At 40.6% G+C, this 115,343-nt stretch carries 96 protein-coding genes and 2 rRNA genes (1 of these 98 running past the window's edge); 59 read left to right on the forward strand and 39 right to left on the reverse strand.

The genetic code is table 11. From position 1 onward, the window contains the following. Nucleotides 1-273: ribosomal RNA gene (locus tag WH223_RS02980) — 23S ribosomal RNA — on the forward strand; the annotation flags it as partial. 114 nt (nt 274-387) lie between these two features. Next, nucleotides 388-499, forward strand: a 5S ribosomal RNA gene (rrf, locus tag WH223_RS02985). 1,329 nt (nt 500-1,828) lie between these two features. On the opposite strand, the gene WH223_RS02990 is transcribed toward rrf, so the two are convergent. Further along, the gene (locus WH223_RS02990; RefSeq protein WP_340046044.1) at nt 1,829-2,215 is read right to left on the reverse strand and encodes an SRPBCC family protein; all 387 of its coding nucleotides are present in this window, start codon (nt 2,213-2,215) and stop codon (nt 1,829-1,831) included. A 55-nt stretch (nt 2,216-2,270) separates the two neighbouring features. Between WH223_RS02990 and WH223_RS02995 the strand changes: the two genes are divergently transcribed. After that, a complete protein-coding gene (locus WH223_RS02995) occupies nt 2,271-3,599 on the forward strand; it encodes a hypothetical protein (RefSeq protein WP_340046045.1) in 1,329 nt (442 codons plus the stop codon). A gap of 7 nt (nt 3,600-3,606) precedes the next feature. On the opposite strand, the gene coaBC is transcribed toward WH223_RS02995, so the two are convergent. Genes coaBC through WH223_RS03010 form a run of 3 tightly spaced genes read right to left on the reverse strand, consistent with a single transcriptional unit; the run spans nt 3,607 to nt 6,114 of the window. Continuing rightward, nucleotides 3,607-4,824, reverse strand: a complete 1,218-nt coding sequence (gene coaBC / locus WH223_RS03000; protein WP_340046046.1) for a bifunctional phosphopantothenoylcysteine decarboxylase/phosphopantothenate--cysteine ligase CoaBC — start codon at nt 4,822-4,824, stop codon at nt 3,607-3,609. A gap of 11 nt (nt 4,825-4,835) precedes the next feature. Beyond that, entirely contained in the window at nt 4,836-5,165 is a 330-nt protein-coding gene (locus WH223_RS03005) for a DNA-directed RNA polymerase subunit omega (protein WP_340046047.1), read from the reverse strand. 25 nt (nt 5,166-5,190) lie between these two features. Continuing rightward, nucleotides 5,191-6,114 carry an outer membrane protein assembly factor BamD gene (locus WH223_RS03010; protein WP_340046048.1) on the reverse strand — a complete coding sequence of 308 codons (924 nt, stop codon included), beginning with the start codon at nt 6,112-6,114 and terminating at the stop codon, nt 5,191-5,193. A gap of 223 nt (nt 6,115-6,337) precedes the next feature. On the opposite strand from WH223_RS03010, the gene WH223_RS03015 reads away from it, so the two are divergent. The 3 genes from WH223_RS03015 to WH223_RS03025 all read left to right on the forward strand — a co-directional run bounded on the left by WH223_RS03015 (nt 6,338) and on the right by WH223_RS03025 (nt 7,314). Next, nucleotides 6,338-6,613: a NifU family protein gene (locus tag WH223_RS03015; RefSeq protein ID WP_340046049.1), complete on the forward strand. Its 276-nt coding sequence runs from the start codon at nt 6,338-6,340 to the stop codon at nt 6,611-6,613. Between the two features lie 95 nt (nt 6,614-6,708). Beyond that, a complete protein-coding gene (locus WH223_RS03020; RefSeq protein ID WP_340046050.1) occupies nt 6,709-6,969 on the forward strand; it encodes a hypothetical protein in 261 nt (86 codons plus the stop codon). Between the two features lie 6 nt (nt 6,970-6,975). Then, nucleotides 6,976-7,314, forward strand: a complete 339-nt coding sequence (locus WH223_RS03025; protein ID WP_340046051.1) for a hypothetical protein — start codon at nt 6,976-6,978, stop codon at nt 7,312-7,314. A 5-nt stretch (nt 7,315-7,319) separates the two neighbouring features. On the opposite strand, the gene WH223_RS03030 is transcribed toward WH223_RS03025, so the two are convergent. The 12 genes from WH223_RS03030 to polA all read right to left on the reverse strand — a co-directional run bounded on the left by WH223_RS03030 (nt 7,320) and on the right by polA (nt 21,345). Continuing rightward, on the reverse strand, nt 7,320-8,543 hold the full coding sequence (locus WH223_RS03030; protein ID WP_340046052.1) for an FtsX-like permease family protein: 1,224 nt from the start codon (nt 8,541-8,543) through the stop codon (nt 7,320-7,322). Nucleotides 8,544-8,549: 6 nt separating this feature from the next. Continuing rightward, nucleotides 8,550-9,191 (reverse strand): MBL fold metallo-hydrolase, encoded by a 642-nt coding sequence (locus WH223_RS03035; protein WP_340046053.1) that lies wholly within the window; start codon nt 9,189-9,191, stop codon nt 8,550-8,552. 16 nt (nt 9,192-9,207) lie between these two features. Next, nucleotides 9,208-9,798, reverse strand: coding sequence for a gliding motility lipoprotein GldD (gene gldD / locus WH223_RS03040; RefSeq protein WP_340046054.1), 591 nt, complete (start codon nt 9,796-9,798; stop codon nt 9,208-9,210). Next, entirely contained in the window at nt 9,782-10,534 is a 753-nt protein-coding gene (locus WH223_RS03045; protein WP_340046055.1) for a shikimate dehydrogenase family protein, read from the reverse strand. Before WH223_RS03045 ends, gldD begins: the two co-directional genes overlap by 17 nt. Then, nucleotides 10,535-11,944, reverse strand: a complete 1,410-nt coding sequence (locus tag WH223_RS03050) for a tetratricopeptide repeat protein (protein ID WP_340046056.1) — start codon at nt 11,942-11,944, stop codon at nt 10,535-10,537. Nucleotides 11,945-12,153: 209 nt separating this feature from the next. Then, a complete protein-coding gene (locus WH223_RS03055) occupies nt 12,154-13,548 on the reverse strand; it encodes an OmpA family protein (RefSeq protein ID WP_340046057.1) in 1,395 nt (464 codons plus the stop codon). A 247-nt stretch (nt 13,549-13,795) separates the two neighbouring features. Then, complete coding sequence (locus tag WH223_RS03060) at nt 13,796-14,812, reverse strand: inorganic phosphate transporter (protein WP_340046058.1); 1,017 nt, start codon at nt 14,810-14,812, stop codon at nt 13,796-13,798. 27 nt (nt 14,813-14,839) lie between these two features. After that, the gene (locus WH223_RS03065) at nt 14,840-15,487 is read right to left on the reverse strand and encodes a DUF47 domain-containing protein (RefSeq protein ID WP_340046059.1); all 648 of its coding nucleotides are present in this window, start codon (nt 15,485-15,487) and stop codon (nt 14,840-14,842) included. Nucleotides 15,488-15,569: 82 nt separating this feature from the next. After that, nucleotides 15,570-16,607 (reverse strand): sensor histidine kinase, encoded by a 1,038-nt coding sequence (locus WH223_RS03070; protein WP_340046060.1) that lies wholly within the window; start codon nt 16,605-16,607, stop codon nt 15,570-15,572. Between the two features lie 81 nt (nt 16,608-16,688). Next, nucleotides 16,689-17,342 carry a phosphatidylserine decarboxylase family protein gene (locus WH223_RS03075; RefSeq protein WP_340046061.1) on the reverse strand — a complete coding sequence of 218 codons (654 nt, stop codon included), beginning with the start codon at nt 17,340-17,342 and terminating at the stop codon, nt 16,689-16,691. Between the two features lie 99 nt (nt 17,343-17,441). Further along, the gene (locus WH223_RS03080) at nt 17,442-18,551 is read right to left on the reverse strand and encodes a toxin-antitoxin system YwqK family antitoxin (protein WP_340046062.1); all 1,110 of its coding nucleotides are present in this window, start codon (nt 18,549-18,551) and stop codon (nt 17,442-17,444) included. A 4-nt stretch (nt 18,552-18,555) separates the two neighbouring features. Beyond that, a complete protein-coding gene (gene polA, locus WH223_RS03085) occupies nt 18,556-21,345 on the reverse strand; it encodes a DNA polymerase I (RefSeq protein WP_340046063.1) in 2,790 nt (929 codons plus the stop codon). 119 nt (nt 21,346-21,464) lie between these two features. Here polA and WH223_RS03090 point away from each other — a divergent pair, with 119 nt between their 5' ends. Beyond that, a complete protein-coding gene (locus tag WH223_RS03090; protein WP_340046064.1) occupies nt 21,465-22,472 on the forward strand; it encodes an acyltransferase in 1,008 nt (335 codons plus the stop codon). On the opposite strand, the gene WH223_RS03095 is transcribed toward WH223_RS03090, so the two are convergent. From WH223_RS03095 to WH223_RS03105, 3 genes are all read right to left on the reverse strand, one after another. Next, nucleotides 22,462-23,655: an MFS transporter gene (locus WH223_RS03095; protein ID WP_340046065.1), complete on the reverse strand. Its 1,194-nt coding sequence runs from the start codon at nt 23,653-23,655 to the stop codon at nt 22,462-22,464. The two genes, WH223_RS03090 and WH223_RS03095, sit on opposite strands and share 11 nt — an antisense overlap. An 81-nt stretch (nt 23,656-23,736) precedes the next feature. Further along, nucleotides 23,737-24,192 carry a copper resistance protein NlpE gene (locus WH223_RS03100; RefSeq protein ID WP_340046066.1) on the reverse strand — a complete coding sequence of 152 codons (456 nt, stop codon included), beginning with the start codon at nt 24,190-24,192 and terminating at the stop codon, nt 23,737-23,739. Between the two features lie 139 nt (nt 24,193-24,331). Beyond that, entirely contained in the window at nt 24,332-24,706 is a 375-nt protein-coding gene (locus WH223_RS03105; RefSeq protein WP_340046067.1) for a DUF3127 domain-containing protein, read from the reverse strand. 68 nt (nt 24,707-24,774) lie between these two features. On the opposite strand from WH223_RS03105, the gene WH223_RS03110 reads away from it, so the two are divergent. From WH223_RS03110 to WH223_RS03140, 7 genes are all read left to right on the forward strand, one after another. Further along, entirely contained in the window at nt 24,775-25,959 is a 1,185-nt protein-coding gene (locus WH223_RS03110) for a THUMP domain-containing class I SAM-dependent RNA methyltransferase (RefSeq protein WP_340046145.1), read from the forward strand. Between the two features lies 1 nt (nt 25,960). Then, nucleotides 25,961-26,614, forward strand: coding sequence for an HD domain-containing protein (locus WH223_RS03115; protein WP_340046068.1), 654 nt, complete (start codon nt 25,961-25,963; stop codon nt 26,612-26,614). A gap of 104 nt (nt 26,615-26,718) precedes the next feature. Beyond that, a complete protein-coding gene (locus WH223_RS03120; protein ID WP_340046069.1) occupies nt 26,719-27,480 on the forward strand; it encodes a glycerophosphodiester phosphodiesterase family protein in 762 nt (253 codons plus the stop codon). A gap of 2 nt (nt 27,481-27,482) precedes the next feature. Beyond that, a complete protein-coding gene (locus WH223_RS03125; RefSeq protein WP_340046070.1) occupies nt 27,483-28,319 on the forward strand; it encodes an endonuclease/exonuclease/phosphatase family protein in 837 nt (278 codons plus the stop codon). A 194-nt stretch (nt 28,320-28,513) separates the two neighbouring features. After that, entirely contained in the window at nt 28,514-29,782 is a 1,269-nt protein-coding gene (gene pepT / locus WH223_RS03130) for a peptidase T (protein ID WP_340046071.1), read from the forward strand. Nucleotides 29,783-29,844: 62 nt separating this feature from the next. Next, the gene (locus WH223_RS03135; RefSeq protein WP_340046072.1) at nt 29,845-30,168 is read left to right on the forward strand and encodes a carboxypeptidase-like regulatory domain-containing protein; all 324 of its coding nucleotides are present in this window, start codon (nt 29,845-29,847) and stop codon (nt 30,166-30,168) included. An 8-nt stretch (nt 30,169-30,176) separates the two neighbouring features. Further along, nucleotides 30,177-30,740 (forward strand): nitroreductase family protein, encoded by a 564-nt coding sequence (locus tag WH223_RS03140; protein ID WP_340046073.1) that lies wholly within the window; start codon nt 30,177-30,179, stop codon nt 30,738-30,740. 39 nt (nt 30,741-30,779) lie between these two features. Here WH223_RS03140 and WH223_RS03145 read toward each other — a convergent pair whose 3' ends face one another. Both WH223_RS03145 and WH223_RS03150 read right to left on the reverse strand, forming a co-directional pair. Further along, complete coding sequence (locus tag WH223_RS03145; RefSeq protein WP_340046074.1) at nt 30,780-31,421, reverse strand: hypothetical protein; 642 nt, start codon at nt 31,419-31,421, stop codon at nt 30,780-30,782. Beyond that, on the reverse strand, nt 31,411-31,959 hold the full coding sequence (locus WH223_RS03150) for an RNA polymerase sigma factor (RefSeq protein ID WP_340046075.1): 549 nt from the start codon (nt 31,957-31,959) through the stop codon (nt 31,411-31,413). The genes WH223_RS03145 and WH223_RS03150 overlap by 11 nt, the downstream gene beginning before the upstream one ends. A gap of 204 nt (nt 31,960-32,163) precedes the next feature. Here WH223_RS03150 and rsgA point away from each other — a divergent pair, with 204 nt between their 5' ends. The 6 genes from rsgA (at nt 32,164) to WH223_RS03180 (ending at nt 40,556) form a co-directional block, all read left to right on the forward strand. Next, the gene (gene rsgA, locus WH223_RS03155) at nt 32,164-33,084 is read left to right on the forward strand and encodes a ribosome small subunit-dependent GTPase A (RefSeq protein ID WP_340046076.1); all 921 of its coding nucleotides are present in this window, start codon (nt 32,164-32,166) and stop codon (nt 33,082-33,084) included. A 67-nt stretch (nt 33,085-33,151) separates the two neighbouring features. After that, nucleotides 33,152-34,954, forward strand: a complete 1,803-nt coding sequence (locus WH223_RS03160; protein WP_340046077.1) for a hypothetical protein — start codon at nt 33,152-33,154, stop codon at nt 34,952-34,954. A gap of 34 nt (nt 34,955-34,988) precedes the next feature. Continuing rightward, on the forward strand, nt 34,989-36,767 hold the full coding sequence (locus tag WH223_RS03165) for a TrkH family potassium uptake protein (protein WP_340046078.1): 1,779 nt from the start codon (nt 34,989-34,991) through the stop codon (nt 36,765-36,767). A 37-nt stretch (nt 36,768-36,804) separates the two neighbouring features. Further along, nucleotides 36,805-37,491: a potassium channel family protein gene (locus WH223_RS03170; protein ID WP_340046079.1), complete on the forward strand. Its 687-nt coding sequence runs from the start codon at nt 36,805-36,807 to the stop codon at nt 37,489-37,491. 187 nt (nt 37,492-37,678) lie between these two features. Then, nucleotides 37,679-37,891, forward strand: coding sequence for a hypothetical protein (locus WH223_RS03175; protein ID WP_340046080.1), 213 nt, complete (start codon nt 37,679-37,681; stop codon nt 37,889-37,891). Nucleotides 37,892-38,090: 199 nt separating this feature from the next. Continuing rightward, the gene (locus tag WH223_RS03180) at nt 38,091-40,556 is read left to right on the forward strand and encodes a YfhO family protein (RefSeq protein ID WP_340046081.1); all 2,466 of its coding nucleotides are present in this window, start codon (nt 38,091-38,093) and stop codon (nt 40,554-40,556) included. A gap of 44 nt (nt 40,557-40,600) precedes the next feature. Here WH223_RS03180 and WH223_RS03185 read toward each other — a convergent pair whose 3' ends face one another. Next, nucleotides 40,601-41,197, reverse strand: coding sequence for a ribonuclease HII (locus tag WH223_RS03185; RefSeq protein WP_340046082.1), 597 nt, complete (start codon nt 41,195-41,197; stop codon nt 40,601-40,603). Nucleotides 41,198-41,415: 218 nt separating this feature from the next. Between WH223_RS03185 and WH223_RS03190 the strand changes: the two genes are divergently transcribed. The 4 genes from WH223_RS03190 (at nt 41,416) to fabD (ending at nt 47,240) form a co-directional block, all read left to right on the forward strand. Then, complete coding sequence (locus WH223_RS03190; protein ID WP_340046083.1) at nt 41,416-42,102, forward strand: hypothetical protein; 687 nt, start codon at nt 41,416-41,418, stop codon at nt 42,100-42,102. A 19-nt stretch (nt 42,103-42,121) separates the two neighbouring features. Next, nucleotides 42,122-44,941 (forward strand): outer membrane beta-barrel protein, encoded by a 2,820-nt coding sequence (locus WH223_RS03195; protein WP_340046084.1) that lies wholly within the window; start codon nt 42,122-42,124, stop codon nt 44,939-44,941. Between the two features lie 106 nt (nt 44,942-45,047). Further along, nucleotides 45,048-46,277 (forward strand): M16 family metallopeptidase, encoded by a 1,230-nt coding sequence (locus tag WH223_RS03200; protein WP_340046085.1) that lies wholly within the window; start codon nt 45,048-45,050, stop codon nt 46,275-46,277. A gap of 75 nt (nt 46,278-46,352) precedes the next feature. Continuing rightward, nucleotides 46,353-47,240 carry an ACP S-malonyltransferase gene (gene fabD / locus WH223_RS03205; protein WP_340046086.1) on the forward strand — a complete coding sequence of 296 codons (888 nt, stop codon included), beginning with the start codon at nt 46,353-46,355 and terminating at the stop codon, nt 47,238-47,240. A gap of 56 nt (nt 47,241-47,296) precedes the next feature. On the opposite strand, the gene trhO is transcribed toward fabD, so the two are convergent. The 3 genes from trhO to WH223_RS03220 form a co-directional block, all read right to left on the reverse strand. Further along, nucleotides 47,297-48,283 (reverse strand): oxygen-dependent tRNA uridine(34) hydroxylase TrhO, encoded by a 987-nt coding sequence (trhO, locus tag WH223_RS03210; RefSeq protein WP_340046087.1) that lies wholly within the window; start codon nt 48,281-48,283, stop codon nt 47,297-47,299. A 421-nt stretch (nt 48,284-48,704) separates the two neighbouring features. Then, nucleotides 48,705-49,697: a Kelch repeat-containing protein gene (locus tag WH223_RS03215; protein WP_340046088.1), complete on the reverse strand. Its 993-nt coding sequence runs from the start codon at nt 49,695-49,697 to the stop codon at nt 48,705-48,707. Between the two features lie 3 nt (nt 49,698-49,700). Beyond that, on the reverse strand, nt 49,701-51,074 hold the full coding sequence (locus tag WH223_RS03220) for a DUF4270 family protein (protein WP_340046089.1): 1,374 nt from the start codon (nt 51,072-51,074) through the stop codon (nt 49,701-49,703). Between the two features lie 117 nt (nt 51,075-51,191). Here WH223_RS03220 and WH223_RS03225 point away from each other — a divergent pair, with 117 nt between their 5' ends. The 3 genes from WH223_RS03225 (at nt 51,192) to pncA (ending at nt 53,999) form a co-directional block, all read left to right on the forward strand. After that, the gene (locus WH223_RS03225; RefSeq protein WP_340046090.1) at nt 51,192-52,652 is read left to right on the forward strand and encodes a sensor histidine kinase; all 1,461 of its coding nucleotides are present in this window, start codon (nt 51,192-51,194) and stop codon (nt 52,650-52,652) included. A gap of 21 nt (nt 52,653-52,673) precedes the next feature. Next, on the forward strand, nt 52,674-53,345 hold the full coding sequence (locus WH223_RS03230) for a response regulator transcription factor (protein WP_340046091.1): 672 nt from the start codon (nt 52,674-52,676) through the stop codon (nt 53,343-53,345). 63 nt (nt 53,346-53,408) lie between these two features. Next, the gene (pncA, locus tag WH223_RS03235) at nt 53,409-53,999 is read left to right on the forward strand and encodes a bifunctional nicotinamidase/pyrazinamidase (protein WP_340046092.1); all 591 of its coding nucleotides are present in this window, start codon (nt 53,409-53,411) and stop codon (nt 53,997-53,999) included. 62 nt (nt 54,000-54,061) lie between these two features. On the opposite strand, the gene WH223_RS03240 is transcribed toward pncA, so the two are convergent. Then, nucleotides 54,062-55,051 carry an aspartate-semialdehyde dehydrogenase gene (locus WH223_RS03240; RefSeq protein ID WP_340046093.1) on the reverse strand — a complete coding sequence of 330 codons (990 nt, stop codon included), beginning with the start codon at nt 55,049-55,051 and terminating at the stop codon, nt 54,062-54,064. A gap of 164 nt (nt 55,052-55,215) precedes the next feature. Here WH223_RS03240 and WH223_RS03245 point away from each other — a divergent pair, with 164 nt between their 5' ends. From WH223_RS03245 to WH223_RS03290, 10 genes are all read left to right on the forward strand, one after another. Next, nucleotides 55,216-56,874, forward strand: coding sequence for a lamin tail domain-containing protein (locus WH223_RS03245; RefSeq protein ID WP_340046094.1), 1,659 nt, complete (start codon nt 55,216-55,218; stop codon nt 56,872-56,874). A 33-nt stretch (nt 56,875-56,907) separates the two neighbouring features. Beyond that, complete coding sequence (locus WH223_RS03250) at nt 56,908-57,855, forward strand: NAD-dependent epimerase/dehydratase family protein (protein ID WP_340046095.1); 948 nt, start codon at nt 56,908-56,910, stop codon at nt 57,853-57,855. A 2-nt stretch (nt 57,856-57,857) separates the two neighbouring features. Further along, entirely contained in the window at nt 57,858-58,583 is a 726-nt protein-coding gene (locus tag WH223_RS03255; protein WP_340046096.1) for a YebC/PmpR family DNA-binding transcriptional regulator, read from the forward strand. Between the two features lie 180 nt (nt 58,584-58,763). Continuing rightward, nucleotides 58,764-60,041, forward strand: coding sequence for a hypothetical protein (locus tag WH223_RS03260; RefSeq protein WP_340046097.1), 1,278 nt, complete (start codon nt 58,764-58,766; stop codon nt 60,039-60,041). A 24-nt stretch (nt 60,042-60,065) separates the two neighbouring features. Then, entirely contained in the window at nt 60,066-60,809 is a 744-nt protein-coding gene (locus WH223_RS03265; RefSeq protein WP_340046098.1) for a DeoR/GlpR family DNA-binding transcription regulator, read from the forward strand. A gap of 44 nt (nt 60,810-60,853) precedes the next feature. Next, nucleotides 60,854-62,188: a flippase gene (locus tag WH223_RS03270; RefSeq protein WP_340046099.1), complete on the forward strand. Its 1,335-nt coding sequence runs from the start codon at nt 60,854-60,856 to the stop codon at nt 62,186-62,188. 131 nt (nt 62,189-62,319) lie between these two features. Continuing rightward, nucleotides 62,320-62,961, forward strand: coding sequence for a class I SAM-dependent methyltransferase (locus tag WH223_RS03275; RefSeq protein ID WP_340046100.1), 642 nt, complete (start codon nt 62,320-62,322; stop codon nt 62,959-62,961). Further along, a complete protein-coding gene (locus WH223_RS03280; RefSeq protein ID WP_340046101.1) occupies nt 62,962-63,870 on the forward strand; it encodes a sugar transferase in 909 nt (302 codons plus the stop codon). Nucleotides 63,871-63,872: 2 nt separating this feature from the next. Next, nucleotides 63,873-64,625, forward strand: coding sequence for a glycosyltransferase family 2 protein (locus WH223_RS03285; protein ID WP_340046102.1), 753 nt, complete (start codon nt 63,873-63,875; stop codon nt 64,623-64,625). Beyond that, the gene (locus WH223_RS03290; RefSeq protein WP_340046103.1) at nt 64,606-64,845 is read left to right on the forward strand and encodes a DUF3820 family protein; all 240 of its coding nucleotides are present in this window, start codon (nt 64,606-64,608) and stop codon (nt 64,843-64,845) included. Before WH223_RS03285 ends, WH223_RS03290 begins: the two co-directional genes overlap by 20 nt. 30 nt (nt 64,846-64,875) lie before the next feature. Here the strand turns inward: WH223_RS03290 and WH223_RS03295 are convergent, their stop codons facing one another. From WH223_RS03295 to WH223_RS03330, 8 genes are all read right to left on the reverse strand, one after another. Then, nucleotides 64,876-66,126: a YeiH family protein gene (locus WH223_RS03295; RefSeq protein WP_340046104.1), complete on the reverse strand. Its 1,251-nt coding sequence runs from the start codon at nt 66,124-66,126 to the stop codon at nt 64,876-64,878. Nucleotides 66,127-66,130: 4 nt separating this feature from the next. Beyond that, complete coding sequence (locus tag WH223_RS03300; protein WP_340046105.1) at nt 66,131-67,051, reverse strand: TIGR01777 family oxidoreductase; 921 nt, start codon at nt 67,049-67,051, stop codon at nt 66,131-66,133. A gap of 4 nt (nt 67,052-67,055) precedes the next feature. Further along, complete coding sequence (locus WH223_RS03305; protein WP_340046106.1) at nt 67,056-68,489, reverse strand: phytoene desaturase family protein; 1,434 nt, start codon at nt 68,487-68,489, stop codon at nt 67,056-67,058. 260 nt (nt 68,490-68,749) lie between these two features. Next, a complete protein-coding gene (locus WH223_RS03310; protein WP_340046107.1) occupies nt 68,750-71,431 on the reverse strand; it encodes a TonB-dependent receptor in 2,682 nt (893 codons plus the stop codon). Between the two features lie 382 nt (nt 71,432-71,813). Continuing rightward, nucleotides 71,814-73,601 carry an acyl-CoA dehydrogenase family protein gene (locus WH223_RS03315; protein WP_340046108.1) on the reverse strand — a complete coding sequence of 596 codons (1,788 nt, stop codon included), beginning with the start codon at nt 73,599-73,601 and terminating at the stop codon, nt 71,814-71,816. 74 nt (nt 73,602-73,675) lie between these two features. Continuing rightward, nucleotides 73,676-74,851 (reverse strand): acetyl-CoA C-acyltransferase, encoded by a 1,176-nt coding sequence (locus WH223_RS03320; RefSeq protein ID WP_340046109.1) that lies wholly within the window; start codon nt 74,849-74,851, stop codon nt 73,676-73,678. A gap of 104 nt (nt 74,852-74,955) precedes the next feature. Further along, complete coding sequence (locus WH223_RS03325) at nt 74,956-77,382, reverse strand: 3-hydroxyacyl-CoA dehydrogenase/enoyl-CoA hydratase family protein (protein WP_340046110.1); 2,427 nt, start codon at nt 77,380-77,382, stop codon at nt 74,956-74,958. 32 nt (nt 77,383-77,414) lie between these two features. Further along, on the reverse strand, nt 77,415-77,864 hold the full coding sequence (locus WH223_RS03330) for a MarR family winged helix-turn-helix transcriptional regulator (RefSeq protein WP_340046111.1): 450 nt from the start codon (nt 77,862-77,864) through the stop codon (nt 77,415-77,417). A 264-nt stretch (nt 77,865-78,128) separates the two neighbouring features. Between WH223_RS03330 and WH223_RS03335 the strand changes: the two genes are divergently transcribed. After that, nucleotides 78,129-79,091, forward strand: coding sequence for an isopenicillin N synthase family dioxygenase (locus WH223_RS03335; protein WP_340046112.1), 963 nt, complete (start codon nt 78,129-78,131; stop codon nt 79,089-79,091). A 21-nt stretch (nt 79,092-79,112) separates the two neighbouring features. On the opposite strand, the gene WH223_RS03340 is transcribed toward WH223_RS03335, so the two are convergent. After that, a complete protein-coding gene (locus tag WH223_RS03340) occupies nt 79,113-79,553 on the reverse strand; it encodes a hypothetical protein (RefSeq protein WP_340046113.1) in 441 nt (146 codons plus the stop codon). Between the two features lie 364 nt (nt 79,554-79,917). On the opposite strand from WH223_RS03340, the gene WH223_RS03345 reads away from it, so the two are divergent. Together WH223_RS03345 and WH223_RS03350 are read left to right on the forward strand one after the other, a co-directional pair. Continuing rightward, a complete protein-coding gene (locus tag WH223_RS03345; RefSeq protein WP_340046114.1) occupies nt 79,918-81,774 on the forward strand; it encodes a HAMP domain-containing sensor histidine kinase in 1,857 nt (618 codons plus the stop codon). Between the two features lie 19 nt (nt 81,775-81,793). Further along, nucleotides 81,794-82,480 (forward strand): response regulator transcription factor, encoded by a 687-nt coding sequence (locus tag WH223_RS03350; protein WP_340046115.1) that lies wholly within the window; start codon nt 81,794-81,796, stop codon nt 82,478-82,480. A gap of 53 nt (nt 82,481-82,533) precedes the next feature. Here the strand turns inward: WH223_RS03350 and WH223_RS03355 are convergent, their stop codons facing one another. The 4 genes from WH223_RS03355 to WH223_RS03370 form a co-directional block, all read right to left on the reverse strand. Next, nucleotides 82,534-83,298: an exodeoxyribonuclease III gene (locus tag WH223_RS03355; RefSeq protein ID WP_340046116.1), complete on the reverse strand. Its 765-nt coding sequence runs from the start codon at nt 83,296-83,298 to the stop codon at nt 82,534-82,536. 3 nt (nt 83,299-83,301) lie between these two features. Continuing rightward, nucleotides 83,302-84,069 (reverse strand): peptidylprolyl isomerase, encoded by a 768-nt coding sequence (locus WH223_RS03360; RefSeq protein ID WP_340046117.1) that lies wholly within the window; start codon nt 84,067-84,069, stop codon nt 83,302-83,304. A gap of 2 nt (nt 84,070-84,071) precedes the next feature. Next, a complete protein-coding gene (locus WH223_RS03365; RefSeq protein WP_340046118.1) occupies nt 84,072-84,422 on the reverse strand; it encodes a hypothetical protein in 351 nt (116 codons plus the stop codon). 70 nt (nt 84,423-84,492) lie between these two features. Then, on the reverse strand, nt 84,493-84,927 hold the full coding sequence (locus tag WH223_RS03370) for a low molecular weight protein-tyrosine-phosphatase (RefSeq protein WP_340046119.1): 435 nt from the start codon (nt 84,925-84,927) through the stop codon (nt 84,493-84,495). A gap of 236 nt (nt 84,928-85,163) precedes the next feature. Between WH223_RS03370 and WH223_RS03375 the strand changes: the two genes are divergently transcribed. The 19 genes from WH223_RS03375 to murQ all read left to right on the forward strand — a co-directional run. Then, complete coding sequence (locus WH223_RS03375) at nt 85,164-85,949, forward strand: hypothetical protein (RefSeq protein ID WP_340046120.1); 786 nt, start codon at nt 85,164-85,166, stop codon at nt 85,947-85,949. A 3-nt stretch (nt 85,950-85,952) separates the two neighbouring features. After that, nucleotides 85,953-87,056 (forward strand): toxic anion resistance protein, encoded by a 1,104-nt coding sequence (locus WH223_RS03380; protein WP_340046121.1) that lies wholly within the window; start codon nt 85,953-85,955, stop codon nt 87,054-87,056. 11 nt (nt 87,057-87,067) lie between these two features. Then, nucleotides 87,068-88,180 carry an N-acetylglucosamine-6-phosphate deacetylase gene (gene nagA / locus WH223_RS03385; RefSeq protein ID WP_340046122.1) on the forward strand — a complete coding sequence of 371 codons (1,113 nt, stop codon included), beginning with the start codon at nt 87,068-87,070 and terminating at the stop codon, nt 88,178-88,180. 66 nt (nt 88,181-88,246) lie between these two features. Continuing rightward, entirely contained in the window at nt 88,247-89,887 is a 1,641-nt protein-coding gene (locus WH223_RS03390) for a glycoside hydrolase family 10 protein (RefSeq protein ID WP_340046123.1), read from the forward strand. A 67-nt stretch (nt 89,888-89,954) separates the two neighbouring features. Beyond that, a complete protein-coding gene (locus tag WH223_RS03395; protein ID WP_340046124.1) occupies nt 89,955-90,614 on the forward strand; it encodes an N-acetylmuramoyl-L-alanine amidase in 660 nt (219 codons plus the stop codon). 270 nt (nt 90,615-90,884) lie between these two features. Further along, entirely contained in the window at nt 90,885-94,130 is a 3,246-nt protein-coding gene (locus WH223_RS03400) for a SusC/RagA family TonB-linked outer membrane protein (protein WP_340046125.1), read from the forward strand. Nucleotides 94,131-94,141: 11 nt separating this feature from the next. Continuing rightward, complete coding sequence (locus WH223_RS03405) at nt 94,142-96,040, forward strand: SusD/RagB family nutrient-binding outer membrane lipoprotein (protein ID WP_340046126.1); 1,899 nt, start codon at nt 94,142-94,144, stop codon at nt 96,038-96,040. Between the two features lie 337 nt (nt 96,041-96,377). Then, nucleotides 96,378-99,521, forward strand: a complete 3,144-nt coding sequence (locus WH223_RS03410) for a SusC/RagA family TonB-linked outer membrane protein (RefSeq protein WP_340046127.1) — start codon at nt 96,378-96,380, stop codon at nt 99,519-99,521. Nucleotides 99,522-99,532: 11 nt separating this feature from the next. After that, nucleotides 99,533-101,095 carry a SusD/RagB family nutrient-binding outer membrane lipoprotein gene (locus WH223_RS03415; RefSeq protein WP_340046128.1) on the forward strand — a complete coding sequence of 521 codons (1,563 nt, stop codon included), beginning with the start codon at nt 99,533-99,535 and terminating at the stop codon, nt 101,093-101,095. Between the two features lie 17 nt (nt 101,096-101,112). Then, nucleotides 101,113-101,916 (forward strand): DUF4397 domain-containing protein, encoded by an 804-nt coding sequence (locus WH223_RS03420; protein ID WP_340046129.1) that lies wholly within the window; start codon nt 101,113-101,115, stop codon nt 101,914-101,916. 2 nt (nt 101,917-101,918) lie between these two features. After that, complete coding sequence (locus tag WH223_RS03425) at nt 101,919-102,920, forward strand: phosphodiester glycosidase family protein (RefSeq protein ID WP_340046130.1); 1,002 nt, start codon at nt 101,919-101,921, stop codon at nt 102,918-102,920. 141 nt (nt 102,921-103,061) lie between these two features. Then, nucleotides 103,062-104,288, forward strand: a complete 1,227-nt coding sequence (locus tag WH223_RS03430; RefSeq protein WP_340046131.1) for an exo-beta-N-acetylmuramidase NamZ family protein — start codon at nt 103,062-103,064, stop codon at nt 104,286-104,288. 212 nt (nt 104,289-104,500) lie between these two features. Continuing rightward, the gene (locus tag WH223_RS03435; RefSeq protein WP_340046132.1) at nt 104,501-107,989 is read left to right on the forward strand and encodes a SusC/RagA family TonB-linked outer membrane protein; all 3,489 of its coding nucleotides are present in this window, start codon (nt 104,501-104,503) and stop codon (nt 107,987-107,989) included. Nucleotides 107,990-108,006: 17 nt separating this feature from the next. Next, a complete protein-coding gene (locus WH223_RS03440; protein ID WP_340046133.1) occupies nt 108,007-109,809 on the forward strand; it encodes a RagB/SusD family nutrient uptake outer membrane protein in 1,803 nt (600 codons plus the stop codon). Nucleotides 109,810-109,841: 32 nt separating this feature from the next. Next, entirely contained in the window at nt 109,842-111,275 is a 1,434-nt protein-coding gene (locus WH223_RS03445; RefSeq protein WP_340046134.1) for a DUF4623 domain-containing protein, read from the forward strand. Nucleotides 111,276-111,362: 87 nt separating this feature from the next. Further along, nucleotides 111,363-112,826 (forward strand): glycoside hydrolase family 10 protein, encoded by a 1,464-nt coding sequence (locus WH223_RS03450; protein WP_340046136.1) that lies wholly within the window; start codon nt 111,363-111,365, stop codon nt 112,824-112,826. Between the two features lie 152 nt (nt 112,827-112,978). Then, nucleotides 112,979-114,850: an outer membrane protein assembly factor BamB family protein gene (locus tag WH223_RS03455; RefSeq protein ID WP_340046137.1), complete on the forward strand. Its 1,872-nt coding sequence runs from the start codon at nt 112,979-112,981 to the stop codon at nt 114,848-114,850. Next, nucleotides 114,843-115,163 carry a hypothetical protein gene (locus tag WH223_RS03460; RefSeq protein ID WP_340046138.1) on the forward strand — a complete coding sequence of 107 codons (321 nt, stop codon included), beginning with the start codon at nt 114,843-114,845 and terminating at the stop codon, nt 115,161-115,163. The genes WH223_RS03455 and WH223_RS03460 overlap by 8 nt, the downstream gene beginning before the upstream one ends. A gap of 71 nt (nt 115,164-115,234) precedes the next feature. Then, a protein-coding gene (gene murQ, locus WH223_RS03465) for an N-acetylmuramic acid 6-phosphate etherase (RefSeq protein WP_340046139.1) crosses the window boundary here: on the forward strand, nt 115,235-115,343 show its start. It continues 704 nt past the right edge of the window; only the first 109 of its 813 coding nucleotides appear in the window; it begins with the start codon at nt 115,235-115,237; its stop codon lies off the right edge, out of view.

The following is a 115,343-nucleotide window of genomic DNA, read 5'->3' on the forward strand; positions in this document are numbered from 1 at the left end:
TATCTGTTGTGGGCGTTGGAAGTTTGAGTGGATCTGACCTTAGTACGAGAGGACCGGGTTGGACGAACCGCTGGTGAACCTGTTATGCCGCCAGGTGTACGGCAGGGTAGCTACGTTCGGAATAGATAAGCGCTGAAAGCATCTAAGTGCGAAACTAGCCACGAGATGAGACTTCCTTATAGGGTCGTAGGAGATGACTACGTTGATAGGCTATAGGTGTAAAGGTTGAAAGACCAAAGCCGAGTAGTACTAATAGCCCGAAGCTTTCTACAGCGATAGAAACACTGTTGTTTTCTTCTTTGTTACTCTTCTTTCTTCCAGTATTGTCAATTAAATAATGCAGACCCTTAATAGGTTGATATAATGTGTCATTATTTATCAAGATATTCAGGTGCCTATATCGGCGGTGTCTACCTCTTCCCATTCCGAACAGAGAAGTCAAGCCCGCCAGAGCCGATGGTATTGCCGTAACAGGTGGGAGAGTAGGTCGGTGCCTAATTTTAAACAAAGCCCCTTCAGGAAACTGGAGGGGCTTTTTGTTTGTACTAATTTCCCCAAATCATCACGCATCAGCAAGCAGTCCCCATGCTGCAACTAAAGTAGCTATGGCTACACCTTATTTTAAGTAAAGCACGTATTCCTTATATAGCAGACTTAAACCTTCCTAAACGATGCTGCAACTTGTCATCGTGAGCCTGTCGAAGGACAGCAAGGCAATCTGAATGGGTTGCTGCAAAACAGAACTGACTTGCAGTTGCCAGAAGAAGGCCTAGGCATCTGCTGCGTAAAATCGTAGGGCAGTAAATTCCGCAAGAACAAAACTTTGTTTGAGTGGAGTGAGTTCGTTTTGTTCCGGAATTTGCAAGCGAGGATAGCAGCGTATGCCAGCCTTGATTTTTGCCACCCTTTTCATCAAGGAAAAGTGTGAAGCCGCGTCCTGGCTAAGGACACGCGCTATAATTAAGCAAAAGACTCCAATAAGCGTTGCAAACGCTATCCTCCAGCATCCTCGTTTCAAACGAGGACGATAGAAAGTGCAAACAAACGGAGAGAACTAGCGAACAATAGCAAAGTTGGTATTCCTTATATGTAGGAGTAAGCCTTTCTAACATGATACTTCGACTTGTCATCCTGAGCCTGTCGAAGGACAACATCACAACCTTGATGGGTTGGTGCAGAACTAAAATGTGTTGCAAAAAAAAACTGACTTGCAGTTGCTAAGAAGAAGGCCTAGGCATCTGCGGCGTAAAATCGTAGTGCAGTAAATTCCGCAAGAAGAAAACGCTGTCTGAGCGCAGCGAGTTCGTTTTGTTCCGGAATTTACAAGGGGAGATAGCAGCGTATGCCAGCCTTGATTTTTGCCACCCTTTTCATCAAGGAAAAGGGGGAAGCCCCGTCCTGGCTAAGTACATGTACTATAATTAAGAAAAAGACTTTACTCAGCGTTGTAAACGCTATCCTCCAGCATCCTCGTTGCAAACGAGGACGATAGGCAGTGCAAACAAACCTGCCTAAACGATGCTTCGACAAGCTCAGCATGACTACCTAGATGGGTTGGTGCACAACATAAATGACTTGCAGTTGCTAAGAAAAAGGCCTAGGCATCTGCTGCGTAAAATCGTAGTACTGTAAATTCCGCAAGAAGAAAACGCTGTCTGAGCGTAGCGAGTTAGTTTTGTTCCGGAATTTACGAGCTAGAAATAGCCAAATCAATGAGGAGGATTGAAAGAGTACTAGACTAAGTATTTTAATCGTTATAAAAAACGGCTAAGGTGTACAACCTTAGCCGTTTTTTATGCTTAAATATCTTTATATCTTTAAAACACACTTAATCTTCGTCCTGATAAAAATCAATCAAACTCGCCATGTAAGTCTCTTGCCATCCACCAACGATATCATCATAATCTTCATCAGGAATATTGCTATGGTTGATTTCAAAAGATGTTCCCTTTTTATGTTCATGAAGCTTAATTGTAACAATTGAAGGCTCTTCCTGCTCACCAAAGTACCATTGTTGTACAATTTTGCTATAAGGTTCTAAGCTTATAAAGCGACCCTGTATAGCGCCATCCCACATCGAGAATTCTCCGCCTTCTTGAGGATCAATCTCTACTTCATCTCCTGTCCATAGACGAATTGTTATTTCCGTTGTTAATGCGCGGTATATATCCTCAGGTGGAGCAGATACAATAAAGTACTTTTTAAAATCTTTCATTTTTCGTATACTAATTCTAGAATGTAGTAAATTTACATAGAAATCTAGATAAAGCATGGCTAATTTCCTCCCAAATGCATTAATTGATCGTATGAAGCGCTTAGCGGCAGAAGAAATGGCCACTTATGTATCCATGGACTCCGTACCGCTAGTGCGACAAGCCGTATTATTAAACGCTGATAAGCCTCAAGATTTAAGTCTGCCATTAGGAGCTAAAGTTCCTTGGTGGCCGAAAGCATACTATTTGAAAAATCTTGATTATGAATTTGATAAGGATCCTAATTATCATCGAGGGAGCTATTCACGACAAGATGCTGCGGATTTATTTGTGGCCTATGCATTAAATCAATTAGGCTTAGGGCAACTTCCACTCCGAGGTCTTGAACTTGGCGGCATTAATGCGCGTTCAAGTATCTTGATGAGTTCGTTATTAGCACCCAATAGCTTATGGTTGGTTAATGCAAGCGACGAAGCTCACTATAGCAATGTCAGGAAGTGTATCGCACAATGGGGATTAAATAATACATGGGTTATGCAGCAGGCAACAGCTAGTTTTAAGTATATCCCGCATTCTTTTGACCTCATATATTATCATGCTCTGGTTCACCTATCTAGTCTGCATTTAAAAGCTTCTATCGGCCCCGATAAATGGACTGAGGATTATGCTCGTTTGCAAGATAATAAGCTGCAGGAAGGCTTAGAATCGGCTCTTATTACATTGAAAGCCGATGGTTACCTGTTTTATGTGGGGAAATCAATTTTCGATAAGCAACAGTCTGATTTTATAGATAAGCAAATCATGGATGGAGGTTTGAAAACTGTTCGCCTGCCTTTTGATGCATCATGGGAAGTCCAAGAATATAAATCAGCCTTTTCTGGTTGCTATAGCTATCTGCTCCCTAAAGATTCTGCTAACCAACCCTGTTTATGGTTAACTATATTTCATAAAGAAGAGGACCGAAATAGTGAAAATACTGATTATACAGTAAATGATGATGTAGAGGTTAATGAAGGGCAAAATATTTTTAAAAGCTGGGTACATGAACCGAATGAATTCATATTTAGAGAAGTCCAAAGCCAACTTTATATGTTTCCAAGATATTTGCTGGCGGAATATAGAAAGCTAAATGACATCTTTGACGTACATAAGCTGGGCATTTGTATTGCGAATTGGAATGGTAACGATTGGGTTCCGACACAGGAATTAGCTTGGAATTCCTGCTTAGCAAAGAAAATTCCTTATATCGCTTTATCTTATGATCAGGCTTTGTCTTACCTAAAAGGCGAAACTATAGATTCCTCTTTATTTGATGTAAGCGAAGGTTGGTATGTATTACGGTATAAAGAGTTAAATCTAGGCTGGATAGCTATCGAAGGGGAATAAAAACCGATTAAGAAGAAGGATTTACTGTGTGCTGGTGCTTGGTAATAACCTGGCATAAGTCTTTGGCTACTTCCGTTTTACTTTTCAATGCAAACTCGTTTTTATTACCATCACGATTGATAATCGTTATTTTGTTGGTGTCGTGTGCAAAGCCAGCACCCTTATCTTGCATAGAGTTGAGGACGATAAAGTCCAAATTTTTACGTTTCAGCTTACCTAAGGCATTTTCTAGCTCGTTATTAGTTTCCAGTGCGAAACCTACTAAAGATTGCGTAGCAGCTTTCTTTTGGCCCAAATGAGCTAAAATATCCACCGTTTTGGTGAGCTCAATCTGAAAGTGATCTTCTTTTTTCTTTATTTTCTGGTCAGCAACCGTTGTCGGCGTATAATCTGCTACAGCTGCACTCATAACGACAATATCTGCGTTATCAAAATACTGCTCACAAGCATCAAGCATATCCTTCGCCGATTGTACGTCAATACGATTTATATTTTTGCTTACCTGAAGAGCTGTAGGGCCAGAAACTAGGGTAACGTCTGCACCCAAGGTTACTAATCTTTCAGCGATAGCGTACCCCATTTTACCACTAGAATGATTTCCAATATACCGTACTGGATCTATTGCTTCATAAGTAGGACCTGCCGATACTAATGCTTTTTTGCCTTTTAATGGAAGGTCATCCGTAAAAAACTGTTGAATGCGAAGCAGAATTTCTTCGGGTTCAGCGAGCCTACCTTGACCGATAAGTCCACTCGCTAATTCTCCATTTTCAGGCTCTATGAGTACGTTTCCATACGTCTGCAGAAGCGATACATTGCGTTGCGTAGCAGGATGTAGCCACATATCTAAGTCCATTGCTGGTGCAAACATAACGGTGCAGCGCGCAGATAAGTAAGTTGCCAAAAGCAAGTTGTCACATCCGCCATTAGCCATTTTACTGATGGTATTAGCGGTTGCTGGAGCAATGAGTAATAAGTCTGCGTTTAACCCAATATCAACATGGTTGTGCCATGTTCCCGATTGTTCATCGAAGTAAGTAGAGTGAACTGGATTTTTGGAAAGTGTTGCCAGTGTTAATGGCGTAATAAAGTGCTGGGCATCAGGTGTCATGATAACCTGAACATTAGCCTGCTCTTTTACAAGAAGACGAATTAGGGTTGCAATTTTGTATGCGGCAATACTGCCGCACACTCCAATTACAATATTTTTGTCTTTTAAGGACATATGTACCTTAATTATTCTTGTTCTTTAGAAGGGTTTCTAAAGTAAATTTTATCATTAAGAAACTCGTCTAAAGCGATTAATGAAGCTTTAGGCATACGCTCGTAATGCTTAGAAATCTCAATCTGCTCACGGTTTTCAAATACCTCTTCAAGGTTATCGTTGTTACTAGCAAACTCAGCAAGCTTACCGTTCAATTCTTCTTTAATATCTACAGAGATTTGGTTAGCTCTTTTAGAAACTACTACAATCGATTCGTAAATGTTTTCAGTGCCTTTGTCCAACTGTCTTAAGTCACGTGTTACAGTTGAATTTGGGACAGAAGTGTTTTTATTTTGACTCATTTTAAATGTATTATGAATTTCTAAATTATTGTTTGTTGGCTGCGGCCTCTTTGGCTTGTGCTTCCTCTTTGGATATACCTAATTCTTTTTGCTGTTCTTCGTTGTACTTGTTGATTTCATTCATACGTTTCACAACATAAGCAATTTGTCTTTCTGCACCTGATCTCAAATCATCAGCATCTTTTCTGAAGCTGCTATTTGGATAATGCTCAATGAATGATTGATAATAGTCTATTGCTTCATTGAAACGAGCTTCCTGACGGAAAGGCATACTATTCTGAGCAAAAAGATATTGAGATTTTACAATCAAAAATTCAATCTCTTCAGCATGTTTTGTATCCGGATATTCTCTTAACATGTTCTCAAAAGCAATAACCGCTGCACGGTAATCGTCGGGTTGGCCCATGTTGAAATATAGTTTCGCATTCGCGAATGCTTTTTTCTCTAGCTTATCACGAAGTTCTTGAATTAAATCACCCGCTTCTTTCGCCTTAGCTCCGTCTGGATATAAGTTGATGAATAACTGAAGCTCATCAATAGCTTTTTTCGTGTTCTCTTGATCTAGCGAAGAGCGTGGAGAGTCTAAATAGAAGCTGTATGCAGACATAAAGCGACATTCTTCTGCTCTAGGGCTATTCGGATAATTGCTCGCGAACTTTTTGAAAGAAAAACGAGAAGCTGTATAATCTCTTAAACGGTAGTTTGTATATGCCGTATAGTAGTATAAGTCCTCAGCTTCACTTTGTCCTCTAAACTTAGTCATCAATTCATCGAATAGAATTAACGCCTTAGAGTACTTTTTCTTCTCGTACAATTTAATGGCCTCTTCGTACTTCATGGCGATATTATTACTCGCACGAAGTTTTTCAAACTTACTCTTACAGCTCGTCACCGAAATGGTAATGGCAACAGCGGCCAATAATGTTACTATACGTCTATTTAAAAACATTTTACAAAGATACGTGAAATTCAAATAAGATTCAATTAATTTTTTCGTCGCAATATAAGGCTATTTATGCGCTAAACAGACTCGTTAAAAGATGTTTAACATTCTTTAACCCCGTTTTTTTATTCTATGTCAACTTAATGTTGAAATTATAAGAGATTGTTTTTGTCAATCGGGATTTTTTTAATAAATTGATTATCTTTACAACAAGAAATATTTTTATAAAATGACATTACACGAGCGAGTAGAACAGGCATTGGATACGATTCGTCCTTATTTGGAAACGGATGGCGGAAACGTTAGTATTGAGGAAATTACGCCGGATAATGTCGTTAAATTGAAATTGTTGGGTACTTGTGCGAGTTGCTCCATGAGTATTATGACTTTTAAAGCGGGCTTAGAGCAAGCTATTAAGAAAGCCGTTCCTGAAATTACAGAGGTTGAGGCTATCAATTTAACAGACATGAATGACCCGAACGCGATTACGCCAGGTCAGTTTTAAGGGTTAACACAATTTAACAGCCTTCTTTAGAGGAGATTGTATAGATTTGAAACATGGTAGGACGTTTAGTTTTTATAATTTCAGTATTGCTTTTTTTGAGCCTAACGAATGTTAAAGGGCAACAAAAGAAGATTCTTCAATTTAGCGGATTAATAAGTTCCGTTGGAGGAGGGATTCCTGTGCCTTTTGTTACGGTGACCAATCTGAGTTATAATAACCAAGCGCACCCTGCAAATAATGAGGGCTTTTTCTCCTTTGTAGCACATGAAGGAGATACCATTCGTTTTACTTCAGTAGGTTTTGAACCCTTAGAATTTATTATTCCTAATTCGTCTACTGATAAGTATACGGCTTAGATTAATATGAAGAGTCATGTTATTGAACTTCCTGCGATTATGCCTTTTCCATGGGCTAGTATTGAGGAGTTTAATCAGGCTTTTCTTGCTTTAGATGTGAGCGACGATGCGGCTTCACGCATTCAACGTAACCTTTCTAAAGAAGCTTTAGCAGCTTTAGCAGCCTCTGTTCCACGTAGCGCAGAAGAGATTCAGGCCTACAGTTCTATGCAGCGCCACGTTAATATGACGAATAGAAATATGAATCAACGTGGTTCAAATGCATTATTTAGCCCAATAGCTTGGGGTTCTTTTATCAATTCCATTGCCAAAGGCGATTACAGTCGTAAGCGTCTAAAATATTAAAAGATTTAATTTTCCGGCTTTATCTCTCTAACACTTAGTTTAGCCGCTAGGTAGGAAACGAGTGTTGCGAAAACCATAATGGTTATAAAAACCAATACGAAATCCATGGCTCTAATATCTACCGGATAAACGTCCATGATGGTATTTGCTCCATCAGCTGTTCGGATAAAGCCGAAGCGCTCCTGAAACAAGCAAAATAATAAACCTAATATATTACCCACAACGCCACCAATAAAGGCAATCATTACACCTTCATAAAAAAAGATGCGTTGTATAAGTGTTTTATTGGCACCTAAACTTTCTAACACACGCATATCTTCCTTTTTATCGATAACAAGCATCGTTAGTGAACCGATAATATTAAAGATAGCGATAATGCCGATGACCGTCAGGATGAAGAAAACAATCCATTTTTCTGAACGAATCGTTTTATAAAGCAAAGGGTTTTGTTGCTCTCTATTTTTAACAGAGAAGTCCTTCCCGAGTTTTTTCTGAATGGTATTTTTTAGCTGTTCTACTTTCGCCGGGTCTTTAGTGTAGATTTCTATTGCTGAAATTTTGCTGTGCTCGTTTAGTAAATCACGAGCAAAATCGATAGGGGTTATAATTAAGTTGTCAAATCCTTGTTGGTACTGCAGTATTCCGCGAGGAGCAATGTTACGAATATTGATTTCCTCCATCGGGTTTACACTATTTACGGAACCTCCTTTACGGGGGGAGAACAGTTGAATATGATTGTTAATCCCTTCAAGTGATACACGTAAATTAGCTTGTACCTGAGCTCCAATTATAGCATAAGGGTTATTATGCTCCAGGATGTTGAAATCTCCAGCATAGAGCATATTCTCGTGATTTACGGCTAATAAACTCTGCGGTTCTACGCCTTTAACTTGCGCAATGAACTGATGGTTTTCATATTCCACGAGGACTTTATCTTCGAGCACCTCCGTATAGCTTTGTATAAGGTTATCTTTCCTTAACTCTTGAAAAATGGCTGTATTCGTTGAGAATACTTTCCCCTCTGTAGGGGCAATTCGTAGCTCAGGAGCAAAGGTGCTATAGAGCGATAGAATAAGATTCTCCATTCCATTATAAAACGAAAGCACAATAACCAAGGCTGCACTACTAATCAAGACGCCAATCACAGAGATTAACGAAATGACATTAATAGCATTAACCGACTTTTTAGAAAAAAGATACCTTTTGGCAAAGAAAATCGGAAGTCTCATGATAGTTTAACCTTTTACAAATGGATTAGTCTCTTTCTCATAGCCAACAGTTGTTGAAGGGCCATGACCTGGATATACTACGGTTTCATTAGGTAGGGTATATACTTTCGTGCGTATATTCTCCATTAACTGCTGATGATTACCTCCAGGTAAGTCCGTTCGGCCAACGCTATTGCGGAAGAGTACATCTCCACCAATTAGAAAATTGTGCTCAGCATTATAAAAACATAGATGTGCTGGTGAATGACCTGGTACAAATAAAGCTGTTAGCTGATGTTCTCCTATATGGATTGTATCATTTTCTTTTAAAAACACCTCCGGAACAGGTGATGTCTCATAACGCAGACCATACTGCGGTGCGTAATTTTGTACAGCCAGTAAAATTGGAACTTCACCTTCGTGAAACTGCGGAACTAGGCCGAATTGCTCGTAAATGAAGTGATTGCCCAATACATGGTCTACATGACAGTGTGTGTTATATAGTGCAATAGGTTTCAATTCATTTGCTGTGATAAACGATAAGAGCGCTTGTTCTTCATCAGTATTGGACATGCCAGGATCAAAGATGGCGCAATTACCAACTTCATCATATAGCAAATACGTATTTTCCTGAAAAGGATTGAAAGCGAAAGAATGGACTTTTAACATAAATCAAAAATAGGAATTATTTCCATTGAAAAGTGTTAATGATATGTTCTACATCAGCACGGAGAAACTCGAGTACGGGTTGTATGGAGTCTAAATTCGGCTTTTCGTTGAAATACAATGCACCCCTTAAGTAGTGTTTTGTACTATCAGATACGTAGAACTGTAAGTTTGATGCTGTGTTTCCTCGAATGTAATAGGTTAAGCCATACATCTTTTTCTCTGGATTTATGATTCTTGACTGATCAATAGCCGTTGCTTTAGCCGTATGCTTAAATGCGAAGGTGCGTGCATCTTCTGTTAATTGTGTTAAAGTCGCCTCTGGTCCAATATCCATATAACTTAGGTGTAAGCGAGCATTGTATGCTGGGAAATCTAAATTTTTCCAGCATGGCGCAGCACCTGTAGAGCTGTCTTGTGTTAATCGGCTATAGCTTGGAGCCTCAAAAGTAAAAGGACAGCCTGTTTGTAGAGGCTTATATTCTTTAGCTGGAAAGTTTATGCGGAAGAAGCCACGTGGCTTAGGGCTATAATCTGTGTTATTGCTACAGCCGCTTCCCAATAAAATGAATACCAGTAGGTAGATTATATTTTTAAGCTGTTTCTGCATTCCAAATTTCCCAGTTTTTTTCAGCTTGGAGTAAAAGCATTTCGTAGCCATTTTTTATTGTAGCACCTTTTTCGCGCCCTTTTTGTAAAAACAGAGTCTCCGTTGGATTGTAAATTAAATCGTAAAGAAGGTGTGATTCACTCAGGTATTCGTAAGGAATCTGAGGAGCTTCATCGACCTTCGGAAAGGTTCCTATAGGGGAGCAGTTGATGATAATCGTATATTCCTCGATAATCTCCTTGCTCAATTGCTGATAGGTAAGATCTCCGTTCGTCTCGCTGCGGCTGACCACAGCATAAGCAATGTTAAGCTTCCTTAGGCTATATAAGACTGCTTTGGCGGCTCCACCATTGCCCAATACTAAGGCTTTCGTGTGCTGCGGCTGTAGCAATGGTTTTAGCGAAGCTTCAAAACCATAGGCATCAGTATTGAACCCCTTAAGGATAGCTCGGCCATCTTTATGTTGAATGCGTATGCAATTTACAGCTTCCATTTGTGCAGCCTCCGGCGACAATTCATCCATCAGCGGAAGAACGGCTTGTTTATAAGGGATGGTTACGTTAAAGCCGTAAAATTGTTGGTCCTGCAGGTATAGCTTAGGAAACTCGGCAATATCAGGTAAAGAGTATAGATCATAATCTATACCCTTTATCTGCTCACTTTCGAACTTGTCGAGGTAGTATTTTTTAGAAAAAGAATGTCCTAACGGATAGCCAATTAAGCCTAGTTTTTTCATTTACTTATCTTCGGTGTATTTTTTGATAATATCTACAATAACTTGGTTACCCTGTAATTGTGGTAGATAGTCAAACAGAATATAGAATTTTTCTGGATCAGTCGCCAAACCAAGCTCCAAGAAATTAAGAGCATCATTATATTGTCCGTTGGCAAAAAAGTAAGCTACAATTCTGTAGTACAATTCTGGAGCCTCTGGATTGACTTTTATCGCTTCGTCTATGACACCTATGGCTTCATTGTATTTATGCTGCTCGAAGTATATAGATGAGAAGTCTAGCCAAGCCTCAATATCGGTAGGGTTTAATTCAACGACTTTATTATAAGCTTTTTCTGATTCTTCAAACTGATTCAATTTATAGCGGGCGTCAGCGATGGCAAACCAATAATCCGGATTACTATCATCTAAGTCTAGTGCTTTTTTATAGAAATGTAAAGATTCAAAATGACGATCTTCAAAGTCTAATGTTACACCGATACCAAACCATCCGTCTGCTAAATTAGGATCTAGCTTTACTGCTTTTCTATAGTAGGCACGAGCACTGTCCATTTGTTCTAGCTTTTCATGACATTCTCCAATAGCACAATAAACATCTGCCGATGGTGTTTCATATTCAAAGCTTTCCTTGTATACTTCGATAGCCTCTTGGTATTTCTGTAGACTTACGAGTACATTCCCTTTGTTGAAATAGGCCGGAACAAAAGTTTCATTGATAAGCATAGCATAGTCATAGGCATCAATGGCTTCCTCAAAGCGTTCTAATTTTTCAAAGACAATACCTAGATTGAACCATGCAGCATAGGAGTATGGGTCATTATCAATGTGCATTTTGTAAAATGCAATAGACTCTTCTGTTTTCTCTAAAACTTCATAACAGAATGATAAAGCGTTTAAGGCATCATCATTTTCCATATTTAGTTCTAGTGATTTTTTTAGATATAGAATGGCGGTTTCATAGTCTCCTTTTAGCTGATATAGCTCACCCAACTGAAAATATGCTTCAGGTGTTTCTTCGCCTCCTTCTATAGTTTGTAGGAACAGCATTTCTGCCGTTTCTATATCACCAGTTGCTAAATGGACGGTACCCTTTAGTAGCATGATATCGGCGCTATTGGGTTCTAAAGCTTCTGCCTTAGTTAATTCTTCCAAAGCCAAATCATAGCGTTGAATACGGGCATATAGATGTGCTTTTTTTAGTAAAAAGACACTTTCATAAGGGTGTTGACTCGTAGCAAATTCAGCAACTTGCAGCGCTTTTGCGGGGTCATTTTTATCGATATAGTATTCAATAATACCTTCAAATGCTTTGGCATCAAAGAAATACTGATCTTGGTTACGGATCATTTCTTCGTAACGATCTACCGATAGTTTTTGTTCTTCAGGCGAACCATATTCGAATTCTTCTTCCATTACCCCTCCTTTTAATTATTGTTTAGCATAGACACACGTATTCTATGCTAGAAGGAAATTATAAAGAAAATGTGAAAAGTCCTTTATTTTCTTTTCCACATTTTAACATTCCTCCAGACAAAGGTACGTTAAAATATTGATTATAAGCAAAAAGCCCATTTGCATAGCAAATGGGCTTTCGAATATTTATAATTTATACCGGGGTATAATTATTTTTTGATTTCAACGCGACGGTTTTGAACACGACCATCTTCTGTAGCGTTAGATGCAACAGGATTAGCCTCACCGTAACCGTTAGCTGTGATGCTAGAAGCAGCAACACCACCGTTTACTAAGTATTGTTTTACTGCGTTAGCGCGGTCTTTAGAAAGGTTTAAGTTGTAAGACTCAGTACCTTCAGAAGATGCATAACCATCTAATTTAACAGATCCTTTAGCGTCACGTAATTCTTTAACTAATTTATCTAAAGTAGCGTAAGAAGAAGTTTTCAATACAGAGCTATCAAATTCGAATTGGATTGGAGCGAAGTAAGCACCTGCAGTTACATTGTTAACTGGAGCTTGAACTTCTGGGAATTTGATTGGACATCCTGAACCGTCAACTGGAGTTCCAGCAGGCGTACCTGGACATTTGTCAAATTTATCAGAAACACCGTCACCATCAGAATCTTTACTTAATAAGTCAACAGTACCTTCTAAAGTAGATACACGTTTTTTCAACGCTTCAACTTCGTTTTTCAAAGAAGGATCTTTTAACTCATCGTATAATGTAGCAACTGGGTTAGCAAAAGTTAAGTTTGCTTTATCACGCGAACCTAAAGTGAATTCTAAACCACCGTATACGTTAGAGAATTTACCTTTGTAGTCAGCTCTAGCTGGTCCGTATAATAAGTTATCATCAGTGAAGTTCATTGTGTAACCTAAGTTCAAGGCAACAACTTCAGATAATTTGAATTTAACACCAACACCAACTGGTACGTAAGCTGTTAAACGGTTATCTCTATCTCCTTTAGGATCACGGTCACCGAAGATTTCTTCACCCCATTTACCTTTTAAGTTGTAAACTTCAGTACCTGTAAAGTCATTGTTCGCGAATTGAACAGGGTTATGAGCCATAACACCTAAACCTACTTTAGCGTAGAAGTTAACTGCGTTTTCTCTTCTTAAGAAGTCAATAGTTCCTAATTGGAAAACTCCGTTTACGCTAGCTGCCCAGTTTACAGAAGTTTCTGCAGATCTTGCAGTACCTAAACCTGTGATACCAGAATTAGCCTCAAAAGCATTGTTTTTGTTGAATGTTTTGATTTTACCACGGTTACCCTCTAATTCCAAACCGAAAAGGTGAGAGAATTGTTTACGGATAGTCAAACCATAGTACTCACCAACTTTGTTTTGGAAGTAACCAACTTTTTGACCGAACGCGTTAGATCCACCTGTAAGTGCGTTAGGAGTAGTGATACCACCTTGTACACCGATAGACCAAGTTCTGTATTGTGATCTACCACCAAACACAGTTGGAGTTTGAGCTTGAGCAGTCTCAGCAAAACCTAAAGCGGCTACTAAAGAAGCTGCAACAGCTGTTTTTTTAATTGTAGAATAGTTCATACTCTTGTTTTTAAGGTTATTAAAATTTTAATTGTTTTCTCTTTCAAAAATGTATTTAACATATCTTAACAATAACAATGCCAAAAAGCAATTTCGATATGTCTATTTACATGAACATCCAAATTTGTTGATTGCCAACAAATTTGGATGCGTAAAAGTAATTATATTCTTTAATATGACCAAATATTTGGCCGATAATTTCAGAAGTACTCAGTTAAATTGGTAATGTTGTAGTAAAAATACCACATTACATAATGTAGTGGATAATGGCTAAAGTTAATCCACCTAACACTGCGCTTACAGGGATTGTTAAAATCCACGCCCACAATAAACTAATAGTTACTCCCCATCTTACAGCTGAAATTCTTTTAACAACACCAACCCCGATAATGGAACCAGTAATGGTATGTGTCGTAGAAGCTGGGATACCAAAGTGCTCCGTAATACCTAAAGTCACGGCACCAGCTGCTTCCGCTGCTACACCTTCTAATGGTGTTACTTTCGTAATCTTTGTTCCCATCGTTTTTACAATTTTCCAGCCACCACTCATCGTTCCTGCGGCAATAGCTGCATAACACGATAAGGGTACCCAAGCAGGCATCGCTTCAAAGTTTGGAATAACTTGTTCTGCGATTAAAGCTGTAGCGATAATACCCATTACTTTTTGAGCATCATTACCACCATGGGCAAAACTTAAGGCAGCAGAAGAAATCAGCTGACATATTTTGAACCATTTTTCTGCAACAGCAGGACGTGATTTTTTGGCGATATTCATGATAATCAACGTAATGATTACGGCGATTATCATCCCCAGGATAGGGGCTAGTACAATAAAGCTGACAGTTTTAAGAATAGCACTTTGGTTTACTGCCGTCAATGGGTTACCCCCGGTCATCAAGGCGTAAGCCATTCCAGAGCCTGCAAAGCCACCGATTAGGGTATGTGAGGAGCTGGATGGAATACCGTAATACCAAGTGAATAAGTTCCAAGAGATAGCCGCAACTAGTCCGGCAAAAATTACTTCTAAGGTAATATACTCTTCAATTACTGTCTTGGCAATGGTATTCGCTACTTTATGGTCGGTGAAGTAGAAATAAGCAGCGAAGTTGAAAATTGCTGCCCATAACACCGCCATAAAAGGAGTTAATACTTTTGTTGAAACAACCGTTGCGATAGAATTGGCTGCATCATGGAATCCATTGATGTAGTCAAAAGCAATAGCAAGGATGACAACAACAATTAATAGTGTTGAAATCTCAATCATGATTACAATGCTTTGTGAACGCTTGAATTAAGCATTCTTAACTAAAATACTTTCTAATACGTTTGCTACATCTTCACATTTGTCTGTAGCATCTTCCATTGCTGAAAGTACTTCTTTGTTTTTAATCAAAGTAATTGCGTCTTTCTCGTATTCGAATAATTCGGCTACTGCTTTATCAAAGATGTAATCAGCTTTGTTCTCTACGCTGTTAATGCGTACACAAGAATCCGTGATATTTCTGATGTTTTTTAAATCTTTTAGCTCGTTAAGTGCTGTAGCAACATGCTCCGTAGCTTCCACGATTAAATCTGTGATTTCTTTCATCGGTTGGCTTGGTGTTACCACTTTGTAAAGCTCCATACGGTTAGATGCACCTTGAATAAAATCGGCAACATCATCCAAAGAGCTCGCTAATGCGTGAATATCTTCTCTATCAAATGGAGTGATAAAGTTCTTACCTAGTTCTAAGTGAATTTGGTGAGTGATGTTATCTCCCTTATGTTCTAGATCCTCTAGCTTTTTGTTTATTTCTGCGCGTTGTGCTAAGTCTGTTGAATAAACGGTTACCTGTAGCAGTTTCGCCATTTCAATAAGGTTGGCACCTGCTTGTTCAAACAAAGGGAAGAATTTCTTGTCCTTTGGAACGAAATACTGAAAAATACTATTTAAAGCCATAGTTATGAATTTGAGTGCAAAATTATAAATGGAATGTTAAGTTAATGTTAAGTTTGCCTTGTATTATGTCAAATTAAAATAATTAATGCGAAGTAGCACGATCTAAAGTGAAGCCAAAGGTGGTTCCGATACCCTCTGTGCTTCTAACATTTACGTTTTGCTGATGTGCCTCTACAATGTGTTTAACGATGGATAAACCCAATCCAGACCCCCCAATGTTGGTACGAGTACGGCTCTTGTCGGTTCTGTAAAAACGCTCAAATACGCGCGATAGATTTTTTTCTTCTATACCGTGCCCATCGTCTGTAACTTCAACTAATATTTGGTCAAACAGAGAAAATGTAGAAATTGTTGTAACACCATCCTTTTTTCCATACTTGATGGAATTGTCTATCAAATTGACCAAAACCTGCTGTATTCTCTTTCGATCTGCTTTGACAAGGACTGGATGATTATTTTTCACCTTCAAGATGAGTTTTGTATTATTTAAGGCAGCTTTACTTTCTAAATCCTCGATACATTCTTTAATCAAGGTATGTATATCAAATTTTTCAATGACTAAAGTAACCGTACCGGTTTCAAGTTTAGAAATTTCATCTAAATCCTTAATTAAGTAACCCAAGCGGTCTAAATTTCTAGATGCTTTTTCCAAAAAGCGTTTTGCCAATTCGGGCTCTTCATCAATCATCCCGTCTTGTAGTGTTTCTACATAGCCTTGGGTTGCGAATAGTGGTGTTTTAAATTCGTGCGAGATATTGGATAAGAATTCTTTTCTAAACTGCGCTTGCTCTTGTAGTTTACTTATCTCGGAAGTTTTTTGTTTAGCCCAGTCTCTCACCTCACGCTCCGCATCAGCAATAGGGTCATCAGCAAGCTGGCTGCCCAGTGCTTCTTTAAGGTCCTTACCCAGCTTTAAATTATGAATAAGCTTATAGACATTACGGATACGGCCGTATACATAACGCTCGAATAGGCTTTGTAGAACCACGAAACAGATGATTGTTGCAAATAAGAAAATCAGAAATGGCACCGTCAGCGTTTGACGATGTAAATAGTCTGTCAATGAGATGGCAAGACCAACACTGGCGGATATAATAAAAATGAAGTATCTAAAATTCATAGTGTTGTGCGAAAAGTTCAGCTCATAAAAAAGGCTTCGAATATCGAAGCCTAATTTACATATACTTATGTAAAGATTATATTATATTCTTGCTAAAATAGTTTTACCACCGACTACTTTTTCATCTAGGTTTACTGTTACTTTAGCGTCTAATGGTAAGAATATATCAACGCGGGATCCAAATTTGATAAATCCAAATTCATCACCTTGTTGAACCTCTTGACCTTCTTTTACGTACCATACAATTCTGCGGGCTAATGCTCCAGCAATTTGACGGAAAAGTACTTCTACGTTTCCTTTATTTTTTACGACAACAGTTGTTCTTTCATTTTCTGTTGATGATTTCGGGTGCCACGCAACAAGGAACTTACCTGGGTGGTACTTGAAAAAAGAAACAACCCCACTAATAGGGTTTCTATTAACGTGTACGTTTGTTGGCGACATGAAAACAGAAATCTGAATTCTTTTGTCTTTGAAATATTCTGTCTCCTCCGTTTCTTCAATAACAACCACTTTACCATCAGCAGGACATAGGATAATACCCTCATCTTGTATGATGTGCTTTATTGGGCTTCTGAAGAACTGTACGATAACCAAGAAAAGAAAAGCTGAAAGGATGTATAAAAACCATTTCAGGGCAATTGGCGCGTCGTAATAGTTTGCAACGGTGTTGATAATAAAAATAAACAACACGACTAAAGCTAAACTGGTATATCCTTCTTTATGGAACTTCATGATTAAAATTTTTGCAAACTTAGATAATTTTGTTTTCCTATGCAATTTAATTAAAATGCATGAGCCTTATATTTATTTAACGTTCTTTTATTCTGGTGATTAAGGTTGCTTTTCACGTTGAATACTGAAGCTGTGAAACATAAAAGTACCATCATGATCATGGTTGATACTCCCAGAAACCGTTAGTAAATCCTCTATTGGCTTCCCTTGACTGTCCATAGAAGGGAAATAATAAGGGATAGTGCGGATTACGCTTTCTAAATAGCTGTTGGCTTTCTTGTCTAGCAGTCCTTTTGTAACCTGTGAGTTTAGTGGTGTCCCCGATTTATTAAGCCTTACTTGGTACTCAAAGGATTGTGTGGCTACCTGCTTTTCGGCGAGACCTTGGAACTGTTCGTCAAATTTGTCCGTCAGGTACTGGTAAAAACCACTGAAGTCATCAAAAGAGCAAGTTTTGTACGTTAGGTTTTCAGCATAAAGGAAATGTTCAGCCGGGATTAAAGTGATTGGCGTTTTATAATCTTTATCTTCAAATAAGTTGTAGGCGTCTACTAATGCGCCATTCTCCGCATATTGCTCTTCGGTAAAAAGCACTCTTTTATTTTTATCATCTAGCAAGTTGGTTGTCCAATAACCTTCAGGCAAACCGTCTTTAATTTTCCCTTTGCGTTCGAAGAAAGGATAACCGTACTCATTGTAAAGATCGAAAGGCATTTTAAATTCATACTGGCCGTTTCCGTCTACAACACGGTGTCTTGTTCTTTGGTCCCAAAAATCTAAAATACGATAAGAATTTTCGGTAAACCCTAAGCGTAGCATAGGCTTTCCATCGGGATAGAAGTACTTAGCTTCTCCTACAGCGAGGTTATTTTTGAATGTTATTTCCCATTTTAAAGCCCCGTTGGCATGAAAAGATCTGAAAACCCCATCTTTTGCGCCAGCCGTATAATTACCGGTCAACAACACACGTCCATTGTAGTCAAAATCTTTAAACTCGCCTTCAAAAGTATTTGTAGCTACATTTATTTTAGACACTCTCTCGATAGACTTGAAGGGACAATCCTTATCCACTAAAAAGTAGTTCTTGTCAAAATAAAAGCGGACAAAGCCCTCTGCTGCTTTTTCAAAGTAAACGGGCTTTGCCGTTGGTGCTTGTGCTGCCAACGACAAAGAAAATAATAACGATAGGAGTAGACTAAATAGTTTCATATAATTAATGAGCTTCTAACCAGTTGGCCCCTTGACCAACTTCGACTTCTAGTGGTACATTTAGTTTTAATGCATTTTGCATGCGTGCAATAATGATTTCTTTAAATTGATCAACCTCTTGTACAGGAACGTCAAAAACAAGCTCATCGTGTACTTGCATGATCATTTTTCCTTTCAGTTGTTTCTCCTCGATATCATGCTGGATGTTAATCATTGCTATTTTGATTAAATCTGCCGCCGATCCTTGAATAGGAGCATTGATGGCATTTCGTTCTGCAAAGCCTCTAACGGTCATATTGGCGGAGTTTATATCTCTTAAATACCGGCGACGCTTACGAATAGTTTCCACGTAGCCATTCTCTTTGGCCGATTCTACTGCGTGGCGCATGTATTCACGAACACCTGCATATTGATTGAAATACTGATCGATAATTTCTGCAGCTTCTTTACGTGCAATACCTAGGTTTTGGGATAAGCCGAATGCCGACTGACCGTATATAATACCAAAGTTTACAGCTTTTGCATTACGACGTTGGTCTCCTGTCACTTCTTCTAAAGGAGTGTCATACACACGGGCTGCTGTTGCACGGTGAATGTCATGACCTTCCTGAAAAGCAGCTAGCATATTTTGATCTTGGCTAAGCTCCGCAATTAGGCGTAGCTCAATCTGCGAATAATCGGCAGATAGCAAGGTGTTTTCCGCGGAACGCGGGATAAACGCTTTCCGCACCTCTCTACCTTTTTCCGTACGGATAGGAATATTTTGTAAGTTCGGGTTGGTTGAACTTAGGCGGCCCGTAGCCGCTACAGCTTGATTATAAGAAGTGTGTATTAATTCGGTATGCGGATTAATCAAATCCGGCAAAGCATCGACGTAGGTCGATTTCAACTTCTGTAACTGACGGAAGTCTAGTATATCTTGAACGATATCGGACTTATGTGCAAGTGCTAGAAGCACATCTTCTCCCGTTTTATACTGTCCTGTTTTCGTCTTTTTAGCTTTAGGGTCGAGTTGTAGTTTATCAAATAATACTTCACCTAACTGTTTTGGTGATGCAATATTGAACGTAACGCCCGCCTTTTCATAGATGGCTTTTTCTGCGCGCTGGATATCTCCTTCTAAGCTTTTTGAAAATACTTTAAGGGTATCTACGTCGATTTTCACACCATTTCTTTCTACTTCTGCCAATACATAAATTAAGGGGAATTCAATCTCCTGTGCCAAGGCTAAAGCCTCACCCGAGACAAGCAAGGGTTTGAATACCTCATGTAGCTGCCAAGTGATATCGGCATCTTCGGCGGCATATTCTTTCACCAACTGGCTATCTACATCGCGCATGGTCTTTTGGTTTTTGCCTTTCGGACCAATAAGTTCGGTGATAGAAACAGGAGTGTAGCCCAAATAGTTTTGTGCCAACACATCCATGTTGTGGCGTGTATCAGGGTCAATTAGGTAATGTGCAATCATGGTGTCAAAGAGTGGTCCTTGCACCTTGATGTTATAGCGAGACAAGAGTAGGATATCGTATTTTATATTTTGTCCTACTTTTTCGATTTTGTTGTTCTCCAGAACAGCTTTGAAAATATCGATTGTCTTTTGAGCTTCCGTTTGGTCGGCTGAGGTAGGGATATAAAAGGCTTTACCTTTTTCCCAAGAGAAAGATATACCTACAATTTCAGCTTCAAGTGCATCTAGACCTGTTGTTTCTGTATCGAAGCAGAAGCTCGTTAATCCAGCCAAAGTTTGGGCTAGTTTTTCTTGCGCCTCTGGGGTGTCTACCAGTTGGTAGTCGTGTTCCGTATTCTGTATGTTTAGACTCGGCAGTACAGGTTGCTCTTCTGCTGAAGCAGCAAAGTTATCTGCGGCTGGTGCAGCAAATAAATCCATCTGCCCATTTGTATTACCCGCTTCAACAACATTGAATTCATCGCCAAAGACTCTTTTTCCTAATGTACGGAATTCGAGGTCGGCAAATAGAGGCTCTAGAAGCTCGCGGCTTGGCTCTTGAATCGTGAGCGATTCTTCATCTAAAGTTACAGGAACATCGAGTATGATGGTCGCTAGTTTTTTAGAAATAAGTCCCTGCTCAGCAAAGTTCTCTACGTTTTCTTTTAGCTTACCTTTAAGCTCATGCGAATGTGCAATGATGCCTTCTACGGAGTGGTATTCTTGGATAAGTTTTTTCGCTGTTTTTTCGCCAACTCCAGGTATGCCTGGGATATTGTCTACAGCATCTCCCCATAATCCCAAGATGTCGATGACTTGTGTCACCTCTTTAATCTCCCATTTTTCTAATACTTCGGGCACGCCCAATGTTTCAGCGCCATTACCCATGCGGGCTGGCTTATAGATGAAAATATTATCAGACACCAATTGAGCAAAATCTTTGTCGGGTGTCATACAGTAGACTTGGTAGCCTTCTTTTTCGGCTTGCTTCGCTAGCGTACCAATGATATCATCTGCCTCGTAGCCATCCATGGTGATAATAGGGATATTGAATCCCTCAATTAGACGGAAGATATAAGGAATCGATGCCGAAAGGTCTTCAGGCATTTTTTCACGATGTGCTTTGTAGGCTGGGAATTCAATATGACTATTTGTTGGCGCTGAGGTATCAAACACGACGGCCATATGTGTTGGCTTTTGCTTGTTTAATAGCTCCAACAATGTGTTGGTGAAACCCATAATTGCCCCTGTGTTTAATCCGGTTGAGGTTAAACGAGGAACTTTACTTAATGCGAAATAGGCTCTATAAATGAGCGCCATTCCATCTAATAGAAATAGTTTTTTCACTGACATCTTTTTTATCGTCCATCACAAAGTTAATAAAAACGAACAAGTAGCTTATGATTAAGACCGAATCGGATTAAAATTTGTTTTCTTTGTTGCGACAATTTTATTTTATGCCGTTTATGGAAGCAAACCGATTACAATATATCAGTTATTTACGTGTGCTAGCGACGTTTTGTGTTGTCGTTATCCATGCATCGACAGGCTATTTAAATATTTTCTCGGCGAATGGCTTTGATTGGAATTATGCGAACGTGTTGCATAGCTTTACACGGTTCTCAGTTCCTTTATTTGTGATGATATCGGGCGCTCTGTTGCTACCTAGGCAAGAGCCTTTCTCTGTTTTCTATAAAAAACGGATGACGCGTATTGTTTGGCCTTTTCTCTTCTGGTCGTTGATTTATTTGGTTTACTATTTTTATCGCTATACAAATTTTGAGGTCTTGCCTTTGACGCGGGTAGGGGAGATTGCTGCCGATAAGTTGCTGCATGGTACGAGTGTGCACTTGTGGTACTTGTATATGATTTTAGGACTTTACCTTGCGTTGCCTTTTGTACAACGGATGGTTTTTACCTTGTCGGAATCCGAATTGCGTTGGTTTTTGGTGCTGTGGTTTGTCGCTCTTTTTGTGATGAATAAACGCTTAGTAAGCTATATGCCGAGTTTGGATTTGAGCTTTTTCTTCGGCTATATTGGTTATTTGGTGCTTGGGTATTGGCTTGCCTATCGTGCGCCGGCAGTAAAAGTAAGCGTATGTGTACTTGCTATTTTGGTTCTTGGAGGACTTACTTGTTGGGGTACTTGGCTGCTGAGTGTGCAAGTGCAGAAATATGACTCTTTGTTGTATGGTTATTTGTTTCCAAACAATGCCTTGCTGGCGGCGAGTTTCTTTTTGCTGTTTAAGCAGCTTGTGAAGAAACCAGAGCTGCCGGAATGGTTAAGCTTTTTAGACAGCTACAGCTTTGGTATCTACTTATGTCATATCATCATTCTCAACTATATCCATCCTTTGGTGAATTTGCCTACGCTTTGGAAAATCCCTGCTGTATCGCTAGTAACGGTGCTCTTATCTGCTTTGTTGATTTTGCTAATTCGTAAAGTTCCTGGCGGCAAATATATTAGTGGATAAGCGTTTTGTTTTTATTGCTGAATATAAGATGTGCAACTAAGGCAAGAATACTGAACATACTTCCTACAATACATACTGCGGGCCATCCTCCATATTGCCATGCTTGCGCGGCAAGGTAAGTGCCTAAAGACCCTCCGATGAAATAGCTCACCATATATACCGTGTTGAGCCTGCTCGTCGCTTTTGTTGGGATGGAAAAATAGTCTGCTTGGTTCATGATGTGGGAGCTTTGTAGGCCTAGGTCGATAAGGATGACGCCAATGATTAAGCCGATGTAGGTATTGCCACCGAAATAAATAAAAAGCCAACTGCTCAGCAAAATAGACAGGCAAAGTAAAATAAGGTGATACATACTAAAACGTTTATTGAGTCGGCCGACAAAGGCTGCCGCCAAAGCGCCTACTGCGCCAATGAGGCCGAAACTACCAACGATGGCAGCACCTGCAAAAAATGGAGCTCCTTCCAGATGAAATACTAAGGTGGTGAAAAGTGCAGACATGGCGCCAAAGCCCATGGCTCCACGAAAGGCCGCTAGGCGTAGTTTGGGTTGTGTTTTTGCTAATTGCCAAACGGACTTCATTAAGGAACCGTAGGAGCCAAAGAAATTAGGCTGTAAATTTGGGATAAGCTTATAGATTAGTAACCAGGATAGCACCATCGCTCCTGCAGCCAGCATAAATACGGCACGCCAACCGAGGTATTCTCCAATAACGCCACCCACAAAGCGCGAAAGTAATATGCCTAATAGTAATCCAGACATGACTAACCCAATATTTGCGGCTTTCTTCTGTGGTGTGGACAGTTCTGCTGCGATAGGGATGAATAGCTGTGGGATGACAGAGGTAACACCTATTAAAAAGCTGGCGATAAATAGCAGCCAAATTTGTGTAGCATAGGCCATGAGTAATAAAGCCGCGATGACGAACAGTAGGTCGATAAGCATGAGTTTCTTGCGCATTACTTTATCACCTAGCGGAATGATAAAAAGGAGCCCACAGGCATAGCCCAATTGTGTAAGTACGGATATTTTACTTACGGCGGCCTCTTTTACGTTGAAGTCTTCAGCAATGAGTGCAAGTAAAGGTTGGTTATAATAATTGTTCGCTACGATAAGTCCCGATAGTAGGGACATTAGTAGGAGCATATTGCGACTTAAAATTGTTGCTGGAGCTTCTGTACTCATGGTTGCTGTGATAAATGGGGATAATGTACGCAAAAGACTCGCTTAGTAAACGAGTCTTTTTAATAGTTTATATAGGAACGTTTATTTCTTTTTTAAAATGTAGTTGTCTGCTAAAGTTCCGGTAATAATATTTCCTTCGGTGTCTAGTAGGAGCAGTTGATTTTCACCAACCTTCAAGTAGTTGTCCGTCTCTTTACCTTTTAGATGTACTGTAGACCCATTCTTCTCCCAGGTGAATGTTCCTTTGTCGGATGATTTTAGGTTTTCACCGAGGTATTCCGTGTCGTATTGAAAAGTTTTATCGCTATTTAATGTAACAGCTGTTTTTACACCTGTACAGTCCGCGCAAGGTATTGTTCCTTCATAGGTTCCTGCCCAATCGAGCGAGTTTTCAGAGGTATGTTCGTCTTGCATGGCCTTTGTGGATGCCGAGTCGGTTTGTGCGCTGCCGTTTTCGGCCCCTTTATTACTTGTTGTTTCTGTACAGGCCGTAAATAGGAATAGCGAGGCTGCGGTAATGCTTAATATTTTTATCATAATAGAAGACTTTTATGTTTTAAGCTGCAATTTCTTTGCCAAGTTGCACGAAGGAGTTTTTTGGCAAGTACCGCTTCTTTATCCCCGCGGAGCGGGAATAAAAAAAGAGACTCTTTAAAAGGAGTCTCTTCTATTTTTTTTAGAAAGGTAAATCATCATCGTCAGCACCAGAAGCTGCGATATCTACTGGTGGCATATCAGCATATCCAGGAGTTGACGCTGCTTGAGCAGTACCAGCTACCTTCGTGACACGCCATGCAACTAAAGAGTTGAAGTATGTTGTTACTCCTTCTTTGTTTGTCCATGGTCTTCCACGTAGGTTAAAAGAAACCTCGATATCTTCACCGATAGATAAATTATCAAATATGTTTACGCGATCTTGTGTTGCTTCAAAGCGAATATACTCCACAAACTGTGGGTTTTCCGCATACGCAACAATGATATCTCTCTTTTTGAAAGATTCTGTTACTTGTTGTGTTGCACTTATTTCGTGTACTTTTCCTCTTATTTCCATATCAATACTATTAAACTGTAAAAATAAGCATTTTTTGCTTAGGAGAATATTAACTTTGTAAAAATATGATGGAAGTTTTCAACACCCCGAGTAAAGTTATTATAACGTGTAACAGACGATTGTCGCCTTATTTGGCGCAAGAGGTACGCGATTTAGGTTTTACTATAAAGCGTGAGTTTAATACTGGCGTAGAGATTGCAGCAAGCGTAAACGAGTGTATTCGTTTAAATTTAAATTTACGTGTCGGTAGTCAAGTTCTTTATGAGCTTAAGGCATTTCGTGCAGCTAACCCTGACGAATTATACCGTAACTTGGTTGAGATTAACTGGGAGGACTTAATCCCGTTTGATGGGTATTTCTCCGTTACTTCTCATGTACATAACGAAACAATTACAACGCCTCTTTTCGCAAATGTGAAGGTTAAAGATGCGATTGTTGACCGTATAAAAGATAAAAAAGGCGTTCGTCCAAATTCTGGACCTGAGTATAACCGTTGCGTTATCCACCTACACTGGATGGAAGAGCGTGCGGAGATTTTTCTAGATACTTCAGGTGAGACTTTAGCGAAGCATGGTTACCGTAAGCACCCAGGTAAGGCGCCTATGTTGGAGGCTTTGGCGACCTCGACCATCATGGCTACGCAGTGGGATGGTAAGCAACCTTTTGTCAACCCAATGTGCGGTTCCGGTACGTTAGCAATTGAAGCAGCGCTTCTAACGCAAAAAAGAGTACCTGGATTACAGCGTATGAATTACTCTTTCATGCACTTTATTGGATATGATGAAGAGGTGTTCTTTGAAGAAAGAAGAAAAATTAAAGAAATAACAGAGAAGAACAACCTTCCACAGATTATTGCATCCGACCTTTCGGAGGAAGCTGTAGAAATTGCGAAGCTTAATGCGCGTACTGCGGGTGTAGAGCACTTGATTACGTTTGAAGTGGGCGATTTTGCACTTACGACAGTTCCTGAAGAGGGTGGTGTGATTATGTTCAACCCAGAATATGGTGAGCGTTTGGGTGTTCACTCCAAATTGGAAGAGACATATAAGCGTATTGGTGACTTCTTGAAGCAATCGTGTAAAGGATATCGTGGTTATGTATTTACCGGAAATCCAGACTTAGCTAAGAAAATTGGCTTACGTGCTTCACGTCGTTTTGAGTTTTTCAATGGAAAGCTTGACTGTCGTTTGTTACAATATGAATTGTATGATGGTACGAAAGATGTACGTAAAATCGAATCTGTAGAAGGATAAGATGAAAGCAGAAGATATTATTCAAGAGACGGCGCGTTTTGTACAAACGCGCCTTAAAGATGCCGAATCAGGCCATGATTGGTGGCATATTCAGCGTGTATGGAGCAATACAAAGCTAATTCTTCAAACGGAAGAGGCTGATGTATTAGTTTGTGAGCTTACAGCTTTGCTTCATGACATTGCGGATAGCAAATTTCATGATGGCGACGAAACGATTGGACCACGTATTGCAGGCGAGTTTTTACAGACTGTCGGTTTAGATGTGGAACGTATCGAGCAGGTGCAGGCTATCATCTTGAATATGTCTTTCAAAGCTTCCTTAGGTGAGCGTAGCTTTCATTCCAAAGAGCTGGAGATTGTGCAAGATGCGGACCGTTTGGACGCTATTGGTGCAATCGGTATTGCGCGCGCTTTCACTTACGGAGGTTTTAAAAATAGAGAAATATACAACCCAGGGATTCCCGTTGAGCAACATTTAACGAAAGAAGCCTATAAAAATACAACGGCCCCGACGATAAATCATTTTTATGAAAAGCTTCTTTTGCTGAAGGATAAAATGAATACCGCGACGGGCAAAAAAATAGCCGAAGGCAGACACCATTTTATGGAGGATTTTCTGCAACAATTTTATGGCGAATGGAACGGAGAACGTTGATTTAACACATTCTTAATCTGAAATGGGTATATTCGTTGTGTAAATCATCCTTGTTATACAACATCGCTATCTATTAAATAGCCTATACAAAACAACATTTCAGCATGAAAAAATCATTAGTACTGTTGACCGTGATCTCTTCGTTGAGCCTGTCTGCTGTTGCGCAGAGCAAAATTATTGCTCACCGTGGTGTATGGAAACATACACAAGCCCCTCAAAATTCTATTAAATCTTTAGAAGAAGCTATCCAACTTAAAGTTTGGGGAGCAGAGTTTGACGTTCATCTAACCAAAGATGACGTATTGGTGGTGAACCACGATAACGATTTTTACGGTATTGATATTGCTACAGCTACTTATGCGGAGCTACTAGCGAAAAAACATCCGAATGGAGAGTCTATCCCTACGGCTGAAGCCTACCTAAAGGCTGGATTAGCGCAAAAGGGAACGAAGCTTATCTATGAATTAAAAACCAATAAACTCGGTACTGAAAGAACCTTGAAGGCAGCAGAGCAGTCTGTTGCGTTGGTGAAACAACTTGGTGCGCAGGCGCAGGTTGAGTATATCGCTTTTAGCTATGATGCTTGTCTACGACTTAAAGAACTGGACGCTAAAGCTAAGGTGCACTACCTGAATGGTGATAAATCTCCTAAAGAACTTAAAGCCGTTAAAATCGATGGCTTAGACTACCATATTAATGTCTATAAGCAAAATCCTACTTGGATTAAAGAAGCTAAGAATCTGAAACTAAAAACAAACGTATGGACCGTGAATAAAGAGGAGGATATGACGTTTTTTGCAAAAGAGAAAGTTGATTTTATCACAACAGATGAGCCTGAATTATTACAAAAGGTATTAAGTAAATAGTTATGCGTTTAAAATTTTTGACGACTGTTTTGTTGTCTGCTTTAAGTTTGAGCCTTTTTGCTCAACGTCTTACTGTAGCCTCTTTCAATATCCGTTTGAAGACTTCGTCGGATGTAGGAAACCTATGGGAGAATCGTAAGGATGCGGTAAACAATCTTATAAAATACCATGAGTTCGATATTTTCGGCATTCAAGAAGGATTCTTGGAGCAGGTAAAGGATATGGAAGCTGGCTTACCTGGCTTTAAGTATATTGGTGTTGGTCGCGATGACGGTGCGCAAGCGGGCGAGCATTCGGCTATTTTTTACAATACGAAGCGTTTTGAGGTGCTAAGTAGCGGTACGTTCTGGTTATCAGCGACGGAAACAACAAAGCCTAATAAAGGGTGGGATGCAGCATTGCCACGTATCTGCTCGTGGGGCGTATTCAAGGATAAGCAAAATGGGAAGAAGTTTATTTTTATGAATACTCATTTTGACCATATCGGTGTTGAGGCACGTCGGGAGAGTGCTAAATTGATTATGGCGAAAGCTAAAGAATTGGCTAAAGGATTGCCTTTAGTTTTAACGGGTGATTTTAACGTAGATGAGCATAATGAAGCTTATGCTACCTTAGCAAAATCAGGATTTGTTCAAGATGTACATGACCTATCGCCTATTGTTTATGCGCCGAACTCATCATTTAACGGATGGGGTAAAGACTTGGAGCCTTCAGGGCGTATTGACCATATTTTTATTAGTAAGCCTTTTAAGGTGGTTAAGTATGGTATTTTAACGGATACGTATATGGGTAAATTTCCGTCGGATCATTTCCCCGTGACAGCCCAGTTGAACTGGTAACTCGCTTTTTACAATTCCATAGCGAAGCGCGAAGTCGTTTTCGTTTAAATCTATTACCTTTGTCTTTAAGTATGGGGTTAATGGCATCTAAATACCTTTTAGATGCCATTTTATTTTTGAGATAGCTTTAGGCTGTTGTGATTTCGCAAGGAACCCCGCTTGCAATAGGTATAATATAGAGAAATTAGCAAGATATGAGTTTTATTAATTCCCTTACAGATTTTACAGTTGCCGAGCGTTTTATGCGTTACGTGCAAGTGGATACAGAGTCGGATCCAACATCTACAAGTTTTCCATCAACGGAGAAGCAGAAAGACCTAAGCCGCATATTGGTTGAGGAGCTTTTGGCGATAGGCATTACGGATGCACATTTAGATGAATACGGTTATGTGTATGCAACGATTCCAAGCAATACGGACAAGCAAGTGCCTGTTATTTGTTTTTGCTCGCACGTAGATACTTCTCCTGACTGTTCTGGTAATGGCGTTAAGCCGTTGGTGCATGCGAATTACCAAGGGCAAGATTTAGTGCTTCCTGATGATAATAGCGTTGTTATTCGTTTTGGGGAACATCCTGATTTGAAAAATCAAATTGGACATGATGTAATCACTGCGAGTGGAACGACCTTGCTTGGTGCCGATGATAAAGCTGGTGTTGCGGAGATTATGGATGCTGCGCGCTTGTTGATGAACAATCCAGAAATTAAACACGGAACGATTAAAATCTTGTTTACGCCTGATGAAGAAATTGGTGCTGGCGTAAATCATGTGGACTTGAAGAAGCTAGGTGCTGATTTTGGGTACACAATGGATGGTGAACGTGCAGGGACGATTGAAGATGAGACTTTTTCTGCTGATGGCGTACGCTTGACTATTCAAGGTGTTTCTGTTCACCCAGGTTTTGCCAAAGGTAAGATGGTTAGTGCCTTGAAGATAGCAGCTGCTTTAGTTGAAGCTTTACCAAAAGACCGTTTGTCGCCAGAGACCACAGCACGCAAAGAAGGATTTATACACCCGAATGGCATCAGTGGAGGCGTTGATAAAGTAGAGATTGACTTTATCGTGCGTGACCATGCAACGGCCAACCTCACTGTACATGAAGATGAACTTCGTGCTATCGCCGATCAGGTTGTAGCGAAATTCCCTGGAGCGACTTATACATTTAAGGTGACCGAGCAATACCGCAATATGAAAGAGGTATTGGATCAGTATCCAGAAATTATGGATATTGGTTTAGCGGCTATTGAGCGTGTTGGTTTAACCGCCGAGCGTAGAAGTATTCGTGGTGGTACTGATGGTTCACGTTTATCCTTTATGGGGCTTCCTTGTCCAAACGTATTCGCTGGTGGTCATGCTTTCCACGGGAAACAAGAATGGGTAAGTAAGCAAGATATGGAGAAAGCGGTACTTACTATTTTACATATCGTAACGATCTGGGAAGAAAGAGCTAAAGGTAGCTTGTAGCCTATTCGCTACAGCCGATATTTACAAAATTCTGTAAGTTTGTAGGCTTAAATACTATGATTATGAAAAAGTTAGTTAGTTTAATTACGTTTTGTCTACTGTGTATCTTCAGCTTTGCGCAAGGTAATGTAGAAATTAAAGGACGCGTTATTGATGAGCAAGGAAAAGCCGTTGCTAACGCCGAAGTAGAGGTGAGAAACACCACAGAAAAAGTGAAAACAGATGCCAATGGCGCATATGCTGTATCGCTGCCGGAAGGGAAATATATCCTCAAGGTTTCGAAAGTAGCCTACGGCACAAAGACAGTGATTGTTGATTTAAATACAAATACTGAATTAGAAATATCTTTAGAAAAGATTAAAAATTCTAAAACATCGCGTTTATAAAAGTTTATATGTCAAAAGAAATCTTACAAACAATTCATTACCGTAGAACGGTTAATCAAAACAGTTTTACCGACCAAGAAATTAGTCAAGAAGACATCCTGACAATTTTGGAAGCGGCAAACGCAGCGCCTACGCACAAGCGTACGCAGCCATGGCGTTTTGTAGTTTTCCAAAAAGATGGATTAACACGTCTAGGTTCCGAGCTTAGCCGTATCTATAAAACAGTTACTCCTGCGGAGAAATACACCGAACAAACAGAAATTAACATGGGTAAAAAAGCAACGGATGCAAACGTAGCTATTGCTCTTATTGTTAATTACACGGGTGATGTTCCAGAGTGGGAAGAGTTGGCGGCTACTTCTTGTGCAGTACAAAATCTTTGGTTAGCAGCACACGCGCTTGGATTGGGTGGTTACTGGGCTACACCAGGATTAATCAATCACTTGGGTTCCTTTTTACAATTAGAAGAAAACCAAAAATGTATCGGCTTATTTTACTTAGGACACCATAACAGTGAGCCTAGAGAGCCTGCTCGTACACCTATCGCGGATAAAATCCGTTGGGAGAAATAAAATAAAAAAACGCCTTTCAGATTTCTGAAAGGCGTTTTTTTATTCTGGGAATGTTATTTGTAGTTCTGCCGTGGAGCCTTTCCACTTGGGTCCATTTTCAATAAGTTTTATCAGTTCGTTATAGATCGCATGGCTTTTATCAAGCTGCGGTTGGATGGCATACGGTTTTCCTGACGCATCAATTTTAAAAGATACGCTAATTTCCTTGTCGCTATTTTGTGCAGAGTAGTTTTTGGATAGGTAGTTATTGAACGTTTCCCATCCCGCTATAGGTTGTGCATCGTTACCTTTAAGGGCTTGCGTATGTACTGCGTTTAATGCTTCGTCCATTAACTCCACTTCCGTGACAGCCTCAGCTTTATTGTTCGGGAAGTAACGAATAAAAAGAAGCATACAAACGCTGAGGAATAATACGGCCGCAGCAAGTCCAATCGTCAGACGTTGCCACCCGAAGAAATGTTTGTTTTTTAGTTGATTATGTTCGGTGACCCGACGGTCTAGGCGTTGCTGTAGCAAGCTGAGCGACCGTGCGTCGACTCCATTCTGTAGGCGATAGCCATCAATAGCATCCTGAAGAAAAGGGTCCTGCAAAGCCTCTTGTTCTAGGCTATGCATATCTTCCTTACTCATCAATCCATTGATGTAGTTATGTATGCGAGATAGTTGATAGTTACCTTCCATGTTGTTTCTTTTCCATGCAAATTTTTAAATTCCTTTTGCCATTTTGTATATAGCTCTTCACCTGATTGTAGGAGAATCCCGTTGTTTCACAAATATCATTGTAGCAACGTTGCTCCAAGAAGAATAAGCGTACACATTGCGCCTGATCTTCCTGTATGGTTTCCAAGCATTCGTGCATAAGCGCTATATCTTGGTCTGTCCACTTTTCGTCGTCCTCATTGCGAAGCTTTTGCTCGCTCTCGGGCAAATACGCTTCAATGTCTAGATGAACCTTGCCTTTATTTTTGCGAATAAGCATGAGGCAGTAGTTTTTTGCATAAACATAGAGCCAGCTTTTGAAATTGTCTACGTCATGTTGACGAAGTTTCTTCGTTAGCTCTTCGAATATTTGCATCACGGCATCTTGTGCTTGTTCTTTATCTTGTAAATATTTGAAGCATACACCATATAGCAGGGACATGTATGGCGAATAGAGTCTTCCTAAAACAGCTAAATCACCCGTGTTTTTATACTGTATAAGCTCCTCTTTTTCGTTCATTTGGTCCTTGGATTTAAGTTAAGATGCAGGAAGATACAAAATTCCATAAAAAAATAGGCTTATTTTGCGTTAAGCTATAAAATGACTTCTTTTATAGTCGGTTGTTTACAGATTATAATATCTTCTTGATAACGACCTTCTTTAAGGAAATTTTTACGACTTTTGTGGTTAGATGAGCGTAAATAAAGAACAAATTCTATAAGCATGCGGGGATTGGTAACAAAATCGACGGGTAGTTGGTATGTCGTTTTAACGGAGGATGGTGAGCGTGTAGAATGCCGCATTAAGGGTAAGTTTCGTACTAAAGGTATTAAAACGACAAACCCTGTGGCGGTAGGTGATTGGGTGCATATTGAGATGGAGCCCGATCAGCACACGGGTATTATCACGGTGTTGGAGCCTAGAAAGAATTATATTATTCGTAAATCTGTTAACTTATCCAAACAGACACAAATCATTGGAGCCAATTTGGATCAAGCTATTCTAGTTGTTACTTTGGCTTCGCCTCCAACTTCTTTAGGTTTTATCGATCGTTTTTTGGTAACGGCTGAAGCCTACGGTATTCCGGCAATTTTAGTGTTTAACAAGCTTGATTTGTTCTCCGAAGAAGGACTAGCGATCTTGCAAGACTATAAAGGCATCTATGAGAATATTGGTTATGCCTGTTATGAAGTTTCAGCCCAGGAGGGGACGAATATTGCGACTGTACAAGGGCTTTTGAAGGATAAGGTGACGTTGGTGTCGGGACATTCGGGCGTTGGTAAATCGACGTTGATTAATGCTTTGGAGCCTTCTGTCGTACTAAAAACAGGAGAGATATCGGAATGGTCCGACAAAGGGAAGCACACGACCACCTTTGCCGAGATGATTGATCTTTCTTTTGGTGGCAAGCTGATTGATACGCCAGGTATCCGAGAGTTGGGCGTGGTAGACATCGAAAAAGCCGAGCTATCGCACTTTTTTCCTGAAATGCGCTCCCGTATGAATACGTGCCGCTTTAACAATTGTATTCATATTAACGAGCCTGGTTGTACGGTTCGTGATGCTGTGGAAGATGGTACTATCGAATATTCGCGCTACGAAAGCTATTTAAGTATCTACAATAACCAAGATAGTCGTAATTAACCGACTGAAGTCTCAAACATAAAATAAAAACCATTGTTTATTGTGAAAGAATAAACGCAATTCCTATATGAAGAAAGTTTGGATTTGGGTACTAAGTATTGTAGCCCTGCTGGTGGTACTTTTGTTATCTGGCGCTTGGTATTTATCCAAAAACTGGAAAGGACTTATCGAGGAGAAGCTTGCTGTTTTCGTTAAGGAGTCAAGTCAAGGTTTGTATACGATAAGTTATGATGCGCTGGATATTAATCCGGCCTTAGGGAATGTTACGTTCCGCAATTTAGCATTGCATGCTGATACGGCTGTTTACCGTCTTTTGGAAGAGCAGCAGAAAGCAAAGAATGATGTCTTTGAGGTCGAGCTGAAGAGTTTACGCATCAAACGGTTTTCTCTTTTTGATTTATTAAAAAATAAAGGCCTTCATGTAGCTTCTATTGCCATTGATGGGGTCGATATGCATTGGATGCAGAAGCATCATGCTTATAATGATACCATCGTTGACACCAATAAAGAGAGCTTTGAGGAACGCTTACATAAGGTCTTTTCTTTTGTGAAAGTAGATGCTATTTCTATTGATACGGTAGCTTTTAACTTTGTGAAGCGTGATGAGTCGGGCAAGGAGCTTAATAAGTTCTCACATAAAGCGAATAGCATCCAGGTGCAGGATATTATGATTGATAGCCTTTCGAAGGCCGATCCCGACCGTATCTTTTATACAAAGAAAATTGCGGTTACCATTCCTGAATTTAAACATATCCTTTCTAATGGCTTTTATAAAGCTGGATTTAAATCTTTACGTTTAAATACGGAGGATAAGTCCGTGGTATTGATAAAAGGCTATTATCAGCCCATCATTCCACGTCACGCCTATTTCAACCAAAAGGGAGAGAACAAAGCGTTGATGAATATTGAGATGGATAGTTTGCGTCTTGACGGTATCGATTTCAAGTCCTTGTTGGAAAAGCAGGACTTAACGGCTAGGCATGTTATGCTGAGCCAAGGGCATGTGCAGGTTTATGGCGATAAGCGTTATCCAAAGAAACCTGAAAATCAAATTGGTCAGGCACCCCATCAAAAAATTATGCGTTTACCTTTTAAAATGCATTTAGATAGTGTGCGTGTTGACCGGGTGGATGTGCAGTACACGGAAATGGGAGACCGCTATCAGCGGGAAGGAACGATTACTTTTGATCGTACGAGTGGTTATTTGACGAACGTTACGAATGACACGACGGTGTTGGCTAAAAATAAATATATGCGGGCCGATCTGCTCTCTCATGTGATGAATAGTGGTGAGTTGAAAGTGCTATTTAACTTCGACATGTTGAGCAAAGCGGGTGATTATACCTATGTTGGCGGCGTTGGCCGCATGCGTGCACCTGCATTCAATCGCATACTACAACCGCTGTTGAACGTAGAGATTGCTTCCGGAAATATTAAACGTATTCATTTTGATATGAAAGGAACAGACCGTCGTACGACGGGTAGTTTCTTATTTGATTACGATGATTTAAAAGTTAAGCTTCCAGATATAGAGCGAAACAATGGAAAGAAAGTGTCTGGTAAGATTGTTTCCTTCTTTGTAAATCAAATTTTAATCAATGATAGCAATCCCGATGCAAACGAAATTTATCATAAAGGGAGGGTTGACTATCCTCGAGATCCTTCATTTACGTTCTTCAAGAATTTGTGGAAGAGTTTGCTAGAAGGGATTAAGCAGACCGCAGGAATTAGTAAGGAGCGCGAGCAGAAATTGATGGGTAAAGCTGAATCGGCTAAAAATATAGCCGCAGAGACGAAAGAGGTCGCCGGAAAAGCTAAAGGGTTTTTTAATAAAATCTTTAAAAAGAAGGATAAGGCTGCGGATGAATAAATTAGCTGGTTAAGATTTTTTATGTTTGCCGTCTATGGAGCGTTTCAAAGATTTTTTACGATACATCGTCAAGTATAAAAACAGTCGCATTGACCGGATTATGTTCTACCTGAGCTTGGTTTGCATTGGTTTGGTGGTTGTTCATGTCGGCTATATCACAGATGCGTCTTTGGCTCTTGTAACAGAAAAAGTTATTAAAGGCATGTTTTATTGCCTTTTTACGTTGGTGTCTATCCGCACCGTTGCCACTATTTTTGTGGAACGGCAAGTCAAGATATCCCAAATATCAAGCATAATTCTGCTCACGTATTTTGTTTTTATTTCATTGGCGAGGCTGGATGTTCATTCTTTTTTTGCGAAGCAAGAATGGATATATTTAGGTATCGCTATTTTGTTTCTGTTGGAGTTATCCCGCAATAGCCTCTTTTTTGATAATTTTTATTTCAATCCGACCATCCTTTTTGTCATCAGTTTTATTGCGCTGATTCTGTTAGGAACGGTGCTGCTGATGTTGCCACGGACGAGTTTGGGCGCCCCCCTAGGCTTCGTTGATGCTCTGTTTATGGCTTCGAGTGCCGTTTGTATCACGGGGCTGTCGGTTGTCGATTTAGCGAATAGCTTCTCCCTTTTTGGGCAGACCGTGGTGATGTTACTTATTCAAGTCGGTGGACTCGGTATTATGACATTCACAGGCTTCTTTGGCTACTTCTTTTCAGGTGGTTTTTCCTATAAAAATCAGTTGATGTTTGGGGAGATTCTCGGGGAGAATAAGCTCAACGATGTAATATCTACTTTGCTGACGATTATCTTTATTACGCTTCTTTTCGAACTTATTGGTGGCGTTATGATCTTCGCTTCGCTGGACGCACAGCAGTTCGACACCTTAGGACAGCGTATTTTCTTCTCTGCATTTCATGCTATTTCGTCCTTTTGTAACTCAGGATTTTCCATTTTGCCTGATGGCATAAATAATCCAGCTTACCGATTTAACTATGCTTTCCAGCTTTGTTTAGCCAGTATTTTTATTCTCGGAGGCCTCGGATTTGGAACGGTTTATAACTTTTACACCTACGGTAAGCATGCCTTGAAACACTTGGTTCGTCATCGTTTGCTGGGAAAGACCTACACGCATAAAGCACAGGTTTTTAGTTTTAATACACGCTTTATATTGGTTTGTAATGTTATTGTGTTGGTCTTGGCTACCACTTTTTACTTTTTATTAGAACGAAAATCAACCTTACTAGATGATCATTCTCTTTTTGGGGAGTGGGTGACTTCATTTTTTATGGCCAACTCTTCTCGGTCGGCAGGATTCAATAGTGTACACATTAACTTCGTTACAAGCCCGACATTGATTATGTTGGTTATTTTGATGTGGGTTGGTTCTTCTCCTGGGTCCACCGGTGGAGGGGTGAAGGTGACGACTGTTGCGTTGGCTATTTTAAATATTTTCGCACTAGCACGCGGAAAAGAGTCTGTTGAAATACATAAAAGAAGAGTCGCTGCCGAATCTATTAATAAAGCTTTTGCTATTATTGTGCTGTCGGTGCTTACCATTGCGGTTAGCTTTACGTTATTGAATTTTAGTGATGGCGAAAAGCCCATGAAAGAGCTTTTGTTTGAGGCTGTTTCTGCCTATACCACTTGTGGATTGAGCATGGGCGTTACACATTCACTTTCCCCGATAGGGAAGATGATTATTATTTTCACCATGTTTGTTGGACGTGTGGGGATGTTGACCCTATTGGTTGCGTTTATCAAAAACACGAAAAATAAGAGTTATATCTATCCAACGGAGAAGATTTTGTTTTAATAAAGATTAAGTTGCTACACGATAAATCAAGGAGCAGATGAAATATATTGTATTGGGCTTAGGCCATTTTGGAAAATCATTGTCTATTCACTTGACCAGTTTGGGTCATGAGGTTATTGCTGTCGATAAAAAATTAGCTATCGTGGAGCAGTTGAAGGACAAGATCACCTATACGGTATGCATGGATAGTACCGACCGAGAGGCGGTTACGTCTTTACCATTGAAAGATTGTGATGCGGTGATTGTAGCGATTGGCGAAGATGAGGGGGCTTCCTTATTGACCACGGCTTTGTTGAAGCAGTTGAATGTAAAACGTATTATTGGACGGGTGGTTTCCGACCTTCAGAAAACGGTACTCCAAGCAATGCAGATTGAAGAGCATGTGATGCCGGAGGAAGAGGCTGCCGAGCGACTGGCTATGCGCTTAGATAACGTAGATATTGTGGATTCTTTTAAGGTTTCCGATCGCTATTCTATCATCGAGACGCGCGTTCCAAGCAAATATGTGGGGATGACCCTTAAAGATGCCAACCTGACTAATAAATATAAAGTGATTGTGTTGACTACTGTAAAAGCTTATGATACCACCGTAAAAGGGGTAATGGTGCAACGCAAGGAGGCTTCTGGTATTGCGAGCTCCGAAACTATTTTAGATGAAGGGGGCTTATTGGTTCTTTTTGGTGAGTTATCGGATATTAAGAAACTTATAGAGAAGGAAGATTAACCAGCCTTCGGCGGATATTGAACATGCCACGCCCTGTGGCATGAACCTGTGTTTCGATTGTTTTGCGTCCTTTGGGGCAGCTGTGTTAGGAAGCTTTTATAGGGTAAGGCCCTACACTTCATGGGTATACGGTTTTGGATTCTAGTTAATAAACTATAAATTTGATAGACCAATTAATTGTTAAAATATGAAGAATCATCAAGAAATAGCTTCTGTAAATCCTACGGACCTGGTAAAGCTTAAGAAAAGACATAAACGAAACATGCTGTTGGCGGTACTTATCGGTATGGTCTTCGGCAGTTTTTTAGCACAGGATATGGATAGCCTGAAACAAGCTTTCAAAAAAGGGTATGAAGCCGGTAACAAATCTGAAAAAGAACAAACGGAAGTTATTAAGTAAAAAATACAAAGACAATTTTTGGCATTATCTGCTGTGATAGATGCTTTTGAATTATTCTGCTAGCTGTTTTTAGTAGATTAATGCTTCATTCGTTGTTCTTTGTTGGCATAAGTTGTAGGCCTATTGAATTTATGCTGATAATTTCAAATCATTTCTATATTTTTGGAACTTAGCATAACTAATCCTTTTATAGTATTTCATGAAAAAGTGGTTTAAGGAAAACTCGACACATTTCATCATCATCGCGATTTTTATTGTGTTGGTGTTTTTTTATTTTTCACCGATTTTTGGTGGGAAAACGTTGGTTCAGCATGATGTTATTCAAGCTGAAGGTAGCCAGAAAGAGCTTTTTGACTATCAAGCCAAAGACGGCCATGCGCCATTATGGACGAACTCCATGTTTGGTGGTATGCCAACGTATCAAATTTGGTATGCACATGCCAATAACGTTACAACCTATATAGGGAAAGGCTTAAAGGCTGTTTTTCCTGTTCCTACAGATGTTGTTTTACTATATCTACTAGGTGCTTACTTTTTGTTTTCTACGCTTCGTTTAAAACCATGGGTGGCTGCTTTAGGGGCTATTGCTTTGGCTTTTACTTCGTATAATTTTATTTATATCGAGGCTGGTCACTTGAATAAAGCCTACGCTATCGCTTATTTACCACCTATTATTGGTGCTATATTGTTGTGCTATAGAGGGCAGCGTTTATGGGGTTCGGTTCTCTTAGCTTTATTTATGGCTTTGGAGATTCGTACGAATCACATCCAGATGACGTATTACCTATTTATCGCTTTATTGGTATATGTTCTTTTCGAATTGTACCATACCTACAAGACGAAAGACTGGAAAAACTTCATTCAAGCGTCTGCATTGCAGATTGGAGCCGTTATTCTAGCGGTTTTAGTGAATGCTTCGGTATTATTCCCTACCTATGAATATAGCAAGCTTACCACACGTGGTAAAGCCAATATTGTGAAAGTAGAAGACGGCGGTAAGTCGAGCGGGTTAGATAAAAAATATGCTTACGATTGGAGTCAAGGTGTTGGTGAGAATATCACTTTCTTAATTCCTAATGCTTACGGTGGTAGCTCTAGCGGTGTATTGGATGAGAAGTCTGAGGTTGTGAAATTCTTTACGAAGAATGGTTTCCCAGAAAATCAAGCCGTACAAATTGCACAAAACCTACCAACTTATTGGGGGGAGAAAATGTTTACAGCAGGGCCTTGGTATTTCGGGGCTGCGGTTATCTTCTTATTTATCTTAGGTATTGTCATCGTTAAAGATCGTATCAAATGGTGGATTTTAACGGCTACTGCTTTGATTATCTTCCTAGCTTTTGGACGTCACTTCCCATTAATATCGGATTTATTCTTTGATTACTTCCCGATGTACAACAAGTTTAGAGCAGTAGAATCGACACTTGTCATTGCGGCTATTTTGATTCCTGTATTGGCCATTTTAGCGGTCAATGAATTGTTAACGAAGGCCGATCAGATTGTAAACCTAGATAAGAAAGTCTTATATACCTTTGTTGGTGTAGGCGGTGTTTGTTTGCTTGTAGCGTTATTGCCGAATTTATTCTTAGACTTCAAAAGCTCGACGCATACGGAGTTTGTGAGTAGCCTTGGTCAGCAGCTCGGTGATCAACAGGCAGGCACAGAATTGGGTAATGCTTTAGTGAAAGACCGTTCATCGTTGGCGAGCAAAGATGCTTATCGTTCTTTATTAATTGTTGCCCTTACTTTTGGTTTAGTTTGGTTTTACATCAAGCGTAAAGTAAGTGTTAACGTTTTTGTGGCTTTACTTGCCATTATCATTCTTGCCGATTTATGGGCTGTTGATAAGCGTTATTTAAATAATGACTCTTTTGTAGATGCAAAGACTGGTAGAACGCATGTTGCAGAGCGTGAAGTTGATCAATTAATCCGTATGGATAAAGATCCTAGCTACCGTGTTTTAGATTTGACGACGAATCCATTCTCGGATGCTAAAGCTTCCTATTTCCATAAAAACTTAGGTGGTTACCATGCTGCCAAATTGATGCGTTTCCAAGAGCTTGTCGAAAACCAGTTCAATGGCGCCATCAATGAGGATGTTTTGGATATGTTCAACGTGCGTTATGTGATTCGTCAGAATCAACAGAATGGAGCCGAGCAAATTCAACGTAGAAGTACGGCCGCTGGTAATGCTTGGTTTGTTGATAAGGTTACCTTCGTAAAAGATAATGCCCAAGAAATGCATGCAATCAGCAGCTTTGATCCTTCGAAAGAAGCATTCGTACACGAAGAGTTTAAAGGAAAGTTGACGCCAGCACGTTTAGGACATGCTGCAAATGCAGAAATTAAATTAGTGTCTTATCATCCTGACACCTTGAAATATGAGTCTACTTCTCCGAATGATGCATTTGCGGTATTCTCTGAAGTATACTATGAAAAAGGATGGAAAGCGTATATTGATGGAAATGAAGTGCCGATTATTCGTGCTGATTATATCCTTCGCGCTTTGCAAATTCCGGGAGGAAACCACAAGATTGAGTTTATCTTTGCACCAGAATCGATGCGTATCAGTAACATCGTTTCTCTAATCGCATCAATCATATTAGTCTTAGGACTTATTGCTTCGGTTTATTACAGTGTAAGAAAATCGAAAACAACAAAATAATAAAATAGGCTCCCAAGGGAGCCTATTTTATTTAGGTGAAACCTTTAAAATAATTTGAGCTGAGGCTCGGTTACTTTAAAGGTTTTTCTATGATGTGGGCTTGAGCCATAGGCTAATACCGCATTGCGGTGCTTAATGGTTGGGTAGCCTTTGTTGGATAGCCAATCATAGATTGGGTAATCCACGGCAATGCCGTCCATGTAATCATCTCGATAGGTTTTAGCGAGGATTGAGGCCGCAGCGATAGATAAGTACTTGCTATCGCCTTTTACAATACAACTATGCGGAACTTCGAGATAGTTTTTAAAACGATTACCGTCGACAATAATGTATTGGGCCTTGTGTTGCAGTTGGTCTAATGCTCTGTGCATGGCCAAAAAGGAGGCATTGAGGATGTTGATTTTATCAATCTCCGCCGCCGATACGCTTGCTACAGCAAAGGCTAAAGCTTCTTGCTCAATTATCGGCCGTAAGGCCATTCTTTTTTTCTCGGATAGCTGTTTTGAATCATTCAGCAGCGAATTGGTATAGTCGGGCGGAAAAATAACCGCTGCCGCAAACACAGGGCCTGCTAGGCACCCGCGGCCTGCTTCATCGCATCCTGCTTCAAGGAGCTCCTGTTGGAAGGTAGTCAATAACATAAAGACGAAGGTACAAAACCCCTAAATATAATTCGCATAACGATGGTTAAATAGATGAATGACGAAAGATTATTGGGCGTAGCCCTTGTGCTACAATTTAGATGTAACAAGTCTGTGATGCCTTTTGATTTACATTAATTTACATTACTAATTTCTTTCTTTGTAGGAGAAAAGAAAATGCTTCTTGTTTTAGGACATTTTCACTTACTAAACCACGGATGAAAAGATTTGTTGCCCTTTGTTTGTTGTCGTTGACCTGTTCCTATTCTTTTTCACAAAAAAAGCAAGACTATAGTATTGCCTACAAAAATGATGTTACCATCGATGGAAAACATCTAGAATGGAACGATTTGGCGAATGTAGATGATGCGGGCAAGTGGTACTATAAGGTGGCACATGACAAAACAAACCTCTATGTTGCGATTCGCATTCAGGATTCAATGATGCAAAATGCAGTGGCTACAGAAGGCATTATGGTTAAGTTTCCCGCAGAAAGTAAGAAAACAAAGGACCGCATTTTCGTGTATCCTTATCTGGATAAGGAAGTTAAGCGAGCTTTACGACAGGCGGCCATTGAAGATCCTATTGCTATAGTTAAGTCCAGCAATATCGACTTGATTCATCGCTCTAGAGGTTTTGTGGTATTGGGTTTTCCCACAATCATTGAAGGCTTACTTTCTTTACAAAATAACTACGGCTTGAAAGCGATGATAGGTACAGATGATGACGCGATGTATTATGAGGCTGTTATTCCAAAAGATTTGCTAGCTATTAGGGATGATGTTGTCGCGTTGGAGCTGCAAATCAATGATTTCGCCGCCATGTCAGTAGGAAAAAAAAGAAAAGATAAGCACCTGAAAACAACAACAGTGTTACGTCTACAAGGAAGATTGATACAAGAATAATTTGAGAAGAGAAAAATATATGAAACAGTTAATTAAAGGGTTAATGGTCGTCTGTTTGTTGTGTACCTATTGGGCGGTACAGGCACAAACAGGAAGAGTTGTTCAGGGGATGCTACGCGATAATGAATCGCGTATGGTGTCTGGAGCTTCCGTTAAACTGATTGCAGGAAAAGATACGTTAGGCACCAGTTCTTCGGCAGCAGGTATCTTTATTTTTAATAATGTGAAAGCTGAATCTTTTAAGATTAAGGTGAGTAGCATCGCTTTTGAGGCCTTTGAAAAAGAATTCACTTTCCCGAATGGACAAGACAAGCTGATTATTCCTTCTTTTGAATTAAAGGGTATTGCCAATATGTTGGAGGAGGTTGTTGTTAGTGGCGTGTTGAGCGTGCAAGTTAAAGGCGATACCGTTGAATATGGTACAAAAGATTTGAAGCTTCGTGAAGGTGCTGTAGCCGAAGATGCGCTGAAGAAATTGCAAGGTGTAGAAGTCGATAAAGATGGTAATGTGACTGCACAAGGAGAAGCGGTGACACGCGTACGTATCAATGGTAAGGACTTTTTCGGTGGAGATGTGAAAACAGCAACACAGAACTTACCAGCAAATATTATCCAGAAGCTGCAGATTGTAGACGACTATGGGGATATGGCTAATCTGACAGGAAATAGAACAGGGGATTCAGAGAAAGTATTAAATATACAGATAGACCCTAAGTATAATAAAGGATTTATGACCACCCTACGTGTGGGCTATGGTACCGAAGATCGCTATCAAGCGACGGGAATGGTAATGGCGTTGAATAATAAAACACAGGTTTCAGTTTTGGGAAATCTGAATAATATGAATGCTCCTTTATTTGACTTTAGTGCCATGGGCGGTGGTGCTCGTCGTCGTATTGGTGGTGCTGGTGGTCGCGGTGGAGGCGGTATGTTTGGTGGTTCAGAAGGTTTAACAAAAACAGGGTCAATCGGCTTAAACGTGCGTCATGACTTCTCGGATAAATTAAAATTGTATGGTAGCTACTCCTACGGGCATGATAATAATACCACTTTATCTACTCGTCGTCGTGAAAACTTAGGTTTGAATCAGCTTGATAGCTCCCATACCGATAATAACTCTATTAGAGCAAGTCATCGTTTTGAAGCCAATTTAGAATGGAATATCACTGATAAGGATTATTTGAAGCTTACACCGCAATTTGGTTTTGATGATAATAGCGGTACAACATTCGATAATAGAAGCATCTATTTTGGAAATGTGTTGAGTAATATTCAGAATCAACAGACTTTCTCTAAGAGTAACACACCGCGTTATAATATTAGCGGTCTCTATAATCGTAAGTTGAATGATAAAGGACGTAATGTATTCTTGAACTTCAACTATGATAATTCCGCTACAGATAGTGATTATCAGCGGGTCTTAGATAACCTTGTGGCAAGTGAGACAAACCCGAATGCATCGTTAGATTCTATCTATGAAAAAACGTTGCAAGAGGTTAGAAATAAAAATTGGAATGCCGGAGGTACGTTATCCTACACAGAACCTTTGACCGATAAAGGACGTTTGGAAGTAACGTACGATTTAAACGTAAATGATTACGATAACAAAAACAAACAGAATGGTTACGACAGATTAGGTCAGCCTATTCAAAGTGACTTGTTAAACTATGATTATCGTTATGACTATTCCTTCACTACACATCGTGTCGGAGCAAGTTATATCTACAGTGGTGAGAAGTTGAGCTATACATTAGGAGCAGCAGTGCAGCCTACGATTTTGAATGGTGAAGCTTTCAGTACGAATCAGTCGGCTTTAATCGATCGTAAGAATTTTAATATTATTCCTATTGCTCGCTTTGAATATAAATTTTCACGTCAAAAAAATATTACTATTAACTATTCAGGACGTGCTAGTGAGCCGGGTGTAACGCAGATTTTGCCTTATGAAGTGAGTACCAATCGTACAAGTATCACAATTGGTAACCCAGAGCTTAATCCAGAGTTTAGACACCAAGTTCAGTTGCGTTACCGCAGTGGTGATTTCCAGAAAGGGGATACCTTCTTTGCGATGTTGAATAGTAATTTGACGACGAATAAGATTGTTAATTTTAGCAAGTCTTACCGTGATGATTCACCAAGCAATTTAGGAGCTATTCAAGAAACACGCTTTTTAAATTCGGACGATAATGTATATGGCGTGAATTCTTTCTACAATTATGGAAAGTCTATAAAGGAAAAAACATACAACCTGATGTTCATGGGATCTATTAACTACAACAAGAACATCTCCTACATATCGACAGATAAAAATGCGCTTGAAGGAAACAAAAACGTAGCTAATAACTGGGTGTTTATGCAAGGCTTTGCTTTCCGTTATAATCCTTCGGAAAACTTAGAGATCAACCCAGGCGTACGCTATTCGTATAACTATACGAAGAATACGTTGTCTGGTAATAGTAACCGTGCTGTATCAGGATGGACACCCAATATAATCGGTTCTGTAAATATTACACCAACGACAATCTATGGTGCTGATGTATCAAAAACATTTAATAAAGGTTATGGAGTAACAGCCAACCCTTTTATTATCAATACCTATATCGAGCAACGTTTCTTAGCAGGACAACGTGCTACGATTCGCCTACAAGCGTTTGACTTGTTGAATCAACAAACGAATATCTCTAGAACAATTTCTGGCGATAATATTACGGATAGTCAAACGAATCGTTTAGGACGCTACTTTATGTTGACGTTCACCTTTAAGTTGCAGAAATTCTCTGGAATTAACCCATTCCAAGAGGAGTCGGGACCTGGAGGTATGCGCAGACCAAGAATGTAAGTACAATGTTATAAAATGGGGTAAACGGCCGTGGTCATCAATAGATTACGGCCGTTTTTGTTTTATAAATGTGTAGATTTGCCTGTTGAAAAAGAAAGAACATACTATGGAGTACGAAGTTATCCGTTTGGATAATGGCATTCGCGCTGTCTTGCATCGCCAAGCATCTCCCATAACGCATACCTGCTTAGTGGTAAATGCGGGGTCGAGGGATGAAAAAAAAGGACAATATGGATTGGCCCATTTTATTGAGCACTTGCTCTTTAAGGAAACGGACAGACGTTCGACGAAACAAATATTAAACTATATCGAGGCTGTTGGTGGTGATTTAAATGCATACACTACCAAAGAGTATACCTGCATTCATGCTTCCGTTTTGAAGCCTCATTTAAATAAGGCCTTAGATCTTTTTGAAGATATTATCTTCCATTCTGTTTTTCCTGAAGAGGAACTCGAGAAAGAAAAAGGTGTTATCGTTGATGAAATGGCTTCGTATCTGGATAGCCCGGAGGAATCTATTCAGGATGATTATGAAGACTTGATTTTTAAAGGGTCTGGACTTGGGCACAATATTTTGGGAATTGAAGAAGACCTTTTGGCTTTTGATAAACCCGATGTAGAAAAGTTTATCGCCGAGAATTATAATACCCACGAGCTTGTGATTGGAATCACGGGAGATTATGATCTTAAAGCCGTAGAAAAGCTCTTACGCCGCTATTTTGAGCCCGTAAAGGAGAATAAAGTCGATAAGCAACGTGAGCAGGTGCTGTTTGGTGTGCAGGAGCATATTGAAGTTGCCAAGCCTATCAACCAAGTGCATTACATGCTAGGCTCTCCAGCTTATGGCATTCGTGACGACCGTAAAACAGGCTTACTGCTGCTTAATAATACCTTAGGCGGCTTGGGAATGAGTTCCATCTTAAACATGTCTATCCGCGAAAAATATGGTATTGCCTACACGATAGAGTCCAACTATACGATGTATTCAGATAGCGGCCTTTTTACAATCTACCTCGGTACAGATGTGGAGAAGGTGCAGCGTGCTAAAAAATTGTTGTTTAAAGAGCTTGATAAGCTGCAGAATGATGGATTTAGTGAGGTGCAACTTAAGAAGGCCAAAAATAAATTTAAAGGCCAAATTGCATTAGCGGAAGAAAATCGGATGAGTATGATTATTGCTGTTGCAAAAAATGTACTCGATTACAACCGTATAATCTCTTTGGATGAAGTTTTTGAACGTATAGATGCGGTTACTACGGGCGATTTCCAGGCGATAGCACAGGATGTTTTTGACGAGAAAAAGCTTACTTCACTAGCTTTTATTCCCGAGAACTAGCGCATCGGCGGGTTGATCAATTTGCATAGAAAAGCTAGTTTATCTATGTTTGTGTTTTAAATAAAGAAATTTTCAATGAAAACAGCTTATGTTTTTCCTGGTCAAGGGGCGCAGTTCGTCGGAATGGGCCAAGACCTTTACAATTTGAACGAAGAAACCAAGGCCTTGTTTGAACAGGCAAATGATATTTTAGGGTTTCGTATTACGGATATTATGTTTTCAGGTACGGACGAAGACTTGAAGCAAACTAACGTAACACAACCTGCTATTTTCCTACATTCTGTAATCTTGGCGAAAGCTTTAGGTGATTCTTTTCAACCAGCAATGGTGGCAGGTCACTCTTTAGGTGAGTTCTCTGCGCTTGTTGCTGCTGGAGCTTTATCTTTTGAAGATGGATTACGTTTGGTCGCTCAGCGTGCTAATGCGATGCAGAAAGCTTGTGAAGCAGAACCATCCACTATGGCGGCAATCTTAGGTTTAGATGATGAGACTGTAGAGCGTATTTGTGCATCTATTGATGATGTTGTCGTAGCAGCTAATTACAACTGCCCAGGACAGCTTGTTATCTCTGGTTCTATTGCTGGTATTGATAAAGCTTGTGCGTTGCTTACAGAGGCTGGTGCAAAGCGTGCATTGAAATTAAATGTAGGTGGTGCTTTCCACTCTCCATTGATGGAGCCTGCTAAGGTTGAGTTGCAAGCAGCTATTGAAGCGACAGAAATTAAAGCGCCTGTTTGTCCTATATACCAAAACGTAGATGCTCAAGCATATACTGATCCAGCAGCTATCAAAGCAAATCTTATTGCGCAGTTGACTGGAGCGGTTCGTTGGACACAGACTGTACAAAATATTTTAGCGGATGGAGCTGAGGCTTTCGTAGAAGTTGGTCCAGGTAATGTATTACAAGGGTTAGTAAAGAAAGTTGACCGTTCGGTACAAACGTCGGCAGCAGCGATTGCTTAATCGGTTGCTATAGATGATAAAAAAGGCGATGATTTTTAAAATCATCGCCTTTTTCTTTATGCTTCAACTTCAGCCTTCGGCGGGAAGTTTTTGTGTTTTCTCTTACTGATCTTATCGAGGTTCACTGGTTGTGGCACTTTTACATAGTAACCCGTTCCGTCATACTCTCGGTTATTAGGTTGTGCTTTACAAGCATCCGAACAACAGCCATTCATTTCCCATCCACAAGCATCACATTGCGTGAAATGCTCGTTACATAGCGCGTTTGCACAGTTAATCATCTTTGAAGAAATCGTTCCACAGTTTTTACATGTAGAGATAATCGATGGGTTTACGGAGTTTACATCAACCGTAACGCGGTTATCAAATACGTAACATTCACCTTCAAAGTCTTTTCCTCCAGCTTCTTTACCATACTTAATAATACCACCATGCAATTGGTATACATCTTCAAATCCTTCTTTTAATAAAAGGGCAGATGCCTTTTCACACTTGATACCACCCGTACAGTAGGTAAGAACTTTCTTGCCTTTGTATTGTTCGAGCTCTTTTATTTTTTCTGGAAATTCACGGAAGTTTTCGATATCTAACGTTACCGCATTTTTGAATCGACCAACGTTATGTTCGTAGTTTGAACGTACATCCAAAATAACAACATCGTCACGATCTTTCATTTCCATGAAATCCTTTGGCTCCAAGTGGATACCTGTTTGTATGTTTGGGTCGATTTCTTTAGGGTCACGAAGGCCAGAGTGTACGATCTCAGGTTTATAACGACAGTGCATCTTAATGAAAGAAAGCTCTTCTACTTCGTCAATTTTAAACTCTGTTTTTGCAAAACGCTCGTCCGCATGTATGGCTTCCATATAGCTTTTGCAGTCCTCTGGTCTTCCAGAAACAGTACCATTTAACCCTTCATCGGCAACGATAATACGACCAACAAGGTTTAACGATTTACAAAATTCTAAGTGATCAACCGCAAATTGTTCGGCGTTCTCGATATGGCTGTAGCAATAGTACAGCAGGGTTTGATAGTTACTCATATGCATTGATACCGCTGCAAACGGCGTTTAATGTGTTAAACAATATATTACGGTACAAAGGTAAGAAAAAATGACTAGCAAAAATTGATGGCTATCACTTTTTGAAAATAGACCGTTTTGTACTTGTGATGGCGCTGTATATTCTTTCGCGAGAGCAAAAAAGGTGAGGCGATTGGGAAGTTCGTATGAGTTATACAATAGGAATCTGTAGCGCCTTTTACCATTGGACAAGGCCCCATTACTGCATGGAAAGAACTTGTTCAGCAACATCGATTGTGTTGTTTTCAAAGAATAATCACCTCCAGACGTCATCTGCAAGGAAAAGGTGAAAAGCAAATCGTAGTGGTATCACTATTTTTTAGACATAAAAAAGCCGTTCAATCTCTTGAACGGCTTTTCTAATATATTGTTCGATTTTTTATTAGCGAACTGGTGTAAATACCAATGTGTTATCGAAGATGAATGAACCATTCACGCCTGTGCTGATATATCCTTTACCATTTAAAGAGAAAGATACTGATTTTTCACGCGCATCGAAAGGAAGTGATTGGTGTTTGTCATTCCACGTGTCTGTTGATGGATCGTAAGCCCATACTGTATTTGTGATACTAGCACCGCTTTTTCCACTAACTACATAGCCTGTGTTTCCGATTACGAAAGCACCAGCATTGTATTTTCTAACGTCATATGTTTTACCATCATCATCTCTCTTAAGATCACCTAAAGCAGTCCAGTTGGTACCATCGAAAGAGTAGAAATCTTCAGGAAGATTTGCACTGTTTGCATAGCCACCACCTACATAAGCTTTATTGCCAATCACGAAAGTGAAAGCAAATGCTTTTTTGTATTTGAAAGGAACAGAAATTTCTGTCCATTGGTCTGTAGCAGGGTCATATTTGTAGAAATCACTAAATTTAGAATCTGTTTTAGTAGAACCTAAACCTACGTATGCAATCTTTCCTAATGTGAAAGCTACTGCACCGTAACGCGCATTACCTGGGAAGTCTGCAATTTTTGTCCATGTATTTTTCGCTGGCTCAAATTTGTAGAAATCTTTAAGGTCGTCAGTTCCTGTAGAACCTAAACCTACATAACCAACACCGTCGATTGAGAAACCTGTCGCCATTTGACGTTTTGTTCCAGGGAAATCAGCGATATCCGTCCATGTTGTACCATTAAATGAAGATCCATCATTTACGACACCATCATTTTTCACATAACCACCAACCACATAGGCAACATTGTTGATCGTAAAGGATGCGGCACCGTTTCTAGGATCGTTTTTGAACACGATTGATCTTTCCCACTCTGTAGGCCCATCATCGTCGTCGTTGTCTTTTTTGCTACAAGAGTTGAATGACGTAAGAGCAATAGCGCATACTAAAATCAACGATAGCCAATTTTTCTTATTCATAAATTATCTAAATTTAGTGTACAATATATTCAATTTAATTTTTGGTTTTGCATTTTCCGTCGCGATAAAAGTCGTGTTAAAAGTGCTAAATAGCCCTGGACTTGGTACGCTTAAGAATAAACTTTTATCATCAAATGATGATGTTGACTTCAAGCTTTTTAAGTAATTAATCAAGTTAAACGTATATGTGCCGTTTTTTCCTGTTTGATTACCCGGGATAAATCCTGCTTGTTGTATTCCTGTGCCATAAGGTGAGGAAATAAAACTAATTGGAATATTATCATGATCGGCAACAAAAAGCATCAAGGCCCCTGGAATAGGGTACATCGTATTTGTGCTAGGTGTTGAGGTCTCAATAACTAATTCCGCTTTGTTTACAGAAAGGTTTTCATCCATTAAAAACTCTTTTAACGAAGGGAATGACATTTTCGCTACAACACCTGTTCCTGCTTGCATCAACGTTACACCGGCTGTTGCTGTCGTTTTTATTTCGTTTTTGCTTACAGAAAGATCCGCAAAAGCTGTTCCTTTTCTGTCGTATTCAACATTATTAAACTGCAGGTGCTTCTGCGTAATACTTAATATTTTAGCTTCTGTTTTTTTGAAACCGTCTGTACCAGTATAGCTGTAGTTTATTTTGAATTGTATCGTATCGTTGAAGGCTAATGTTGTTGTGTTACCTGCATCAGGCACAATAGCTAGTCCCTTAAAATATTCTTGAAAATTGTCATTCGATGCAACTTTAATATCGTTTGCGCGAATCATATCAAAAATTTCCTGACCTATGCTGTTTGATAGACGAATGTTTAATGAATCTAGTGCACGTACTCTAGGTGCAAAGGTTACACTGCCTATTGGGCTTGCTGCATAGTCAAATTTCTGTTTAGTAAAGATATTTGGACCTGTAATGTAAATAGGAATATTTTTATTCTGTATTCCACTTAATAGATCTTGGTTTTCAAGAGTCTGTGTTAAGCGGTGAACATTGATCTTTTGTGTGCTTGTTGTATCACCGTAGTAATATTTAGCTCGTTGTGTTCTTAGAACTAAACTAAGTGAATCAAATACCGCAGTCTGTGGAATGTTGTTTTCGAAACTTGTAAAACCAATTGGAAAATAGGATGTTGAAGATAGGGTTCCAATATTTGGAACTTCTGCTCTACCTACAATAATACTACCCGTTCCAGCGGAAGGTAAGTTGTCTAATTGTACCGTCGAGGTGTTTACTGTAAATGAATCAATAAATGACACACCCACATTATCGGTTGCCGAGTTGTCTAGCATGACACTCATATCCTTATTACAAGCACTTACGGTTATTAGTGTAAAAATTGGCAGCGCAATAAAGTATAGCCTCTTCTTCAAAAATTGATTCATATTTAACATTTGACTGGCAAAAGTAATGAAATGGAACTGTTAATCAGTGTTATATTTTGTTAAAAGTATCCTATTCCTTATGTGTTGCAAATCTAATGATTTTAATTTGTATTAATAATGTTAAAAAAGTTTAAAATACTCCTCGTAATTATAGCCCTTACGGCCGCTGGGACGGTTCTGGTGCTGTCTATTTGGCTCTATGGTAGCTATAAGAATCGGCAAGAACTTTTTCTCGGACTAGCCGAGCGTTCTTTGCTCAATGTGTTGCAAAATTATGCGCAGAATGCCTCCACGGTGCAATGGAAGAAGGAACACGCCCATCCTGGAGAAAATGCACGGAAGTTTAAGCCCTGGTTAGATCTGGTGCAAAAGGTATACCCGCAGGTAGAAATCGCCAAGCTCCGTAATGCGCTAGACACCGTTTCTTATCGCACGCTTTACAACCGTAAGATGAAACAAAGTACGGGACGCAGCAAAGAGTCGCCAGAGCAGCTATTGCCTTGGTACCTATTGGAAAAAATAGATTTTACACCAGAGCTTTTAGATTCTTTGGAATCTAGATTAACCCAATCATTGGCACGCAATGGTATTAAAGTGGCTTTTGAGCTTAAGTTGGAGGAGATAAAACCCGAAGAATTTGACCAATATTATGGTCAAGAGGTGCGGAAAGTAAACCTGTTAACGCGGCCTATTTTAGTAAATCCTTCCATCAATGAGTACTTAATTGGCAAGTTCCAGCAGCCCTGGTCTTATTTTTTAGCAAAAATGGGCTGGCAGCTATTGTTTTCGTTGTTCTTATTGACAGCAATGTTAGGAACTTTTGTTTACCTTTTGCAGACGATAAAGAAGCAAAATGAATTAGCGCTGCTGCGTAAATCTTTTGTCAACAACATGACGCATGAGCTGAAGACTCCCGTTGCTACTGTAATGGCTGCGATTGAGGCTATTCAGTTTTATGTTGCTAAAGATGATCGTGCAAAAATGGAGCGTTATCTGGAGGTCTCTAAGCACGAGTTAGAACACCTACACCACATGATAGAGACTGTTTTACAGCTTAATGTGGACGAAGGGAAGGGTGTTGTATTACATAAAGGAACTTTCGACTTTGTCGCTTTGCTGGATACAAATATTGAAGCGGCGCAGCTATCTTCGAAAAAAGAAGTGCAGATTACAAAGGCTTTTAATCAGTCGGAAGTATGGATTTATGCAGATGAAGCACATATTCGTAATGTGGTAACCAATCTGTTGGACAATGCCATAAAATATTCTGAAGAGCCTGTTCGTATTCACGTTGAACTTCAGGAGAACGATGAGGCTGTTACTTTGGAGATTGAAGATAAAGGAATGGGGATTCATCCAAGCCATCATAAGCATATATTCGATATGTTGTATCGGGTGCCGGAAGGGAATTTACATGCTGTGAAAGGGTTTGGCTTGGGTCTTGCCTACGTCAAGCAGGTTGTGGAGCAGCATGGTGGGCAGGTAGGTGTTTCCAGTGCCTTAGGTGAGGGAAGTACCTTTACGGTGGTGATTCCGAATGATAAGCCTGTCGACACGGATGAATTAGGGATGAAGTAAGCTTGAAAAAAGATAGAACAGATGATTGATATTTTATATGTCGAAGATGAAGCCAGTTTGGCGATGATTGTTTCTGATAGTTTAGAAGCACATGGCTTTGCGGTGCGTCATCGTGAAAATGGACGTGATGCCCTTGCTGCTTTTGATCAGCGTAAGCCCGATATTATCGTGTTGGATGTGATGATGCCTTTGATGGATGGCTTTACCGTAGCGGAAGAGATTAGAAAGGTTGATACTTTCACGCCCATTTTATTTTTAACGGCATTGACGCAAACGGAAGATGTGGTTAAGGGTTTTCATACAGGCGCTAATGATTATGTGCGTAAGCCTTTTAAAATTGAGGAATTGGTGGTCCGTATTCAGTCGTTGACGAAACGTATTGTTCAGCAAGGCGGTAAGTTTTACCAAATCGGGGATTATGGGTTGGACACTTTGAAATCTATATTAAGCTATGGCGATCAGCAGGAGAAGCTTTCTTTTCGGGAGAGCGAACTACTGCGAAGGCTGTATGAACAGAAGGATCGCGTCGTTCCACGTGAAGAGATTATCAAAGCCTATTGGAGCGATGATACCTATTTTACAGGGCGTAGTCTCGATGTATTTATCAGCCGTATTCGTAAACATCTTATGCAGGATGAACGCATAAAAATCACGAATATTCGCGGAGTTGGATATATTCTGACGATTGATTAATTTGCAGCTTATGATTTTCTAGTAGCTTGTAGTCATAAACCGAGCTACCCAAAATATATGCTGATGAAAGCCCTGATACTCGTAGATATACAAAATGATTTTTTGCCTGGCGGAAGTTTGCCCGTTGCAGGTGGTGACCTCATTATTCCGTTGGTAAACAAAATACAGGCTGATTTTGACCTTGTGGTTGCTACCCAAGATTGGCATCCCGCCAATCATAAAAGCTTTGCTTCTATGCATGAAGGAAAGTCTCCTTATGAGGTGATTATGCTGAGGGATCTGCAGCAGGTCTTATGGCCAGATCATTGTGTGCAAGGCAGCCAGGGGGCTGAGTTTTCATCGGCCCTTGATACCAACCGCATCGCTGCCACCTTTCGAAAAGGAATGAACTCCGAAATTGATAGCTACTCCGGTTTTTATGATAACGGCCATTTGCATGCTATTGGTTTATCGGGCTATCTGAAAGAACGTGGAGTAGGTGAGGTCTATGTATGTGGCCTTGCGGCCGATTTTTGTGTGTTCTTTACCGCGATGGATAGCTTGAAGGAAGTTTTTTCAACCTTTATTATTAGTGAGGCAACGAAGGCCATCGACGAGGTCGGCTATAGCGAGAAGAAGCAAGAATTTATCGCTGCAGGCGGAAAATTCAGGTAAGCAAAAGGGGCTTTCACATACATGAGAGCCCCTTTTTATTTGATCGTAAAATGGATTCAGAATTAGATAAGTGCTTTTTTGTTTAAAAGCTCTGCGATTTGTACCGCATTTGTTGCGGCTCCTTTTCTAAGGTTATCCGCAACTACCCATAAGTTTAATGTTTTGTCTTGCGACTCATCACGACGGATACGGCCAACAAACACCTCATCTTTACCATGTGCATCTTTTGGCATTGGGTATTTAAGGTTTGCAGGATCATCGACAACGATAACTCCTGTTTGTGCTGCCAATAACTCACGAACTTCCGCTAAGTCAAAGTCATTTTCAAACTCAATGTTTACCGCCTCGGAGTGACCACCAATAACAGGGATACGTACCGTTGTTGCTGTAACACGGATACTATCGTCCTGCATAATTTTATTGGTCTCCTTAATCATTTTCATTTCCTCTTTCGTGTAGCCATTATCTTGGAAAACATCGATATGAGGAATTACGTTAAGGTCGATTTGGTAAGGATATGCTTTCTCGCCATCAATACCTGCGCGCTCGTCGTTAAGCTGGTTTACAGCCTTAACGCCTGTTCCTGTAACCGATTGGTAAGTAGAAACAACAACACGTTTAATTTTATACTTCTCGTGAAGCGGTTGTAAAACCACAACCATTTGTATCGTTGAACAATTTGGGTTAGCAATGATTTTGTCATCTGCTGTCAACACATCACCGTTTACCTCTGGAACTACTAATTTTTTTGTAGGATCCATACGCCAAGCTGAAGAGTTGTCGATAACGGTGATTCCTGCTTCCGCAAATAAGGGAGCATACTCCGTCGACGTTTCACCACCAGCAGAAAATAAAGCAACATTTGGCTTCAATTCGATAGCTTCCTTCGCAGTGACAACCTTATACTTCTTTCCCTTGAACTCAATTTCCTTACCCTTGCTCTTCTCTGATGCTACAGGAATTAATTCTGTTACCGGGAAATTACGCTCCGCTAAAACGGTCAAGATTTCTGACCCTACAAGGCCAGTTGCCCCTACTACTGCGACTTTCATACTGTTACTGTGTTTTTATGGTTGAATACTAAATAAATAATGTTACATTTATTTGAAAGAAACCAAACATACGAAATAAGCCGATTCTTTTCTAATTATTAAATACAATTTTTCTTTTATATCTCCTTCGTGTTTGAGTTTTTGCTATAAACAGGCTTGTTTTTATGAGAATTGCTCAAAATATCGCAGTCTTAAGTCTGATATTTTCAATTTTGGCATTGGAGGTGCAAGGCCAAATTTGCATCAGCGAAGTGATGGCTAATCCGAATAATGGACGGCTTCCAGCCTATGAATATATAGAATTGTACAATTATGGGACCGAAAGCCTTTCTTTGGTGGGGTATCACCTGCAGGTTGGAAATGCTCGCAGTTCATTGCCCGACCGCAATCTAGCCCCCAAGCAGTATCTTATTTTAGTGAGTGAAACGGGAGCGGATTCTTTTTCTGTTTTTGGGAATGTAGCCGTACTCTCTCCTTGGCGGGTATTGAACAACAGTGAGGGGACGATTCGTTTGTTTAACGCATCGGGAGTTGTTCAGGATGAATTAAGCTATAGCAATCGGTGGTTTAAGACGGCCAGCAAGCGGCAAGGAGGGTGGAGCTTAGAGCGTATCGACCCAAGCTACCCCTGCAATTTGGCGCAAAGTTGGGGAGAGTCTGAGTCTGCCATAGGGGGGACACCCGGGGAGCGAAATTCCGTAGCAAAAGATAGTTTCATACCGCCACTAGCTGCTTTGGTGAAGTCTGTAGATGAGAGGTCAGTTCGTTTAAGTTTTGGACTTCCCCTTTCCGTACTTGGGGCTTTGCATGTAGGTAATTTTCAGTTGTCCGAGCAAAGTGCACAGATTGTGGATATTCAACGGGATAGCAACGACCTTATCTTGCAGCTTTCCAGTCCGCTTGTTACGGATAAAAAAATAATTTTAGACCTCGTTGATTTACGTTTTTGTGATGTCACGTATAGTCAGTCCCTTGTCTTATTTAACTCTTCGGAAGTTGGTTTTCGAGATCTTATCATCAATGAGGTACTTTTTAATCCGAAGGTGGGCGGCGTAGATTTTGTTGAGATTTATAATCGGTCGTCGAAGATTGTAGATTTAGCAGGGTGGTTGCTCGGAAATCGACTATTGACGAGCGCTAGTTATTTTTTAGAACCTGGTGCATTCTGCGTCTTGACAACATCGAGCGCTTTAGTCGTACAGGATTATCCTAAAGCTGCACGAGATTATTTTTTGGAAATGCCTGCTATACCTGCGTTCCCCAATGAGCGAGGTGTCGTCCTGCTGAAAAATAAAGAAGGAGTACCAGTCGATAGTTTGTTTTATAGCGCGAGTATGCATCAGCCTTTTTTGGTGAATGCCAAAGGTATTTCTTTGGAGCGACAGGGCTATGATTTGGAGACAAATGCAGCAGGAACTTTTACTTCGGCCTCCGTTTTGTCAGGTGGGGCGACTCCAGGTTATGTAAATTCCGTTACTAAAGTTGAAGAAGATGAAAAAAATAAACTTTTTTTAGAGCGTAGAACCTTCTCCCCAGATGCGGATGGTGATGAAGATTTTTTAATTATTGGTTATTCCTTTTCCTTGGATAACGCCATGATGAATGTGACGATATATAATGACCAAGGGTGGTTGGTGAATCGCTTAGTACGCAATAAAAGCACAGGTAGACAGGGAGAAGTACGGTGGGACGGCTTGGATGAAGGTGGAAAACAGAGCCCTTCGGGCATTTATATTTGCTACGTAGAGCTCTATAATTCGTCTGGTCATTTTCAATCGTTTAAAGAGGGTTTCGTCTTGCTGAATCGTTTAAGTAACTATTGACAGATGAGTAAAAAATGAACTATCTTTGTAGCAATGAAAGAGCGTATTATTATGATTGGTGCTAACGGTCAGATCGGATCTGAATTGGCTGTTGCCCTCCGCCAGAAATTTGGCCCAGAGAATGTCATTACTTCTGATATTAGACCTCCTGCCGAAGAAGTGGCGGGCGCGATTTTTGAAACGATTAATGTCTTAGATAAACCGGCAGTGAAAGCGCTGTTGGAAAAGTATAAACCCACACAGATTTATCTTTTAGCAGCAATGCTATCGGCTACAGGTGAGCAATATCCGCAGAAAGCCTGGGATCTCAACATGAATGGCTTATTAAATGTATTAGATTTAGCTGTAGAGTTGGGTATTAAAAAAATATTTTGGCCAAGCTCTATTGCTGTTTTTGGCCCGAATTCACCTAAGCAGCAGACAGCACAATACTGTGTAATGGATCCGAACAGTATCTATGGAATCAGTAAATTGGCTGGCGAGCGTTTATGTGAATATTACCACCAAAAATATGGTTTAGATATTCGTAGTGTACGCTACCCTGGAATTATATCTTGGCGTACAGCACCAGGAGGAGGTACAACAGACTATGCTGTACATATTTTCTTTGAGGCGCTGAAGTCAGGTAAGTACGCAAGCTTCTTGTCGGCAAATACCGAACTGCCGATGTTATATATGGACGATGCTGTGCGTGGAACCATCGAATTGATGGATGCTCCAGAAGAGCAGTTAACAATTCGTTCGAGCTATAATTTAGCAGGTATATCCTTTACCCCACAGATGATTGCTGAAGAAATTAAAAAAATTCTTCCTAATTTTGAATTGTCTTATGTCGAGAATGACCCTCGTCAAGCCATTGCTGACTCTTGGCCAGCAAGTATCGATGACAGCTATGCGCGTAAAGATTGGGCATGGAAGCCAACTTTTGACTTAGCGGCGATGACAAAAGATATGATCGAAAATCTCAAAACAAACATTTAACAATGGGTAGAGCCTTTGAATTCAGAAAAGAAAGAAAATTTAAACGCTGGGCAAAAATGGCCGTTCAGTTTACACGTCTTGGTAAAGAGATTGCCATTGCGGTAAAAGAGGGCGGGCCACACCCAGAGAATAACTCACGTTTACGTACAGCTATCCAGAATGCGAAAGCTGTAAATATGCCTAAAGATCGTGTGGAAGCAGCTATAAAAAGAGCTTCCGAAAAAGATGCTAAAGGCTATGAAGAGTATGTATACGAAGGATACGGGCCACACGGCGTTCCTGTATTAATCGAGACTGCAACGGATAATACCAACCGTACTGTCGCTAATATTAGAAGTTATTTCACGAAATCTGGTGGTTCTTTAGGGAAAACTGGTTCGTTGGATTTTATCTTTCAGCGTAAGTCTATCTTTAGATTTGCTGCAGCCGAAGATTTAGAAGTTGAAGAGCTAGAGCTTGAACTGATTGACGGTGGTTTGGAAGAGTTGTATCTAGAGTCGGATGAAGAAGGAAAAGATATCGTTGTGGTACAAACTTCTTTTGAGGATTTCGGAAATATGCAGAGTTTATTGGAAGAAAAAGGTATTGAAGTTTCTTCTGCGAAATTAGAGCGTATCTCTTTATCTCAAACATCTTTGACGGAAGAACAAGCTGCAGACGTATTAAAGCTTATCGATAAAATTGAAGAGGATGATGATGTTCAGGCCGTATATCACAATATGGACTAATATTTAAAAGTATTCTAATAAAAAAGAGGGCCATGGCCCTCTTTTTTATTATTAATTGCTATTTTTAGTTTTTTAAGGAACTGTTTAGGAGAACAATTCTGGTTTGCGAAGAGAATCTATTTGTTGGGAGCATACCTAAAGATAAATACTCTTCCTTATGAGGCATCTTTTTATATTAACATGGTAACGTTCGAGGAGTTTTTCGAGAAAAAGAAAATTGATTTGTCTTTGCTTCAGCAAGACAATGAAGCTCTATATGCGGAGTTTGAAAACCATTTTGCACAGATGGGAGCGAAAAGCTTCGATCATTCAAAAAAATTTTGGTTTAATAAGTTGCGGAAGGATTACCATCTTGTTGATAAACCTGTCGTTCAGGTTGTCGAAAAGGTAGCTGTTGTCTCCGATTTACCCGCCGTTCCTATTTCTCCTTCGGAGGAAGTAACAGCAACTAGTAAGCCGGCAGGCTTTAAGCCACGTTTCAAAGCAGCAGGTGTCGCGAAACCAGTAGAGCCAAGTGCTCCTGTAGCAGATGATAACGTTGAGGAGTCTACTTCCCCTTCGGAGGAAGTACCAGCAGTAGCTGCTAGTAAGCCGGCAGGCTTTAAGCCACGTTTCAAAGCAGGTGTTACAAAACCAACTGCGGCAAGTGCTCCTGTAGCAGATGATAACGTTGAGGAGTCTACTTCCCCTTCGGAGGAAGTACCAGCGGTAGCTGCTAGTAAGCCGGCAGGCTTTACGCCACGTTTCAAAGCGGGTGTTACAAAACCAGTAGAGCCAAGCGCTCCTGTAGCAGATGCTAACGTTGAAACATCTACTCCTTCTTCGGAGGAAGTACCTACAGTAGCAGCTAGTAAGCCGGCAGGCTTTACACCACGTTTCAAAGCGGGTGTTACAAAACCAGCTGCGGCAAGCGCTTCTGTAGAGGAAGATAAAATTGAAGAATCTACTTCTCCTTCGGAGGAAGTAACAGCAGTAGCTGCAAGTAAGCCGGCAGGCTTTACGCCACGTTTCAAAGCGGGTGTTACAAAACCAGCTGTGGCAAGCGCTTCTGTAGAGGAAGATAAAATTGAAGAACCGACTTCCCCTTCGGAGGAAGTTCCAGCAGTAGCTGCAAGTAAGCCGGCGGGCTTTACGCCACGTTTCAAAGCGGGTGTTACAAAACCAGCTGAGGCAAGTGCTTCTGTAGAGGAAGATAAAATTGAAGCATCGACTTCTCCTTCGGAGGAAGTACCGGCAGTAGCTGCAAGTAAGCCGGCAGGCTTTACGCCACGTTTCAAAGCGGGTGTTACAAAACCAGCTGCGGCAAGCGCTCCTGTAGAGGAAGGTAAAATTGAAGAGTCTACTTCTCCTTCGGAGGAAGTACCCGCAACAAGTAAACCACTCGGTTTTAAACCTCGTTTTAAGGCCGGTGTAACCAAGAATAAATCATCCGATGATACGTCATCAGGACAAGAATAAAATATATAAACTAATTAATTAAACATGTTAAAGGAAGAAAGACAGGCCTATATCATTCATCAGATTAATCTGCACAATAAAGTATTGTCCTCGGACTTAAGCGTGCAGTTAAATGTTTCTGAGGATACAATCCGTAGAGATTTGAATGAATTGGCGGAGAACGGTCAAGTTCTTAAAGTATATGGTGGCGCATTGTCCAAGTCTTTTCAGTTTCCGTTTCAGGACGGGAACGTTTACGCAAAGGAGTCTAAAAAAGAAATTGCCAAAAAAGCAATTTCACTTATACAAAATGGAATGACTGTTCTGGTGGGTGGTGGTACCACTATGATTGAGCTCGCACGCTTGATTCCAAATGATGTACAATGTACATTTTTTACCATCAGTCCTTTGGTTGCATTAGAGTTAGCCGAAAAAGATAATATTGATGTTATCCTTGTGGGCGGCAGACTCTCTCGCAACACAAATATTGTGACGGGTGCGCAGGTAATCAATGAGCTTTCTGAAATTCGTGTAGACTTGTGTTTGTTAGGAACCAATAGTCTTTCTGTAGATGAAGGTATTACTGATTCCGACTGGGAAGTTGTTCAAATAAAGCGTGCTATGATTAAGTCATCACAGAAGGTGGTTATCTTAAGTATCGCGGAGAAATTGAACTCTAATCAGAAAATGCGTGTAGCACCATTGCGCGATGTTTCTTATTTGGTGACCGACTTGGAACCATCGAACCCTAAACTTAGCGAGTTTGCAAAATCATTGAAGGTATTGTAATTTTGCATAAATAAGTTTCAAGGCCTTTTGAGGCCAACTACACGATGAGAATACCTACATTGCCTGGCTTTTCGCCGGCGGCATTTGATAAATATTTTAAAAATACGGGCTGGTTAATGCTGGCCCGTGTTGGTTCATTATTTATCAAGATGCTGGTGACGGCACTTCTACTGCCCAATTATCTGGGCGCGGCATCTATGGGTGCACTCAACTATCCATTGATTATGCTGTTCACGGGAATCTGTACGTTAGGTACGGATGCCTTAGTTACACGACAGCTATTGCAAAATCCCGAACGCGAAAATGAACTAATGGGCTCGGCGCTGCGACTACGTCTTATTGGCGGATTGGTCGCTATACCGATGATCTATTTGACCTATTATTTCATTCAAAATATAGGGCAAAATGCACCTGCAGCGTCATTTAAGCAGCTGGCGGTGATGTCATTGATTTGTTTGGTGCAAGCTACGCAGATTATCGATAGCTACTTCCAGTCTAAAGCTCAAGGGAAAACAATCATGTTTGTTCAAGTGACGGCCAACATCCTGTCGGCAGCACTGAAGCTTATTCTCGTGCTTTTTAAGGCTCCTATCGATGCTTTCATTGTCATGCTTGTTATTGATGTTCTGCTGTTGCAAATCGGTTATATTTATCATTACCGACGTCAGGGCCATTCAATATTTAATTGGAAATATGATCCTAAGGTAGCCAAGCAGCTTTTGACGCTTGGATGGCCTTTAGCCTTTTCGGCAATTTTTGTGAGTTTATACATGAAAGTGGGACAAATCATGTTGGATACGATGAAAGGTAATAGTGTTTCCGGCGTGTATAGCGTGGTATCTCAACATACCGAAAGTTGGTTCTTTGTGGCGACGGCAATTAGCACGGCGCTCTTTCCTGCGATTATGAATTTCCGCAAAAATCAGCCTGAGCTCTATCAAAAACGGATGATTAACCTGTACGATCTGATGGTGGTGGTGAGTGTAGGTATTGCCTTAACGATTACCTTGATTGCTCCATTTTTGTATCGTACCTTCTTGAAACCAGAGTTTTTACCGGGCGCAGCGGCGCTACAAGTGAATGCATGGGCTGGTGTTTTTGCCTTCTTAGGAACCGCTAGCGGTCAGTTTTTAATTGCCGAAGGTTTAACCAAGATTAGCCTGTTGCGTACTCTTTTGGGAGCTATAGCCATTATTTTGTTCAATCTATGGCTTATCCCACAATATGGGATGGTTGGTGCTGCTTTTGCAAATGTATTGGCGCAGGCCACCTCGACTTTTTCTTTGTTATTATTCCCTAAGACACGTAAGCAAGGTTATCTATTGCTGCGGTCCTTATTTTTCATCTCCTTAATCTCAAACCTGCGTAAAAAAAGGTAGTTTACAGGCTGTGCTACTTGTGCTTACCTCTTTTTGAAGGTTAGCGGTCTTTCTATTGGAAAACTGGTTGTTTTCGTAAAAATCTTCACTTAGATTGAGAATTATTAACTAGATTCGGGTAAAACAGATGTATGAAAAAGCAAGGATCTTATAGCACATTGTTAAACCTTAGGGTACTCAAAGGACTATTGTCGCTCAGTGCAAAAGGTTATTTTGTGCAACGTGGTTGGTTGAAATCATATGAGCTGAAGCAGGCTTTAGCGCCTGATGGTCAGCCTATACCTTGGTTAACGTACTCTTTCTTGGATTTTTTGGAAGGACGCCTACACAAAGGGCTGACGCTTTACGAGTATGGAGCCGGAAACTCTACGCTGTTTTTTGCTAAACAAGTAGCGTCGGTTCGTTCCATTGAGCATAATGAAGAATGGTATAGAATAATTCAAAATAATCTTCCAGATAACGTAAATATTCATTATATTCCTTTAGGCGAGGGCGCCTATCAAAATGCCATAAGCAGCGAAGAGCAGTCTTTTGATGTTGTTTTGGTAGATGGTCGTGAGCGTGTAGCTTGTATTAAAAATGCTGTAAACAAGCTGAAGGAAAATGGTGTTATTATTTTAGATGATGCCGAAAGGGAGAAGTATAAAGAGGCTTTTACTTTTATGAAAAGTAAAGGTTTCCGTTATCTTCCATTTTCTGGCATTGCTATTGGGGCGATACATGATAAAAGTACCGTCGTTTTTTATAAAGATCAAAACTGTTTAGGAATTTAAATGCGAGAATTAGCACCCATTGTTTTATTTGTCTATAACCGACCGAAACATACACGTCGGACATTGGCTGCGCTAGAGAAGAATGCATTAGCATCGTCTTCTTTATTATATATCATTTCGGATGGACCGAAAAATGCAGATGCTATAGAGTCTGTGAACCAGGTGCGCGCTATTATTCGCGAACCGTGGGAGTTTAAGCACATTACGATTATTGAGCGAACCAAGAATATTGGCTTGGCCGATAATATTATTGATGGCGTTACACGTATTGTGAATGAGCATGGACGAATCATCGTCCTAGAGGATGATTTGGAAACATCGGCGCAGGCATTACATTATTTTAATGACGCGTTAGACTGTTATGCCGATACAGAGCGGGTGATGCAGATTAGTGGCTATATGTATCCGGTACAATACCCACGACGTTTGCCGAAGACGTTTTTCTTCCGTGTGGCAAACAGCTGGGGGTGGGCGACCTGGAAACGTGCATGGGATGATTTTAATCCCGATATAGAGGCACTTACGGCAGACTTCAAACATCGCGATATTAAACGGTTTACAATCGACGGGACGGAGAATTTTTGGAAGCAGGTTAAAGCGTTCAAAGCAGGTAAGATTAACTCTTGGGCCATTCGTTGGTATCTTTCTGTATTTAATAAAAACGGACTGGTATTGTATCCGCGTCATTCGATGACTCAAAATATTGGAACCGATGGGTCGGGAACACACTCTGATTTGGATCAAGCCTACCGTGTAGAATTAGAGACCAGTAGGGTTAAGTATTTCCCGACAGAAATCGAAGAGCATAAGAAAGCATACGAGGCCATAAAATATTTTTATACCCACCGAAAAGGGAATATTTTGGAGAGGTTGGTTCGTTATTTGATGAAAAAATTCAAAAGAAAGTAAACGTGGTTGTCCCTAAAGTTTCTATTATTACCATTGTGTACAACAATGTCCGAGATATTGAGTACACGATTCGATCTGTGATGAAACAGACGTATCCGAATATTGAATATATTGTCATCGACGGTTTGTCTACCGATGGAACCTTAGACGTTATTGACGAATATCGGGAGGAGATTTCTATTCTTGTTTCGGAGAAGGATAAAGGCATTTACGATGCTATGAATAAAGGGTTGGCCCTCGCCACAGGTGATTATGTGTTGTTCTTGAACTCTGGTGATGAGCTTTATGAAGACATGACCTTAGAAAAGGTATTTACCAGTGCGGAGAATGCCGATATTTATTATGGTGAAACCAAGCTGGTTGACGAAGATCGTGAGATCCTTGGTGACCGCCGCCATACGGTGCCGGAGAAATTCGATTGGACCTCCTTCAAGTATGGGATGAGCGTTTGTCATCAGGCCATCTATGTTAAGCGTAGCCTTGCTGAACCTTATGATACGAAGTATAAATTGAGTGCTGATGTGGATTGGGTTATTCGCGCAACCAAGAAAGCAGAGCATATTGTTAATGTGAAGCAGTATGTGGCTAAATACTTGGTCGGAGGAATGTCGCAGCAAAGGCATCGAGAGAGCTTGAAAGAGCGGTATGCGATTTTTAGAAAGCACTATGGTTTCGTTCCAAACTTAATTAATCACGGCGTTATCGCTGTTCGTTTATTTTTATATCGATTGAAGAATGGCAAAACAAGAGACTAATTTGCTAAACCCGAATATTCTGGTTGAATTGGCTAATACAAAAATGCCTTTCGGCAAATATCAAGGTTGGTTGCTTTGCAATTTGCCCGAGCCTTATTTGGTATGGTATCACGCGAAGGGATTTCCGGCGGGGAAGCTAGGTATGCAGCTGGGAACGCTGTATGAGATAAAACTAAATGGTCTTGAATATTTGTTGAAGCCATTAATAAAAAAGCCCTAATCACTTAAAAAGCGGTTAGGGCTTTTTTATTTAGTTGAATAGGAGCACCGCAATAATCAATGTGATAATCACATTGAACGTTTGTGCAATAACAAAAGCGTAGAGTGGTTTTTTGTTGTTATGTTTAAACAAATCTCTAAAATTTGTTTCCAATCCGCTGGACGTAAATGCCAGCGTAAACCATAATCCTTGAATACTTTTCAAGCCTTCTTTCACCTCTTCAATTTTTCCTGGAGAGACAAAAAAAGAGAATAGTAAGGACGCAAAGATAAAACCCAGTACAAATTTTGGAAAACGAGCCCATATAATACGTAAGGTAGGTTTCTCCGTGCTCTCCGCGCTTTTCGACTTTGTATAGGTCCAGTAGATACTAATGGCAAATGCCGCAATACCGAGTAACACATTCTGTGAGAACTTAACAATGGTACTTATTTTTAAGGCTTCTTCTCCAACGAGTGATCCCGAGGCCACAACAGCGCCTGTTGTGTCAATACTTCCGCCTAGCCAAGCTCCAGTTACTTCTTGCGACAGACCCATCCATGCAGCCATGTATGGCATAAATATCATCATGGGGATTGCTGTAATTAGGACTAAAGAAATAACATAGGATAGTTTCTTATTGTCTCCTTGTATGGCGCCAGCCGTAGCAATGGCTGCCGAAACACCACAAATAGATACCGCACTAGAAAGCATTAGGCTCATCTCTTTGTCGATATTCATTTTTTTACATAGCCAGAAGGCAAAATACCAAACGGATAGTACAACGACGAGGGCCTGTATGAGTCCTAGAGAACCCGCTTTGAGGATATCACCGAAAATCACGGTCGTGCCGAGTATTACTAAGCCAATTTTGACATAAAGCTCGGTGCTCAATGCTGACTTGAACCAGTCGGGAAGCTTGAATAGGTTGCCAATAAGCAAGCCTATTGTTAAACTGAAGATTACGGCTTCGAGATTATAGCTTTTAATCAGTGCGTTGCCCGCGAGGATTAAAGCAAGTAGACTCAAGAGGTAGAGCGTTGGAAAAACAATGATTAAAGCTCGGATAGGCTTCTTTAGCAAAATGGCTCCTAAGAAGGCTGTGCTAAATACCAACGCGAATTGGCTTAAGATAGCTTTTAGGTTGTGTGATGCCAGCACATTGGTTTGTAGTTCGTTGAGGTTCGTCCAACTGAAGGTTGGTTTGGGGATGATTAATCCCGAAAGGGCTAGGAATATCGTTGCCAGGCCTAGGATAACGACAACCCAGTCTTCAGTTAATGAAAACGGTTTAGATGACATTGGTTTAGGTTGATTTTAGTAATTGTTGTATTGCTTGCTGAATATACGGATATTTAAATTTAAAGCCTTCATCTAAGGATGCTTTCGTCGATGCCGCAACAGATTGTAGCAGCAGGCTGCTATCTACTCCTTTGACGATAGCACCGACCTTGGCCATAATGGTTGGTAATGGAAGGCCTATAGGTTGGTTTAAATTTTGACGAAAAGCTTTCATGAATAGTGCGTTACTCACAGGGTAAGGGCTACAAGCATGATAGATTGGCGCTGGATTTTCCTGCTTTATAATCCATAAAACAAGTTTCACAAAATCACGTTGGTGAATCCAGCTGACATATTGTTTTCCATTAGCAACCTGCCCGCCAAGGCCCCATTTTACGATAGGCTTGAGGGAAGCAAACATGCCTGAGTTGTTCATTAAGACGGGGCTTACGCGTAGGATGACCTTGTGTGTTTGTGCTGGCGCTGTTACCGTTGTAAATGTTTTTTCCCAGATCTTGGTTAGGTTAGCCAGAAAATCATCTCCAAAATCAAGGCTTGATTCATCATGAATACCGTCCTTACCTCCAAAAATGGATATGCCTGAGAAGTTTATCCATAATCGTGGCGGATTTTTAAGGCCCATTAATGCTTGACCTAATAGCTGTGTGGGCTGCACCCTAGAGGTCTCCAGCTTTCTTTTATTTTCTTTGTTAAAACGACACTGTATACTTTTTCCGCTAAGGTTAATTAAAACATCAGCATCTTCAAGTTCTTCTTTCCAATCCCCGATTTGCACGCCATCCCAATACACATAACAGATGGCTGGATCTGTTGATGCCGTAGTTTGTCGTGTTAAAATCACACATTGTATATTTTTTTTCGCAAAAGCTTGAACGAGAAGTTCTCCTAGTTGTCCTGATCCGCCAGCCAAAACAATTTTTTTCATGTCTTTATAAAGTTACAGTTTTATTGAAGTGATCTTTTAATGCGATTTTCGCAGCATGAAACCCACACATGCCATGTACCCCTCCTCCGGGAGGTGTCGATGATGAGCATAAGTAGATCGATGAATTCGCCGTGCGATAAGGGCTTAGCGATAGGGTTGGCCTAGTGTATAGCTGCCTAATGTCCATAATTCCCCCATTAATATCGCCGCCCACATAATTCGGGTTATAGGCTTCCATGTCTAAGGCGTTCATGCTCACCTTTGCGCGAATACAGTCTTTGAAGCCTGGAGCGAATCGTTCTATTTGGTTGTCGATATATTGCGTCATATCCACAGAAGAACCGTTTGGAACATGACAATAGGCCCAGCCGGTATGCTCTCCTAGGGGAGCGCGGCTATCATCAAAGACAGAAGGCTGTGCAAAGAGGACAAATGGTTTTTCGACATGTTTACCCCGTTGTGTTTCCTGTTCACCATGAGCAACCTCTGCGTAGGTGTTGCCTAGATGTACGGTCGCAGCTTGTCTTGTTTGCTTATTTTGAAAAGGAACCGGTTCGCTGAGAATATAGTCTACTTTAAATACACCCATGCCATAACGAAACCGCTGAAGTTGTCGTTGATAGCTATTTGATAAGTTTGTCCCTTTAAGCTGTAAAAGTTGCTTCGGTGTCATATCTAATACCGCAACTTTATGTGGCGGAAGCTTGCCGATATCATCAACCCAATGATGGAGACGGATTTCACCACCCAAGCTGGTGTAGTATGCCGCTAGGGCATCCGCAATAGATTGGGATCCACCTACTGGAATCGGCCACCCGTAGCGATTGCCGACGGCCATCAGCACAAGTCCGATAGCTGCAGTTGTCCAGTTGGAGAGGGGCTGTAGGCCATGGGCAGCCATGCCGCCCCATAGCGCTTTCCCTTTTGTAGTTTTGAACAGCTTCGCTATCCAGTCTGCAGGAGGAAGTGCTTTAAGTCCAAAAGAGGCTAACTGAAACGGATGCTGCGGAAAGCGTAATGGCCCCATTGTGGCTAAGGCCAAATGCTCCCAATTATCCACAATAGGTTGTATTAGATGACGATATGTTTTTGCGTCCTTACCAAGCTGATCCGCTGTTTCGGCGACGTCTTGAAAAAGTAAAGCTGCTTCTCCATTTGCTAAAGGATGGGCGGCAGCGATAGGGGCGTGTACAAAGCGTAAACCGAATTTCGCTAATGGGATGGATCGTAAAAATGGTGACGCCATAGCCATCGGATGTATGGCCGAGCAGATGTCGTGGGTATAGCCAGGCCAAATAAGCTCTTTACTACGCATACCTCCGCCTATCGTATCAGCACCCTCAATAAGTAAGGTAGATAACCCTTGCTGTTGCATGGTAATCGCTGCGGCAAGGCCGTTTGGGCCAGCGCCTACTATGATGGCGTCGTATGCTTTCAATCGGTTTTTGTTTTTGATTCTTTAATGCGTGCACGCTAAAGTGATGTCTAGCGAGCAGCGGCGTGGTTTTGAAGTATCGCTGGTTAAAGATACCAAAATTAAGTGGCCTTTCTAGGTCGTGTGATTGGGATTTTAAAGGGCTATACTATTGCTTTAAAAAGAAGTGACAGGGTATAATACCCTGTCAGCTTCAATTGGGAAACAGATGAGTGCAGTTGTTCATGCTGCTAGGTTGCTATTTATTTTATTCCATTTTATTTTTATTTCCAGCTATAGCGTAAGGTTACGCCATAGGTACGTGGGTCCGCTACAATGCCGGCATACTGTCCGTAGCTTCCTGGAGCAGCCAATAGCTGCTCATAATAATCCTTATTCGTAAGGTTTCTGCTCCATACAAAAACACCCAAGCCATTGCTTGCATTAAAGCCGAGACGGGCATTCACTAAGCTGTATCCATCGATGTTTAAGAATGCTGAAGGCGATGGGCTTGACGAAAATTTAGACCTTGAAAAAGCATCTGCTGCTAAGAAGTATTTCCCGCCTAAGCCCAGGAATTTACCGGGTTGGCTGACTTCTGCACCCAGGGAGCCTGCCCATTTAGAAACACCAGGTAGCTCGCCGCCAGATATATCTTTAAAGGCTTGTGGCCCACCTACTTCTTCCAGAGGGACAGGAGCGTTGGTGAATTTCTTATATTTCGCATCGGTATAGGCTACGGCAGCATTGACTCTGAAGAAGCTGCTGAAGCTGATGCTTCCGTCTAATTCAATACCTTGCACACGTACTTTCTCCGCATTGGCTAGGTAGCCACGGTTTACGCCAGGGTCTGGTGTTTGCACTTGTGTTTGATAATCTTTAATGTCCGTTTGGTACACTGTCAGATTTAATATTGCACCTTTAGTAGGGCTTGATTTTAAGCCTAATTCTTTATGACGTACAGCTTCCGGTTTTACACGTGCTAGGTCGAGTAATACTTCTCCATTTGCCGTTGGTAGTCCACCTACGTTAATTCCTACTGGTTTGTAGCTTAGTGCATAGGTTGCAAAAGCATTCACCTTCGGCGAGAAGCGATATTGAACAGATAGCTGCCCGGAGAAATTGTCTGCCGACGCATCGGTGTCAAAAGCTTGGTCTGTATAAATAGCATTTTTTAGTGCCAGTAGCGCAGGGTCGGTGGTTTGTAGTCCTCCATAACGCTTACGGTCATAGTTGGCTACTTTTTTATCATAGTTGTAGCGTAAGCCTGGCAACACGTGAAGTTTGGGGGTTATTGACCAATCAATTTGCGTATAAGCGGCTAAACTGGTGCTTTTGATACCATATTCAGTACGGATACCGAAGTTGTCAAACAGCCCTGGTGTTTTCCATAAAGCGCTGGTTGATGTTTGTGCAAAGCGCCATAGTGCGGAGCCTCCCTCTTCTGTATGCACAGGGTCTGTACTTAAGTTTTGCCATAACCCAAATAAACCGACAACGCCACTTACTGTCTCACTAATCTTACCCGAGTAGCGGAACTCTTGCGACCATTGGTCGTGCTTAGAATTACCGGCGGATATGGTGAATACTGGAAGGCCTATATAATCTCTATCATTGAGGGGTACCCACTTCCAATGACGCCATGCTGATGTTGAGGTTAGCGTTCCATTACCAATTTTAATATCGGCATTTACGGAAGCCCCGCCTAGCTCATTGTCGGCTTTAGATTGTGTGTCTAGGTCGATTTTTCGTTCAAAGGCACTTTTATAAGGTATCTCGTAGTTTAAATCCTTGATGATGGCATCAAACTGGCGGTATGCTGGTCTTAGCGTTTGCACGACACCTGCTACGCCCCAGCCATAGCCATCCGGATGTTGCTTGCTTACATCACCTGCTACGACAATTTTGATATCTTCTGTCGGTGTAAATAATAACTGTCCGCGGAAGCCTAAGTTGTTGGTGTTATTAATATTTCTATTGGTGTGTACGTTAAATAAGTTTCCGTCGCGTTGGGTGCCGGAGAAGGAGATGCGAGCGGCTAGGTTTTTGGCTATCGGTCCTGTGATGGATGACTTGGCTTGTATAAATCCGTAGTTTCCATAGCTTACTTCTAAGTTTGCTTCAGGTTTAAACTGCGGTAGCCTTGTCGTGACGTTGAAAGCACCTGCCGTGGTGTTTTTACCAAATAGTGTTCCTTGTGGTCCCCGCAGTACTTCGATTTGCTCGATGTCGATAAAATCGAGCCATGTTGCTGCTGGTCTGGCAATGTAGACACCATCGAGGTAAAAGCCTACACCAGGGTCAATCCCGTCATTCGTCAGTCCATAAGTAGAGCCTAGTCCGCGAATGTTGAGCGTTGTGTTACGCGCGTTTGAAGCATATAGCTGCACGGTTGGAACAAGCTCTTTTAAGCGATTGACATTGAAAGCTCCAGCATCTTCTATGGCCGAGCCGCGAACAATAGAAATGGGAATAGGAATATCTTGTAGTTGTTCTTTACGTCTACGTGATGTTACATAAACTTGGTCTAATGATTCAATGGCTGGTTGCAATTGAATTTGAATGGGAGAAGTTTGTGCAACAATCTTCTGTGTTTGGTAACCTATGCGTGTAACAATTAATGTAAACGGAAGCTTTTGTCCGGTTACAAATTGAAAAAAACCTTCTCTATCTGTTCTAACCTGGTGTGTCACCGCTTCTAGCTGGACAGTAACTCCTTCTAAAGGTTCTTTGCTAATGGCATCAATGATGGTCCCTGTTAGTGAGGCATTGATTATCGGTTTGGTTTCTATTTGTGCTTCAGCACGAGGGATGCTTAAACTGGCGGAGCCGAGCGTAAGCGAAAGGTAAAGTAGTGTGTTTTTTTTGATATATTTGAGGTTGATTAATAGTGCTAAATACAAGTGCCAACGCCAATTGAAAGCTTGAATCACTTTTAATTTAATGGGGAAGCAGAGCTTCCCCATCGTTATATATGTATTGGGGGGAGAGATTTAGCCACGCATTCGCTCACGCAGTTGCGCATAGCGAGTATTAATCAAAGTAGAGTGCCGGAAGGCGCTCAAATCAGGTTCAGTCTTGTCGTTGTGTTTCATACTTGCCATCCAATAAATAGTTAAATAGACTCCGTATTCAACAACTATTGAAAACGAATACATTACAAATATATAAACAAAAATTAAATAGTCTACTATTTTTATAGATTTTGTATTCTTTTTTTTAAAAAAAAAGATGAATCGATGTTTATTGGTGCTTAATGGCGGTTTTTAGCATAAAAAAAATGTTTTCAAATTTGAAGAATTCCCCAAATTTGAAAACATTTTAAGTTATTGACGTCTGTACTTCGGCTTAGAAGTTGTATTTATTATCGTCAATAAGTTTTTTAGCGATACGCTGTCTAGCTTCTTTTACATTGAAAGGTTCAGCTTTTGTAAAACGACGAATACCAACCAACATCATTTTTAATTCATCACCTTCGGCGAAAGAATATAGAGCTTCCTTAGCTGCAACATGCACCTTATCGATGGTACTGTATAAATATACACGTGCCATGTCTAGGTGTAAAGCTGATGCGGCTTCGCCTTTAACATGGCTAAGCTTCTCTGCACGTAGGAGCGCTGACTCAGCCACATAAACAGAGCCAATGACATCAGCAATGTTCATTAGGATTTCTTCTTCCTTAGATAGCGAAGCCATTAGTTTCTGCACTGCGGCACCGGCTACAAGTAGGCCTGCTTTTTTCAAGTTGGCTATAATTTTCTTTTCTGCTGCGAATGGTGACTCATCCTCATCTCCGAAATCAGGAATTGCCATCAGTTCGTTAGCTACTGCTGTAGCTGGTCCCATCAGGTCAATTTCTCCTTTTAAGGCACGTTTTAACAATAGGTCGACTATTAATAGTCTGTTGACCTCGTTTGTACCTTCAAAGATGCGGTTAATACGGGAGTCACGGTAAGCGCGTTCCATTGGAGCTTCCGCTGAATAGCCCATACCACCATAGATTTGAAGACCTTCGTCAACAACATAGTCAAGCATTTCGGAACACCATACTTTAATGATGGCACATTCTATTGCAAATTGCTCTACAGATTTTAGTTTTGCCTGCGATTGCTCCATGCCTCCTGCAAGTAAAGAATCGTAGGCGTCATCAATATTTTGTCCGGCGCGATAGGCAGCCGATTCGTTAGCGAATATGCGGGTCGCCATTTCAGCTAATTTATAGCGAATAGCACCAAATTTTGAAATAGGAAGGTTGAACTGAACACGTTCGTTCGCATACTTTACAGCTTGCGAAATAACAGCTCTTGAAGAACCTATAGTCGCAGCACCCAATTTAATACGTCCTATATTTAAGATGTTTACCGCTATTTTGAAACCATTCTCTCTTGTGGAAAGCATGTTTTCTACTGGTACTGGACAGTCATTAAAGAAGATTTGACGCGTAGACGACCCTTTGATACCAAGTTTATGCTCCTCAGGATTCATGGTGATGCCACCAAAATCTTTCTCTACGATAAATGCGGTTAATTTTTTGTCATCATCAATTTTAGCGAATACGATAAACACATCGGCGAAACCTCCATTGGTGATCCACATTTTTTGTCCTGTGATATGGTAATGTGTGCCTTCAGCATTAAGCTTAGCGGCTGTTCTTCCGGAGTTTGCGTCAGATCCCGCATTAGGTTCTGTTAGACAGTAGGATGCTTTCCACTCGCCACTTGCTAATTTAGGGATGTATTTAGCCTTTTGCTCGTCATTTCCATAATACAGAATAGGTAGTGTACCGATTCCAGTGTGTGCCGAAAGGGCTACGGCAAAGGAGAAACCACCGCCTACAGCTTCTGCAACAAGCATGGAGGTGTTAAAGTTTTTTCCGAAGCCACCATATTCCTCTGGAATAGAAACGCCAAGAATACCGAGCTCACCTGCTTTGTCTAGCAAGCTCTGCATCAATCCTTCCTCTTGGGCATCGATTTTATCTAGCTTGTTTAAGACTTCGCTATCTAGGAAGTCCTGACAAGTTTGTCGAATCATCTTCGCCTCTTCATCAAATTCTTCAGGGATGAAAATGTCTGTATATGCTGTTTCGCGAATTACAAATTCGCCACCTTTGATTGTTTTTTTGTGTGCTTCCATCTTTTTTTATTTTGTGCTGAAGCGTCTATTTTCGCGTTCAGCAAGATTAAAACTGCGTTTCTGATTGTAGACTTTTAGTCTAATAGTTCAAATATGCCTGCCGCACCCTGGCCTGTGCCCACGCACATGGTAACCATTCCATACCGCTCTTTACGACGTTGCAAGTCGTTTAAAATTTGTACCGTTAATTTAGCTCCAGTACAACCTAGGGGGTGGCCTAAAGCTATAGCGCCTCCATTGATGTTCACCTTAGATTCATCAAGCCCTAATTCGCGGATAACCGCTAAAGATTGGGAAGCAAAAGCTTCGTTTAGCTCAATAAGGTTGATATCTTCTTTTTTAAGATTAGCTTGCTCCAATGCTTTCGGAATGGCATAAATAGGACCGATACCCATGATGCGTGGAGGTACGCCTGCTACAGCATAGCTCACCAAGCGAGCAATAGGTTTTACATTTAGCTCTTTCAGTTTTTTCTCTGAAACAACTAAAACGAAAGCTGCTCCGTCAGATGTCTGAGAAGAGTTTCCCGCAGTGATGCAGCCATCGGCAGCAAAAACAGGTCTCAGGCGGCCTAGAGCTTCCGCTGTGGTGTCAGCACGAGGGCCTTCATCACGGTCTACAGTATATTCGCGTTGTGCGATTTTATTGTCTTTTAAATAGTTCTCGGTAACCTTAATCGGTACGATGCCCGCATTAAGATGTCCGTTTTGTTGAGCAGCGATTGCTTTTTCGTGCGAGCGTAATGCGAAAGCATCTTGGTCTGCACGTGAAACATTATACTCCTTGGCTACGGCTTCGGCCGTTAGGCCCATGCCCCAGTACCAATCTGGATTTTCTTTTGCTACAACGGGGTTGGGTACAATTTTCCATCCGCCAAAAGGCATGCCCGACATGACCTCAACGCCACCCGCAATGATGCAGTCAGCCATACCTGCTTTAATCTTCGCAACAGCTGTGGCAATGGTTTCTAAGCCTGATGCACAGTAACGGTTTACCGTAACGCCAGGTACTTTATCCGTGTTGAGCCCCATAAGGGAAATCAGGCGGCCAACATTAAGGCCTTGCTCAGCTTCGGGCATGGCATTGCCGACAATGACATCGTCAATCTGTTCAACGTCAAGGTTGGGAACGGTGGAGACGAGGTGTTTAATCACGTCTGCGGCCAAATCATCAGCCCGCATGAAGCGGAAAGCGCCTCTTGGGGCTTTGCCGACGGCGGTACGATATCCTGCTATGATGTATGCTTCCATTTTTTTCTACTATTGATCGAGAATCTGTTTTGTTTTAAAACTATTGTCCTCGGTTTCGTTTGTATTCCTGTTTATCGACTCCTTTTTCTGTCTTGCTAGACAGGCTAATTTCTTAGCGGTTTACCTTTGGTGAGCATATGTTGAATGCGCTCTAAGGTTTTCCGTTCGGCAGCGAGCTCTAAGAAAGCTTTGCGTTCTAGGTCTAAGAGGTATTGCTCAGACACCTCCGTTGGTGCTGATAGGTTTCCTCCGCATAAGACCCAGCCTAGTTTCTCAGATATTTTCTTGTCGTGATCGGATATATAGTTCCCAGCACGCATAGATGAAGCGCCAACATATACAATACCCAAGCCTTGATTGCCCAATACCTTGATGTTGTTGCGTGGTGCTGGCTGCACATAGCCTGCATTTGCTAAAGCCAAGGCTTTATTTTTGGCATCCAGCAGTAAGCGTTTCCGATTCATCGTTACGGCATACTTACCAGGCTGTAGATAGCCCAGTTCTGCGGCCTCTACCGCGGAGGTAGATACTTTCGCTTGCCCAACGGTCAAGAAGCGGTCACGGAGTGTGTTTTGCGTGATCTGGTCTGCTTTGAACTCATCAGAAGCACGAAGCGCAAACTCTTTGGAACCACCACCACCAGGGATGACGCCGACACCAAACTCGACTAAGCCCATGTATGTTTCCGCATGTAGCTGAACGAAATCGGCATGCATAGAGAACTCGCAGCCACCGCCCAAAGCCAGTTGGAATGGAGCAACGACTACCGGAATCGCAGAATAGCGAATGCGCATAGACGTGTTTTGGAACATGCGTATGGCAATGTTTAATTCTTCATAATCTTGTTCTGCTGCCATCATGAAAATCATGCCGATGTTGGCTCCTGCGGAGAAGTTCTTGCCATCATTGCTAATAACGAGACCACGATATTCTTTTTCTGCGAGGTCTATAGCTTTATTTATTCCTTGTATCACATCGCCGCCGATAGTATTCATCTTGGTGTGGAACTCACAGTTGATGATGCCATCGCCAAGATCCGTAATGGTAACACCAGAGTTTTTCCAGATGGTTTTGTTGGCGCGGATATGATCTAAGACGATAAGGTCTTCGGTACCCGGAATTGCTTTATATGTTTTTGACTTGATGTCGTAATAATGTTGTACGCCATCTACAATTTTGTAGAACGATTCATTGCCGGCATCCAGCATTTCATGAACCCAAGGGGCTACAACGCCCGTTTGTCCAGGAAGTCTTTTCTCTTCAGCTTCAATTTTAGCGATAGTCTCGCGAACACCTAAGGCATCCCACACTTGGAATGGTCCGATTTCCCAGCCAAAACCAGCACGCATGGCATCATCGATGCGGTAGAAGTCGTCTGTAATTTCTGGTACACGGTTGGCTACATATTCGAACAAAGGATAGTGCATGGCACGGAATAATATACCGGCTTTATCTGTTCCTTTTTCGTACACTTTCATACGTTTGCGAATATCCTCAATAGGTTTTGTCGCTTCTAAAGTCGCTGATTTTATCTTTTGCTGCTCTTTGTATTCGAGGGTTTTAAGGTCAAGTGATAGAATGACGGTGTTACCCTGTGCATCTTTCTCTTTTTTATAGAAGCCTTGTTTGGTCTTCTCGCCGAGCCACTTGTTAGCTACCATTTTGTTTAGGTATTCTGGGAGGGTGAACACGGCTTTAGCCTCATCATTGGGTGCATTTTGAACGAGTCCATTAGCTACATTGACGAGAGTGTCTAGCCCAACGACGTCTGCCGTACGGAAGGTTGCCGACTTGGGGTGTCCCATTGCTGGGCCTGTATATTTGTCAATTTCCTCAACAGAAAGACCCATTTGCTCTACTAAATGCGTTAGTGCGAGCATCGAGTAGACCCCGATTCGGTTGCCAATAAATGCTGGCGTATCTTTACATAAAACGACCGTTTTGCCGAGCATCGTATCTCCAAAGTGAATGAGGAAATCGATAACCTCTTGGTCGGTATCTTTTGTAGGAATGATTTCCAGAAGCTCTAAGTAGCGCGGTGGATTGAAAAAATGTGTGCCACAGAAATGGGCTTTGAAATCATCAGATCTACCCTCGGTCATTAAATGGATTGGGATACCTGATGTATTCGAGGTAATCAATGTACCCGCTTTGCGGTGCTGCTCCACCTGTTCAAAAACAGATTGCTTAATCTCTAAGCGTTCGACGACAACTTCAATCACCCAATCATAGTGGGCAATATCTTTCATGTTATCTTCAAAATTTCCTGTTTTGATACGGGAGATGTAGCTTTTGCTGTAAATCGGGGAAGGGTTTGTCTTGAGTGCGTTTTCCAACGAGCTGTTGACGATGCGGTTCCGTACAGCAGGATGCTGTAGGCTTAGTCCCTTGGCCTCTTCAGCAGGGAGTAGTTCGCGTGGTGCAATGTCTAACAAGAGTACTTCGACCCCAATGTTTGCAAAATGACAGGCTATCCTTGATCCCATAACACCGGATCCTAAGACAGCGACTTTTTTAATATTTCTATTCATATCAATAGATTTATCACTTTATAAGGTTCTTACTAAACGGCTACAGCCTCATTATTTGGGGCATAAGCTTGTGCTAACTCATTAATCTTCTGTAAGGACTTGATGAGCTGTTCCTTTTCTTTTTCCGTTAATTGTGCTTCCATGTATTCATTGAATTCACGGACAACATCTTTCGCTACTTTGCGTTTTTCCTTACCTAATTCTGTTAAGTATACTTTTACAGAGCGCTTATCGGAGCTATTCGTCTCGCGATAAATAAAACCTAAAGACTCTAGGTTACTTAACACCCTAGACAGGGAGGTTGTTTTTACGCCAGTAGAATTTGCTATTTGAGAAACGGAAGTTCCTTCTTTGTGGATGTTTATTAAAATATAACCTGCGGCTTGTGTAAAGCCATGTTGACTAGCAATCGTATTGTACTTGTTCGCTACGGTTTGCCAGCTCGTTTTTAAAAAATAATCTATGGTGTGTTGTTGGTTCATAATGTTACACGTTTACTATGCAAGCATAACAAATATACAGTATTGGAACTGAAAATAAAAACCCTTTTAGAAATTTAGGATAATTTTATGACATAAGGTGATTGCTCACTCATTTTCTTTGTTGTTGCTCTTTTTGGGTTGTTTGTGGAAAACTTTAAGCATTTATTTTCAGTGAATTATGTGTTTTGTGGAAAACGTTGTAAACATGAATTATGTAGATGCTATAAATATTGCTTTACCTTTGTGTGTAAAATAAGAAGAATTATGGCATTAGTAAATATTCCACGATTAGACCTTTTGCAGTATACTGAGGGAACCTCAGAGCAGCGTCATCAATTTGCGCAAGATATTGGAAAGGCATTCAATGAGACTGGTTTTGTGACCATCGCAAATCATGGCCTTAGCCCAGAATTAATCAATGAGCTTTATGCTGTTGTGAAAGCTTTCTTTGAGCAAGACGAAGCAACGAAGTTGAAATATGAGTTTCCAGAACTTGCAGGACAACGTGGTTACACGGTGAAAGGTAAGGAGAAAGCTAAAGATGCGAGCACCCCGGATTTAAAAGAATTCTGGCAGCGTGGGCAGACCATCGTTGGCGAGGAATACAGTAAGGTTGATTTTCCAGATAACCCATTAGTAGCGGAGTTACCTCGTTTTAATGAAGTAACAGCAGAGATCTACAAGAAATTGGAAGACGCAGGTCGTAATTTGTTGAAAGCTATTGCTACTTACTTGGAGTTGGAAGAAGACTATTTCGAGCAATATGTGATTAACGGGAATTCTATTCTACGTGCTATCCATTACTTCCCGATTGAAAATCCAGATGCTCTTTCTCCAGATGCTGTTCGTGCTGGAGCACATGAGGATATCAATTTGATTACACTTCTTATTGGCGCTAGCGCGGATGGACTTGAGGTGATGACAAAAGAAGGTGATTGGTTCCCAATCAAAGCTAAGGGTGAAGATATCGTTGTTAACGTAGGTGATATGTTGCAGCGTTTGACGAATAACAAGTTGAAATCAACAACCCACCGTGTGGTTAACCCACCTCGTGAGTTGATGAAAACGTCACGTTTTTCTGTTCCTTTCTTCTTGCACCCTAAAGCGGCGATGAATTTAGCAAGTTTAGACTCTTGTGTGTCGGAAGCTTATCCAAAGGTATATGAAGATTATACAGCAGGTCAATATTTAGATGAGCGTCTTCGCGAAATCGGCCTTAAAATGTAATAAAAGAAAAGCCAGCAAATTTTAAGTGCTGGCTTTTTTCTTCTTATCTGTTTGCTTTGCGCTAATGGATAAATCTTTTTTCTTAATTTCTTCTTTGGTAGGGAAGGTTTTAATCTTTATTATTTTATTCTTCTGCGTCAGGGAGTCGAGCTTTTGATTCATTGCATCGAGCTTCTCGGTGCCAGGCATGGGGCTTAATCCTTTTCCTGTGAGTATTTTTGTCGGCGTTAGCAGCTGGTAATAGTATAGCGGCTTTGCTGTTGGGATATCAATGGGAGATATGGGATTACGAAAACGTAGTAACGAGTCTAGTGGCTCAATGAGGTAGCTATTGCTCATTGGCTTGTTTAGTGGCCTTTTGTCTATTTTAGCGAAAAGCTCAGTATATACATCTGCTCCTTGTGCAAAGGCATTCGTTAGGAGAAATAAAAATACCAAGTTCGTTATCAATAACCTTTTCATAATGTGGTAGTTTATCTTGTCTTAGACGGGGGTGAAAAGTAAAGGTTTATTTTCCTAAAGTGTTAAAAATGTTAAATTTTAAAATGACTTCTGCATTCCTTTAAATAGGGTGAAAAGGGGCTTTCATTTTGTGTAGACAGCTTTTCGTGAGGTTAATTGTTGGGGCGTTTAATATATTTGTTTGCAATGCTGCTTATTCATGCAGGAATAGCGAATAAATTCGTATTATGCTGTCATAATAAAGGTGCGATGGACGTTGAAATGTCTGTTTTGGAGGTGGTTATAGGAGCTTGGCGACTACAACCGCTGTTAAATTGTGTTAAAACAAGGGTTTGAATGAATAGCGTGTTTATTTTTGTAGGCAATGAAGAAGCGTAGTATCTCTCTTATTATATGGTTGATGTCCATCGCCCTGTTGGGTGTAATGGCTATGCAATACTATTTTGTACGGGAGTCGTATAAGCAGAAATCTCAATTATTTGATGAGGCGGTGAAGGCTTCTTTAACGGCAGTTTCTGGTAAAATTGAGAAGCGTGAAATTGTTGAATTTGCGCAAGAGCAGGAGCGTATTAGTCAGCAGAAATATAAAGCCGACCAAGAAAAGAGACAGCGCAAAGAGGAACTTCTTGCCCAGCAGATAAAAATACAAGAGCGTATCAAAAAGCTACAAATTCAGCAGTTTGATTATCAGCAGCAGTATAAGGAGTATGAGGACGACCTAAAGGCGCGTTATCCGAATGCGATTTTCGTGAACAACTCTTTTTATGAAACCTACATTAAGCGTAAGCGTTATCAGGATTTAATCAATTTTGATGTTCGTGCGGAGCAGGTTGATGAAGATTTTGTTGATACACGTATTGAGCTTACAGCCAAGAAGCAGATTCCTATGGTCCCAGCGAGGGACGATAGCACGCGCTTTGTGATTCCTCATATCCGTAGTGGACGTGTATATGCGATACAGACGGCAGCCCTGATTGCGCGTGTTGATGCTAAAATAGCATTTGAATTGCATGCTTTAGAGCAAGAGCTCATTCGTTTAAATTCGCAGCAGTTTGCTGGCGCAGAGAATCTGTTTGATACTTTGGCTATTATTGGTGGTAAAAGTCGCCATATTTTGCAAGATGTAGAGTTTGGAATGGAGTTGGCGAAGCGTCCATTTCGTGACCGTGTTAATATTCAATATTTAAAGCTTGAGCTAGAGGCTGAATTGGCAAAGCGTGAGATTTATGCTCCTTTTAATATTGAGGTGCGTGATAATCAGCTGGCTATCGTTTATGAAACCATGCGTAGTAAGTCGCCAAAGGCCGATACCAACGTTGCTCGCTACAGCACGAAACTATTTGAGAATGACTTAGGCAGTTCTCCAGGTCTTTTTTCGGTGTATTTTCCGAATAAGTCATCTGTTATACGTGATCGGATGAGCTACTTAATGCTTCCTATGTTTGCTTTGTTGGCCTTGCTGATTGGTGCTTTTGCTTATACATTAACGATTATTTTCAGACAGAAGAAAATTTCGGAAATGAAGACCGATTTCATGAACAACATGACGCATGAGTTTAAGACGCCGGTGGCGACTATTATGATTGCTAGTGAGTCTTTGCGTGATCCGGAGATCGCCTCTGATGAAAAACGCGTAAACCGCTTAGCAAATATCATCTATGAAGAGAATGTACGTTTGGGTAATCATATTGAACGTGTCTTAAATATTGCGCGCTTAGAGAAAGAGAATTTAAAAATGGAGATGGTGGATGTACGTCTTAATGCTTTGGTAGTCGGAGTGTTGGATAGCATGCAGCTACAGCTTCAGAAGGCGGGCGGCGCATTGCAGATGGATATCGAGGCTATGGATGACCTGGTGACCGGCGATGAATTGCATCTTTCCAATGTATTCTTTAACTTAGTTGATAACGCCATAAAGTATAGTAGTGGAGCCCCTGATATCACCGTTAAAACGATAAATGTGAGGCATAGTATTGTCATCACTGTTGCTGATAAAGGGATGGGGATGACGAAAGATCAGAAAGAGAAAATCTTTGATCAGTTTTACCGTATTCCTACCGGTAATGTACATAATGTGAAAGGCTTTGGTCTGGGCTTGAGCTATGTGAATGATATTGTAAAACGACTGAACGGAAAAATTCAAGTGAAGAGTGAGAAAGATAAAGGCACTGTATTTGAGTTGTCTTTCCCGTTGAAGAATCAAAAAATAGAAAACCAGTAACACGTAAAAGCTTATACGTATGCAAAAGATATTACTAGCCGAAGACGATCCTAATTTAGGCGAACTCTTAAAGGATTATTTAGAATTAAAGGGCAAATTTGATGTTACCCTTTGTCAGGATGGAGAAGAGGCTTTAGGGGTTTTCCGTAAAGAGAAATTTGATCTATGTATTTTTGACGTCATGATGCCGAAGAAAGATGGTTTTTCTTTGGGTAAAGATGTGCGCAAATTAGACAAAACGGTTCCTATTATCTATGCTACAGCTAAAGGTATGATGGAAGATAAGACGCAGGCCTTCGAATTGGGTGGTGATGATTACATCACAAAGCCTTTTCGTGTGGAGGAGCTTTTATTGCGTATCAATGCACTCCTGAAAAGGGTGGCTAAAGATAGCGATGAGGTAGTCGTTGATAAATTTGAAATCGGTAGTTACTTCTTTGACTACACCAGTCAGGTTATTTCTTATAAAGGACAACAGCAGAAGCTTTCTACCAAAGAGGCTGAGTTGCTACGCTTGTTGTGCTTGAATAAAAATGATGTATTGACGAGAGAGGAAGCTCTGGTTAAGATTTGGCATGACGACAACTATTTTACAGGCCGTAGTATGGACGTGTTCTTGAGTAAACTACGTAAGTATTTGAAGGAAGATCCTAATGTGGAGATTGTGAATGTACACGGAAAAGGCTATAAATTATTAGTGAGTTAATAGCTTCACGATAGCGTAAAAAAGCTCAGCAGTGATTAACTGCTGAGCTTTTTTTATTTTAGTGTAACCACTATTGGACAGTGGTCTGAGTGTACGGCTTGTGGACGTATTGCACTGCTTTCGATGCGGTCTCTTAATCCTTCCGACACGAGGTTGTAGTCGATACGCCAGCCTAAGTTGCGTGCGCGTGCGCCAGCTCTATAGCTCCACCACGAGTAGTTGTGGGGCTCTGGATTAAGGTGACGGAAAGAATCGATATAACCAGAGTTGATGAAGTTTTCCATCCATTCGCGTTCTTCAGGAAGAAAGCCAGAGCTGTTCGCATTTGACTTCGGATTGTGGATATCGATTGCACGGTGACAGATGTTGTAATCCCCCGAAATGATAAGGTTCGGTTTTTCCAATAAGAGCTTATTGCTGTATTCTTGAAAATCAGCTAAAAAGCGATATTTAAAATCTTGACGTGCATCACCTGTGGTGCCCGAAGGGAAATAGACACTCATAACAGATAGATCATCAAAATCCGTACGTATCATGCGTCCTTCAAAGTCGTAGTCTTCATGGCCACATCCGTAGACGACTTGTTTAGGTGTTATTTTCGTGAAGATTGCTGTTCCGCTGTAGCCTTTTTTTTGTGCAGGATACCAATAGTGCTCGTAGCCCATTTCTTCAAGAAGTGCAATTTCCGGAATTTGATCCGGTGTTGCTTTTATTTCTTGTAGGCACACTACATCAGGGCTTTCTTCTTTAAGCCATCCCAGCCAGTCTTTTTTCAAGGCGGCTCTTAAGCCGTTTACATTGTAAGAAACTATTTTCATGTATTAATACTCTTTTGAGGAGAAAAGGTCTGCTATCTTAGTGAAGAAGCCTGTTTTAGGCTTTAACCCAGCAGCTTCTCTTTCGATATTTGAAGCTTCGCGTTTTGTTAGTAGGGACATGTTCATTTTCACATCTTCCAAAGGACGATCCAGCGCATCGGTTTTCACGACAGCAATGGCGTCTATCGTTGGGATACCATTCATAAGCTCACCAAATACGGTGTAGTTGCCGTCTAGGTGAGGCGTACCGCCGATGCTTGTATATGCCGCTCTTTGTGCTGCTGAAAACTTTTTACCTTTCATACGGCCTGTTTCTAGGGAGTCTAATCCTGCCTCGCTAAACACACGTCCTTCTACTAAGTAAAATTGAGATGCGGACGATTCTTTCTCCGGGTTATTGTCGCGTGCTGCGCCAATCGTTCCTTTTTTATGGAACAATCCGTCTTGGATTTCCGCAGGAATCTTGTAGTCAGGCCCACCTTCACCTAGCGCTTGTCCGGAGGTAGCTGTACGCGAATCGGGATCACCACCTTGCACCATAAAATGATTAATAACACGGTGGAATAAAAGGTCGTTGTAGAAGCCTGCTTTTACCAACTTAATAAAGTTATCGCGGTGTTTCGGCGTTTCGTTATATAAACGGAGTAGACACTGTCCTTTATCCGTTTGGATGTTGACGTAGTGGTATATTGGCTTTTGCGCAAAAAGGGAGGCCGATAAAAGCATACCCAATGCGGTTAAAAGGATGTTCTTTAGTTTCTTTTGAATCATGGTTATGTAAATGTGTAGATGCTACTAAAATAATCAACGATTAAGGATTTCATAATCATTTCTTGCTCTAGAAGGGTGTAGTTTGGAATAGGCTTGATAAGCTCCCAGTGTGGCCAGCCTTCTTCGTCTAGTCCTCTCAATTCATAAAATCCCATTTCACTAAACAGACGACAATTTGCAATATGCATAAGTTCCTCCTTCTGTCGTTTCGAGAATGTTTGTGGACCTTTGCCCAACTCCTGTACGCCGATTAAAAATAGCATGATTTTTATATCGGGCGCTTCTGTATCAAAGTCTTTAACTACCGCTTTTTGGAGTTCAGACCATTTTCTATTTATTTCTGATGCTTTCATATCTGTAAAAACAAAAGTAGAAAAATATGGACAAGATACGGTTGTGCGAAAGCAATAATCCTGTTTTCCTTTACGATAGCTTCTTTATCAATTCTTTACAGCGTTGTTCAATCAGTTGGTAAACAGGGTCAAATAGGTTGCTGTCAAAGTAAGGGTCTGGAACTTCACCTTCCGTTAGGAATAGCTGTACTTTTTGACGGTCATCTTCTGTTTTCGCCTGCGCAATTACATCACGGTAGTTGTTTTTGTCCATCACCAGGATGTGGTCGTATGCGGCGAAAAGATGATGCTCAAACCACTGGGCACGCTGTTCAGAGATGTCTACTCCATATTTTTGGGCTACTGCGATAGAGCGTTTGTCGGGCGCTTGCCCAATATGCCAATCTCCAGTTCCGGCGGAGTCAATTTCCCAATTTAATCCTGCTTCTGCTGCTTGATGTGCTAGAATGCCATGTGCCAATGGCGAACGACAAATGTTGCCTAAGCATACCATTAATATCTTCATTTTTTAGGGTTTTATTTCCATATAGTCACCTTCTGTACTAAGGCGCATTATATGCGAATATACATAGAATTTGCCGCTATTATTCGTGCTTTTCAATGGTGATACTACTGCTTTTATAGATTTTATGCTGATTGATAAAGATCTATTTATTCTTTTGGGTTCTTAAAAAATAGCGTGGGCATAAGAATTGTTTTTAGCAATGTATTCAGGAATTAAAAAAATAATTAAATTGCAGCATGGGATTTGCTACGAAGAAGACGAAAAAATGGGAATTACAGAAGCTTACATGGACTTTTATCTCCATTGCGCTATTCATTCCTTTTCCGATTCATATTTTTCCTTTCGTCATGCTTGCGCAGGCACATAAGAGTAAAATACGCTCTTGGTATGCCTCTGCGATAGCTTTTATACTGATTGAGATAGGCCTGTTGGCTTCTTTTGTGTTTTTTGTGGGCGCTATGTCGCCGGCTTTGTTGCTTACTTTCGGTGGGTATATTGCCGCGTATGTTATCGGAAATGGGATGCTTTTGAATCGGGCTAAGCCTTACTTACAGCGCTTAGAGCTTGCTGAAATCAGACCTTTAGGATGGATTCCTAAAGTTGGCTATCGCGACCCTTTGTTACTTTCGGTCTCAAATTTAGATACACCTCAACTTTTTATTGATCGTTTATTGCATTGGAGGGAGGAGATAGAAAATATTGCGATTCGCAAAAATATTGATAAGATAATACGGTTGTTTCAGCTGTTAGAGCGGAATGACCGGATGGAAGCAGACAAGTTTTTGGTACGTCATGCTACGGTGGTTAATGTGCTGATGAAGTATGATGAGATTGAAAATTCAGCTTTAAATAATTCGGTAACAGCAGCTTCAATGAAGAAGCTGGAACAAGTTATCGGTCAGGCAGTGATTGCGATAGAGCAAGAAGTGACCAACCAATTTCAGTCGGGTATATTGGATGTTTCCGCTGAAACAGATGTATATATCCAAACATTAAAAAATAGAAACCTCTTAAAAGATTAAGTTATGGCTAATTTGGAACCTATCGCGTTTGATGATAACGAAGAAAAGAAGGACGCAGTTTCTGTACAGTTTACGGCAGAAGAACAGGCCGTAATCAAGCAGCATAAAGATAAAATTGATTTGACGTCTACGACGAATGTTATTCAGTATGGTGTAGGCAGTCAAAGTAAAGTGAGTAATTTCTCGAATGAGATTTTAAAGCAAGTGCGCACCAAGGATATGGGTGGAGCAGAAGATATTTTATTGAATTTACGCACTGATGTTAAGGCTTTTGATGCAAATTTGAATAAAAAACCGTTGATTCCTTTTTTTGATAATTTCAAGAAGAAGTTGCAGCGCCTGCGTACTGAATACCAGTCTGTAGAGAAAAATATTCATCAAATAGAGCTTAAGTTAGAAGGTCATTATCAGAGCTTAGCGAAGGATGTCAATATTTTTGATAAGCTTTTCGTAGAGAACCAAGGTTACTTTCAAGAGCTTACGCTCTATATTGCTGCCGGTGAAGAGAAGCTGAAGGAGGCACATGCTGTAACTTTGCCTGCTCTGAAGCAAGAAGCAGAAAGCTCGGGTGATCAGCATAAAATTCAAGCTTATAAAGATATGGAGCAGCATGTGGTACGTTTTGAGCGTAAGGTGCACGATTTGAAGTTAACACGTATGGTGGTTCTGCAAACGGCTCCACAAATTCGCTTGATTCAGAACAACAGCTCTGCTTTAATGGAGAAAATCCAGTCTTCTTTGGTTAACACCATTCCTTTATGGAAAAACCAGATGGTATTGACTTTGGGTATTGCTCATTCTCAACGTGCATTGGAAGCACAAAAGGCGGTTACGGATGCGACGAATGAACTGTTGCGTCGAAATTCTGAGATGCTGAAGGAGTCAACTATTAATATTGCCAAAGAAACGGAACGCGGTATCGTAGATATCGAAACGATTAAAAAGGCTAATCAAGATATAGTATCCACTATTGAACAGGTATTACAGATTCAGCGTGATGGTCGTGAGAAGCGTAAAGTAGTTGAACAAGAATTGATTCAAGCAGAGAATGAATTGAAGACAAATCTTTTAAAAACTTCTGGAGAAGATCATAAATTGATAAACTAAAACGGATAGCCATGAGAAATAAGATTGCTTTAGTAAACGGACATATTTATACGGGTTCGGATAATTTTATAGGGCAAGCCTTGTTAATTCATGGGCAACATATTCATGGTATTTTTCCGCGGCATGCTGTTCCGGACGATTATGAAATTGTAGACGTAGATGGTGCAAATATTTGTCCCGGTCTAATTGATTTACAAATCTATGGAACAGGAACAGACTTGTTTTCTGCGGATCTCCGTGAAGCAGCTGTACATCATATCGATCAGCAGCTATTAGCACAAGGGTGTACAAGTTATTTGTTGACTTTAGCGACGAATAGTTTGGCACTCTTTAAAGAAGCTATTGCCGTGTTCTTGGCCGCTCGTTCTTCTGTGGCCATTGGATTGCACTTGGAAGGTCCTTTCTTAAATGCCCAAAAACGCGGTGCTCATCCGGAAGAATTGATTGTCAAAGCTCAGCGTGCAGCTATTCAGGATTTGTTAGCCGACGCGGAAGGGGCTGTGCGGATGATGACGGTGGCGCCGGAGTTGTTGGATGACGACTGTCTACAATTATTGTTGGACGCAGGGGTTTTAGTAAGTGCGGGACATAGTACTGCTACTTATGCGGAAGGTCTTACTGCATTTGCGAAAGGCATAAAAGCAGCTACACATCTGTGGAATGCGATGTCTGGTTTACACCATCGTGAACCAGGGTTGCCTGGTGCTATTTTTCGTGATGCCAACGTGCGCGCATCTATTGTGGTCGATGGTATACATGTTAATTATGAGGTCGTGCGATTGAGTAAGCAATTGCTTGGCGAACGACTATTTCTTATTACCGATGCGGTAGGCGCTTGCTCGAGTGGCCCTTACCAGCATGTGCGACAGGATGATCATTTCACATTGCCTGATGGCACGCTTAGTGGCTCGGCATTGACCCTTTTGGGGGCTGTAAAAAACTGCGTTGAGCAGGTTGGAATTCCTTTGGATGAGGCTATACGTATGGCCACTGTTTATCCTGCGGCACTAATTGGGCAGGCAAACATTGGAAGTCTCCAGGGCGGAACAACGGCAAATGTGCTTGTCTTTAATAAGGATTTTACCGTTAGAACGGTTTATTTTCACGGGAAAGAAGTCGTTTAGCAGGATACGAATAACAGGCGACGCTATTCGTCGAAATCTTGCTAAAAAATTGTAGTTTTGCCTGATATGATATTAAAACCGATTAAAGCAGCGGCATTTGCAGCATTAATGCTTTCTACTGTAATGTTTTCTTGTGGCTCTCGCAAGAATAAGTCTACCAATAAAGTTTTGGTTTCTACAGCAGTCGTGAATAATACAGCGACAGGTGTTACGACGAATACTGATAAGGCAAATACCGCTCAGCCGGTGCTCGTTCAGCCTGCTACTGTAAAGCCAGTAGAAGATGAGTTTATTAAAGCTAATCTCCCTGTTGTTACGCGCGAGTTTCGTGGTGCTTGGGTTGCTACAGTTGCAAATATAAACTGGCCAACGAAGAATAATTTCAATACTGAGTCTCAAAAAAGAGAAGCTATTGCTTTACTTGATTTTTTGAAAGACAATAATTTCAATGCTGTTATCTTTCAGGTTAGACCATCGGGTGATGCTTTGTACAACAGTCCACACGAGCCTTGGTCTTATTTCCTTACGGGACAAATTGGTAAACAGCCGACTCCTTTTTATGATCCTTTAGAGTTTTGGGTTACAGAAGCACATAAGCGTGGTTTGGAACTTCATGTTTGGCTAAATCCATACAGAGCACACCACTCTGCTGGAGGAGCGGTAACGAGCGAGTCGATGGTTAAAAAAGCCCCTGATATGGTCGTTCGTTTGAAAAATGGGATGTATTGGTTTGATCCAGCAAATAGTAATACACAAGACCATGCAGCTAAAGTTGTGCTAGATATCGTTAAACGTTATGATATTGATGGTGTTCATTTTGATGATTATTTCTATCCTTATGCCGAGTATAATGGTGGAGCTGACTTCCCGGATAACCAAAGTTGGGCTGCTTACAAAAATACAGGAGGCAATCTGTCGCGTGGCGATTGGAGACGTGATCATGTAAACCGTTTTATTGAACGTGTTTATAAAGAAATAAAGGCAGAGAAGAATTATGTTAAGTTTGGTTTGAGTCCATTTGGGATTTGGAAACCGGGTTATCCAGCAGGGATAACAGGGTCTTCACAGTATGATGAGCTTTATGCCGATGCTAAACTATGGTTAAACAAAGGTTGGGTTGATTACTTCACACCTCAGTTATATTGGCCGATTGAGCCCGCAAAACAGAGCTTCCCTGCATTATTGAAATGGTGGCAATCAGAGAATACACATCAGCGTCATTTATGGCCAGGATTAAATACGGTTGAGGTTCGTTCTTCGAACCGTCCACAAGAGATTGTTAACCAAGTAAAGGCTACACGTGAGATTGTTCCAAATAGTCCTGGAGAGGTGCACTGGAGCATCGCTGGTTTAACGAAGAGTCCAGCAATGACAGAGGCGCTTCGCAATGGTCCGTATAAAGAGTTGGCTTTGGTGCCACGTACGCCATGGTTGCAAACAAGCCCTGTGCTAGCTCCAACTTTATTGTTGACGCCAGAGCGTAGCAGTGTTTTCGCTAAATGGTTGCATAAGCAGCCTGAAAAAGTGTTCCACTGGGTTGTTTACGCACAATATGGCAATGTTTGGGAATATGAAATTTTAGATCCATCGCAAACGGAAAAAGGATTTCCAACAGTAAAAGACGGAAAGAAATTGCAGGCGATTGCGGTGCGTGCGATTGACCGATTGAGTAACGAAGGTGAATACGTAGCTAAGAAAGTTAAGTAATCTCTAGTTAAAATATCGCGAATATATTACGAAACTACCTAAGATTTTTAGGTAGTTTTGTTTTTGTATGGGGTATCGTAGCTTGGTTTTGGCTTTCTTGTTGGTGTATAGCTTTGCGCTTTTTGGGCAGGAAAGACCTTTTATTGTTCAGCGACCAATTTTATGGGATGCCGAGCGAGAAGCTTTGTCTTTAACCTATCTTAAAGAGCGTCATGGTTTAACGCAGGATAAGGCACAAATAACGCCCCAAATTATTGTTGTCCATTGGACCGATGTGTTGTCGGTGGACAAAACTTTCAGCACTTTTAATCCGGTTCGACTTCCTGCGCGTCCAAATTTGCAAAAGGCGAGCCCATTGAATGTTTCCGCACAATTTTTAATTGCACGCGATGGCACCATTTTTCAATTGCTTCCTGAAACTACGTTTGCTAGGCATGTTATTGGCTTAAATTACTGTGCTATTGGTATTGAAAATATAGGTTCCGCTCGTCGACCTTTGACAGACGAGCAGCTTGCTGCGAATACAGTTTTAATTCGCTACCTCATGGCGAAGTACAAAATAAGTTATGTAATTGGACACCACGAGTATCAACAATTTAAGGATACGAAATGGTGGAAAGAAACCGATCCAAGTTACATTACGGGGAAGTCCGATCCTGGAGATTCCTTTATGAAACGCCTGCGTGAAGCATTGGCCTTGCCTTCCAAATTGACAATTCAGCCCTAGGGTTTTGTTGCGTTTTTACGCGTTTTTATGCATTTATTTCTGTTTTATCGTCTTATAATAGGCGATTATTTAGCTTTTTCATTCTTTTTGCAAAAATAATACTGCAATTTGTTGCATTGTTGTTTAAAAACCCTTAGTATTGTGTAACTAATTAATTTCCTGTGCTATACAGGGTGTAAGTCAAATTATAGAGAAGTTGTTCTTAAGGTCATCTATTGGCTTTAGGAGGGCTAACCAATAACTAAATAATCACTTATTAAAATCGAAACAATGAGAAAAGCATTAATGTTTTCTATTGCTTTGGGAACGGTCAGTTATCCTGCGCTTGCAGCTAAGGAGGCTATTGCTTTGCGGCTTAGTAATCCGCTGAAGACCGAATTTTCCAAAACCAAAGAAGAGCAACAGTCTGTACGGGGTGTTGTTCGGGATAGCAAGGGGCCATTGGCGGGCGTTACCGTTACTGTGCTTGGTAAATCCCAATCTGTTCAAACGGATGGGAGTGGTGTTTATTCAATTAATGCGGCTGTCGGGGATCGGCTTCGTTTTAGTAGTCTCGGTTATGTTTCACATGAGCTTGTCGTCTCAGGGGCGAGCCACAATGTCGTGTTAAAGGTGGGGGAAACGGACTTGGAAGAGGTTATTGTGACCGCAATGGGGATTAAGCGGGAGCGTCGCGCATTAGGTTATGCTGCTCAGGATTTGGGTAGTGAAGAGCTTATGAAAAACAAGACAGCAAATATTATTAACTCCTTAGCGGGTAAAATTGCTGGGGTCAACGTGACACAGACTAGTGGTGGTGCGGGAGCTGGCGCTAGTATCATTTTGCGTGGAGGTACTTCCTTGGAGCGTGATAATCAGCCTGTATTCGTAGTTGATGGTGTCATTTATAATAATGATACCAATATAAATGGCGATAGTGGTTTTGATGGAGGGCAACGTACAAATGGTACGTATAGTAACCGCGTCATGGATATTAACCCTGAGGATATCGAAAATGTTTCGGTATTGAAAGGACCTGCTGCTGCTGCTTTGTATGGTGCGCGTGCTTCGGCAGGTGTGGTATTAATAACGACGAAAAGTGGAAAAGAAGGTAAAGCTTCAATTGGTGTAAATTCTAGGTTTGTTTCCAATTGGGCTAATCGATTGCCAGAGCAACAGAATACCTATAAAAGGGGAGCTTATCAACAAAATGGTAACCTGCAAGAGGGGGATGCTACTGCTACAATGGGATCTTGGGGAGCTAAGTTTGCTCCGGGGGAGACTAGTTATGATAACATGAAAGACTTCTTTAAAGCGTCTTCCACGTGGGATAATTCGGTCAACCTATCTGGTGGTTCAAAAAACAGTAATTTTTATTTTTCTGCATCAGACTTCCGGCAAAATGGGATTATTCCAAACTCTGAGTATAGCAAATCTACGTTTCGGTTTAATGCGCAACAGACTTATGGAGCTTTAAAATTAGCTGCTAATGCCGCTTATTCTGTTGCTGATCAATTGGGGACACTAACCTCTGGAGGTCTTTACAATACTAACGGAGCAGGAGCCGTACAAGGTGCTTTTATTTGGCCAAGAGACATGGATATGCAACATTGGTTGAATGAAGAGGGAAAGAAATTTCGTCCGTTCAACTGGTTGTTGGTGCCTGATGATTTTGATAATCCATATTGGATATCAAATAGGATGACTAAAAAAGATAAAACACAGCGTTTTACAGGTAGTGTAAAGGCTAGTGTTGATATCACGGAATGGTGGGACATTAATTATACCCTTGGCCTTGATCGCTACACGAATACAACCGATCGTTTCTCTGCTCCGGGGTCTGGTATTTCTTTAATTTATCAGAAAGGGCTCTTGTCAGAAAATGATCGCACATTTGAGTTTCTTAGTTCCAACTTTATGACCAACTTCAAGAAGAAGTTTGGTGATTTCGACATGAATTTAATGTTGGGAACTTCGGCGGAGCAAACACGGGTTGATTATAATGGGCGTAAGTCTTGGAATTTTATTATTCCTGAATTCTATGTGTATACCAATACAGCCCTTATCGATAGAGATGCAGCCCAGTCATTAAATAGAAATCGCCTAATTGGTGTTTTTGGAGAATTTAGGACGGCATATAAAGATTTTGCGTATTTGTCGGTGACGGGACGTAACGATTGGACCTCTACTTTGCCAATCGAAAATCGCTCCTACTTCTATCCATCTATTTCGGGAAGTTTTATTTTCTCCAAATTTATCCCAGAAAATAATATTCTATCCTATGGTAAAATTCGTGCGGCAGCGGCAGGTGTAGGTAAAGATACCGATCCCTATGTGACGAACACATATGTGGTGAATCCGGCGGAGTATACTTTATTTGGTGGCGGAACGGGAGTTGGAGTTCGTAATGATTGGTTGCGAGGAAATAAAGAGTTAAAACCAGAAAGAACCATTTCTCAAGAGTATGGTTTAGACTTAAAATTCTTTAAAAATCGTTTAGGCTTGGATATTACGTATTACCAAAACGAAAGTAGAAATCAGTTGATGCAGCCTAGAACAAGTCAGACGACTGGCTATATTTTGATGTACATGAATGCGGGCAAAGTTATCAATAAAGGGATGGAGCTGAGTTTAACGGCTACGCCAATAAAAAAGGAAAACTTTACGTGGGATATTATGATTAATACTTCGGGTAATCGAGGTCGTGTTACGGATTTAGCTCCTGGTTTAGATGTGTTGTACGTTACCGATGTTCAGGTTGGTAATGCTAAAGCAGCATCCTTCAATGGCGGTAATTTTATGGGGATTTCTGGATCTCAGTGGTTAAGAAGTCCTGATGGACACTTGGTTTTGAATGCAGAATCTGGTATGCCGACATCGGATGGTTTGGTGACGCATGAGATTGGAAACCGTGAGCCAAAACTTTTTGGTGGTATAAATAATAATTTCCAATATAAAAACTGGAATCTTTCCTTCTTACTTGATTATCGAATTGGAGGACATGTTTATAATGGAACGGACTACTACATGACGAGTAATGGTATGAGTGCACGTTCGGCAGATCGTGATAAGCTTTCTATTACCGGGGTTGTGAAAACAGGAGAAACACAAGGTGCTGATGGTAAGAAAGTACCTACTTATTCAGAAGTAAAGACTTTTGATTATGAGGTTGGTAAAATGTATCCAATCGGAAATCAAAGCGTTAGTGGCGAGAATGTTATTAATAATTATTATTGGCAAAGTGCCTATAATTTAGAGTCAGCGAACTACATGACAAAAACCAATTGGTTACGTCTGAGAACCGTTTCTTTAGCATATTCATTGCCAAGAGATATACTTGCTCGTGTGAAAGGAATCAAAGGAGCGACAGCTACTGTTACAGGAACGAATCTATGGCTGTGGACAAACTATAAAGGTATGGATCCAGAAACGTCAGCGGCTGGCTCTGGAGCAATAGGGTCTAGTTCCGTAGGTATTGATTACAATGGTATTCCAGCATTGTCTGGGGTTACGTTTGGACTTAATTTAACTTTTTAAAGAGAGAAAACATGAAAAAACTAGCTTATATATGTGGTGCTTTGCTCTTGTTGAACCTTTCTTCTTGTAGCAAATGGTTGGATGTAAATGAAAATCCAAAGAAGGCAAATGAGAATGTGCCTACACCAGATTTAAGATTAAGATCGATTCAGATGCAATTTGTTGACGCCTATGAGTCTTCTGGCACAAGAGCGTCATGGATTACACAAAATATTACTAAAATATCAGGATCGACAAATAACGACCTCATCGTGCGATGGGATTTTCCTTTAGCTTCTACGACTTGGCCATATCAGGCGTGGTTTGTTTATACGGCGGGCAATTTAGAGCCTATGATTGAGAAGGCAAAAGCCGAAGAGGCCTGGCATTATGTTGGCGCAGCCCAGCTCATTCATGCTTGGGGATTTATGTTAATGTTGGATTTGTATGGAGAAATCCCGTATACAGAGGCGTTGAGTGCTAATATATCGCCGAAGTATGATGATGGAAAAACAATTTTTTATGGTTGCCTGGATATGTTAGAGCAGGCGATTCAGAATCTGGCAAAAGCCCAGCCTGCGACGGCAACCAAACTATCGAATGGTGATGTTTGGAACGGTGGAGATACTCAGAAATGGATTAAACTAGCATACGGACTTAAAGCTCGGTGGTTAAATAACCTATCTAAGAAGTCATTTTATGATCCAGATGCTATTTTAGCTGCATTAGAAAAGGCTCCTGCTTCAAATAATGATAATACAACAATGCTGGCAATTAATACAGAGGCAACAAATATTGCTGGAATTGTACGATCTATGCAGCATGGCAATTTGGGAGGGACAGGAAATCGCATGACGAAATGGTATACTGATTTATTGACCAATAGTTTTACGGGGGGCTCTGGCGTGGTTGACCCACGTGCTACACGGATTATTCCAAGTGCTGAGTTTTACAGTAGCACAACAGGCAAGAAGGAGTGGCGTTTGTCTAAAGGAGTTGATCTTATTGGTTCTAATATCCGCAGCAATAGTGGGCCTGTAGCTTATGAAATAATGGCTGCACGTAAAGATCCTGCAACATCGCACCCTTCAGGTTATGTGCGTGCAACAACCGTAGCACAGCGTGGGAATGGTGATTTTTTAAATCGTTGGTATACGACGAATACGGCGGTTCCTCGTCAAGGAGACTCTGTTTATGTATCTGTATATTCAGACCGTTTTGATTGGATTGCTTTAATGGCAGATAATAAGAATGATAACTATTTGGCAAATCGCTATAATGGGATGACGTTAGAAAATCCTAAATTCAACAATACGGTTATCAATGTGAACTCAACAGGTAGTTTTTATATCCGTGCAGATGCTCCGGCTCACCTTTTACCTTATCATGAGATGTGTTTTATAAAAGCAGAAGCATTGTTTAGAAAAGGAGATGCTGGTGGTGCGCTTACGGCATATAAGGCCGGTATTAGGGCACATATGGAGGCTATGAATATACGATTGGCGGGGTATCTTCAGACTGTTTATGGAAAGCAGGTCATATCTGAAACAGAAATCACGACGTTTTTGAATAGCGCTGCGGTCGCACAATCTGCAGGTCAGCTGACTATGGCAAAGATTATGCAGCAAAAACAAATTGCGATGTCGTTGACGATGCAGAACTGGAATGATATGCGAAGATTCAACTACTCTGCACCTGATGCTAAGTTTGGCGTGGTTTATCCTGATTTTGGAAGACCTTTTGAATTTAACTCCGCGGCGGCAGAATGTTATCCTTCCAATGATCCTAAAAACGTGCGTTATTGGCCGCGTCGCATTCAGCAATGTAGCCATGAACGGAATTATAATTCTGAAAATTGGCTAGCGTCTAACCCTGAGGCGGCTGCAAGAACGATTATATCATACCCCGTATGGTGGGATGTTGAAGAATAATCAGTTGATAATGTTTGCTATAAAGAAGGCTATCCATGTATTTGGATAGCTTTTTTTGTGTTTAGTTTTTCGGTTAATTGCTTTTTTGCGCATTTTTTTGCAATTCTTTCTGTTAACAAGTCTTTTAATATGCTATTGTTCAGCATTTTTATTCTTTTTACAAAAAAAATACTGCATCTTCTTGCATTGTGTTTAAAAATACATTAGTATTGTGCAACTAATTAATTGTCTGTTTGGTACAGAGAAATCAAAATTATAGAAAACGTATTTCTTAGCGCCTATTGAGGTTTTAAGAAGACTAACCAGTAACTACTATTCACCTACTAAAATCAAAACAATGAAAAAAGCTTTGCTATTTTCTATTGCTTTGGGAACGGTCAGTTATCCTGCGCTTGCTGCAAAGGATGCGCTTGATTGGCGGTATAGCAATCCGCTGAAGGCCGAATTTTCCAAAAACAAAGAAGAACAAAACACGGTTCGAGGTGTCGTGCGCGACACAAAAGGACCGTTAGGCGGCGTTACCGTGAGCGTCGTCGGGAAGTCACGATCTGTCCAAACGGATCAAAATGGAGGTTACTCCATTCAAGCAGTAAATGGGGATAAACTGCGTTTTTCTGCCATCGGTTATGCCTCTAGGGAGGTTACCGTCGTTTCTGGGGAATTAAATCTAACGATGCAGATTGATGATAAGTCAATCGATGAAGTTGTTGTCACCGCGATGGGAATTGAGCGTTCCGTAAAATCGCTGGGGTACTCAACGCCTAAAGTTGCGGGTGATGATGTTTCAGAAACACAAAGAGAGGCATTTTTCCAAGGATTGCAAGGGCGGGTACCTGGACTGTCTATCAACAGTACGAGTGGTATGCCTGGAGCGTCCGCACAGATTGTACTTCGCGGTTTTGCATCGATATCGGGAGATAATAGCGCCTTAATTGTTGTGGATGGTGTGCCTATTAACAACTCTACAGTTAATGAGAACGATTTAGCCATGAACGGCGCTAATCGTGATGTCGATTATTCTAATCGGGGAATGGACATTAACCCAGAGGATATTGAGTCCTATGTAATTATGAAAGGACCAGAGGCGACAGCTTTGTATGGTAGTCAGGGGGCTGGTGGTGCGATATTGATTACGACGAAGAAAGCGAAAGCCGGAAGTTTCAACGTAACGTATAATTACTCAGGTCGTGTTGAATCTGTGAACAAGTTTCCCGAAAGACAATTTGTTTATATGCAGGGTGTGAATGGTTCTTATGATGGAACATCTGCTTATGCATTGGGTCCTAAGTATAAGGATGACATGGTTTTACATACGGATAATGTTAACAATTTTTTCCGAACAGGTTATAATCAGAAACATAATGTAACTTTTGCAGGCGGGAATGAAAACCTAACTTATCGTTGGTCTAACGAGTATAATGATAATACAGGTATTGTTCCTAACACGCGTTATACCCGCTATTCTTCACGTTTAAATTCTACAGCTAAGTTTTCTAACAAATTCGAATTAAATACATCTTTTAACTATATCTATAGCGATAATGATAAGGCTCGTAAGGGAGCAACAGGTTATTTAATGACGTTGATGCGGTTCAATCCGCTTTACGATGTTCGCGATTGGATAGACGTGAAAGGAAATCGCGTTTTAAATACTCGTGATATTTATAATGAGTTGGATAACCCATTTTGGGATACGTATCGCAATGTCGCGAATGATCAAGTGAACAGAACGCTTGCTTCTACTAACTTTACCTATAAACCGATTAAGTGGATGAACATTAAAGGTACTCTCGGTTTAGATTATTCGAATACACGCGGTATTAATGTGTTGCACCCGCAATCTTATTCGGGATCAGGAAGCTCTACTTCTCCGACAGGTGGTCGATTAAGTGTCTATCAGAATAGTACACGCATACTATATGGTAATTTAAATGCATCGGCTAGAACAAAAATTGGAAAGGATTTTTCTTTAAGTGGTAGTTTGGGTTTTGAGGTTCGTGATTTAAGTTCGATAACGGACTCTCAATATGGAACGAATTTCTTTGATCCAGACTTCTATAATATCAACAATACCTATGCATCAACTCGTTTGTCTAAGAATTCAGTTAATGATTTTAGAACAATAGGTTTTTTTGGTCAAGCCGTTATGGGCTATAAAGAGTTGTTGTATTTAACACTTTCGGGTCGATTGGATGGGAGTTCTCGTTTGATGCCTAATGATCCATTTTTCTCTTATCCATCTGCTTCTTTGGCATTTAATTTTGCCGATTTGGAGTATTTCAAGAATAATGCCTCTTGGTTACAGGATGGGAAGTTGCGTTTGTCTACGGGTAGGACAGGTAAAGGGCCAGGAAGATCGTATTATACACGCTCAAATTATGAACCACAATATTCTACAGGTGGAGGTTATGCTTTTGGGGTGAATGGAGGAAATTCCAAATTGGTCGCTGAGATGACAAAAGAATTTGAAACAGGGTTAGAGTTTTCGCTATTCAATAAATTTGTCACGTTTGATATCGCTTATTTTTCTCGAAAAAGTGACGGGCAAATTATTCTTCCACGCTTAAGTTATGGTTCTGGTTTTGTCCTAAAAATGATGAATGGGGGAGAAGTGAAGAATTACGGAACCGAGATTCAAGCTATATTTAACCCGATTAAGAAAAAAGATTTTAACTGGAATCTAACCTTTAACTATACACAGTATAAAGGGAAGGTTCTTTCTTTAGCAGATGAGCTTCCAGAGCTTTATGAGTCTGATACACAGGTTTTAGGTGGTGTTCGGTCGGCGGTGGTTCCAGGCTATAGTATTGGAGCTCTTACTGGGACTCAGTTTTTGCGAAATGATAAAGATGAGGTGATTATAAATCCTTCTACGGGGCTACCTATTCCTGGAACAGATCGTTATTATCCAATAGCAGATCGCTTACCAAAATTCACATTAGGAACTGTTAATAAGTTTAATTATAAAGATTTCTATTTGACGTTCTTGTGGGATTTACGTTATGGTGGTGATGTATTAAACGGCTTAGATTATAACTTGTTTACGTTGGGTATGTCTACTAAAACATTGAATCGTGAAGATCCTCGTGTTATTAAAGGTGTTCTTCAAGATGGGTTAGAAAATACGGACAATCCAACAAAGAATAGTATTGCGGTAACGCCTTATAGCGCGTCGGCTTATTATTTTACGAATATAGAGCCACGTATGTTTGTGGAGAAGAATATTTATACGATGCGTTTGCGTGATATTACGCTTAGTTACAGACTGCCAAAATCTGCTACACGCTTCTTAGGACAAAAAGCCTCTTTGAATGTGTTTTTTACGGCAACAGACCTCGTGATGTTTACCAATTATACAGGTTTAGATCCTGAGTCTAACTTAAATACACCTGGTTTAGGAGGTATTGGCGGTTATGGGATTGATTTTGGAAATATGGGAAAACCAAAAGGTTACAATTTTGGTCTTAGTTTGAAATTGTAAATCAGATAGTTATGAAAATTAAAATATTAACGGGTATTTTCTTACTTACAACCCTTTTTGTGGGCTGTCGTAAGTTTTTAGATATAAATGAAAACCCATCTCTTCCTCAGGAAGTGAAAGCCGAGTTGTTGCTTGCTCCGATTATTTTTCAAATGGCAAATGGCGTTGCACAAGATTTAACAGTTGTCAATAAGTTTACCCAAAGTATTGTTGGAGGGTCTGCGGATGATGCATCTCGTGTGTGGGAGCGACATGGTTATCGTGTGCAGAGTGACGTTGGTGGTGTGATGTGGCGAATGGTTTACTTTAATCATGGCCGAAATTTAGCCTTAATGATTAGCGATGCTATTAAAAACGAAAAATATGAATATGCAGCGATTGGTTATGCGGTAAAAGCTTGGGGATATCAGATGTTAACCGATTATCATGGCCCTGTGATATTAGATGAGGCTTTACGTGATCAACTTTCTTTTACCTATCAGGATCAAAAAGAGGTATATGCTAAGGTAAGAACATGGTGCGACTCGGCGCTATATTTTCTTGATCAGAAGAGTCCATTAGATTACAGCAGGAGTTTAAATTCGGAGAAAGGTGATAATTTGTTCCGTGGAAACATGGAACGGTGGCGGAAGTTTATTTATGCACTACGTGCGACGCAGTATATCCACTTGGTGAATAAACCAGATTTTGTATCTACTTATGCCGACTCTGTAATATACTATACAGACTTATCATTCTCTTCTAATGCGGATGATGCTAATGTTAAATTCTTAGGCGATAAAAAAGAAACAGCAAATGTTTTAGGGCCTATGCAAGGGATTTACACAAGTTCTTATTATAGTCGTGCTGGATTGCCTATTGTAAATTATTTGGGAGGAGGACTTCGAGGAATACCAGCAAATCCGATTTTCCAACTATACGATCCACGGATAAGCCTAATGTTAAATGTAACTACTTTAGATAGTACCTACACAGGTGGCGTCCCGAATGTTTCCAATACAACCGTTCCACATATTATCGGAAAAATAGTTGATAATGTGTACGATAGTAAGTTTTTGTTTAGAGATAAGGTTGATTTTCCGCTGATGACCTATGCGCAGCTACAATTAATCAAAGCAGAAGCTATGTTTATAAAAGGAGATAAGGATGGTGCTTTTGATGCTTATAAGAAAGCGATTCGTTCGCATATGACTTTTGTGAATAAATATGCAGGGCCAAATGAATCGACAATAAGAGAGATTGATATTGTAAAGTATTTGGAGAGTCCTGAAATACCACAGATTGCGACGGATTTAACCCTTGCTGATATTATGGGGCAAAAATATATTGTGCAATGGGGCTGGGGTGGACTAGAACAATGGTCTGACTTACGGAAGTATAAATATAGTCCAGATGTTTTTAAACAGTATCAACCATTGAGTGGAGCCGCATTGCAGTATAGAGAGTATTGCTATCGCGTGCGTCCACGCTATAATTCTGAATATGTATGGAATGCTGTCGAGTTGGATAAATGGGGAGCCTTGGATCCTACTTATATTCTGAAACCTACATGGGCTATGACTGCAGAACAATAACGTTTAAAGAGCTTATTATGAAATTTCTAAAAAAATTATGTATAGCAGGAGCTTGCCTTTTAGGTTTTAACTCCTGTGAGAAATCCATTCAAGACTTTGGTGAAGTCGAATTTATGGGGCCTGATGAGGTTATTGTTAAAATTAATATGGCCTCCGTTTATCCAGATGATCGCTATATGTATGTGAAGTTTGACAATCAGCGTATTACATCGTTGATACGTGCTCGCGAGCCTTTTCCAGGAGGGGGATATAACACTAGAGGGGAATCAAGACCTGATTTCTTGAAGTTTAAAGCGGGGAGTGTTAATGTTAAGGTCGCTTTGCCTTATAAAATTGATCGGGGATTAGATTCGTTAGTTTTGTATGAGTCTGTTGTTAATTTTGAACCGGGCAAGCGTTATACTTTGCATGTAACGGATACAGCAGCTATGACCAAGATGATTTTAAATGATGAAGATTTGTCGCGTCCCGACTCCACATTTGCACGTTACCGATTTACCAACTTAATGCCTAATGTGCCGGCAATAGATTTATATTATGGGGCAGCAGCAGGAACGGCAGAGCCAACGCAGGATTCACTTGTTGCAAAGAATATTAAATATTTAGAATCTAGTGATTATTTTCAGTTAAATCGTGTCACGGCTCGAACTTGGAAAATTAGACCTGCTGGAGCACCGGTTACAAATGCGTCGGTACTCGCATTGTATTCAAATGCAGGCTCACTATTAGATCGTCGATCATACACCATATATGCGCTAGGTTATCAGGGGTTCGCGTCGAACATCATGAAACCGTATGTTTCATTTTTCTTAGTAAGATAGATATGAATAAGATAAATAAGCAAAGGCTCTTTAGATTAAGTGCTGCTTTCTGTACTATTTTAGCTTTGTTTTCGTGTAAACAAAGAGATGATTATCCTGTATTTGAGGAGCCAAAAGTGGTTGAGGTGGAAAAAGATACTATTCCTCCGGATAATAACATTGAGGCTATAACGAAAAAAATTATGGATGGAACAGATGTTATTAAAACGTTTAAATTGGATTCAACTACAGTTTTGTCTTCTGGAATAAATCGTACACATGTTCGGTTTCAGAATAGGTTGGGACAGTCGATGAGTATGCAGCTTTTAGAGGTTGATTTGACTACACCTAATGTGACGATTCAAGCATTAAGTCCATTTGACGATTACTTGTATACAACGCAGACAGTTAGTGATATGGCGAAGTATAATGAGGATCGGTCTGGTGGTCAGATTATAGCGGCAATCAATGGTGATGCTGCCACTAGTGGTGCGCCAACAGGTTCGTTTATTAAGACGGGGCGCCAAATCAAAACGTCAACAACTACAGCAACGACTAATGTTCGTCCTTTTATTGCTGTAAAAAACGACGGAACGATACTTATCGGAAACCGTCCTTCTACAACGGTGCCTTTAGATGCTTATAATTTAAATGATTTTAAACATTTAGTTTCTGGTGTCTCGTGGCTTTTGTATAAAGGAGATGTTGTAAATAGTACTGTAACTACCGTACAAGCAAATACGGCAATTGGTTTGACTGCAGGAAAAAAGCTTTATGCATTGGTCGTAGATGGTGGTAATAACGCATTCTCTGTAGGCATTACGTATAATGATATGGGGAAAATTATGAAAGCTCTAGGTTGTACGCATGCTTTTTCAACGAACGTGGGTACTAGTTCTGTTATGGTGCAGCGAGAGCAAACAAATGATAGGTTAGAGCCTCTGATTTGGCGTGTTGTTAACAAGCCTACTACGGCAACTGGAGTCGGTAGTGTCAATGGAATTGGTATTGTTGTCAAAAAATAAATCTTTTTTCAGGATTTAAAATAACTTGTCTAAGCCTGAGCAAACAGTAGTTTGTTCAGGCTTTTTTTTGTTTTTCTGAGAAAAATATGTCATTTCCGTTTTTCTTGTTTATGTTTGTTGTTGATTGAAAACCGCATAAATATGATAAAACAGCTCACTATCTTTGCCGCTTTGGCCATTGCTACTGCTTCATGTACCGCACAAACGGCATCTAAAAGCACGGAAAAGTCTAAAATTTCAAAGGCGCAAGCTCATGCGCTTATAACGCCTGCTGCCGATCAGCTTGCTGCTTATTTGCCTTTATTGAAAGGAAAGAAAGTAGGATTAATGGGGAATCAGACTTCTGTTGTTGGACCCGATAAAGAACATCTGGTGGATATCTTACTGCGTGAAAAGGTAGATCTTAAATTCGGGTTTGCACCCGAGCATGGCTTCCGTGGTAATGTAGAGCGAGGTGAGAAGGTTAATAATGATGTCGATGCTAAAACGGGCCTTCCATTATATACTTTGTATGGTGGGAATGAAAAGCAAGACTCTATTGTTCAGTCTATTGATGTCATGCTATTTGATTTGCAAGATGTTGGTGCTCGTTTCTATACGTACATCACTTCTTTGCATCGGGTGATGGAGCTTTGTGCGAAGCATAATAAGCAATTGATTGTGTTGGATCGTCCAAATCCTTGCGGTGATCAAGTTGATGGTCCCGTGCGTAAGGATGATAAATTTAAATCTACTGTATCTTATCATAAAATTGCCATGGTGCATGGCTTGACCATTGGAGAATTGGCTCATATGATTAATGGTGAAAAATGGTTGGAAGCTGGGAAGCAATGTTCATTGACGGTTATTCCTGTTGCCAACTGGGATCATAATATGATGTACGATTTGCCAGTTATTCCTTCACCAAGTTTACCTAATCATTTGTCGGTTCGTTTATATGCATCCTTATGTTTATTTGAAGGTACAGAAATCTCCGTAGGTCGTGGTACCGACTGGCCATTTCAGGTCGTAGGTTATGATAGTCCCGTTTATGGTAAATTTACCTATCAGCCAGGGGAGAAGGCAGGGATGGTGAAGCACGTTGAAGGTAAAGGAACGGTTATGTATGGCGAAGATCTGCGTAAGCTTAATGCGGATAAACAAAAATTCACTTTAAAGTATGTGTTAGATTTTTATAAAAAAATGCCAGATAAGAGTAAGTTCTTTACGAGAGCTGAATTTTTTGATAAGTTGGCAGGAACGGATGAGCTGAGAAAGCAGATTCTTCGTGGAGCGAGTGAAAAAGAGATTCGCAACAGTTGGGCTTCCGATTTGAAAGAATATAAAAAAATGCGCAAAAAATATTTGTTGTATAAAGATTTTGAGTAGAAATTGTTAAGAAAATGTGAAACACGCCTTTGTGCGTGTTTTTTTATTGTGTTTGAATAAAAACGTTAAAAAACGCACAATTATTTTTGTTTTAACATTTCTTAACTATATTAGTGTCGGATTTATCAGTGTTTCAGCATTTTTAGTTGCATAAAAACGCAAGAATAAGCCGAATTATGGTATAAAAACATTTATTTATTAACAAACTAACAATGAGAAAATCTTTACTATTTTCTGTTGCTTTAGGCTTGACGGTTTCTACTCATTCCTTTGCTGGTGCGATGAGTAATTCATCAAATCTAACAGCGGCGACATCTTACTTGTTCAGCAGAACCTTGCAAAGTACTGTACATGGTACGGTTACTGGAGCAGATGGTCCTTTGGCAGGCATTACCGTTTCTGTTGTTGGGACTTCCGTTTCAGTTATGACAGATGCAAACGGTAAATACACTTTGAATGCGCCTGTTGGAGCTGTTTTGCGATTCACGTCTATCGGTTATAAATCCAAAGAAGCAACAGTCTCGTCCAATACGGTGAATGTAAAAATGGACTTAGATGACGCCTCTTTAGAAACGGTGGTGGTTGTCGGATATGGTCAACAGAAAAAAGCACACCTCACCGGTGCTGTTTCCTCAGTGGATGTAGAGAAAACAATGGGAGGAAGACCTATTTCTGATGCGGGACGAGGTTTACAGGGGGCTGTCCCAGGTTTATCTGTTGTTGTTCCATCTGGCGAGGTTGGTTCTGATCCTGTTATGAAAATTCGTGGTCAAGTAGGCTCTCAAAACGGGAATTCTAACCCGTTATTGTTGGTAGATAATGTGGAGATACCGAGTATTCAAATGATTAATCCGAACGATATTGAGTCGGTTACAATTTTAAAGGACGCGGCTTCAGCTTCGATTTATGGTGCCAAAGCTGCTTTTGGTGTTATTTTAATTACCACGAAGAAAGGCGCAAAAACGGATAGAAATACAGTTACATATACGAATAACCTTTCTTGGCAAACTCCATTCAAAAAGATTGAGTTAGCCGGAATTGAGGGGCTGGAGTACTCTGTAGATGCGCATGAAAATATGAAAGCGGCAGGTGCTGCAGGAGGTTTTTGGCGTGTAGACAGAAATAGTTTAACAAAAATTAGAGAGTGGCAAGAGAAGTTCGGCGGTACGGTTGGTAATGATGATCCGGTAGTTTACGGTCGCGATTGGTCTTGGGATGGAACGCAGAAGTTTGGTTACCGTATCTACGACCCAGTTGCTGCAATGATTAAGGATAATGCGTTTTCACATTTGCATAACCTAGGCTTGAATGGTAAGGCTGGCGCTACGACGTATAGCTTCAATTTGGGTTATCTAGGGCAAGAAGGCATGATGAAACCAGCGAAGCATGATGATTTTAGAAGATTTAATCCAACATTGAATGTTTCGACTAAAGTTTCTGATTTGTTGACTTTAAGAGGAGGAGTTATTTATTCCGAAGGAACGAAGCGTTATCCGAATTCGACCAATGCTTCCGGATTTGGGGCGGACCCATGGTTGTACTTGTTCCGTTGGTCACGTTTGTTCCCCATAGGTGTTCAGGAGAATGGTAAGGATATTATAGATCCTGCATTTTCTGCTCGAACATCAAACGATGCTATCGATACGAAGAAGTTTTTGAATTTTAACTTAGGAACGACTTTACAATTTACCAAAGATTGGAACTTACAAGCTGATTATTCTTATAGTACACAGAATAATGGATTGTTCTCTTCAATTCCTACGTCTCAAGGAAAAACACACTGGTACGGAGTTGAAGCTATGCGTGATGCAGATGGCTTCCCTATCTATGTAGATGAGAATGGTGTTCCTACGGTAGACGGCGGGACACCGGCTTATCAGTTCCCAATGACAGATGCCGTCTTAGCTAGTCAGTCGAATGTGTATCAAAGTTCATTTCAGTCCCGTAAACACACTTTTAATGCATTTACTACTTATAATTTAAATTTAAGTCAAGCACATCAATTTAAGTTTATGATGGGAACCAATATTGTGGCAAATAAGTCAAATGCCCATTGGTCTCGTAAGATGCAATTAGTAAATAATGATAACCCACAGTTTGATTTTGCGATTGGTACGCAAACTAGTGGAGGAGAGGCCGCATGGGATTCCCAAGTAGGTTTCTTTGGTCGTGCAAATTATGCTTTCCAAGATAAGTATTTGTTTGAGGCAAATTTACGTTATGATGCAACGTCTATCCTTCCTGATTATATGCGTTGGAAGTGGTACCCTTCCGTTTCTGGGGGCTGGGTTGTTTCTAAGGAGAGTTTTATGGAGCCTTTAACGCCCGTGATGAACTTTGCTAAGTTTAGAGCATCTTGGGGGTCTATTGGAGATCAAAGTATTTCCAATGGATTGTATATGCCGGAAATGAATGTAAGCCAATCTAACTGGGTTGGAGGTACAGGAACACCAGTTTTTCAGTTAGGTACACCTAGAGCTGTTTCTGATGGGTTAACTTGGCAGAACATTGAGCACTTAAATATTGGAGCTGATTTTAAATTTTTTAATAATAAGCTTGGTTTAACGGCAGAATGGTTTCAGCGTACCACTAAAAACATGATTGTTGGTGGTGATGTGATGCCAAGTACATTTGGATCATCTTATGCTGCATCTGGTGTTATTGCTGGCCCATTAGGTAATTATGGAACATTGCGTACACGTGGATGGGAAATCGCTGTAGATTTTAATCATCGTTTCGAAAATGGCCTTGGCTTGAATATTTTGGCCAATGTTTCGGATGCAATTAGTATGATTACCGAGGCGGCAGACAAAAGAACGCCATGGAATGATCGTTTACTTTCAACATCTTATTCTACAGGTAGAAGATATGGTGATGTATATGGCTTTGTAACGGACCGCTTGTACCAAGCCGAAGATTTTGTCTACGATGGCAATGGCAAAATTATGCAAACGACAATCATCCGTGATGGATCTGCAAAAGTAACGAACATGTTAGCGGGCGATAATCCAGTTTATCAAACCTATTTTGAAGATGGAAACCAAGTCTTACTCGTGAGTCCTGGAGACGTGAAATTCAAAGACTTAAATGGTGATGGTTATATCGATGCTGGCAAAGGTACAAACGGCGATCCTGGAGATCGTACGGTTATTGGGAACTTTACGCCACGTTATGAGTTTGGTTTCCGTTTAGGTGCCGATTATAAAGGGTTTGACTTTTCTGTTTTCTTGCAAGGTGTTGGAAAGCGTAGTATATGGGGAGCTGGTCAATTAGCTATTCCAGGATATTTTTCAAAAGAAGGGGCTATGCCTGCCGCTATTGCAAACAATTACTGGAGAGCAGACCGCCCAGATGCTTTTTATCCTAGAGCTTGGAACTTGAATGGCGATAATGAAGGTTTTGTAATGCGTGCACAATCTAAGTACATGTTGAATATGGCTTACTTACGTATTAAAAACATTTCTTTCGGTTACTCACTACCTAATGATGTTTTGAGTAGAGTCAAAATTAGTAAAGCGCGTGTATTTGTTTCTTTAGAGAACATGTTCACGTTTGACAAATTGAGAGGATTGCCAATAGATCCAGAAGCTATTTCAGGGAACTCTTCACTGCGTAGTAACAACAACTATAATCAAGGCCGTACAGGAACATCCAATCCAGCCTTTAAGTCTGCGTCATTAGGTGTTCAAATCGGATTTTAATTAAAAAAGGAAGAAAGATGAAAACAATATATATATCAGCTTTTGTAGCATGCGTCTTGTTATTTTCAAGTTGCGATAAGTTTTTAGATAGACCACCGCTGACAACGATTGACGATAATACCAATGCTTGGGTGAGTGAAGATAATGTAAGACTCTACGCGAGTAAATATTATACCGATTTTTTTACTGGATATGGAATAGGTTTTAATACCGAAGGAGCCACTTATTTGGCTTATAAACATAGTGATGATATTGTTCGTTTAGGAAATCAGACCACATTTCTGCGTGCCGTTCCTAATGCTGCTCTTTGGGATATGCGTAATATTCGTTCAACGAATATTATGATTGATCGTATTCAAACACGCATGAAATCTATTCTTTCTACAGAAGCGCAAGCACACTGGTTGGGTATAGGCCGATTTTTTAGAGCGATGCAATATCATGAATTAGTTATGCGCTATGGTGATGTGCCTTACTACGATTTTGTAGTTAGCGATCTTGATAACAACGCTCTTTATAAAGCGCGTACGCCAAGAAATGAAGTGATGGATGCGCTTTATGAGGACTGGAAATATGCCATGGCAAATGTGCGTGTGAGCGATGGTGAGCAAAATGTCAACCGATATGTTGTCGCTGCTTTTGTATCGAGAATGGCGATGCAAGAAGGTTCGTGGCAGAAGTATTATTATAAGAATAATGAGCGTGCTAAGAAATTCTTCAACCTTGCTGTTGAGGCTTCTGCGATGGTGATGAGTAGCGGTAGATATGATATTAATACAGACTATAGATCTTTATTTACCTCAAAAGATTTGAAGGGTAATAAAGAAATGGTAATGTATAGAGTTTATGATGCCGCTGTAAGTGTTATGCACTCTGTTGCATCTAATTCAAATTTTGAATCTTCAACAAACGATGGGCCAAGTGCTGAGTTGATGAAAGCATATCTATGTACCGATGGTGATGTTTACCAGTTTTCTACATTAGCCGATGCGCGTAAGTTTGACCTAACCTCTATGATTAAAACAAGAGATTCTCGTTTTGAGGCGACTTTTTATCGTTTGCCTGATGCGATGAATAGAGGAGCGCTAGTTTATATCAATAAATTTTTACCAAGAGATATTGAGGCGCGAATTAAGAGTGGAGGTGGGGTTCCTGCTGAGTTTGTTGGTGACAAAAATGATACGGATGCACCTGTTTTTCGCTATGCAGAAGTATTGTTAAACAATATTGAAGCTAAAGCGGAATTAGAAACACTGGGTGCAGGAGCTGTCGGTCAAGCTGATATTGAAAATACCATCAACAAGATTAGAAAACGCCCAATTGCTGCTGAGGCCGTTGGCAGAGGGGTAAAACAAACGGCTTCTTTACTTTTAGGGTCATTGCCTAATGACCCATCACGAGATTTTACGGTATCTCCGCTTTTATGGGAAATACGAAGAGAGCGTCGTGTTGAATTTACGTTTGAATATTCTAGGATTGCCGATTTGAAACGTTGGTCTAAATTAGAATACATGGATACGGATAAAAATCCAAGCTTATTAGCTGGTGGTTGGGTAAATAGTGCTGAAATTCCAACGCAAGCTCGTGTTGCAGGACAACTTTCTGTGGTCGGATTGGATGGAAAGGTAACTGTTTATAATGGGTCAAATTTGGGCGATATGAATGGTTTCTACAGAAGTACAACAAACTCTGGTCGATTACCCTTCGTAAATCAAGTTAATATAAATCCATATTTGGATCCCGTAGGGCGGACAAATGTAGAGTTCTACAGAGATCGTGGGTATGAACTTAAACAAACTGCGGGCTGGCCTCAGAACTAATTTACTAGCTTAATTAATTTAAATTGATCAAGATGAAATCAATATATAATTTTCTAAATACAAAGGTTTTTATGGCCCTTGTAGCTCTTGTGTCTTTTGCATCCTGTTCGGAAAGTTTTCCAGATGCTGTAGATAGCACAGGCAACCAGACTGTTTTGAAGTCTATTAAGATTATTAATGCTGGAGGGCAAGGAAATGTCGTGTCAGTGGGTGTCATTGACGAACAGAAGAAGACGATATCTTTCCCTAGAATAGATCCAAAATCTAATTTAGCCGGTTTAAAGTTTGAGATAACATCTTCAGATGGTTCAAAATTAGAACGAGAGTCTTATGATTTTGGATTTACAGAAGGAGATACCGAGAAGACACTCATCATTAAACTAACAAATGGCCCTCGTTTCAGAGATTATTTTGCAACAGTTAGATTGATGGTTCCTGTTTATGGGGGTGATTTTACGAAACCTACGTTTTACGATTATACGCCAAATGAAATTGGGAATCCTATTTATGGACCATTTGTTGGCGGTACCGTACGTGGTACAGGCTTTAATGGAGAGTATGTTTTTATCGTTGATCGTAATGGTAACGCGCCACATTTATTACGCGTTTCCGATTTAAAGCAGAATAAGATAGATCCTATTTATTTGAACAATACGGGAATTGTAGGAGGAACTTTTACGCTACACTCTGGAGCAATGGTCAAAGATCATATCTATGCAGCTAACCTTTCGGGTGGACAAACAAGTCCGTTGAAAATCTATCATTGGACAGATCCAAAGGCAGCACCAACTATTATTGCTGATATTAACGTTGCACAGATTCCAAATGCAGGAGTAAGACATGGAGATAACATGTCGGTAAGTTTGGATGATGCAGGAAATGGATTCATCTTCTTTGGTGATAACGCGGGAACTAAGATTTTACGTTTCTCTGTAACGAACTATACTACGATAAATAATCCGACAGTATTTGCTATGCCAGTGACTGGTGCTGGTTCGTGGACAAGCTATAATCGTGTAGGTAATACGGATGAATATTTGTTTACAGGACATGATGCTCCGATTTATATCATGAATGCAAATGGACAAAGTGCTTATAATATGGCAAGAACAGCTATTCCTGTAAGGGGTTCGGATGCACGCGTATTTTATTTTAATGGAGAACGTTATTTATTAATGTTAACTGCCGCAAGAACAGGTTCTGAGGCTACAGTATTATATGTTTATAATATTACAAGAGGAACAACAACTGCTGAAGCGATACGTTTGTTTGAGACTGAAAGTGATAAAAAAGCAATCTTTGAATACTCACTTTTAGGTGCGGTGAATGGTAACCCAACCACACAGACCGGATTTTACGTAAAGAAAGATGCACAAGGTAATGACGAGTCTTTGCTTTTATATGGGTCAACTTTTGCCGCGGGATTTGTTGTTGTTGAAATCCCTAAAAAACAGCTTGAGGATTAAGAAACTAGCCAAATAATAAGTGGTTGATGTGCAATTCATAGGTAGGTCAGCCGCTTATTAACCTTTTGAATACTAAATTGAAAATTAATGAAAAAAATAGTTAATTACGTTGGTTTGCTTGTAATGGCTAGCCTACTTTTTTATAGCTGTAATAAAGACAGGGATACGCTTACTCCAAACCCCGATCCGGAACCTGAGCCTCCTATAGAGAATGGGCTTATTTTTCCTAAAAAAGAAATGCGTGCTGTTTGGCTTACTACTGCATGGGGTTTAGATTGGCCTTTGTCTGATTATAACCAGGCAAGTCAAAAACAGAAGTATATCGAGTATTTAGATAAATTTAAAGATCTAAAAATAAATACTATATTTTTTCAAGTTCGTGCCATGGGTGATACCTATTATAACTCGGCTTACGAGCCATGGGCTACTTCGATTACGGGAACACGCGGAAAAGATCCGGGTTATGATGTGTTAAAGTTTTTAATTGATGAGGCACATGCCCGAGGTATTGAATTTCATGCTTGGATGAACCCATATCGTATCGCAACACGAGCGGGAAATAGTGCTGCTTATCCTGCTTTACATAGCTCGATCGATAAAAGCTGGGTTGTTGACCACGAGAAAATTCAAATCTATAACCCTGCACGACCTGAGGTAAGGCAGCGTATTTCTGATATCGTAAAAGAGCTTGTCACGAAGTATAATGTTGACGGTGTGCATTTAGACGATTATTTCTATCCAGATCCTTCAACGGCGGGAACAATGGTTTCTGATCAAGTTGACTTTCAGACTTATGGTGCTGGCTTTGCTAATATTGGTGATTGGAGAAGGTCAAATGTGGATAAAGCGATAGAAGGGATTTACAAAACGATTGTGGCAACAAAGCCGGAGGTTGTATTTTCTATATCTCCAGCAGCAAGTAAAGATTATAATTATAATACACTTTTTGCTGATTTAGGTAAGTGGTGTAAAGAAGGATGGGTCGATGTACTTATTCCACAGTTATATCAGGAGATTGGTAACGCATCGAATGATTTTCAAACGAATCTTGGTATTTGGTCTCAGTTTGCCTATAAATCAGCGCTTGTTATTGGTCATGGCTATTATAAATTTGGTGATGCTACGCAAGGAGCGGCCTTTCAATCTACAGGAGAGTTAGAAAAGCAAATTGTGCTAGCGAAGAAGAAAGCGAAAGTTGTAGGAAGCGCTATGTACAGTGCCAAATACATCCTTGACAATAAGATTGGTATTACTGATCGACTTGCTTTGCTATATAGTAAGCCTGCTGTCATGCCTTTTGTTGGTCGTGCGGTAGCTGCTGCCCCAACAACCCCGACTAGTGTGCGTATAGAAGGAGGTCAGTTGAAATGGGCAACAACAGGAAATGTACAAACTGTTGTTTATTATTTTGCAGATTTGAAAAAAGAAGGTGAAGTGGTTGCGATAACTAAAGAGCAATCATTGCTCGTCGATAAAGCAGGTTATTATTGCGTTGCTACTTTGAATGTAGATAATCAAGAGAGTAAGGTGTCTGATACCGTTCAGAAGTAATATTTAAGTTTAATTGCGAGATAGAAGTTTATCATAGTAACCTTGTTGTCTCTTATAAAAAAGGGTTAGTGCCGGCGCATTGCTTAAAAGCGTTTTAGCTTGAAGGTGTAAGCGAAAAGGACTAACCCTTTTCTGTTAAAATAACGATTAGGATGATTTTAAAAAATACAATTTTAGGGTTGCTGTGTCTTCTTTGTGTGTCGGTCGTGCGCGGACAGCAATCCTTCAAGTTTGCACAAGTAACAGATACGCATGTTGGCGGTGCTACAGGAGCGGATGATTTGCGCCGGACTGTTAAAGATCTTAATCAGCAAAAGGACATTGACTTTGTTATTCTATCGGGCGACGTCACCGAGTTTGGTTCCGACGAGGAATTAGCTTTAGCTAAGCGTATCTTGGATAGCTTAAGCCTGCCGTGGTATGTCATTCCTGGTAATCATGATAGCAATTGGTCAGAAAGTGGTGCAAACTCCTTCCGCAAAGTTTTCGGTGCCGAGACCTTTTTTTTTCGCCATAAAGGCTATCAATTTATCGGAACCACCTCAGGCCCCAATATGCGGATGAGTCCAGGGCAGATTCCACGTGAAAACCTCGTTTGGATGGATTCTGTCTTTAAAGCAAATCCCGATATAGAAACGCCCCTCATCTACATAAACCATTATCCGCAAGATTCTTCTTTAAACAATTGGTATGAGGCTATAAATCGACTGAAAGGTCGAAATACACAGTTAGCTTTATGTGGTCATGGACACGCCAATTTGCTGTACGATTGGGAAGGTATACCTGGGATTATGAGTCGCTCAAATTTACGTGCTAAAGATTCTGTAGGTGGTTACAATATCATTGAGATAGGAGCAGGCAGAGCTACTTTTACAGTGCGTAGGCCATTATGGAAGACCGAGGAACAATGGCAAGAGGTAGCTTTAGTGAATCATCATTTTGCGCAGCAAGCGAATCCATATAAAAGACCTGACTTCTCCATCAATGAGAAGTATAAAAATCACTATCAATTGGCATGGACTTTTCAAGATGATAGTGATTTAGGTGCCGGCTTTGCACAATATGCACAAACGATTATTACGGGGAATACTATTGGGGAAGTATATGCGCTAGACCTGAAATCGGGAAAGAAAAAATGGAACTACAAAACAGGAGGTAAGGTATACGCTACGCCTGCTGTTTGGAAAGATATCGTTGTGGTAGGCTCTTCCGATGGAAATATTTATGGCCTGCAGGCGAAAACAGGCAAGCTAAAATGGCTGTTGAAGACCGATAAAGCTGTTTTAGGAAGTACAGCTATTGATGCCGATGGTATTGCTTATATCGGTGGCTCTGATGGCAAATTTAGAGCTATTGATGTGAAAACAGGTCAAGTGAAATGGAGATTCAATCAGCTTAAGGGTTTCGTTTCTTCGCGTCCGACGTTGTATAAAGACAAAGTTATCTTTGGTGATTGGGGTAATGGTTTTTACGCATTAGCAAAAAAAGATGGCGCGCTTTTATGGGAGTGGAATAATGGCCATAGCAACCGGATGTTTTCCGCCGCAGCCTGCTATCCTGTTGTAAGTAATGGGCGTGTATTTATTGTTGCGCCTGATCGTTTTATGACCTGTTTGGATGTGGAGACAGGCAGGGTTATTTGGCGCGAGAAAAAAGATCCTATTCGCGTTCGCGAGTCAATGGGGCTTTCGCGCGATGGAACGCTCATTTATGTGAAAACGATGGATGGAAATTTATTAGGTGTATCTACTGATGGGGATCATATGGATGTTGTTTGGCAATCTGCCCTTCAGCTACCTTATGAGTTGACGCCTTCGAATATTGCGACCAATGGTTCACAAGTTTTTGTGCCTAGTCATGCAGGCCTATTATCTGCAGTTGGCGCAAACGATGGCGCAATCTTATGGCAATATAAACTATCCAATGCCATGATAAATCCTATATTTGTACTTGAAAATAACCAAGTAATTGTTTCTACGATGGACGGGATAATTGCCAAGATAGACCTAAACTCCCATGAGTAAATTTAAGCTAATATGTGTTGTATTACTGCTGTTTAGTGGGTTTGTTGCTTATCTGCAGGACCTATGGACTCGTGTTAGTACATCTGTTTTTGCAACTTATGTAGCGCTGTTAAGCCTGGGCTCAAGCACTGTTTTACAGCAATTGTTTCTGCAGGAAGATACCAAAAGTAGGAATGGCTACGTTATTTTGGTGCATTTAGGGGTTGATAATCACCGTGCGAATAAAATGTATCATCAACTGCCTGAGTTGATTAGCGTGTTGAAAAGCCGGGATTATAGTTTAGTGAAAATTAACAAGTTGTTTGCGCAATAAATTAATGCGTGTTTGTGCATGTTTTAGTTAAAAATTTGCATATTTGTATAATAGAAGATTTTGTTTTGAATATGATAAGAGTAACTGAAAAGGAGTCGAACTACCAAGATTTAGATAAAATGTCTGTTGAAGAACTTTTGACAAACATTAATAATGAAGATAAAACAGTGCCAAATGCGG

The organism is Sphingobacterium sp. MYb382 (genome assembly GCF_037572665.1).
GTDB lineage: Bacteria > Bacteroidota > Bacteroidia > Sphingobacteriales > Sphingobacteriaceae > Sphingobacterium.

Excerpts from the sequence above, each read along its gene's own strand:
- WH223_RS03275 (WP_340046100.1), top strand. The coding sequence starts at position 62,320 with ATGAAAAAGCAAGGATCTTATAGCACATTGTTAAACCTTAGGGTACTC.
- WH223_RS03425 (WP_340046130.1), top strand. The coding sequence starts at position 101,919 with ATGAATAAGATAAATAAGCAAAGGCTCTTTAGATTAAGTGCTGCTTTC.
- WH223_RS03185 (WP_340046082.1), bottom strand. The coding sequence starts at position 41,197 with ATGTTATTGACTACCTTCCAACAGGAGCTCCTTGAAGCAGGATGCGAT.
- WH223_RS03395 (WP_340046124.1), top strand. The coding sequence starts at position 89,955 with ATGGGGTATCGTAGCTTGGTTTTGGCTTTCTTGTTGGTGTATAGCTTT.
- WH223_RS03055 (WP_340046057.1), bottom strand. The coding sequence starts at position 13,548 with ATGAACTATTCTACAATTAAAAAAACAGCTGTTGCAGCTTCTTTAGTA.
- WH223_RS03120 (WP_340046069.1), top strand. The coding sequence starts at position 26,719 with ATGAAAAAATCATTAGTACTGTTGACCGTGATCTCTTCGTTGAGCCTG.
- WH223_RS02995 (WP_340046045.1), top strand. The coding sequence starts at position 2,271 with ATGGCTAATTTCCTCCCAAATGCATTAATTGATCGTATGAAGCGCTTA.
- WH223_RS03410 (WP_340046127.1), top strand. The coding sequence starts at position 96,378 with ATGAAAAAAGCTTTGCTATTTTCTATTGCTTTGGGAACGGTCAGTTAT.
- WH223_RS03105 (WP_340046067.1), bottom strand. The coding sequence starts at position 24,706 with ATGGAAATAAGAGGAAAAGTACACGAAATAAGTGCAACACAACAAGTA.
- nagA (WP_340046122.1), top strand. The coding sequence starts at position 87,068 with ATGAGAAATAAGATTGCTTTAGTAAACGGACATATTTATACGGGTTCG.
- WH223_RS03170 (WP_340046079.1), top strand. The coding sequence starts at position 36,805 with ATGAAATATATTGTATTGGGCTTAGGCCATTTTGGAAAATCATTGTCT.
- WH223_RS03115 (WP_340046068.1), top strand. The coding sequence starts at position 25,961 with ATGAAAGCAGAAGATATTATTCAAGAGACGGCGCGTTTTGTACAAACG.
- WH223_RS03140 (WP_340046073.1), top strand. The coding sequence starts at position 30,177 with ATGTCAAAAGAAATCTTACAAACAATTCATTACCGTAGAACGGTTAAT.
- WH223_RS03430 (WP_340046131.1), top strand. The coding sequence starts at position 103,062 with ATGATAAAACAGCTCACTATCTTTGCCGCTTTGGCCATTGCTACTGCT.
- WH223_RS03095 (WP_340046065.1), bottom strand. The coding sequence starts at position 23,655 with ATGAGTACAGAAGCTCCAGCAACAATTTTAAGTCGCAATATGCTCCTA.
- WH223_RS03090 (WP_340046064.1), top strand. The coding sequence starts at position 21,465 with ATGGAAGCAAACCGATTACAATATATCAGTTATTTACGTGTGCTAGCG.
- WH223_RS03405 (WP_340046126.1), top strand. The coding sequence starts at position 94,142 with ATGAAAAAACTAGCTTATATATGTGGTGCTTTGCTCTTGTTGAACCTT.
- WH223_RS03365 (WP_340046118.1), bottom strand. The coding sequence starts at position 84,422 with ATGAAAGCATCAGAAATAAATAGAAAATGGTCTGAACTCCAAAAAGCG.
- WH223_RS03175 (WP_340046080.1), top strand. The coding sequence starts at position 37,679 with ATGAAGAATCATCAAGAAATAGCTTCTGTAAATCCTACGGACCTGGTA.
- fabD (WP_340046086.1), top strand. The coding sequence starts at position 46,353 with ATGAAAACAGCTTATGTTTTTCCTGGTCAAGGGGCGCAGTTCGTCGGA.
- WH223_RS03030 (WP_340046052.1), bottom strand. The coding sequence starts at position 8,543 with ATGAGACTTCCGATTTTCTTTGCCAAAAGGTATCTTTTTTCTAAAAAG.
- WH223_RS03050 (WP_340046056.1), bottom strand. The coding sequence starts at position 11,944 with ATGGAAGAAGAATTCGAATATGGTTCGCCTGAAGAACAAAAACTATCG.
- WH223_RS03200 (WP_340046085.1), top strand. The coding sequence starts at position 45,048 with ATGGAGTACGAAGTTATCCGTTTGGATAATGGCATTCGCGCTGTCTTG.
- WH223_RS03270 (WP_340046099.1), top strand. The coding sequence starts at position 60,854 with ATGAGAATACCTACATTGCCTGGCTTTTCGCCGGCGGCATTTGATAAA.
- WH223_RS03300 (WP_340046105.1), bottom strand. The coding sequence starts at position 67,051 with ATGAAAAAAATTGTTTTGGCTGGCGGATCAGGACAACTAGGAGAACTT.
- WH223_RS03330 (WP_340046111.1), bottom strand. The coding sequence starts at position 77,864 with ATGAACCAACAACACACCATAGATTATTTTTTAAAAACGAGCTGGCAA.
- WH223_RS03015 (WP_340046049.1), top strand. The coding sequence starts at position 6,338 with ATGACATTACACGAGCGAGTAGAACAGGCATTGGATACGATTCGTCCT.
- gldD (WP_340046054.1), bottom strand. The coding sequence starts at position 9,798 with ATGCAGAAACAGCTTAAAAATATAATCTACCTACTGGTATTCATTTTA.
- WH223_RS03245 (WP_340046094.1), top strand. The coding sequence starts at position 55,216 with ATGAGAATTGCTCAAAATATCGCAGTCTTAAGTCTGATATTTTCAATT.
- WH223_RS03060 (WP_340046058.1), bottom strand. The coding sequence starts at position 14,812 with ATGATTGAGATTTCAACACTATTAATTGTTGTTGTCATCCTTGCTATT.
- WH223_RS03195 (WP_340046084.1), top strand. The coding sequence starts at position 42,122 with ATGAAACAGTTAATTAAAGGGTTAATGGTCGTCTGTTTGTTGTGTACC.
- WH223_RS03375 (WP_340046120.1), top strand. The coding sequence starts at position 85,164 with ATGGGATTTGCTACGAAGAAGACGAAAAAATGGGAATTACAGAAGCTT.
- WH223_RS03045 (WP_340046055.1), bottom strand. The coding sequence starts at position 10,534 with ATGAAAAAACTAGGCTTAATTGGCTATCCGTTAGGACATTCTTTTTCT.
- WH223_RS03400 (WP_340046125.1), top strand. The coding sequence starts at position 90,885 with ATGAGAAAAGCATTAATGTTTTCTATTGCTTTGGGAACGGTCAGTTAT.
- WH223_RS03435 (WP_340046132.1), top strand. The coding sequence starts at position 104,501 with ATGAGAAAATCTTTACTATTTTCTGTTGCTTTAGGCTTGACGGTTTCT.
- WH223_RS03420 (WP_340046129.1), top strand. The coding sequence starts at position 101,113 with ATGAAATTTCTAAAAAAATTATGTATAGCAGGAGCTTGCCTTTTAGGT.
- WH223_RS03125 (WP_340046070.1), top strand. The coding sequence starts at position 27,483 with ATGCGTTTAAAATTTTTGACGACTGTTTTGTTGTCTGCTTTAAGTTTG.
- rsgA (WP_340046076.1), top strand. The coding sequence starts at position 32,164 with ATGCGGGGATTGGTAACAAAATCGACGGGTAGTTGGTATGTCGTTTTA.
- WH223_RS03220 (WP_340046089.1), bottom strand. The coding sequence starts at position 51,074 with ATGAATCAATTTTTGAAGAAGAGGCTATACTTTATTGCGCTGCCAATT.
- WH223_RS03240 (WP_340046093.1), bottom strand. The coding sequence starts at position 55,051 with ATGAAAGTCGCAGTAGTAGGGGCAACTGGCCTTGTAGGGTCAGAAATC.
- WH223_RS03325 (WP_340046110.1), bottom strand. The coding sequence starts at position 77,382 with ATGAATAGAAATATTAAAAAAGTCGCTGTCTTAGGATCCGGTGTTATG.
- coaBC (WP_340046046.1), bottom strand. The coding sequence starts at position 4,824 with ATGTCCTTAAAAGACAAAAATATTGTAATTGGAGTGTGCGGCAGTATT.
- WH223_RS03445 (WP_340046134.1), top strand. The coding sequence starts at position 109,842 with ATGAAATCAATATATAATTTTCTAAATACAAAGGTTTTTATGGCCCTT.
- WH223_RS03310 (WP_340046107.1), bottom strand. The coding sequence starts at position 71,431 with ATGGGGAAGCTCTGCTTCCCCATTAAATTAAAAGTGATTCAAGCTTTC.
- WH223_RS03450 (WP_340046136.1), top strand. The coding sequence starts at position 111,363 with ATGAAAAAAATAGTTAATTACGTTGGTTTGCTTGTAATGGCTAGCCTA.
- WH223_RS03370 (WP_340046119.1), bottom strand. The coding sequence starts at position 84,927 with ATGAAGATATTAATGGTATGCTTAGGCAACATTTGTCGTTCGCCATTG.
- pepT (WP_340046071.1), top strand. The coding sequence starts at position 28,514 with ATGAGTTTTATTAATTCCCTTACAGATTTTACAGTTGCCGAGCGTTTT.
- WH223_RS03225 (WP_340046090.1), top strand. The coding sequence starts at position 51,192 with ATGTTAAAAAAGTTTAAAATACTCCTCGTAATTATAGCCCTTACGGCC.
- WH223_RS03180 (WP_340046081.1), top strand. The coding sequence starts at position 38,091 with ATGAAAAAGTGGTTTAAGGAAAACTCGACACATTTCATCATCATCGCG.
- WH223_RS02990 (WP_340046044.1), bottom strand. The coding sequence starts at position 2,215 with ATGAAAGATTTTAAAAAGTACTTTATTGTATCTGCTCCACCTGAGGAT.
- WH223_RS03350 (WP_340046115.1), top strand. The coding sequence starts at position 81,794 with ATGCAAAAGATATTACTAGCCGAAGACGATCCTAATTTAGGCGAACTC.
- WH223_RS03150 (WP_340046075.1), bottom strand. The coding sequence starts at position 31,959 with ATGAACGAAAAAGAGGAGCTTATACAGTATAAAAACACGGGTGATTTA.
- WH223_RS03340 (WP_340046113.1), bottom strand. The coding sequence starts at position 79,553 with ATGAAAAGGTTATTGATAACGAACTTGGTATTTTTATTTCTCCTAACG.
- trhO (WP_340046087.1), bottom strand. The coding sequence starts at position 48,283 with ATGAGTAACTATCAAACCCTGCTGTACTATTGCTACAGCCATATCGAG.
- WH223_RS03265 (WP_340046098.1), top strand. The coding sequence starts at position 60,066 with ATGTTAAAGGAAGAAAGACAGGCCTATATCATTCATCAGATTAATCTG.
- WH223_RS03145 (WP_340046074.1), bottom strand. The coding sequence starts at position 31,421 with ATGGAAGGTAACTATCAACTATCTCGCATACATAACTACATCAATGGA.
- WH223_RS03070 (WP_340046060.1), bottom strand. The coding sequence starts at position 16,607 with ATGAATTTTAGATACTTCATTTTTATTATATCCGCCAGTGTTGGTCTT.
- WH223_RS03290 (WP_340046103.1), top strand. The coding sequence starts at position 64,606 with ATGGCAAAACAAGAGACTAATTTGCTAAACCCGAATATTCTGGTTGAA.
- WH223_RS03280 (WP_340046101.1), top strand. The coding sequence starts at position 62,962 with ATGCGAGAATTAGCACCCATTGTTTTATTTGTCTATAACCGACCGAAA.
- WH223_RS03025 (WP_340046051.1), top strand. The coding sequence starts at position 6,976 with ATGAAGAGTCATGTTATTGAACTTCCTGCGATTATGCCTTTTCCATGG.
- WH223_RS03215 (WP_340046088.1), bottom strand. The coding sequence starts at position 49,697 with ATGAATAAGAAAAATTGGCTATCGTTGATTTTAGTATGCGCTATTGCT.
- WH223_RS03320 (WP_340046109.1), bottom strand. The coding sequence starts at position 74,851 with ATGGAAGCATACATCATAGCAGGATATCGTACCGCCGTCGGCAAAGCC.
- WH223_RS03080 (WP_340046062.1), bottom strand. The coding sequence starts at position 18,551 with ATGAAACTATTTAGTCTACTCCTATCGTTATTATTTTCTTTGTCGTTG.
- WH223_RS03075 (WP_340046061.1), bottom strand. The coding sequence starts at position 17,342 with ATGAAGTTCCATAAAGAAGGATATACCAGTTTAGCTTTAGTCGTGTTG.
- WH223_RS03440 (WP_340046133.1), top strand. The coding sequence starts at position 108,007 with ATGAAAACAATATATATATCAGCTTTTGTAGCATGCGTCTTGTTATTT.
- WH223_RS03315 (WP_340046108.1), bottom strand. The coding sequence starts at position 73,601 with ATGGAAGCACACAAAAAAACAATCAAAGGTGGCGAATTTGTAATTCGC.
- WH223_RS03260 (WP_340046097.1), top strand. The coding sequence starts at position 58,764 with ATGGTAACGTTCGAGGAGTTTTTCGAGAAAAAGAAAATTGATTTGTCT.
- WH223_RS03455 (WP_340046137.1), top strand. The coding sequence starts at position 112,979 with ATGATTTTAAAAAATACAATTTTAGGGTTGCTGTGTCTTCTTTGTGTG.
- WH223_RS03250 (WP_340046095.1), top strand. The coding sequence starts at position 56,908 with ATGAAAGAGCGTATTATTATGATTGGTGCTAACGGTCAGATCGGATCT.
- WH223_RS03345 (WP_340046114.1), top strand. The coding sequence starts at position 79,918 with ATGAAGAAGCGTAGTATCTCTCTTATTATATGGTTGATGTCCATCGCC.
- WH223_RS03035 (WP_340046053.1), bottom strand. The coding sequence starts at position 9,191 with ATGTTAAAAGTCCATTCTTTCGCTTTCAATCCTTTTCAGGAAAATACG.
- WH223_RS03335 (WP_340046112.1), top strand. The coding sequence starts at position 78,129 with ATGGCATTAGTAAATATTCCACGATTAGACCTTTTGCAGTATACTGAG.
- WH223_RS03390 (WP_340046123.1), top strand. The coding sequence starts at position 88,247 with ATGATATTAAAACCGATTAAAGCAGCGGCATTTGCAGCATTAATGCTT.
- WH223_RS03415 (WP_340046128.1), top strand. The coding sequence starts at position 99,533 with ATGAAAATTAAAATATTAACGGGTATTTTCTTACTTACAACCCTTTTT.
- WH223_RS03190 (WP_340046083.1), top strand. The coding sequence starts at position 41,416 with ATGAAAAGATTTGTTGCCCTTTGTTTGTTGTCGTTGACCTGTTCCTAT.
- WH223_RS03010 (WP_340046048.1), bottom strand. The coding sequence starts at position 6,114 with ATGTTTTTAAATAGACGTATAGTAACATTATTGGCCGCTGTTGCCATT.
- WH223_RS03005 (WP_340046047.1), bottom strand. The coding sequence starts at position 5,165 with ATGAGTCAAAATAAAAACACTTCTGTCCCAAATTCAACTGTAACACGT.
- WH223_RS03295 (WP_340046104.1), bottom strand. The coding sequence starts at position 66,126 with ATGTCATCTAAACCGTTTTCATTAACTGAAGACTGGGTTGTCGTTATC.
- WH223_RS03165 (WP_340046078.1), top strand. The coding sequence starts at position 34,989 with ATGGAGCGTTTCAAAGATTTTTTACGATACATCGTCAAGTATAAAAAC.
- WH223_RS03100 (WP_340046066.1), bottom strand. The coding sequence starts at position 24,192 with ATGATAAAAATATTAAGCATTACCGCAGCCTCGCTATTCCTATTTACG.
- WH223_RS03360 (WP_340046117.1), bottom strand. The coding sequence starts at position 84,069 with ATGATTCAAAAGAAACTAAAGAACATCCTTTTAACCGCATTGGGTATG.
- WH223_RS03230 (WP_340046091.1), top strand. The coding sequence starts at position 52,674 with ATGATTGATATTTTATATGTCGAAGATGAAGCCAGTTTGGCGATGATT.
- WH223_RS03460 (WP_340046138.1), top strand. The coding sequence starts at position 114,843 with ATGAGTAAATTTAAGCTAATATGTGTTGTATTACTGCTGTTTAGTGGG.
- WH223_RS03255 (WP_340046096.1), top strand. The coding sequence starts at position 57,858 with ATGGGTAGAGCCTTTGAATTCAGAAAAGAAAGAAAATTTAAACGCTGG.
- WH223_RS03065 (WP_340046059.1), bottom strand. The coding sequence starts at position 15,487 with ATGGCTTTAAATAGTATTTTTCAGTATTTCGTTCCAAAGGACAAGAAA.
- WH223_RS03355 (WP_340046116.1), bottom strand. The coding sequence starts at position 83,298 with ATGAAAATAGTTTCTTACAATGTAAACGGCTTAAGAGCCGCCTTGAAA.
- WH223_RS03380 (WP_340046121.1), top strand. The coding sequence starts at position 85,953 with ATGGCTAATTTGGAACCTATCGCGTTTGATGATAACGAAGAAAAGAAG.
- WH223_RS03160 (WP_340046077.1), top strand. The coding sequence starts at position 33,152 with ATGAAGAAAGTTTGGATTTGGGTACTAAGTATTGTAGCCCTGCTGGTG.
- WH223_RS03110 (WP_340046145.1), top strand. The coding sequence starts at position 24,775 with ATGGAAGTTTTCAACACCCCGAGTAAAGTTATTATAACGTGTAACAGA.
- WH223_RS03135 (WP_340046072.1), top strand. The coding sequence starts at position 29,845 with ATGAAAAAGTTAGTTAGTTTAATTACGTTTTGTCTACTGTGTATCTTC.
- pncA (WP_340046092.1), top strand. The coding sequence starts at position 53,409 with ATGAAAGCCCTGATACTCGTAGATATACAAAATGATTTTTTGCCTGGC.